This window comes from Pedobacter sp. (assembly GCF_031119335.1).
Classification (GTDB): Bacteria; Bacteroidota; Bacteroidia; order Sphingobacteriales; family Sphingobacteriaceae; genus Pedobacter.
Map to the genome: position 1 here is coordinate 57,672 of NZ_JAVHXT010000002.1, position 115,343 is coordinate 173,014.

Genomic DNA, 115,343 nt, shown 5'->3' on the forward strand with positions numbered 1-115,343 from the left:
TAGAACGAAGTATGACCTGCCGCCAACATCTCGGTTACCCAGCCAGCAGGTTCGTTGCCATATTTTTTCATTCCCTCAATGGCATCGGCAACGCCAACAGCATCCCAAACCTCAAACGGACCAAGCTCCCAAGCAAAACCAGCACGCATAGCATCGTCAATTTTATAAAGTTCATCTGCAATTTCTGGAATACGGTCAGAAACATATTCGAACAAGCCGAAGAAAGAAGTACGGAACAATTCGCCCGCTTTATCTTTTCCCGCAGCAAAAACTTTCATTCTGTCGGCTACTTTGTCAATGCTCTTCGTCATTTCCAACGTAGCTGATTTAATTTTTTGCTGAGGTTTATATTCTAACGTTTTTAAGTCGAGTGCTAAAATTTCACTCTTACCCTCTGAGTTTTTAATCTTTTTATAGAAACCTTGTTTGGTTTTATCGCCCAACCAATTGTTCTCCGCCATTTTTTCAACGTAGGCTGGCAATTTGAACAAATCGTGTGCTTTATCATTCGGCACATTATCGTACAAACCCTTTGCCACCTTCATCATAGTGTCTAAACCTACCACATCCGAAGTACGGAATGTAGCCGATTTCGGTCTACCCAAAGCCGGGCCAGTGAATTTATCCACTTCCTCAACCGTTAAATCCAGTTTCTCTACCGAGTGTAACAGCGCCATTATCGAATAAACCCCAACTCTATTGGCAATAAATGCAGGTGTATCTTTACATAGTACTGTCGTTTTCCCCAAAAATTTATCGCCGTAGTGCATCAAGAAATCTACTACTTCTGGCTTGGTATGCGGCGTTGGAATAATCTCCAACAACCTCAAATAACGTGGCGGATTAAAAAAGTGTGTACCACAGAAATTCGCTTTAAAATCTTCGCTCCTACCTTCGGCCATTAAATGTATTGGAATACCCGAAGTGTTAGAAGTAATTAATGACCCAGGTTTACGATATTGCTCAACCTGCTCAAACACCTTTTTCTTGATGTCCAAATTCTCTACCACTACCTCTATTACCCAGTCGTACGCAGCAATTTTCGACATATCATCATCGAAATTTCCTGTGCTAATTTTCTGTACTACTTTTTGCGAATAAATAGGCGATGGATTGCTTTTTACCGCAGCCTGCAAAGCCTCATTTACAATTTTATTTTTCTGCTGAGGACTTTGTTGTTCGCCCTCGTTAGCCTTAGCTGCAATATCTAACAATAAGACTTCTACTCCAATATTAGCAAAGTGGCAGGCAATTCGAGAACCCATAATCCCCGAGCCCAAAACCGCTACTTTTGTGATACGTTTGTTCATTATTATTTTTTTGCTGGCGGATAAGCCAATGTTAACTGGTTAATTTTCTCTAAAGTGGAAATCAGTTGTTCCCTTTCTTTCACACTTAATTTTTCGTTCAAATACTCGTTAAAAGAAATGACTACATCACGGGCAAGCTTTCGTTTTTCAATGCCAAAAGGTGTTAAATAAACCTTTACCGAACGCTTATCTCCTTCGGAAGTCTCCCTATAAATCAACCCCGATTCTTCCATATTGTTTAGCATTCTTGATAAACTTGTAGCTTTCACACCTAGCAATCCCGCTAAAGCAGAAACAGCAGTACCCTCGGCTTCAATGTTGATTAACATGTAGCCAATGGCCTGTGTAATGCCAAATCCGGCCGCTACTTGGTTATAAGTGTTCGACACGTTTTGCCAAACTATCTTTAAGAAATAATCTACGGTTTCCTTCTGCTTCATTAAATTACTATGCTTGCATAACAAATTTATAGAATTGATTTTTATTATGCAAGCAGAATATTAATTTTTATTCCGGATTGTTCTAGAGGCTAAGTTTTCCGCTGATGAACGCAGATAAGAACCGCAGATTTAGCAGATGCGGATTTGTGACATCTGTTTGAACATCAGCGAAAATCTTCGGGATAGTATTTTTTGAAAAGCAATTACTGTAGTACTATGTTCCGAAAGTCCGGCTGTACGTTACAAGTCCGCACTCGTTACACTCGCTTGCGGGCTTTCCGCTTCCATCCGGTTTAGTTGGCAGTTGAGGTAGTTCTTTTGGGATTGATTGGGTGCATATATTATTGGCAATAACCCTCTCTGCCCGTTGGGCAGAGAGGGTTTAAAAAACAATAATCCATCCTTTTATCGCATTACGATTGCCAGTCGAGCTGGCAATGACGGCAATAATTAATGTTAAGAGTTTATTTTACCTCCCCGGCAAACTTCCACTTTGTGCTAAAATTCTCCGTTAAAGCTTGATTAGTTAATAAAGCCCTTACCATTTCTACCGGCATGCAGTTTTCTTTCAAAATTTTATCATGGAAAGCGATGTTGTTCATTTTACCACTTTGTACCAGTTCTTTGTGCAATGCTCTAAACTGTAAACCACCTAACATATACCCAATTTGATACAGCGGACCATAATTCCCAGTGAAAGACCTTCGGACCTCTGCTTCGGCGTTAGCTCTCTCAAAACCTACACGCTCTACCAAGAAATCGATGCACTGTTTTGGCGTCCATTCGCCTAAATGATACTTTGTAGAAAAGATGATGCGAGCACAACGGTGCATTCGCCAAAATAGCATTCCAATTTTATCTTCTGGAGTTTTTGCAAAATTGTTATCCCAAAGCAACATTTCCCAATATAGCGACCATCCTTCTGTCCAAAATGGCGTACTAAAAGCCCTGCGATAAGGTTTGTATCGGCTTTGCATAAAATACTGCAAATTATGTCCTGGTATCAATTCATGGAAAACTACTGCTCTAGAAAAATGGCGATTGTTCCCTCTCAAAGTCATCATTTTGGCCTCTTCGCTCATATCCTCATGAGGATAGGCAATTAGCACAGACTCGCCACCTAAAAAAAATGGTGCAAAAAGTTGCTCCTTGGGAGTTAACATCCGCATTCGCCAACCTTCTTTAGCTAAAATGGGCACGGTAATCAGTTTATTTTGCTCTACAAAGTTAATGGCTTCATTTGCCAACTCATACACCAATTCTGGTTGTTTGCCCAACGGTGGATAAGCAGTTTTCACTTTTTCCAAAGCCGCTCGCCAATCTTTACCAAAACCCATTTCACGGGTTGCCTTTGCCATTTCTGCATCGCACCAGGCAAACTCTCTTTGTGCAATTGCGGTCAATTGTTCTGGGGTGTAGGCAATCATCTCGTCTTTCAGTCCATCAATTAAACCTGCCCTACCAATCGGATTTCCTACAATATCAGTTCCGTCGTCGGTAAAGCCAGCTTGTTTTTCAATTTTCGCCAATGCTTCGCTATACTCCTTAAATGCAGCTAAAACTTCCGGATAAGCATTTTTAGTAGCCTTGGTAAATTGAGGGTCGTAACCATCGTAGAATTTATAAGCTTCGGTAAATGTTGCTGCATACTGAGCCACCGCTTGCTGTGCCCATTTGGCTTGGACAGCGGTCACATTCATATTCTTTTTTTCTACTGATGATTTTAAGGCTGTTAGCTGTGATTTCAATTGCTCGAAAATAGCCGTTGTTGCTGTTCCGTCCTGTTGTTTGCCAACCCTTCGTTTCTGTTCAAAATCTGTTACAAGCACCGCAAATGGGAGAAGGAATTTATCATCCTTAAATTCTTTAAAGGCAGTTTGTAAATTACGGGCATCAGCCCCGATATCTCGTTTCAACAGAATATAATCAATCTTTTCATTCTGTGAAAGCTTAACAAAAGGCAAACTTTTTAATTGCTGCTGCCAATCTGAATAAAATCTTTCCATCCTCAAATAATACTCATCAGATTGCTTTAAGGCATATTTTCTATTGAGCATATTTTTATCAGACTGGTACTGATTGATATAAGGCTGCAAAACACTAGCTTCGTTGTTTGGAAGCGGTGCAGTAATTTGAGCATTTGCAATTGAAAATAAAACCAGCAGGGCGAAAAGGAGAATTTTCTTCATCATCATTGTTAAAAAAATCCAATATAAGTAATGATTATCCTAATCCACAGAAATTCATTTACTTTGTAACCGATGAAAAAATTAGCACTTACGGTTTTAATCTTTTGTTCTGCCAACCTTGCTTGGGCGCAACTTGGATTTATAAAACGTATTTTCTCGAACGAAAAGGACACCACTCGTAAGGCCAGCTTTATGCCTATTCCGGTGTTTGGATATGCACAAGAAACAGGCTTCGAATTTGGTTTAGGCAGTATTTATTCATTTTATGTAGATAAGGCGGATACGCTTAACCGCAGTTCTAATTTTTTTGGTGCAGCTTCTTACTCTACAACCAACACTTATAATGTAACGCTTAGAGGCGATGCTTGGACAAAAAGAAATGAATGGCATTTTATTGGCGAAATTCGTTTTAGAAATATGCCTTTTAACTTCTATGGCATTGGCAACAATACTTCGCACATTGATGAAGATAGATTGGTGCAGCGGATGGCTAAAGTGCAATTTGATGCTGAAAAAGCCTTCGTTAAAAATGTTTATACCGGCGTTTCTCTAGGTTTTGAAAACTACAAATTTACCGACAAAGAAGTTGGCGGCATTTTTTCTGTAGGAAATGGCCTGCGTGACAAAGACGGCGGTTCTGTACTTTTTGTAGGGGTATCGCAAAGTTATGATACCCGTAACTCGAACAATTACCCAACTAAAGGTTTCTTTGGGCGTATCAGTTATCAATACGCACCTCCAATTTTTGGTGGCGAGAACTTCTCTGGAAGCCAGATTAAAGTTAACGTACGTAATTTTTGGTCGTTGGCGCCAAAGGTTGTTTTAGGTGTGCAGGGAATGTATAATACTATCCAAAGTGCAAATACTTCCTTCTATTTATTACCACAAATGGGTAACGATGAAATGATGCGTGGTTACTATGGCGGTCGTTATCGCGATGAGAATTTCTTGGCAGCACAGGCGGAAATTAGATATCGTTTTATGGAGCGGTTAGGGATGGTGGTTTTTGGTGGTGCCGGAAAGGTTTTTGCCAACGAAGAAACCCAATTACTTAAAAATTTTAAGCCTAATTATGGCATTGGTGGTCGTTATTTCTTCGACCCAGCCAAAGGCTTAAGTGTACGTTTAGATTATGGCGTTGGAGAGAAACGTCCAAACGAAAAGCGTCAAAGTGGGTTTTATATCAGCTTTGCGGAAGCTTTTTAATTCTTTGCCACAGATGCACAAATTTTTATTTAATAATTTTTGTCATAAGCACAGATAAAAATCTGTGCATCTGTGGCTATCTTAGAGAACATTATTTTAAGGACATGAAAAATTATTTTCTGTTACTATTCGTCTTCCTTCCTCTTTTCGTATTTGCACAAGAGCCCAGCAATAAAGAAATTGGCGATTGGGTTAAGCAAGCGCAACGCGTAGAAATTATTAGGGATAAATGGGGCATTGCGCATGTTTATGGTCAGACAGATGCTGATGCTGTTTTTGGGATGCTTTACGCCCAATGTGAAGATGATTTTAAACGTATCGAACTTAATTACATCGAAAAGCTAGGACGATTATCAGAAATTGAGGGAGAAAGAACGCTATACAACGATTTACAAATTCGTTTGCTAATAGATAGTACACAAGCCATTAACGATTATAAAAAAGCCGAGCCTTGGATGAAGAAACTGCTAGAAGCTTATGCAGACGGCATCAACTTTTATCTCTACAAAAACCCGAGTGTTAAACCCGCTTTGCTAACCAAATTTAAACCTTGGTACCCTTTCCTTTGGACGGACGGCAGTATTGGAGCCATTAGTACAGGCAATTTAACCATTACAGAGCTGAAAAAATTCTACACCAACGACCATTCTCCTACCGGATATATTCCTCAAATTCGTGATCAGTTTAGCGGTTCTAACGGATTTGCTTTTGCGCCAAAAATGAGCAAAACAGGCAATGCGATGTTGTACATTAATCCGCATACCACCTTTTATTTTAGGCCAGAGATACACATGCAAAGTCAAGAAGGATTGAACACTTACGGTGCTGTAACTTGGGGACAATTCTTCATCTATCAAGGATTTAATGAGTTTTGCGGCTGGATGCACACTTCGAACAATGTTGATGTGGCTGATATGTACGCCGAAAAAATCACTAAACTGAAGGATACCTATTACTATACTTTCGATAAAAAACTATATCCGATAGGAAAGAAAAACATCGAGATTAAATATTTGGAAAACGGCCTTTTAAAGACGAAGAAATTTGAAACCTATTTTACTCACAACGGGCCAATAATGGCTAATAGGGATGGCAAGTGGATTAGTTTGAAGCATCAAAATCAAAACCCAGCTAGTTTGGTGCAAAGTTGGGTAAGAACAAAATCTAAAAGCTTCGAAGATTATCAAAAAGCAATGGATTTGACAGCCAACGCTTCTAACAATACGGTTTATGCAGATGCAAAGGGCAACATCGCCTATTGGCATGGCAATTTTATACCTAAACGAGATACGGCCTACAATTGGAGTGAGCCAGTAGATGCAACCACTTCTGCTACGGCTTGGCAGGGCTTACATCCGGTAAGTGAGAGTGTGCATATTTACAATCCAACGAATGGCTGGCTGCAGAACTGTAATTCTACACCATTTACGACCGCTGGGGCAAATAGTCCGAAGAAAGCAGATTACCCTCCCTACATGGCACCAGATGGCGAAAACTTTAGAGGTGTGGCCGCATTAAGGCTACTGAACAAACCCAATAAGTACGATTTGGATGGTGTAATATCCTTAGGTTACGACACTTATTTGCCCGCTTTTGAAGTATTATTGCCAGCATTGGTTAAAGCTTACGAGCAATTGCCTGCTGAAAACCCACTAAAAGCTAGCTTAAAAGAGCCTATTGCAGAACTGAAAAAGTGGGACTATTATTCTTCTACCACATCTGTAGCGGCAACTTTGGCAATGGAATGGGCACAGCGTGTAAACAGGGACATTCAGAATGTGTACATCAACCAAGGCGAGAAAGACCAAGTAACCAAAACCATCGAATTTGCCAAAACCGCAAAAACAGAAACTTTGTTGCAACCATTAAAATCAACCATCGATGATTTGAACAAACGCTTCGGCAAATGGCAAATGCCTTGGGGCGAAGTAAACCGTTTCCAAAGACTAACTGGCGCCATGAACGAAAAATATGACGATGCAGTACCTAGTTTTCCGGTAGCATTTGGCTCTGCTTTGTGGGGACAACTTCCATCGTACCGCAGTAACCAATTTGGCACCAACAAACGATACGGCTACAGCGGCAATAGCTTTGTTTGTGCGGTAGAGTTCGGCACAAAAGTAAAAGCCAAATCTATTTTAGCAGGTGGTAATAGCGGTAATCCTAGCTCGAAGCATTTTAACGACCAAGCTGAAATGTACGCCAAAGGCGAGTTTAAAGATGTATTGTTTTACAAGGAAGATGTGATGAATAATATGGAGAAAAGTTATAGACCCGGGGAGTTGTAAAAAGTCCCTCCATTCGCAAGTCGTCATTTCGACGATAGGAGAAATCTAACTACTTACTTGAGCAATTTGGTAGACTTAACTTCACTGATTTTCAATTTACTTCGTAGAGCTTCGGTTCTCTGCTCGCTTCGGTGCGGTCGAAATGATGACATGTTGCTAATAGCATTTTGCGCCATTCTGCCAATTAAATATTTTCAATTCAAATCTTTTATCACACCAAAAACTATGCCTTTAGATTGATTTAAGTCTACAAAAATGGAGTCTGCTTTACGAACCTTATTGGTGCTTTTTTCTATCAAGTTAGCATCGTAAACTTTGATTTTTTTAAGTTTTTCGTTGTACGTTATTTTAGATCCTTCATATATAAATTCTTTGGTAGAAAATTTTGCGGCTCCATATAAATTAATTGTTTTATTTTTCTTATCGACTATCGTAGAATCTTTGGCGTAATAACTAAAGTTATTTAAGCCATTATCCATATCTAAATACTCGTTATTTTTTTTGACTGGCAGCTCATTATGCTTAGCAATTTTAGGCCATCTATCAAACAACAACTTTCCATTCTTCATTAACTTATAGCTTATCAATATCGGCATATCCATTTGTCTCCAATAGTCAGCATTGTAAACCTTAATACTTACGTCATCTCCTATCTTAATCATATTATGAATTTGCGTTGCGAACTTTGCTTCTACGTTTGCTTTCACTGTCTCCTTAGAAGTTTTAACAATAAAACCATTCATCAACTTGCTTTCATTGTAAGTAACGTCGACAACTTTACCTCCAATAACCTGTCCGTTATAGGTTTTTGCAGCTTGCCTACTTCTGGTCTTAGCAAAAGACAATTTTGGTTCTTGCCCAAACCAAAACACTACAGCCTCATTTTTATCTTTAATCTCAGGAAAATCGAAATCGTTAGCAAAAGAAAAACCTCTATCTGTTGATAATTTAGAAATGAAATTTTTATCGAATTTTAAACTTTCTTGTTCATTGAACAGCTTGCCATTTACGTAAGTATAAATTTTTGCAGGCTTATGATTTTGTCCAACAAAAACCATTTTGGCAGAAAGTATTTTACCACTGTAGGTGTTTAATGTAATTCGTTCCTCTCTATAATCATTTCCTTTTAGTAAGGAAGTTTTCGATATAAATGGTTTTTGTTGATTTTTAAGCTTATATAAGAGTGCCCCATTTGCAGATTTAATTAAAGAAACAGTGATACAAGGGGCGTCAAGTTCTTTAAGTATATCCCCTTTTGCATCAGAAACCATAATTTGTTGAACTGTTCCTGCAACTTTCATGGCAAGTTCATCCCCTATTTTAATTTTCCCAACCGCCGGATTGAAAACTCTTATTAAACCTTTATCATATTGAAAATTTAATACCTCACCAACCCCTGTTAACAAGATGGTTTTTACTTTTCCTTTGATAGTTGTGCCCCATAATTCTTTGCCAGTTTTTTCTGTCAGACGGATTAGTTCATTAGTCTTTTTATCTTTTGCTTCAACCTCTATCACCTCTACAGTAAATCCCCAAATTAAGCCTAATGCTATAGGCGCAACCAGTAAGTACATTAATTTTTTCATATTTGTTGATTTTGAGTTGAATAACATTTTAATACGCTCTTTTATCGGACTTTTCACGAAATTGTGTACCAGTAAAGACCTACTCTGATCTACCGCAAGTTTGAGCAACAGCGAAGCATATTCCTTTGAGCCGAAATTATTTGAGGTGGCTTCGTCTGCTTCGTATTCGTGCACTTGCTCTAAAGCTTTATCCCACAAATAAACTACGGGATTAAACCACACAGTGGCCTTAGCGAGCATCATCACTATTTTATCGATAGAATGAAATTGTTGTGCGTGAACGCTTTCGTGCTGCAATAAAACTTCAAGTTCATTTTCGCTTAGACTTTTTTCATCAATAAATACGTAGTTGAAAAAAGAGCAATTGGTAAACCCATCAGCTTTGCTTATTAGTTTTAGTCCGTTTATTGTTATTGTTTTTTGCTTGGTATGTTGAAGCAGCTTTAATATTTTGCGTATACCAAGCGATAAAATAACCAAGGTTACAAGGATGTAAGCATAAGGAATTAAGGCTAGCCAATCTACTGAAGTTCCTTCTACGGTTGTACTTTCAACAAAATTCGGTATGGTCTCCATAGGTTGGATTTCATTCGCTGGAATTTCGACAACCTCCTCAGCTACTATTTGTACCTGCTCTACCTCCCTTTCTATAGTAAATTGTAAGGTTGGTATTACAAAGCTCAACAACAAGGTTGCCAGTAAATAAAGCCTGTTGAACTTGAAGAAAGTAAGCTTGTTGAGCACCAACAGATAGAAGGCAAAAAATAGCACCAAACAGGCACTTACTTTAAGCAGGTAGTAGAACAATTCCATGCTAAGCGTTTTTGTTAATTAGTGATTTAAGTTCTTCGATATCGGCTTCGCTTAATTTTTCTTGCTTTACCATAAACGAAAGCAAACTTTTTGCAGAGTTATCGAAATAACCAGAGAACAATTTAGAGAAACTGGTTTTAGCATATTCCTCTTTGCTGATGGCAGGGAAATATTCGTAGGTTTTACCGTAGGCTTTGTAACTCACATAACCTTTTTTCTCCAATAACCTCACAATTGATGAAATGGTATTGTAAGGAGGTTTGGGTTCATCTTCTATTTGTTCGATGATATCTTTTACGAATGCGTGTTCTAATTTCCATAGAATTTGCATGATGCGTTCTTCGGCTTTGGTTAATTCTTCCATAACCTAAAGTTATAACTGATTTTTCAGTTATACAACTTAAAAATCAGTTATTTAATTCAACCAACTGTATATCAGACAAATAATTTAAAAATAGTTTAACAAACGGTTGAAACCATTGGCAGGCATAGTCACTCTTCCTCCCCCTACCCCCTCCAAAGGGGGACACATATTGCATAACCTATGCGCTTTAGAAATTCGATTGCAATATTTAATATTTTAGCTTAAAATGTTCCTTCGCTTGTCCTTTTTTGAAATATACCAAACCTATCCAGAACAAATCTACAGTTACGGTAACTTGTGGGTGGTTTTTGATTTCTTCCCAAGCTTGCTTCATACCTTCGCTCCAATAGATGTCGTCGAAAATGAGTAGCGAGTTTTCTGTGATTTTTGGTAAGCACCAATGAAAATAGTTGAGCGTTGCTTCTTTGGTGTGGTTACCGTCGATGTAAACAAAATCTAACTGCGTTCTTTCTTCAATAGCTTTTGGCAGTAAATCGTTGAAGTTTCCAACCTGTAGTTCTACGTTCTGTAGGTTTAGGTCTTGGAAGTTTTGATAAGCAACTTCTGCCGTTTGCGGACAACCTTCGATAGTTAAAACATTAGCACTTGGCTGTGCTTTTGATAAATATGCAGAAGTAACACCTAAACAAGTGCCTAATTCTATTATGTTAGCTGGTTGATGATTGGCTGATAAACGGTAAATAAGCTGTGCCAATCGTGGTGATTTAAGCGCATTTTTGGCAATTTGCGAAACTTTTTTCGTACGGTTTTTGTTGAGATGAGAGCCTGCGCCTAAGTCGGTTACGGTAATTAAACGTTGGTCATTTAAAAGTTTTTTTCGCTGCGCTTCAATTTCTTTGTATTCATTTTTTATGGAAAAATCGTAAATTACCTCATCTGCTAGCTTGTAGACAAATGGCGAATGTGTGCCATGACGGGTTTTAGCTGTAAACTGATGTTTAAGGTAATCGGCGAAGAATTGTAAGACCATGGGGCAAATTAAGGGAAAAAAGGTGAAAGATTAAAGTGGAGGTGGAAGGCTTGAAGACGAAAGCTGAAAGACGAAAGACCAAGGATTTGAAAGCGGAAGGCTGGAAGGTGGAAGGTTTACAGGCGGATGTAAAATAAACCCGATTGAAACGGCGTATCCCGATGTAAAATCGGGAACAAAGTTGAAAGCGGGACTAGCGGGACCGATAAAAAACTAAATTTGCTTTTCGGAAAATTAGCGAACAATAAAGAGAGAAAGGTAACAGATGAAAGAGCGTAGCAATGTGGCAGAAATAGATGCTTTGGTAAAGCTGCTGGACGATCCAGATGAGGAGGTTTTTTCTAGTGTGCAAGAAAAATTGTTGGAATATGGAAACGATGCCATTTCGCACTTGGAGACGGCTTGGGAGAAATCTTTGGATACGATGATGCAGGAGCGCATTGAGAATATTGTGCACACTATTCAGTTTACGAACGTAAAACAAGATTTGAATTTATGGTATCAAAGTGGTGCTTTTGATCTGTTGCAGGGCGCTTTAATTATTAACCGTTACCAGTTTCCAGATTTAGACGAACAAGCAATTATTAACCAAATTGAGGATATTAAGCGTGAGATTTGGGTGGGTTTGCAGTACGAAATGAGCTCTATCGAGAAGATTAAGCTGATTAATCATATTTTTTATAACCAGTTTGGTTTTGGCGGCAATACTAAAAATCATCACGATCCACAAAACTCTTACTTAAACCAAGTACTGGAGAGCAAAAAAGGCAACCAAATTTCGTTGGCCATTATTTACTCTACCATTGCCCAGAAATTGGATATTCCAGTTTATGGCGTTAATTTACCGCAGCATTTTATTTTAGGTTATATTGACGAAAGCAACCCCGATAGAGAGCAGGCCGTGTTGTTTTACATTAATGCTTTTAACAAGGGAGCAATTTTTGGCAAACACGATGTAGATCAGTTTTTACGTCAGCTGAATTTAGAGCCGCAGCCTGGATTTTATGCGCCGTGTAGCAATGCCGAAATTGTTCGCCGTATCATTAGAAATTTGATTTCGGCTTACGAAAATTTGGGCGCCGCAGAAAAGGTGACAGAGTTAAAGCAAATGCAAGATATTTTATCGGAAACGAATAATTAACGATCGTTTAAAGTGCCAAAAGAAATCTATTACTTCGACGCTATAAAATCACCTAGATAGCTACACTCATTTACTGCTTTTTTGAAATAGGCAGTTTGCCCATAACGTTGTTTCAACTCTGCAAAATACTGGTTTTGTCTATTGATACTGGTGAACATATCATGCGTTTCTTTATAGCCAAGGTCGTACCAATTATGCTGATTAAATAATTTATTCGACTCGCTTTTTTGCTCACATTTAGCCAACATAAATGTACATTTTGCTTTAAACTCGGCATCGTTACTTAAACTACGTGCTTTTAAATACCACTGCTTCGCTTTCGCTGCCAGCTTAAAGTCTTGATCAAACACATATCTGGCAGGTTCGTAAATAGAATAAGAACTCCAATTATAGCTAATTAACGACCAAGCATTGCCATAATAACCCGTTTGATAAACACCATTAGCCATTTTAAAGTAATGCTGAGCTGCATTTTTCTTATCGCTAACCGTTAGCTTTTGTAGTCGCAACATTTCTTTGGCAAAAGATTTCTTATTGTACTTTTTAGTGGAGTCGGTATATTTTTTCGGGTAGTCATTTATGGTAGTTTCAAATGGATTAGCGTAAAGTGTTCTGTCTTCGTACCAATCACTTGGGGTTAAAAACTCATAATTGGGAGGTAACTTTTCGAAACATTTCAAAGCGTTCTCATATTGATGTTCACGCAGGTATGCTGTTCCGAAAAGTTCATAAAACCCGGTCTTATCTACTTTGGAAAGGGCTTCGTTCAAAAAAGCGTCGAAATTGCTTTTTGCTTTTCCTTCAAACCTTCTTTCTAGTTTTCCCAAGGTAGCTGAACTCAAATAATTTCTCCAAAATTCTAGTGTAGTCCAACTCATAGCGTTGGCCAAGCTACCTTGATTTGCAGTTTCTGTGTTGTAATCGCCTTTTAACATTAACAATGCCGCGGTTGCCGTATCTCCTAATTTGATATAAGTTGGCGCCAGTAGCTCTTGATAAAAATTGCGTGTAGTGGCTAAAAATCTGTTTTCTCTACTCTGAGCAAAATAATCATCTTCTATAGTTGGAACATTTTTCTTACGCTTTTCATCAAGCCATTTTAGCGTTGGCACCAATTCATCTGGATTGATGTTTCCCTGTTTAATTTTTCTGGCATTTAGCAATAAATTAATGATCTGATATTGATTTTTGTATCGATCTTTTAATTTAGAAGGATCTAACTTTTGCAATAGAGCCGTTGCTGCCACATCGTCTTTTTTCAACCAATTGAGGTAAGCGGCGCTTATAATCCCCAATTCTGGCTCTGGATATTTCTTTTCATCCGCCAGTTTTAAAGCAAAGTTATTGGTGAGTTCCAATTGTATTAAGCTAGCGTTGTTTACGGTATCACCTTTAGCATTTGTATCAAAATAGTTTCTAGAAAAACCTCCAGGCTTGTTAAAATCTTTCTCTAGCTTATTGATTTGCCTTATCAACAATGTTCCGTTCATTAAGCTGTTTGGCATATAACCATAAACTTTGTTTAGTGCCTCCAGGTCGTAATCTGGGTTACCAAAACTCTTAATGGCGATGATATTTGCTTTTTCCTCATCGCTTTTAGCAAATGGCAACACATCTTCAACAGCCGTAGAAGTATAATGGAAATTCTTATAGGCCTGCACTTTTCGTTCTGGATTACTACTAAAAACTTTCGAGAATAGATACGCAGCTTCCGTTGGATTGCCCGCATAACGAACGGAGCCAGCATACACCGACATTGCCCAACCTTTGGCTAAATCTGTAGAAGAAATTGGCTCAATGTACTTCTTGTAAACAGTTTTACAGGCTTCGTAACTTTCTGCATAATGGTACATTCTAACAGCCTGATATGCATAGCGCAGCTTTAAAAAATTATCTTTCTTTACTTCGGCCAGTAGCTTTATGGCTTCCTCTGCCTTTTCAATCATTTGCGAACTATCCCTAGTAGCGGGGTTCCAGGGATCATAATCAAAAGTGGCTAGCGGTTCACAACTTTTAGCAAAAGCAAAATATTTTAAGGCATGCTTGTTTTTACCTAAAGCTTCTATGAATGTATTTTGTTGCAAGTGTTGTGGCAACTGTTTTAAACTCTTCTTGGTCAAACTTGCCAAAAGCACATTGGTTGTGCTATCACTTTCGTACATTATGCTGCGTACGTCTTCTTTTTTTACGTTTAAGTACTTAGCCCATTCAGCGCTATTCAAATCATATTCATCTACCTTTTCTTCATCATGATAGAGATATTCCCATTCGCTGAAATTGAACTGATCGTAATCTTTTCCCTGCACATCGTTATGAAAGTACGAGATGTAATAATCGTACGGATCTATTTCTCCGCCACAGGCGATATTGACTACAATTTCACCAAAAAATACAGTTAAAAAACTAACGCAAAATATGAGCGATTTCTTCCAGTTCATGGGTATTAAAATTTTTCAGTGTAGGTTCGTCTAAATGATAAAACAGCAGATTAAGTGACTTGCTATTGAAGTATTTAGATAGATAAACCGCACTTTGCTTGATGTCTTCAAATTTACTTTCTTCTAACCGAATTTCATCATTTTTATAAAGACCAAATTGAGGTAAATCTTCGTTGACTAAATATAAACCATTGGCTTGCATTAAAAACATCGAGCTGTTAGCCAAATCTATATTTTTTAACCGCTTGGAGATACCTGCATAACTCCCTTTCCTAAATACAACCGTCCAAGAAAACAATGGCAAAGCAACATCTATTTCCATTGGATAATACCTTAAGTTATCATCCGCATATTTTTCAAGTTCTTTAATGTCTAAGATGGAGTTTTGCGTACCAAACTTGCGAAGATTTCCCATATTGTAGCACATTAGCACAACCTTATCTACTGGTGGAATGCCACTTTTTTCTTGATTTTTTAACTGATGTAGGCGTAGCGTAGATGAAATTACTTTGCCATCGATAAACTTTTTGATTTCTTCTAATAACGAAAAATAATTCGCTCTGGTGGTAGCCGTCCAATCGCAATCTATTTGCAGCTCAGCATAGCTGGATTTCCCTGCTTGTTTTACTTTTCCATCTATAAATTTCACTATGTTTACCGCCAGTTTTTTGACCTCGCTTGGACTGATTTCCTTTAAAACATCATTAACCACAAAAACTACGGGAACCAATTCTAAATCGGTTGGTATTTTATCCTTAAACTTGATGGGTGCCACAGGTGCAATTTCTCCGTTAAGGTTCCTATCTACATCTAAAATCCTTACAAATAACTTATTGCTTTTAAAGTGCTGTAAATAGCTTTGCTCAACCCCATTAGTTTGGTAGACCGTTTTCCAAAAGTAAAAACTGGTTTCTACCGTTCGTTTTTGTTGGCAGCTAATCAATAGAATTACAAAAAACAATATATACTTGCAGTTCATAAGGCAAAATTAACATTAACTACGGCATATTATGAGAGCAGTTATACAAAGAGTAACCGAAGCTAGTTGTAAAGTAGATGCAGAAATTACAGGAGCAATTACAAACGGCTTTTTAGTTTTATTAGGGATTGAGGATGCAGATACGCAGGAAGATTTAGAATGGTTGGCACAGAAAATTGCCAATATGCGGGTGTTTGGCGATGAAAATGGTTTGATGAATAAATCGCTAGCAGATATTGATGGAAATGTTTTGCTGATCAGTCAGTTCACTTTATTTGCATCTACCAAAAAAGGCAATAGACCTGGCTTTACCAGAGCTGCCAGACCAGACAAGGCCATCCCTCTTTATGAGGAAATGAAAAAACAACTGAGCCAATTGATAGGCAAAGAAGTGCAATGTGGCATTTTTGGTGCCGACATGAAAATTAGCTTACTGAACGATGGCCCAGTGACGATTGTGATGGACACGAAGAATAAGGAATAAAAACCCCCAAACCCCTAAAGGGGCTTTTGCTAGCAAAAAAAACGTCCCGCATTAACATCGGGACGTTTTTTATAAAGCGTTAATTTAGTCTCTTAAGCTTATGCGGATTAGTAAGCACCTAAATAGAAACTACCTGATTGATTTTTCAGCTTAGCTCCTTTAGTAACCGCTTTAGTTTTAGAATTGATGATATAAAGGTTACCATCAACGCCGTTAGGTGTCATAGGAACATAGAAGTTATCGCCAGCAACTCCAATATTTTGGAATTGACTGAAAGTACCTGTTATTGCTGTAACACCTGTAGTGGTATTAGCCGAGCGACCAGAAAAACCGATATTAGTTTGATCATCAGTTGTTAATTTTGTAGCTGTTTTTGCATTTAAATCTATAAGTGCAAGATAACCACCATCTACACCTGTTTGAGTATAAAGAACAAGACCAATGCCATCTTTGATATATCTCCAAGCTCTAATTGCTACATTGTTACTAGATCCCAATGCAGTTTTCAAATCAAACAAATAAGTGTTATCGTAAGTATTGGTAGTTTTGTCTAAACGTAAAATATGAGGCTGACCAGTAGTGTTTACCCCCGTTCCTTGATAAATATGACCATCGGTGCCAAGATGCTGAATCATGGTACGGTATCCGTTATTTCCAAAGTTACTTTGAGTAGAGTAAATTAATTTTGGATTTGCTAACGATGGATAATCTACAACTAACGTAGCGGTTCCCAATGTACTTGTAGCCGAGCTCCAAGTTTGATTACCAGAGCTGTTAACTGTAGATGGCTTGGTAACATCTGTTCTTGTTAAATTACAGCCAATAAAGAGTTTAGTTTTTGCCGCATTTAATATAGGCATATCTATACGGCCAATTTGATAGCCATCTTTTGTTTGAGCATCTGTAAATGGAATAGTAAACTCTGTTTGGCGAGTAACTTGCGGATCATTTAAGTTAATTACAGCTATTTTAGCAGTACTTTTTACATCGATGAAATTTGCGCCAGCGCCGGCACCAGAAGCTGTAATTGCCGATGATGCATAAACACCAACACCGATACCGTCTCCGGCAACAACCCAACGAGGGGAAGTTCCTAGAATTGGCTCAGTATTAACTTCCTCACGAGTATCTACAAAGTTCTTTTGACCTTCAACTTTGTATTTGTTAAAAATACCGCCATCTGTTCCAGTATATTGAATGTTGTACAGGAAGTTTCCGTTGATAGAGCCTTGTACACGAGCCGTACGTTGAGACCTTAAGCTGTAACCGCCAGTAAATGCGTTAACTTCAAAGTTTGGATCTGCAGCTTGGGCAGGTGTAATCGCAAAAGCCATTGTTCCACCATTTCCAGCGGTACCTTCTGCATCTGGAAATGCAGCTGTTAATGTAATATATTTTCTGTCCCAAACATCTGGACCAGAAACTGGTGCTTCACCATCACCACCACTTTTTTTACAACTCGCTAGTGCAGTTACCGCCAATACAGAACCGAACAGTGCTGTCTTAATAAAATTAGATTTCATATTATTACTTATTAAAATTATTTATGGTATAGTTTAATTTGATATAAAAGGCCTGTCCCGGTTTCTGAACGCCAAAATTGTCGTATACTTCAGCATTTAAAATGTTCTTTGCATCGAAGCTGACTACCATTTTTCCGCTGGGGAAACGATAGCTAGCACCTAAATCGTGAGCAAGCTGGGTTGGTGTGGTAAACCACTCCGATTCCATCCAAATAGTTCTGAACGGGGCAACATAGCCAGCGTTGTAATAAATGTTCAGATCAGATTTTTTCTGGAAAGCATCTTTAAAACGATACTGTATATTTGTGTTTATAGTAAAAAAGGGCTCGTTAGGTATCTGTAAGTTGTATAGGCTATGTCGGTTTCCGTTTTCATCCAATGGCACCTTAAACAACGAATTGAACTTAGAAAAATTCAACATTGCGTTCAGTCTGTTGTTATAGATATAGTTTATTTCTGCCTCGAACCCTATAGACTGTGTTTTAGCAAGGTTTACAAACTGCGTAACCTGTATATCCTCTACTTGATTTTCACGCCCTTCAATTACAGCATCAGTACGAGTTTGTTGGATAATTTTATCATAACCATTTCTCCAAAACATATTCCCATATAGATTAAATTTATGTCTTGTAGAAGTTTGGAAACCATACCGAGCACCTAGGTTATAATTGATGGCCAACTCTGGAAGAATGTCCGGATTTGGCAACAGGTTATTCTCAGGCTCACCATAAATATGACGATCTGTAGGCATGATAAATGATTTCTCTCCTGAAACTATCAAGAACCCATTACGAATAGCCTCATAAGAAATTGTGCCCCCAAACCCTTTATTATTTCGCTTGGCAATATTATATTCGTATGCCAATACACCATTTGTTTCACTTACCGGGATAGTTTGATTGGTTTGGTAAACAGCATATTTACCGAAAAAGTTAGTTTTTATCTTTCCCTTGAAGATTTCCGCCTCATAGTTCATTGCCCAGATATTAGTGGTCAAATCATTTAAGGTAATCCATTTGCTTCGCTCCGGGATCAATAAATCCTGATCATCTCTACTAGATTTTTCGAATTTGTGATTTAGGGATAAACGATGACCAGATATGATAGTATAGGCCAAGTTTGAACGAACGTTAGAAATAGTACGATCAATATTAGTCATTACCGCCTCACCTTGTTGTCCCATACCTGGCTCATAACCGAAAGTCTCGGGCGGCCCTTCAGAATTTTTGATTTTCAAAGTTCCATCCCAGTTATATTTTAAGCTAACCGTATCTTGTAAATAAGTACTGCGCCTACTGTGTACAGCATTAACATTTAACGATAAGCCATCTATCAATAGATTATTTTTACTGTAATTTAAACTAACCACATGCGCTTGGTACTCGTTAAACCGTCCAAAGTAAGGTTTGGTCATAGTTAAACCATGAGGTATCTCCTTATAGGTATCAGAAATATTATAGCCAATAAAAAACTGGTCGGCCCACTTCACGTTAGAAAACCCTACTTCGAAACGGCCACCAATACTTTCAAATTTATCATTAGGTCTTTTCGTACGATAGTACCTTATTGTTTTAAGTCCTGGCAAATCATATTTCGAAAATTTGCCCCACATCTCATAATCGTTATCTGAGTGACTATAGAAGCCCGAAGCCCGAACGGTTAGACCATTTTTAGGATTACGATATAAACCGCCCAAATCTGCCCTGTAGGTGTTGAAAGAACCGTAAGATGCCGATGCTGTAATGTTGTTGGCAGAGGCATCCTTTTTCATGATTACATTAATGGCTCCACCTATATAATTTCCGCTTAAATGTGACGGCAATACACCTTTATATACCTCAATACGCTCAATCATTGAGGGAGGAATGTTATTTAAATTGAAAGAAGATCCGTAGGTAGAAATCTCGATACCATCTAGGAACAAACCAATGGTACTTCCGGACATCCCATTCAGATTATATTCAATTGGAGAACCTTCGCCCCCATTTTGACGCACACGTACGCCCACCGAGCGGTCAAGAAGTTCATTGGTAGTTAAGTTTCTAAGAGAAGCTTCCTTAGTTTCTATGATACCTACCGCAAAGCCACTGGTCTCCATTTTCTTCTTTTCTGTTTTTCCAGTAATGGCAACTTCATTTAAAACTTTACCATCCTTAGCTTTTGTGATAATATTAAATGTATTCTCAGGCTTATTTACTATGATTTCAAGCTTTTTAGCAAATATTTCCATTGAGCCAACCTCTAAAGTATAACTCCCGTAAGGAATATTTTTGAAAGAATAGCCCCCCTTTTCATCCGTAAGGGCTTGCTTATTTATGGATTTGATATTAACTACGGCACCAATCACTGGCTCTTTGTTATCCATCACAATTTTTCCAGAAATACTGCCTGTTTGTGCGTTAACAATAGAATTGAATGCGAATGCAAACAATAATGATAGTAAAAAATGCTTCATCTTCCTTAAAATTTCACTTTTTTATTTAGAAGAAGTCTAAATAAACGTAAATTGCGGCAAATATAGCCGACAGCATTTTTTAAGATATGACCGCATCCGAAAAATTAGTAACGCAAAAAGAAAAAGCAGCCCAAGCAAAAGCGACGTTAAGAATAATTGAACATAACCCTCAATCGCAGCAATTGGCTAAGGAACTAACGCTTGATAATTTTTTGGTGAAAGAATTTTCTGCAACTGAAAACGGCAAAAGCCCTATTACAATTTCTGTAAAACAAGATATCTTATTGCTTCAATATTGTATCCAAGGCAATATAAGTGTCAAAAATATCAAGAAATCAAAATCAACATTATTTAAACAATCGGAGTATAATATACTGTCGTTAAAGGCTGGCGACTGGTTTGTCACCCTAAACGATGAAGAATCAAAGCTAATTCATATCTACCTAAGTGAAGATTTCTTCCATCGGTACACACCAAACGATTACAGTGCGCCTCTTTACAATCTAGTTGCTATAGGTAAACTATTTCCAAGAAACCTGTATTTGGCACCTAGATTAAAAAGCATTTTATACGAAATAGACCAATGTGAGTTTAGCAATCATTTAAAGCTACTTTACGTTAAGGCTAAAATTATAGAACTACTTACGTTACAGTTGGCACAATACGAAGAGGAAAAACTGATCCCATCGGCATTAAAGCCGCAAGAGGTAGAGAAAATGATTGTCGTTAAAGAGCTAATCGAGAACGACCTCGGCAATTCGCCAACTATTTCGTCTTTAGCGAGGGCCGCGGGAACTAATGAACAATATCTCAAAAAGCACTTCAAGCTTTTATTTGGAAGTACTGTTTTTGGATATATCACTTCGTGCAAAATGGAGAAAGCAAAAGAACTCTTGCTAAGCGAAAAGTACCGCATCACCGAAATTTCCGAAATGGTGGGCTACAAACATGCTACTCATTTTACCACTGCGTTTAAGAAATTTTTTGGCTACCTACCACAGTCTCTAAAAGCAAAAATGGTATTTGGCAGCTGTTTCTCTTTCGGTGTAGAATTACAAGCCATAGAGATGTTGATGATGGTATAAAACTGGCTAATTGGTTAAATTGTTTCAATTGTTCTATTGCTAAATTGTTGTATTGCTGGTTAAACTGTTTAACTGAAAACTGCCTACTGAGAACTGTAAACTGAGAACTGCAAACTATTTACCCGTTCAATCATTATCTTTACCTCATGACCATTACCGAAGCACAAGAAACTATAGATCGTTGGATCAATACTACAGGCATCCGTTATTTTAACGAACTAACCAATACTGCCATTCTAATGGAGGAAGTGGGCGAAGTTGCCCGCATTATGGCCCGTAAATACGGAGAGCAATCTTTTAAAAAAAGTGATGAAGAAGTAAATTTAGCCGACGAAATGGCCGATGTGCTTTTTGTATTGATGTGCCTCGCCAACCAAACAGGCATCAATTTAGACGAGGCATTGGTAAAAAACTTGGAGAAAAAATCCATCCGCGATGCGGAAAGGCATAAGAATAACAGTAAGCTTAACCCATAGAGGTAGAGCTGACTTTTTCCTGTGTTTACAGCTATCCAAATTTTCAAAATATTTTAAAAAACAGAATAACATTCCAAATAACAGAACAAACAGCTATATTTGCATATCTGCCACAATTATGAGAATAGTAACGTTTGCCAGGATAAGTGATTTTACAAAATCGCATCAAGATGCTGATATCGCATTAAGAGATTGGTATAAAAAAACTGAGCGTAGCAATTGGTCGTGCTTTGCAGATATAAAAAATACGTTTGGCAGCGTAGATAGCGTAGGGAACAATAGGTATGTATTTAATATAAGAGGTAACGAGTATCGTTTAATTGCGATAATTATTTTCGCATCTAAAAAAGTTTATATCAGATTTATCGGAACGCACACGCAGTACGACAAAATAAAAGACTGTTCAAAAATTTGAGATATGAGAAAAGGAATTCAGACAGAAAAGCAATATAGGGCTACTTGTGAGAGAATTGAAGAGCTTTTACAAACAGTAGGAAACGATACGCCAGAAGATGATAAAAACTTCATTGAGCTAGACTTACTATCAGATTTGGTTTACGAGTACGAACAGGTTCACTATGAGGTAAAACAACCAACGCTTGCAGAAGTAATTAACCTGAGAATGTTCGAAATGGGGCTTACACAAGATAAGTTGTCCAAATTATTGAATATTAGCCCATCTAGGGTAAGCGAATATTTATCTGGAAAAAGTGAGCCTACGTTAAAGAAAGCTAGAGAAATAAGCAAAAAGCTAAATATCGATGCAAATATCGTGTTGGGAGTTTAACCCCTAAATCCCCTACAGGGGACCCACCAGCCTAGCCTCCATACATATTCCCACTTTAGGGGGTTAGCTCTACTTTAATTTTCGCAGCAACTTCTACTAGTTCTTCTTGGCTCAGCTTCAGTTTCGGGTTAGAAAAGTTCATATCGTTCATAGTATTAATCGGGATCAAATGCACATGCGCATGCGGCACTTCCAAACCAATCACGGCAATACCTACCCTATCACACGGGTAAGCCTTCTTAATACCTGCAGCTACTTTTTTAGCAAATAACATCAAGCCTTGGTACAACTCATCTTCGATGTCAAAAATATAGTCGATCTCCTTTTTCGGGATCACCAAAACGTGTCCGTAAACCAACGGACTGATATCCAGAAACGCTAGAAAGTCATCCGTTTCGGCTACTTTATGAGCTGGTATATCACCTGCTACTATTTTAGAGAAAATGCTTGCCATATAAGGTGGAAGGTAAAAGGGTAAAAGGTGGAAGGCTCAAGGCCTAGAACCTCCAGCCTTCTACCTTCCACCTCAAAAAAACTATCTAGAAATTTCCAGAATTTCGAATTCGATTTTGCCTGCAGGCACCTGTATTTCAGTTTTATCACCTACCGATTTACCTAACAAACCTTGTGCAATTGGTGATTTTACAGAGATTTTGCCCGATTTTAAATCAGCCTCACTTTCTGCCACCAACTGATAGGTCATGGTAGCACCGTTCTTCACATTTTTAATTTTCACGATAGACAGTGCCAAAACTTTCGATAAATCCAATTTCGACTCATCTAACAACCTAGAATTAGCCAAAACCGTCTCCAACTTTGCAATTTTTGCCTCATGTAAACCTTGTGCCTCTTTTGCTGCATCATATTCTGCATTCTCCGATAAATCGCCTTTATCACGAGCTTCTGCAATTGCTTTTGCTATCGAAGACCTACCTTCAGTCTTCAACTGATGTAATTCTTCTTTTAATTTATCTAATCCTTCTTTAGTGTAATAGGTAATTTCTGCCATAGCGCTATTTCTTTTCTTTAATCCTATAAAAAACAAACAAGACTACATAGGTAATTACCCTACATAGTCTTGCTTTGTGTAAAAACGAAGATATAAGCCTTAAACCAAAAAAGCAAATAATTGCATCAAAATTTAGTTCAAATTGGCAAGGCTGTGACCAAAATCATTAGCCCATTTTTTTTGAAAAGCAAAGCCTGCGTTTCATCGGTTCCGATAGTCCTGCTTTCCGCTTTACTCCGTTTGGCAAACACATAGGTTTGCCACTACGTGTTCGCTCCAATCAGGTTTAGGAAACCAAGTTCAACTGACGCATATAAAAAATCAACCAGCAGATTACACAGATTTAACCGCAGATCAAAAAAGATACAAATCAGCGAAGATCAGCGGGAATTATCTGCACAAGTCAGCGGGAAAAGTCAAAGTAAATACTAGCCACCAATTGCTGTACAAACCGCCTTATGTTTCACCGGAAAATTCAACGAACTTGCTATGAAACACATCCTATTAGCTTCTGCATGTAAAGAGTTTGCCCAAGAAATATCTTCAGGTTTAGAAATTACCACTTCCGGACGTAAAAGTATCTCCGTAAACTTACCGCTTCCATCAGGATTTTCGGTCATAGTACCTTTAGCTCTGTCTTTATATTCAATCACTACAATTCCATTTTTAGAGCACAAATGCAAATACCATAACATGTGGCAAGACGATACAGAACTCAACATCATATCTTCTGGATTGTACTTCGATTTATCTCCCAAAAAAATAGAATCCGATGAACCTGAAAGGGCTTCCTTTCCATCAATCTCTACCGTAAAATCTCTATCGTAAGAACGGTAATCCATCGTACCCGAACCTTTGTTACCGGTCCAAACCAAATTAGTTTCGTAAATATGTTGCTTAGCCATAATAATAGATATGCGTATTGAGATATGAGATTTGAGACAGGCTCATATTCACATCTCTTGCCTTAATTGTTTTGTTTATAGCAGCAATTTAGAAAATTATCTGCTGATTTCAGCCAGCTTCTCCGCTAAAACCTCAGAAATTTTACGGTACGAATCGAAAGTCCATCCCGCCACGTGCGGAGTTAAAATTACTTTCTCATTGATTTTCAACGCATCATACCAATCTTGTTCCGCCACAGTTGGAAATTTTTCCTTCTCCAAAACATCTAGTCCAGCACCCAATATTTTACCGTTAGCAATATTATTCAGCACTGCTTTCACATTTACAATCTCACCACGTGCAGTATTGATGAAGAAAATAGGTTTCTTAAAATGAAAGAAGTACTCATCATCAACCATTTGCTTGGTTTCTTTAGTTAGCGGAATATGCAAGCTCAACACATCACTATGTTTTACAATTTCTTCCATACTTACTTCCTTAGCAAATTCATCGCTAAAACCAGTTTTATATTTATCGTAGGCAATAACGTTAACGCCAAAACCAGAAAGTTTACGAGCAAAACTTTGACCCATAAAACCATAACCAATAATACCTACCGTTTTGCCTTTCAACTCGTAACCGCGGTTACCTTCTCTATCCCAAATGCCATTTCTAATTTCTACATCCGCTTTGCGAAAATTGTTCATTAATGATAGTAACATGCCAACCGCATGTTCGCCAACTGCATCCATATTGCCTTCGTTAGCAGCTAAAAGTGTAATGCCTTTTTCTTTCGCAATCTCAATATCAATATTATCTAAACCTGCCCCAGCCCTGGCTACAAACTTTAATTCAGGCGCTACATCAAAAACTTCTTTGTCTATCCTAAACTTGGTGCGCACCGCAATACCCTCGTAATCCTTGACTGAGGCTAAAGTTTCTGCTCTAGTTATTTCAGGTCTATCGTCTACGTGATAACCTAAAGCTTCGGCTCTTTCCTTAAAAATTGGGTGTAAATCGTCTACTATCAGTATCTTTTTGCTCATACGTTAAGGTCTCTTTTTGATATACTCTAAGGTCTGCATAATCCAATCGCTTTTAAAAAAATCTAGTGCTACATCTGGATTAACCCCCTTACTTTCGTATGCCAATTCCCTATCTATGCCATTCATGTCTGTAGGAGAAAAAGTAAAGCGACCACTTGGCAACACCACTTTTTTGCCATAATTACTACCAAAAGTAATCATGCCTTTGGTTTGCTCTCCCAAAGTGGTTACATTTTTTAAAGGTTTTAAGGCCAAAATGAACTGCTCCGCGTTGCTAACTGTGGCAGCGTTTTGCAGTATGAAAATTTCACCATTATATTTTTTAAGCATATTGATGAATTTCTGGGACACTTTGTAAGCACCACCGCCATTGTTTCTCAAATCAACAATTAAATGCCTTACCGTCAACTTTCCTTGAATGGTTTTATAAAACTCTTCCGATTTTTTGATATTGTCATTATCTGCATTAAAGCTGCTTAACCTTAGATATCCAACTTGGTCTTCAAGGTTTCTAAACTCATAGTTTTCATTGCCTTTGTCGAGTATCGAAAATTTCTTCTCTTTATATTTTGTAAACGGCACTCCTAACAGGGTTCCATTAACCAGTCTGGTATTTTTTATTAGGTTATAGGGAGTGGGCTTACCAGAATATAACAGTAAATCATAACCACCATAAGGAGTATGAAAAATTTCTGCCATTAAAACCCCATTAGCTAAACTCACAATTTGATGAGCATCGCCATTGGCATACAATCCAAATTCATGATTGCCAACATAGTAAATACCCTCTAAGCTATTTTTAGCTTTTTGTTGCAGTTGCTTTTTTAATGAATCGGTATTTATTGGTAAAGAAATGTATACGGTTTTTATTGTACTATCCGGAGTACGATAAAAGCCCAAATGATTATCGTTGATGGCAGAAACCAATCTACTTAATTGTCTAAAAGTCTGCTTTTCGTCTGTATCTACTATTTTTTGTTTTACATCCTCATACAATTGCTGATAAGTTTTATCGCCCTTTAGTATTTTTTTATAGGAAGGTGTTTTTTGGATGGCAGCATAAAGCGCCTCTAAATCTATTTGGTTTAAATTTTCTTGGGCAAAAAGTATATAAACACTAAAAATATTTAATCCGAATAGTAAAATTAAAAATTGAGCTAGTCTTTTCATACCAATTAAGAGATTTGTTTAGTATTATTTTGCATTACCTTGTTGCTAAAAAATTGGTCAACTCCACAAAATCTTGCACACTTAAAGTCTCTGCTCTTTTCTCATAAAATAGATGTTCGCCCAATCTATCTTTTGGTACTACTGCAGAAAGTGCATTTCGCAAGGTTTTTCTACGTTGATTGAAACCCGCTTTAACCACCCTCCAAAATAGCTTTTCATCGCAATCTAATTCTTCAACTTCGTTTCTGGTTAGGCGAATTACACCGGAATTAACTTTTGGTGGCGGATTAAAAGTTCCAGGCTTTACAGTAAACAAATACTCGATGTGATAGTAGGCCTGAATAAAGACACTCAAAATTCCGTATTCCTTGGTACCGGGTTTAGAGGCGCAACGCTCTGCAACTTCCTTCTGAAACATACCAACCATTTCTACCACATTTTGGCGGTTTTCCAAAATCTTGAATAAAATCTGTGATGAAATATTGTAAGGGAAATTACCAATTACAGCGAACTTTCCAGGAAAGATATCCGCAAAGTTTAGCTTTAAAAAGTCGCCATTAATTAACCTATCGCCCAGTTGGGGATACTTTTCTTTCAAAAAGTTGAATGATTCTACATCAATATCAATAAGAAAAGTCTGCAAATCTTCTCGCTGCAGCAAAATATCAGACAAAATCCCCATACCAGGGCCAACCTCTAAAACTTGGTTGTACTTATCGGTGTGGATTAAACCATCCACAATTCTTTGCGCAATGTTTTTATCCGTTAGAAAATGTTGCCCTAAATGTTTTTTTGCCTTAACTAAACTCATATAACTCTCCAATCCCGATACATCGGGACTTTAAAAATTTGAAATTCAAAGGTAAGTATTTTAGACTGATACTTCTTGATAGTCGATACTCACATCTTTATACTGGTCAACATCTCACATCTCTACACAAATTACGATTGCAGATAAAAGGCAAGCCTCACTATCAAAATAAATACTTTGTGCTCTTCGTGCCTTTGCGGTTAAACTTAATAATCGCTATTTTGCGCTAAATTTTAAACATCGACATGAGCAACAAAGTTAAGATAGGCATTAGTATAGGTGACGTTAACGGTATTGGTTTAGAGGTAATTTTAAAAACACTTGCCGAAAGCAAGATTTTAGATTACTGTACGCCAATTGTTTACGGACACACTAAAGTTGCTTCTTTTCATCGCAAGGCTTTACACCTTAGCGATTTCATGTTCAATGTAATTCCGAATGCAGAAGCTGCGGCGGCACATAAGCCAAATATGATTAACTGCTGGGAAGAAGATGTTAAAATTGAATTAGGCGAGGCGAACGAAACGGGAGGAAAATATGCGTTCCTATCACTGCAAAAAGCTACCGACGATTTAGTTCGTGGAGCTATTGATGCTTTGGTGACGGCTCCAATCAACAAAAACAATATCCAGTCAGAAGATTTTAAGTTCCCTGGACATACAGAATATCTACAAGAAAGAAGCGGCAGCAATGATGTGTTAATGTTCTTGGTAAGCGATACTTTACGTGTTGGCGTAGTAACTGGACATATTCCGGTAACCGAAGTGGCAAAGAGTATTACCAAGGAAAAAATCGTTAAAAAACTACAGCTGATTAACGAGAGCTTGAAAAAAGATTTCTGGATTGAGAAACCAAAAATTGCTGTATTGGGCTTAAATCCACATGCTAGCGATAATGGTTTGTTAGGAAGTGAAGAAGCTGAGATTATCTCTCCAGCAATACAAGAAGCTTTTGACAAGGGTATCATTAGCTTTGGTCCATATTCTGCTGATGGCTTTTTTGGCAACGGCACCTACAAACAGTTTGATGCTGTTTTGGCCATGTACCACGATCAAGGCTTAATCCCGTTTAAAACCATTGCCTTTGAAACTGGCGTTAACTATACTGCAGGCTTGAAATTTGTGCGTACTTCTCCAGATCATGGTACAGGTTATGGCATTGCGGGCAAAGGTGAAGCAGATCCAACTTCTTTTATGGAAGCACTTTTCTCGGCCATCCACATTGTGAAAAACCGCAGGGAACAAGAAAGTTTGTTACGCAATCAGCTAAGAAGTGGTGGCAAAATCGTCGAAACTGCTGGTGACATTAAGGATGACGCGAATTAAAGCAACAAAGAATGGCAAGCAGATTAACAAACATCTTCTTCATTGCTTTCTTTCTCACAAGCTTTTCAACTTTTGCTCAACAGAAGAGTTTTACGCCAACGAGAGGCGAAATAGTATTTTCATCTTCAGCTATAATTCTAGACACCGCATACTTCACCAATTCTCTAAAAGAGAACAACAAACGATTAATCAAACATTTAATTAAGGAGTTAGCCATAGACACATCGGAAAAGATAGACACAATCAATCTTCTATCATTGGTAAACGGAAACATTACCCCAAAATCATTTTCCGAAAATTCTGATTTTCGTTTTCTATACAAAGATGCGATCATTGAAAGCCATAAAATTCTAAATAACAAACGTTCTAACTCGTTTTCCATTATAGACACCAAACATACTAACTATTCTGATGTAACGGTTCTTGGCGACGACACCAATGCTGTAGACCCAATAGACTTTCGGTACCTAAAAATGAAAGACAAAAACATTAGAGAGTTTAGAAATGAAAAAAGACTTATAAATGGCTACGAGTGCTTTAAAGTTACCTTTAACTATAAAGTAGCCTTTAGTGAAGACGAGGGCTTTCTTGCGATGATATCAAACAACGAGCAATGCTCAGCTACTTATTGGGTAACAGAAAAAATAAAATCACTATTTCATCCAATTAGTAAGGAAAAAGAAATTCTAGAAAAATATTATCCTTTAGAAATCACCTATGAAAACCCTCTACATAAAGGACTGATATTACAATATAAGTTAAAATCAATCAACCTTTCAGACTAATTTACTTAATTATCCTTTCCTATGGTTGGTGTTATCACCAACCAATTATTCATAAACACTTTAAGAGTTGATGATAACCAATTATAAAAGAAACCTCAACAAAAATGAGTAAAATTTCACCAATCATACAACCCGAAGAGCTACTCAAACTAAAAGTTCAAAATAAAGATTTCATACTTATTGATGCAGATGGAGGGGGAAAAGAGCGCTACCTAGCTAATCATTTGGATGGGGCATACTTTGTAGATTTAGAAACTGATTTATCGGCTGCTGTGAAAGATGCGGCAAATGGAGGCCGACATCCTTTACCTTCTACTACCGCTTTTGCTGAAACTATCAGTAAGTTAGGCATAGGTCCAAAAAGTCATGTTGTTATTTACGATGATAAAAACGGATCAAATGCAGCAGCTAGATTTTGGTGGATGCTTACTGCTATTGGTTATGAAAATGTTCAGGTTTTAAGCGGTGGCTTTAAAGCAGCTATGAATGTTGGCTTTCCCAGTAATGCTGATTTAGCAATACCGAAACCAACTCAAATAGATGTTTTGGTTTCTGATTGGAAATTACCTTTGGCAACTATTAATGATGTAGCAATTGCTAGTAAAACCAACAAGAAAATTATTGTAGATGTGAGGGCCAAAAACAGATATGATGGGCTAGTTGAGCCATTAGATTTAGTTGCGGGTCATATACCAAATGCCATCAATATCCCCCTTACCGATAACCTTGACGAATTGGGTTCATTTAAGACGCCTAACATCTTAAATAAAAAATATAGTGAAGCTTTTAAGAACATCTCACCAGAAAATTTAATTGTTCATTGTGGCTCTGGTGTTACCGCTTGCCACACTTTATTAGCCTTTGCTTATGCTGGTTTACCCATTCCTAGTTTGTATGTCGGTTCTTGGAGCGAATGGTCTAGGAGTGGAAACGAAATGGTTTTAAAAAACGGGTAAACCTATTATTTACACTTCTCTTTCTGATAAGCTACATATTCAGCGTACAAAGGTTCATTCACCATTCGTTTTAACGCTCTTACATGCGGATCGCTAGTCTCATTGCTTTGGCTGCGTAGCAACATAAAATGCAAACCAGTTTTTAATGGCGCACAATCTTTATTTACAGCCATTTCTTTAGTCTTAAGCAGAGAATATTCAAATGCGGCTTTCTCACTTTCTTCTGGCGTCCATTTAGCTCTCGGCGTATTATTGTAATAATGCAAATGACCAACTTCGTGGTACAGTATCACAATAAGTCTATCGTCGTTAAAGCGAGGTTTTTTATTGATGAAATAATCTAAATCTAGGGTAACTGTTCCACTTGGATTGGCAAAGCCTGGTCCCTTACCTTTTTTGTTGATGAAATTAACCTGTTTAAGCAAGGGCTCATTCTCTAATAACTGATGAAATAGTTTATAAAACTTTGGGAACGCCTGCTTATTTTCTTCAATAATACGATAACCTGCAGTATCTGGTACTTTGACATGTTGGGCTTTGGCAGTAAAACTTATCAATAAAATAGCAACGAAGAATAGTTTTTGCATTTTTTGGCTGGTTGTTTTATGCCTGTTCTGACAGCTTAAATGTCACTTGGTTTAATGGCGATATAAAATAAGCTTTAGGTCAATATCATTAAGCAAAAAAAATTAACTAGTTAGCAGGGACGCCAACGTCCGCAAAATCAAGTATTGGAGTCTTCGCCAACGCTTAACTTAATGACATTTAGCTTTAGGCAGGGCTAATTTTGCAAAGCAAAGATGGCTTTGTTAATTAAACCTTATTGTAGCGAGCACGTAGCGAAGTGCAACAAGCGAAGTAAAGCGAAAAGAAGGACTGGTTTTGCCAAGATTCACCGACATTGTTTTTCAAACGATGTGATGTAAAAAATCCATTCCTCATTTTTCTAAAAACATTTTCAATTCAAAAAATAATTCATACCTTTGCAGGCTAAAATTTAGTTACAATTGACACCATGAAAGCGTTGAAACAATTTTCTATCCCCTTTACAGGTTTAAAATTGGGAAAACACAATTTCGATTTTGAAATCGATAAAAGCTTTTTTGATGCATTTGAGCATTCGTTGGTAAAAGACGGTGCGCTTAAAGCTACGGTTGAGCTAGATAAACAAGAAACCATGTTGATTTTAGGTTTCCACGTTGAGGGAACCATAAAGTTAAACTGCGACACATGTTTATCTGATTTTGAGCAACCAATTGAACTGAACGAGAGGCAGATTGTGAAATTTGCTGAAGAGGTAGATGAAGATGAACCTGAAGATCTGGAAATCATCGTTTTGCCTAGAAAGGAAACCGCAATTGACGTTTCTGAATTGATTTACGAATTCATTACCGTTGCAGTACCTTTTATTAACAAATGTGAGCAAGCCGGACAAGCTTGCGACGAGCAAATGCTTAACACGTTAGAAAAGTTGTCGACAGGCAGCGAAGAACAAGAAGAACAAAATAGCGACCCACGCTGGGAAGCGCTAAAAAAATTAAAATAGTAATTAAAAAAATCAAGCAATGGCACATCCAAAACGCAAGGTTTCTAAACAAAGAAGAGATAAAAGAAGAACGCACTACAAAGCTGTAGCTCCTTCATTAACTACTTGCCAAACTACTGGTGCGGTACACCAACCCCACACAGCTTACAACGTTGATGGTAATCTTTACTACAACGGTAAATTAGTAATAGAAAACACTTCGATAGGTTAATTTTCTGAAAAATTTTTGTGTTTTCCATTAGTTTAAGATTAACTTAGCCTAATAGAAATAAAGGCCTTTGGCTTTAACACAAAAGATTTTTTACTATGAAAATAGGTCTCGATATTATGGGTGGAGACTATGCTCCCAAAGCTATTGTTTTGGGAGCAATAGCTGCCCATCAATCACTGTCTGCTAATGAGCAATTGGTGCTAATTGGCGATACACAGCAGATTAAACCTCTTCTTTCTGAGCAAGGATTCAACCCGGATCACTTCGAATATGTACATACCGAAGAAGTTATTGGTATGGGCGAACATGCTACGAAAGCAATTCTTCAAAAACCCAATTCTAGCATTTCTGTAGGCTTCCAATTATTAAAGGAAGGCAAGATAGATTCATTTGCAAGCGCAGGTAATTCTGGTGCTATGTTGGTTGGTGCTGTTTTCAGCGTAAAACCAATTGCAGGTATCTCTAGGCCTTGTTTATGTACTATTGTACCTAAATTAAAGGGCGGCGTTGGCTTGCTTTTAGATGTAGGTGCCAATGCAGATTGTAAACCAGATAACCTTTTGGAATTTGGCGTTTTGGGCAGTTTGTATGCAGAACATATCATGCAAATTGAAAACCCTAAGGTGGCTTTGATGAACATTGGCGAAGAAGACGAAAAAGGTAATATGCTTACCTTAGCCAGTCATCGTTTAATGAAAGAAAAGGCAACTTTCAACTTTGTGGGCAACGTAGAAGGTAGAGATTTGTTTAACGACAAAGCTGATGTGATTGTTTGCGATGGTTTTACCGGAAATATCATGCTGAAATTGGCAGAATCGTTCTACGTACTTACCATTAAAAAAGGATTGAAAGACGAGTTTTTTGACCGTTTCAATTACGAAAACTATGGTGGCAGCCCTGTTTTAGGAGTAAATGCACCAGTTTTAATTGGACATGGCATATCGAGCCCAGAAGCTGTGAAGAACATGATCTTCCAATCTAGGGATATGATTAATACTGGATTGGTTGGCAAAATACAAGCCGCATTCCAACAATAAACTAACAAAGAAAATGAGTAAAATTCACGCTGCTATTACCGCAGTTAATGGTTACGTTCCTGATTATGTTTTAACTAACAAGGAGCTAGAAACAATCGTTGATACTAATGACGAATGGATAACTACCAGAACGGGTATTAAAGAGCGCAGAATATTAAAAGGCGAAGGTTTGGGTACTTCGGATATGGCTGTGCCTGCCGTAAACGGTCTTTTGAAAAAAAGAGGTATCGATGCTACAGAAATTGACCTTATCATTTTTTGCACCACTACTCCAGATTTTACTTTCCCGGCAACAGCAAATGTACTTGCCGACAAAATTGGTGCGGTAAATGCTTGGGGCTACGACCTACAGGCTGCCTGCTCTGGTTTTGTGTTCGGTTTAACTACAGGTGCTCAATTCATCGAATCGGGCAAGCACAAAAAAGTATTGGTAGTTGGTGGCGATAAAATGTCTTCAATTATCAATTACGAAGACCGTGCCACTTGTATCATTTTTGGTGATGGCTGCGGTTGCGCATTATTAGAACCAAACGAAGAAGGTTTAGGTGTACAGGATTCGATTTTAAGAAGTGATGGTTCTGGCGGTAAATACTTAGGCATGAAAGCGGGTGGTTCTGTTAAACCTGCTACTCACGAAAGCATTGATGCCAAAGAACACTTTGCTTATCAAGAAGGGCAAACCGTATTTAAATTTGCTGTAACAAATATGGCAGATGTGGCTGCAGAAATCATGGAAAGAAATAGTCTTTCTGCTGATGATGTAGCTTGGCTAGTTCCTCATCAAGCTAATAAACGTATTATAGATGCTACTGCTTCTAGAATGGGCGTTAGCAGCGAAAAAGTAATGGTAAACATTGAGCGTTACGGAAATACCACTAATGGCACCATTCCACTTTGTTTATGGGAATGGGAAAAAGATCTCAAAAAAGGCGACAACATTATTATTGCTGCTTTTGGCGGAGGCTTTACTTGGGGTTCGGTTTATCTTAAATGGGCTTATAACAGTTAATTTTTTTTAGCTGATGGTTAGATAGTTGATAGACTATAGACTATTAGCCATTAACTATGAACAGAAAATAAAAAATCCTTACCTTCGCTAATTCAAACAAGACACAACAATTATTTAACATAACCAAAAGAGAATGGATATTAAACAAATTCAGGAACTTATAAAATTTGTTTCTCGGTCGGGAGTAAATGAAGTTTCTTTAGAGCAAGAAAACTTCAAAATTACCATTAAAACTAACCAAAATCCAGTTTATGTAAATGCGGCAGTACCGTCAGCTTCAACACAAGTTGTAATGGCGCCACCTGCTCCAGTTGCAGCGCCTGCTCAAGCGGCACCTGCAGCAGCGGCAACAGCTCCAGCTACAGAAGACACATCTAAATACATTACGATAAAATCTCCAATGATTGGTACTTTTTACCGCTCTGCCAGCCCTGAAAAACCTTCGTTTGTAAACGTTGGTGACGAAATTGGCACAGGCAAAGTAGTATGTATCATCGAAGCAATGAAATTATTCAACGAAATTGAAAGCGAAGTTTCTGGGCGTATCGTTAAAATATTGGTAGACAATGCGTCGCCAGTTGAGTACGACCAACCGTTATTCTTAGTTGAACCCATGTAAGAAGTGATTTCACAGATTAAAGGATTACACAGATTTAGGCTATGTTTAAGCATCAGTGTAATCACTAAATCGGTGTTATCATTTTAAAATCGAAGCTATGTTTAAAAAAATATTAATTGCCAACAGGGGCGAAATCGCTTTGCGTATTATCCGTACCTGTAAGGAAATGGGCATTAAAACCGTAGCAGTTTACTCTACAGCTGATAGAGAAAGCTTACACGTTCGTTTTGCCGATGAGGCTGTTTGTATTGGTCCACCACCAAGCAAAGACTCTTATTTAAGTATCCCAAACATCATATCTGCAGCAGAATTAACTAATGCAGATGCCATACACCCAGGTTACGGTTTCTTGTCTGAGAATGCGAAGTTCTCATCAGTTTGCCGCGATTACGGAATTAAATTTATCGGAGCTACGCCGGAGCAAATCAACGATATGGGTGATAAATCATCGGCCAAAGAAACGATGAAAAAAGCTGGTGTTCCAACCATCCCTGGATCTGAGGGCTTATTGGAAAGCGTAAAAGAAGGCATTAAGTTAGCCAACGAAATGGGCTATCCGGTAATCTTGAAAGCTACTGCTGGTGGTGGTGGCCGTGGTATGCGTGTAGTTTGGAAAGATGAAGAATTCGAAAACGCTTGGGACAGTGCACGTCAAGAATCTGGTGCAGCTTTTGGTAATGATGGTCTTTATCTAGAAAAATACATCGAAGATCCTCGCCACATCGAAATCCAAGTAATTGGAGATCAATTCGGTAAAGCTTGCCACTTGTCAGAAAGAGATTGTTCTATCCAACGTCGCCACCAAAAATTGGTAGAAGAAGCTCCTTCTCCTTTTATGACCGACGAATTGCGTGAAAAAATGGGTGAAGCGGCCATTAAAGGTGCTTTAGCTGTACAATATGAAGGTGCTGGAACTATCGAGTTCTTGGTAGACAAACACCGTAATTTCTACTTTATGGAGATGAATACGCGTATCCAAGTAGAGCATCCGGTTACGGAAGAGGTAATTAACTTCGATTTGATTAAAGAGCAGATTAAAGTAGCGGCAGGTATTCCAATTTCTGGCAAAAATTATATGCCAGATATGCACGCTATCGAATGTCGTATCAATGCGGAAGATCCTTTTAACAACTTCCGCCCGTCACCAGGAAAAATTACTAATTTCCACTCGCCAGGTGGTCATGGTGTGCGTGTAGATACACACGTTTATGCAGGTTATCAAATTCCGCCTAACTACGATTCGATGATTGCTAAGCTAATTTGTGTTGCTCAAACTAGAGAAGAAGCAATATGTACCATGGAGCGTGCTTTAAGTGAGTTCGTAATTGAAGGCATTAAAACTACCATTCCATTCCATTTGAAATTGATGAAAGACCCTAACTTTAGAGCCGGTAACTTTACCACTAAGTTTATGGAAACTTTCGATCTATCGGAATAAGAAATACTAAAACTTTAGAAGATGCCTCGACAAATTGTTGGGGCATTTTCGTTTTTAAAATAAATCACCTTAGACACCTAAGAAAATCTAAGTTTTTAAAATGCTTTAGACTTAAGTGTGCTAAGGTGCCTTAGGTGGTAAAATAAATACTGAGCATAGTTAAGCAAATTGTCGGGGCATTTCTTTTTTTGCCCTCCGAATTATCGGAGCAAGCTCTCTCTGCCTTCGGCATCTATTAATAGTTGTTAATTTCTATTTTGATATTAATGAGCTCGCTACGCATCGGTTCTCCCCGAAAGAGAGAGAAAATAAAATAGCTTATGACAGTGCAAATTGCATAAGCACCTAGTATCTCCCTTTGGAGGGATAATTAAAGAGGGAGGAAAATTTTATTCTTAAGTGCGCTAAGGTGTCTTAGGTGGTAAAATAAATTATTGAGTAGGTTGAGCGTTAACTTTCGTAACTTTACGCAAAATATGCAGGGATTAGTCATTAAATCTACAGGAAGTTGGTATCAAGTATTTGCCGAAGATGGCAACACCTATTCATGCCGAATTAAAGGAAAGTTTAGGATCAAAGGTATCCAAACCACCAACCCTATTGCCGTTGGCGACCAAGTAGATTTTGAACTTGAACCTAATGCAGACACCGGCGTAATTGATAAATTGCACGATCGTAAAAACTACATCATCCGTAAGTCTATTAACTTAAGCAAGCAATCACAAATTATTGCTGCAAACTTAGACCAAGCTTTTTTGATTGTTACATTAGCTTCTCCCCGCACCTCTTTAGGTTTTATCGACAGATTTTTGGTTGTTGCCGAGGCTTATGATATCCCAACCTCCCTAGTATTTAACAAGCTCGATTTATATAGCGAAGACGGTTTGGAAATATTAGCTGATTACAAATCGATTTATGAAAACATTGGCTATCCATGCTACGAAGTTTCGGCTTTGGAAGGCACCAATATCCCTCAAATTGAAGCATTGCTGAAAGATAAAACTACTTTGTTCTCTGGCCACTCGGGTGTTGGAAAATCGAGTTTAATCAATGCGATCCTACCTGATTTTGAATTAAAAACTGGAGAAGTTAGTGAATGGAGTGATAAAGGTCAGCATACGACAACTTTTGCCGAAATGCACAACCTGCCTTTTGGCGGCTATTTGGTAGATACGCCAGGAATTAGAGAATTGGGCATTGTAGACATCGAAAAAGAAGAACTGAGCCACTTTTTCGTGGAGATGAGAGAAAGACTTAACCAATGCCGATTTAATAACTGCAGGCATATTAACGAGCCTGGTTGCGCCGTTGTCAAAGCTGTAGAAGAAGGAGAAATTGAACCTTCTCGCTACGATAGCTACCAAAGCATCTATTTCGGCAACGATACGAGAGCTTAGGCAGTGGCTAGGATTTAGTATTAGCAGTTCGTATAAACATCAAGTACTTTATACAAACCGATTAACTATTTTATCAGTTGAGCTTTTGCATCAAATCTTGGCATTACCATAGCATACTCTTTAATTACTTTCACGACACCTTCTGTGCCGTCTGCAAAGTTTGTATCATTATCATCAGCTAAAAATATTTTGCCTTTTTCAAAAAACAACGAGTAATAAGGGTAACTTCGTTCTTCCGGGTCATTGAAAGGCACAAGAACTCTAACATTATTTAAGTCTGAAAATATTTTACCTATATATATTTGTCTTTGTTCATAATCTTCATTTGGTGTCCTATAAATACAAATTTGAAACCTTAGCTCAAATTTTTCTTCAGAATATAAAGAATTAAAAAATATATGTTTCGGATTATTAAAGTCTAAATCAACAGGAGGGTCCTCATTAAAGTCATAGTAAAAAACTGTCAAGTCGGGAAAAATTTGCTTCAAGCTATTTAGTATGTCTTTAACATCCATTATTTCATCTAAATATATATCTTCCATAAGTCTTTGATTAATGCTTTATAAATGTGAACACCAAGTCTTTGCTCTTTATTCCTTGTTCCTTAATCTAATTTCAAACAAATTCAAAGTAATACCTTCATAATGCTTAGGCAAACCGCTGTTTGGAGCTATTTTAATTTCGCCAACATGGTTAAAACCGCAGCTAGTGTAATATTTCAACAAACGCTCATTATCTGCCCAAGTATCCATACGTATGTAATCTAATGGCTTGGTTTTACTGTATCCCTTTACCCAATCGATAATGACCTTCACAAAACCATAACCACGATATTCGGGATGCGTTACAATACGATGAATGTATACCGCACCCTCATCGTCTTTACCTAACCAAATCTGCGGATCGCTGTAAGTTACGGCAAAAATGCCAGCCACCTTTCCATCTACCAAAATTTTATACTGCCTACCATCAGCAATTTCCTCCTTCACCAATTCCCTATCGAAACCTTGCCATTGCTTAGATGAAACCTTTTTTTGATGCTCAATGGCCAAATCGTAAAACTCGAAAATGGTATCGATATCATTTGGCGTACTGTTAAGTACCTGATTGGAATTTTGCATGGTCAAAAATAGTAAAGATTTTTTTGAAGCGCAGTTACAGTACAAATATTTACATCTGTCCTTCTTTTCGCTATATTTCAAACTCGCTATTGCTCGTTCAATGTCATTAAGTTAAGGAATTAAAAGACCTCGAAGAGGTCAAATATTTATAGAAATAATAAGTAAAATGCCATTCGACCCCGATGGGGTCGAACAAAAACGCTAGCAATTCATGCGCTATAAACATTAGAATCCTACGGATTCTCTTAACTTAATGACATTGATCGCTCGTTTGAAGATGCCGCTACAATAAGGGCTATGAACCTGGGTCTGTACAAAGCAAACCCCCTCATCATGCCTCGCAATGAATGAGAACTTAACCCTCTATACGACAATAAAAAAGCCTTGCAAGTATCAACTCACAAGGCTCTCGAATATCTATTTAAGCAGAAACTAGCTCAATTCACCCAACACTGTAATTCCACCTTTAACAACTTGGTTAAGTTCTAAATTAATTTTAGTACCTAATGGCAAGAAAAGATCTACCCTAGAGCCAAATTTAATAAAACCGAATTGCTCGTTTTGTGTAACCTGATCGCCTTCTTTCACATACCAAACAATACGACGGGCCAATGCACCAGCAATTTGACGGTACAACACCGGCGCACCGTTTTGATGTTCTACAACAACTGTTGTACGTTCGTTCTCAGTACTCGATTTAGGGTTCCAAGCAGCTAAATATTTACCTGGATGGTATTTGAAGAACTTAACCACTCCAGAAATTGGGTTACGGTTAATATGCACATTTACTGGCGACATAAAGATAGAAACCTGTAAACGTCTGTCTTTAAAATACTCGCCTTCTTCAGTCTCTTCAATTACTACCACTTTACCGTCTGCAGGGCAAATAATCAAATTATCGCCATTGGTAAAAGTACGCTTCGGATTTCTAAAGAACTGCAGTACCGTAACAAACAATGCGAAAGAAAGGATGTAAACAAACCATCTTAGCACAAACATATCAGCAAATCTATATTCTACTACGGCATTGATGATAAATATAAAAAGTACGGTCAGGGCAATTGAGGTATATCCTTCTTTATGTATGGTCATTTGATTTACGAATTACGATTTTAACTATCCCGAGTGCTACACACAGGAATGATTTCATCTGGTTTTTAGTTACCTGCAAAACTCGTAAAAATTTATCACTTTTTGTAGGGCTTTTTGAGCTACAGGCATAGGTTTTTATTTATCAAACCGCCCGATAGCTATCCCATCGTGTGGACACAAGTCCGGCCATCTAGCGTCATTCCCGTGAAAACGGGAATCTTAAAGCGGCTAATGGGCTTGCTAATTGCATTACGATTCCCGCCTACGCGGGAATGACGACCTTTTCAATGGAAGTACAAAAGATGTGTCGACACGATAGGATAGCTATGGGGAGAAGTGGAAATACTTTTTGGCACGTCACAAACGCATGTGAGAAATCTCCAGACCAAACACTTCTATGCAACAGATTTCTCATATGCGTTCGAAATGACGAAAGCCTTAAATAGCCCTATAGATATGGTTCAAGTTTCTACCCAAACCATCGTAATCTAAACCATAACCAACAACAAACTCATTCGGGATTTCGAAACCGATGTAACTCAAATTCTCTACCTCTTCTTTCAAAGCATCTGGCTTAAAAAGCAAGGTACAAATTGCAACAGATGCAGGTTCTTGTTCGTGGATTTTAGAAAGAATGTACTTCATCGTTAAACCGCTATCTATAATGTCTTCTACAATGATAATATCGCGGTCTTTGAGATTCTGCGGCATTCCAAACGCATCTTTTACCGCACCGGTGCTTGTGGCGCCATGGTAAGAAGCAACTTTGACAAACTCAGTTTCGCAAGCTAAATCAATTTCTTTCATCAGCTCTGCGATAAAAAGAAAACTGCCATTTAGCACGCCAATAAAAACTGGATTTCTATTTTCGTAATCAACATTGAGCTGGATTGCCATTAAACGAATGCGCTTAGCAATTGCCTCTTCTTCTAGCAACAACTCAAATTCCTTATCATGAACAGTTACGTTAGTTTCCATTTTTCTCCTCTTCTTTTTGTCGCCTGCGCTCCTCTCTTCGGTCTTGCCTTAACTGCTTTTTGGTTTTTGCAGTATCGGTACCGGGCTGTACTTTAACGGTATCTTTCTTTGCAGCACCTCCAAACAAACGGTCAAAAAGGTTCTTCGATTTATCTTGCATACCTTCTGGAGTCATCATGTCATCTTCACCAATATCAACTGCATTAGTGTCTATGGTGGTAGAGTCTGGCAGTAAATATTGACGTAAACCTTCACGTAAACGCACATCGTAAAAACCATAACCAGTACTGTCTGCAGGCGCCAAACCACGGCGGGCCATGATATTTCCGATATATCTAAAGTATGGCAGCAAATAACCTTTTAAACTACCATTACTCATAAACTTGTATAGTGCAACCTTAGGCTTGGGAACTATATTCGCCAAGAAAATGCCTTCACCTAAACTTAATTGCGACGGCGTTTTACCAAAATAATGCCTAGAAGCTTCTCCAATTCCGTACACATTATTACCCATTTCAATAATATTGAAATAAACTTCGAGCATACGAGATTTACTCACCAAACGATTATTCTCGATGAGCCAAACAATCAGAATTTCCTCCGCTTTGCGAACCAAGGTTTTCTTCCTGCTAAGGAAAACATTTTTAACCAACTGCATGGAAATGGTACTTCCGCCTCGTTTAAATTTCTTCTCTTTAAAGTTTACGGCGATAGATTTTCGGATAGATTCTTCTACAAAGCCCTTGTGCCTAAAAAACGATGGATCTTCTGCAGTTAACAACGCATTTTTAAAATTTGGAGAAATATCATCCAACCTAGTAAAGTTAGGATTTGATGGGCCAATGGTGATATTTCGCATTGGCTTGCCGTACTCGTAGGGCGTATAAACAAAATCTGAGTTGATTTTGGTAAGGTCTGTTTTACCAAATTGCAGCACCTTAAAGTCGGTTGGAGTTAATGTAGAACTAAATCTTACACTATCTGGCGTTTTGGTGTCCAAATGGAAATCTAAGCTGTATTTCAGTTTACCCTGCACTTTAATACCATCTAACGATTCGAACAAACCTACCGGAAAAGAATTGAAAATAGCTTGCGCATCTTGCTCTGGTGCATTCAATTTCATCTCATAGATTTTGTTCGGCGAAAGTGTGTATTTCAAGTAAGGATGGATAGAAGCATCACGCAGATGAACTGTTGAGGTGCTATCTAAACACACAAAATTTTCCCCAATTAACATATCTGCTTCTACTCTAGCATCGGGAACAATGATGTCTTCTGCCGAGATACGAGGTTGGTTAATCAATAAATTTTTGATAGCCCAAGACCCGGAAATTTTATAATCTCCACCGCTAAAGCGAGCATCTTTCATTTGGGTTCTTACCGTATCAAACTTGATTTTGGTGTGCAGCTTATTTTCTAGATAAGGGAGTTCTACCTTCTTGCCATCGGCAAATAATATCACATCTAATTGCTTATCTCCAGGATCTAATTCGCCATTAACATGCCAAACCGCAGCGGTATCATTTACCTTAATAGTCGATTTTAATTCGCCACCATCAATGGTTGCTGTGGTAGTTAGAAATTTCACGAAGGCAGTATCGTTATCGTTTAACTGCATCATAAAATTATTGATTTCCATATCATCAGGTATCTTATAAAAAACCTGATTTAGCAAATTGCTAGCTATCTCACTTAAATCTACCTTGCTTTTAGTAGTGGTGCTGTCTTTTTTCTTTCTTTTAAGGATAAAATCGATGTTGGTTAGCGTATCACGCATTACTACATTTAATTTACCATCCTTCAAAGTCACTTCAGAAAGCTTTACATCGCCAAATAGTAATGGAAAAATCTTTACACCAACGGTGATATCGTTAATAGTGGTTAAGGTATCTCTATCCTTGGGCACCACAGACACTTGGTTCATGTGTACGCTACTTAGCCCTTTAAAGCCGTATTCGCCAATTTTAACCGTTAAACCGTAGTCTTTTTCAGCTTTGCTGATGGCCTTAGCCACCATTTTATTGAGCAACGCTTCTCTTTTAGAGTAGGCTATTGCCCCACCAGCAACTAATATTAATGCAAATACGCCCAACACCCAAGCGCCAATTTTCAAATATTTTTTAGGGATCTTAATTTTCGGTATTTGCATATATCTATATAGAAATCATTATTTTAACAAACGCATAAAGCAAATGTTTAGTTCACGTTTTTTCAATGGAATTTACCAATTATAACCACTTTCACAAAATGGGTGTCAACGGCGGCTCATTTTGTGCTAAAAATACAACAAAAAGCTAGATACAAAATTATTTGTAGCTTATGTTTAGTAATTTTGCGGCATGATAATTACCGAAGAAAAAGTTTTAGCTGCACTTAGTCATGTAGAAGACCCAGACTTGAAAAAAGACCTGGTTACTTTGAAGATGATTAAGGATGTTAAAATTGAAGATAAAAAAGTTTCTTTTACGCTTGAATTGACAACTCCTGCCTGCCCTATGAAAGAGATGTTGAAGAATGCCTGTACCAATGCCGTAAAGCATTTTGTAGACGCAGCAGCAGAAATCGACATCAATATTACCTCTAGGGTAACTAAGCCAGTTGATACTAGTCAGCTGAAAGCAATTAAAAACATTATCTTAATTTCTTCGGGCAAAGGTGGTGTTGGAAAATCTACAGTATCGAGCAACTTAGCCGTTACATTAGCAGCAGACGGTGCTAAAGTTGGTTTAATAGATGCAGACATTTATGGGCCATCGGTACCAATTATGTTCGATTTAGTTGGTGCTAAACCTAGTGCCAAAGAAACTTCAGATGGCAAAACCTTAATTCTTCCGATAGAGAAATATGGCATTAAGCTACTTTCTCTTGGTTTCTTCTCAGATCCAGATCAGCCTGTGCCATGGCGTGGACCAATGGCTTCTAATGCTATCAAACAACTATTTAATGATGCCGATTGGGGAGAATTAGATTATTTACTAATTGATTTGCCTCCTGGCACGGGAGATATCCATATCACAATTTGTCAGAGTTTCCCTATTGCCGGAGCGGTAATAGTAACTACGCCACAACAAGTTGCCCTTGCCGATACAACAAAAGGGTTAAAGATGTTCAGTATGCCAGGAATTAACATTCCAGTTTTAGGTGTAGTAGAGAACATGGCTTATTTTACCCCAGAAGAGTTGCCAGAAAACAAATACTATATTTTTGGCAAAGATGGTGGTAAAGAGCTAGCACAACGTTTTGAAGTGCCATTTTTAGGCGAAATCCCATTAGTGCAGGGCATTACCGAAGCAGGAGATAAAGGCGCTCCGATTTCTTTGCAAAAAGATCATCCGCAAGCAGCTTCATTTAAAGAAATTGCTGGAAAAATTGCACAACAGATTTCCATACACAATGCACAGCAAATGGCTAATTGCTAAATTTTTATTACTTTTATCTTTTTAAAATTAACAACATGGATTTAACAGCACGAGTAGAGCAAGCTTTAGAAAGTATCAGACCATATCTGATAGCCGATGGGGGAAATGTAGCTATTGAAGAAATTACATCAGATAACATTGTAAAAGTTAAATTGTTGGGCAACTGTGGTTCTTGTAAAATGAGCTTTATGACTATGAAAGCAGGAATTGAGCAAGCTATCATGAAGGATGTGCCCGAAATTAAAGGTGTACAAGCAGTTGATTTAGCCGAACAAGCGTAAGAGAGCGTAAAGAGCGTAACACTTTTAACACAATTTAACCAAATAGAAACTCCATAGCATATACATTTGTTATATTATTGTATTACAGATGAGATATTCCTTAGCCATCATATTATTATTTTTTGTAAGCTCGGTTTTTGCACAAGATAAAACCCAGCCAAACAAACTGATTCAGTTCTCTGGTATTGTTACCGATGCTGATAGCAATATGGTTGTACCCTATGTTACCATCACCAACTTGAGCAATAAGGGACAAAAGTACGCTGCAAATTATCAAGGTTTTTTTTCGTTTGTAGTAAATCCGGGAGATACGGTGATGTTCTCGGCAGTAGGTTTCACTAGCAAAACATTGGTTTTACCTAGAATTGTAGCCGATAACAAGTACACGGCAATGGTTCAAATCAAATCAGAAATCGTTTATCTTAAAACAGTAAGGGTTAATCCTTGGGCTACGGTAGAAGAATTTAACAAAGATTTTTTGGCACTAAAAGTAGCTGATGACGATATGGCTATTGCGAAAAAGAATCTCTCTCGTCAGAGCATTAACGGCATGAAATTAACGCTGCCGAGAGATGGTGGCGAGATTGCAAACTCCAACTATCGTTACAATTTTGATAGGATGATGAACGTGAATATGCGTCAAACCAATCCATTGTTGAACCCATTTGCTTGGGGCAAATTAATGCAGGAGATTTTTAATGGCGATAAAGCCAGAAGTTCGGAACAATAAACATGAATAAAAAACGCTTACTCTACATTTTACCTTTCTTTATTGTTATTTTAAGTTTTTACGGTTGTAAAAAAGAGAATTCAAAACCTACCACATTAATTGGAAGCTGGGAATTAAAAGAAATCTATCTTTCTGAAACGAACAAAACATATCCGTTAGATTCATTTAGAAACATCAATTCCGCTAGCATAACATTCAATTCGGATTCATCTTTTGCTAAAACAGATAATTTTGGCCGGGTTCAAATAGCACCACTTTCAAATAGTACAACTTCCCTAATTGAGTTGTATGATAAGCCTCGACACGCCAAAGCTAGATTTGTAATCTACAATGGATACGAAGAACTGCCAATTACTTCTTCAAAATTTAGCGTTAAAGGAAATATCATCAACTTCGAAACAGCATATAAAGACGCTAATACCACAAGATCTAATAAATTTTTCAATCAATTTGAGCTCAAAAATAATTCGGAGCTGGAAATCTACAACGAAAACTCAATGATCTACAACCAGCAGAGCAATTCGTTTTTCAGCAGTAAAATGAAGTTTATATATAAAAGAAAGAACTTTTAAAAGCTACTCTGCTTACCTTCCAAAAATTAATTTAGATTTTTTTACTTTTCTCGTGCAACAAAACTTCTGCTTTGCCGACTAGATTATAACGTTTTAACCTAACAGACATAATCCACCAAGCATGAAAAATTTAATTCTAATAGTTCTTCTATTCATTTTAGGAAGTTCCAGTTACGCTCAAACAACTGCAACAATAACAAGTAAACGAGGTCTAAATTTCAAAGATTTACAACACATCCTGTATTTTGAAGGAATTAGTCTAGAAAAATTCAATATCAAATCCGCAGACTTAAAAGGGAAAAATTTCCAAATCATTATTAAAGAATACATAAAAGGTACGCTAACAAAAATAGATACAGTATTCAACTCCAGAGAAGACGAATACTTTAGAATTAAATCAGACAGTTTAAATTTTGCCGTGTTAACAAAGATGACCGATAAAAATTACTTTAAAATACATTTTCAATTCGACGGCTTTTCTTCTGCAAGAAAATATCATGTTACCCCTGAAACAGCCGAAAAATTCACTTTAAAAAACTTTTTTGGAGCGAAGCCTCAACTACCAATTGTATTTAGTAAGCTGAATTACGTATTGGCCTATATGACGCCCTACGTTAGACCCGACAAGAGTGAAGCCTATTGCGAGGTAGCCCAATCCGAAATAAATCCCGAAAAATTACATGAAAAATATAAGCTTCCACACTATTTTTTAATCGGAATAAATATAGAGTAGGATTGCTTTAAAAAAAATCAAAAATTTATGCAACAAATCGTGAGCCCGTGCGACTATCATATAGTTAGCAACAAAAAGCTCCGTGAATTAAGTTTATTAATTCGCAGAATTTAAGAAATTAGTAGAAATAAGTTTAACACCTTGCATCTGAGTATCTCTATAAACGAACAAGAATTGGTACAGCAATGTGTAGCCGGCGAAGAAAAAGGCTATGCCATGCTATACAATAAGTACGCAAAACGTATTTACCATGCAGTTTTTAGGGTAATGGGCAATAGTGCCGAAAGCGAAGATATTGTTCAGGAAGCTTTTTGTACGGCTTTTGAGCAGATTGATAGGTTAAAAAACCAAAGCAATTTCGAAGGTTGGGTGAAACGGATTGCTATTAATCAGGCAATATCTGCTTTGAGAAAAAAGAAAATGGTTTTTGCTGACGATAGTCAATTGGAAGCAGTTGCGGATGAAGATGTGGATTTAGACGAAGAGTTTTTGTTTCAATGTCAGGTAGACGATGTGAAGCGAGCGATACAAGAACTGCCTGATGGCTACAGAACTATTGTTTCATTACATCTATTTGAGGATATGGGACAGGAAGAGATTGGTCGAATGCTCGGTATTAACCATACAACAGTACGAAGTCAGTACCACAGAGCGAAGAAAAAGATTTTTACAGCATTAAAAGATAAAGCATACTATGGAACGTGATTTTTTTAAGCGATATGTAGAAGAGCATAGAGATGCCTTCGAAAATGAAGCTTTGCCTCCAAACATGCTGGGCAATATTTTAAACAAGTTAGAAGAACGCAAATCTGTTGAAGCTAACCTAAAACTTGAGGCTGCGCCAAAGAGCCGTAAACTCACCTATACATGGTTGGCCGTAGCGTGCTCGTTATTTATAGTAGCTGGTGCTTATTTGTTTCTTTCGCAAGAAAAGAACGAGTTAACTGCAACGCCGACACAAATTGTTTCAACCAATAATAACAATGTTGAACCAGCTCCATTCTCAATTTTAGAAGAAGTAGAACCTGCTGTTAAGTCTACTAATGCAGTGAAAAAACAGCGAATTTTAGTCGCTCATCAACCCAAAGTAGATGCCCACAAAGAAATTTATACCGGCTTGTCAGACAGTTCATCGGTTGCCAATAGAATGGATGCCATTATTAAAGCCAGCGCTTTGGTTGTGCTGAATGAAAAGATGAAAACGGAACTTTGCAAAACTTTTAGCGACGACAACAATGATAATGTGAGATTAGCAGCCTTAGAGGTTTTATCGAAATTCTCGAACGACAAATATATCCATGAACAGTTAATGGCTGGATTAAGTAAACAAAAAGACCCAATTGTACAATTAGAATTGGTAAAGATAATGGGAAGTAACAGCAACCCAGAAACTACAGATAAATTGATTGCGATGGCCAACAATCCATTTACTGTAGACGCTGTGAAAGAGCAAGTGCACTATGCTCTATTAACAAACAATAATTAAACACACACAGATGAAACCATGATGGTTAAAACACAAGGACCTTCATCAAATTAAAACAAATTATACAGATGAAAAAAATAACGTTAATAGCTTCGGCACTACTTTTAACGGTGGTACAAGCATTTGCCCAAAAAGAATTTAAGCTAGCAAAAAGTAGTGGAAAATTAGTGATTAACAATATCCCTAACTTAAAAGTAGAAGGCTACGACGGAAAGGAAATCATTTTTTCGGCAGCAACCAAAAAAAATGGAAAAACCGAAGACCCGAGAGCGGCTGGCCTAAGCGCTTTGAGCAGCTCTGGTTTTGATAACACGGGTATTGGTATCAGCGTAACAGAAAAAGAAAGTGTTGCTATCGTTTCGCCAGTTGAAAGAGATGTAAAGTTAACGGTGAAACTTCCTCAAGGCGTAGCATTATCTATCAAAACCTCGGGATTTGCACACGGAGATTCAACGGTAATTGTATTGAATAACCTAAAAAGTGAAATTGATGCTTCTACACAGTACGAAAATTTCAATTTAACTAATGTTACCGGTCCTATTAGTTTAAAAAGCCTTTATGGCAATATAGAGGGTAAATTAACACCATCGTTTAAAGGTCCAATTTCTTTGGTTTCGGTATATGGTTTTATAGATGTTACAGTACCAGATCAAGCAAAAGCCAATTTGACGATTAGTTCGCAGTACGAAAACCTTTATGCTGCTAAAGATCTTAAATTGGTGATGGATGAAAACCCTGTACGTGTAAGTGCAGAAGGGCAAAATGTGCAAGTTTACACGGTAGATGGATTTAGCACTAGCACGTCTACGAGTACCACTACCTCAGCTAAATCTAAAAGCAAAACTACTACAACAACGAGCGAAAGTTCTGCAGCACCTTTAGCTGCTACAGTGCCTACACCACCAAACCCAGAAAAACCTGCTGCCCCTAGAAAAACAACCACCATTGTTGGCGATGGAGTATTCAATTTTGCTGCCAGTCCATCTGTTTTTTCTTACGCATTTGGTGGAAGCACCGTAAATGGAAAGTTAAATGGTGGTGGAGAAAAGATTGTTCTTAAATCTACGTATGGTAAAATCTATTTGCGAAAATAAAATCACACAACTATAACAAAAAGCTAGCATCGAGAGATCGCTAGCTTTTTTATTAGAACCGATCTGCAGCAGATTTGAGAGATTTATAAGTATACTAATAGGCAGCAATGCTATCTGAAAGCGGAACTTTAGGGTTCCGCCTATGCGTGAATGATGACAAGGATAGCAGATTCCCCTTATCATAGGAATGACAAAGTAATTACTCCCAAGTTATCGTAGTTTCATTTTCGGTTGGCCGACCAGTGCAAACCAACACTCTTCCTCTAGCAATTTCATCGTCGGTAAGCACTTCATTATAATCCATACGCACACCGCCCGAAATGCAAGTAGCTGTACAAGTGCTACAAACTCCACCACTACAGCTATAAGGTATCTTGATTTTGTTTTCGAGCGCTATATCTAATATCCTTTTAGGCCAAGGAACTTGTAAGTGATGAGTTTCTCCTTGAAATATTAGGTTAACCGAGTAAGTGGTTTTATCCACTATTTTTTCTGTAGCATCGTCTTCATCTATTTCGTCTTCTGGCAATACAAAGGTTTCGCGTTTTATTTGATGCGGCTTGTAACCAGCACCTAAAATTGAAATACGACAAACATCCATATAATCAACAGGGCCACAAGTATAAAAAAGGGCATCCTCTTTAACAAAAGGCAACTGTTCTCTGATCAGTTCACTAATAAGAAAACCATTTAACCTTGCCCGCATTAAGTTTTTTGAGTTACTAAACAGATTAATCAGTTTAAACCTATCGGGATAAATGTGCTGCCATTGCTTTAGCTCCTCTAAAAATAAAGTTTCTTCTTCCGAGCGACTACTATAAATCAGCACCATTTTCGATTTACTTTCACCTACCAAAGCAGTTTTCAAAATCGAATATAGAGGTGTAATCCCTACTCCTGCTCCAAATAAGAAAACTGTCCGTTCTTTATCGTCAGGTTCATAAAAGAACATCCCGTTAGGCTCGGTTACTTCTACTACATCACCCTCCCGCAACGAATGATGTAAAAACCGCGAAATCTCGCCATTCTCTACCAACTTAACCGCAATTGCTAAAGGCTCATCTACTAAGGGCGAACTGTAAGCGGAATATGATCTTCGCAATTCTTTCTCACCCACTTTGAAGGATAAAGTTAAAAACTGCCCGGCTTTGTAAATCGGCTTTTCACCGCCATTAGGCTGCAAAGTAATTGTGATTACTTCATTAACTTCCTGCTGAACTTGGGTAACTTTTAACTGCTGCAATGCCATATCTTCTTCAAAAGTAGAAAGTAAAAAATTTAATTAGGGTTAATTTAACTATATATTTCCTTATACACTATTGGTATTTGCTATCAACATTTCATTTGTCAATAAAATTGACAAGTTGAAACCGTTAAGACTTTATCTATAAACCTGATTCGATTATTAAATATGTCAAAACAAGCCGTTAAAACTGATGCTGAAATAAATTCAGCATGACGGAGTGCCAATATACCGTCACCCTGAATTTATTTCAGGGTCGGTTAGAATAAAACACACAATATAAAGTGTAAATCAGTCAAATAATTATCGAACTGAGGTTACAAGCTTTCATTGAATTTTCTAATACAAGCAACTTCGTCATTTCGAATGCTAGAACGAAATTTAGCAATTAGTACAACATCGTATTAGATTTCTCTTCGTTGCACTCATCGAAATGACGTGCACTAGACAGTTGGCCAAGTAAGATTTAATATTGGAACATCAAATAATGTATACCACCAAATATCCGTGTATCTGTGGCTAATATAAAAAGAAAAGGCTGCCTCCACTATTCGGGAAACAGCCTTTTAAAATGCTTATAAAAAAGCTATACCAATATTTTTTATTCTACAGTAGTGGCACTTACCTCCTCTACCGGCTTGTAGGCAATTAACGCCTCTTGATTTTTGTAGCCATTACGCTTCGGATTTTCCAAAATTTCCTTTACCGAAATCAGTTTGTACACGTATGCACCTGTTTCTCGGTTCAGCTTCATTTTGAAATAATTATCCTGCTTTTGACGGTTAATCTGTCTTTTCATATGACCGTCGCCTACGTTGTACGCAGCGGCAACCAATGTCCAGCTATCAAAAACGCCATACAGTTCCTTTAGATACTTTGCAGCTGCAATGCTAGATTTTTTCAGATTGTAGCGTTCATCTACCTTCTTATTTACCTTTAAGCCATACATACGAGCAGTTCCTGGCATAAATTGCCAATAACCAGCCGCACCTTTAGGAGATACCCCACCTCTTAAGCCCGACTCAACAAGTGCGATGTACTTAAAATCATTAGGAATACCATATGCCTCCAAAATTGGCTCTATCACAGGAAACCATTCAGCTGCTTTTTTATGCAAACGAGTAGTCTGCAAATTTCCATAAGAAAATGAAGCCAAAGTCCTCTTCATTTTGCTGTTCACCTTAGTATCGCCAATTGGCAATGTTTCTTCGGCAAACTCTAGTTGAGCTATTGAAAATACCGGCTCTTCGGTTTTTATTGTACTCTTGGTATAGTTATCTTTCTTAAGATTTTCTACTTTGGTTGGTAGCTTATAAGCAAACACATTTGCCATCACCAATAGTCCTAAAACTACTGTTAATGGGATGAGGTGTTTCTTTAACATCTTCCTCCTTTTTTAGTTAACACTTAATACTTGGTGCGCAAAGGTACAATTTATTAGTTTAATTATCAAGCACTTACAAATATAAGCTCTAAAATAAGGGTTTAAAATACCGTGAGGCTATATTTTACCGCATACATTTTTACTTAAAACGAGTATATTTCCAAATTGTTTATCCATACAAATTTGTTAACTTTGCAGCCGCATTATTTTATGCGATTAAAAGCGTATCAATGACAAATAGTAACAAAGGGAAAAGTCGGGATGACAAGTCCAAACCAGGCAGAAGCACTACCGGAAGAAGAACCGAGAAGACAGACAGTGACAAGCCAAAAAGATTTAGTGCAAAAGACGACGGCAACCGCAGAAGTTTTGGCACCGAAGACAAAAGAGATTTTAAAGGCGGTAAAACCAGAGGCGCAGATTCTCCATCTCGCTCTAGCAGACCTAGAACAGATTCTAGTGAAACATCGGGTTTCAAAAAATCATTCGATAAAAAAGACAGTAAACCTTGGGAAAAATCTGACAGACCTTTTTCTGCTAGAGGCAAACGTGACGAAGGTTCATCAGACAGAAGAGACAATAAACCGTGGGAAAAAAGAGACAAACCTTTTGCCACTAGGGGAAACAGTAGCCGCGAAGAAAGCAATAACGGCAAAAGAAGCTACGCGAAAAAAGACAGCTACGCAAAAGATGGCGCCGCTTCTAAATTTTCGGATAGAAAAGGCGACAAATATGGCGACAACCGACCGTTCAGAAAGCGTGAAGAAGGTGGCTATAAAGGTAAAAAAGAAGATAAAGGAGAAAGAGTTGCCCCTACTTTAAGAAGTAGAAAAACCAAAGAAGAAGAAGACTTAATACGCTTGAACCGCTATATTGCTAATGCAGGTATTTGTTCTCGCCGTAAAGCTGATGAATTGATTGAAGCGGGAGTAGTGAGTGTAAACGGCAAAGTTGTTACCGAGTTAGGCCACAAAGTAGATCCTTATAAAGACGAGGTAAGATACAATGGTGAGCTTTTAAAACGCGAAAAGAAAGTTTACGTGCTTTTAAACAAACCAAAAGATTATATCACCACTACTGATGATCCACAAGAGCGAAAAACGGTGATGCACTTGGTTGACAAAGCCAGCAAAGAGCGTATTTATCCAGTTGGTCGTTTAGATAGAAATACCACAGGATTGATATTAATGACTAATGATGGTGATTTGGCCGATAGATTGTCTCATCCACGTAATGGCATTACTAAAATCTATCAGGTAGAGCTTAATAAAAACCTTGTGCAAGGCGATTTTAATAAAATTCAATTTGGTTTAGAATTAGAAGATGGTTTCATTAAGCCAGACAGTATCTCTTATGTAGCTGGTGGAAGCAAAAAAGAAATTGGTATCCAAATTCATAGTGGCAAAAATAGAATTGTACGTCGTATTTTCGAACATTTAGGCTATGACGTAGTTAAACTTGACCGTGTAGTTTACGGCAATTTGACCAAAAAAGATTTGCCACGAGGCAGATGGAGATACCTAGACGAGCACGAGCTTATCCAGATTAAACACTTAATTAAGTAAACCTAAATAGCATGCGCAGAATTAACACTTTGCGCATTTTTTATTTATCTTTCACTCTTAATTTGAATAAAATGCGTAAATCTTTCTTGCTTGTTCTATCGTTCTGTGTTTCTACGTTAATAGCCAATGCACAAAATTTTAAGTTAATTATTGGCACTTACACCAACAAGGGCAATAGTGAAGGTATTTATATCTACAATTTTGACAGTAAAACAGCTAATACTAAACAGCTAAATGTTATCAGAAATGTTTCGAATCCGAGTTATCTTACGCTAAGCAAAAACAAAGATTTTTTATACAGCGTTTACGAAGACGGCACCAATAGTGCAGCCAGCGCTTTCAAGTTTAATCAGCAAACAAGCGAAGCTTCATTCCTAAACAAGGAAGCAACCAAAGGGACTAACCCTTGTTTTATCTTAACCGATGGCAAAAACGTGTTGACGGCGAATTACAGCGGCGGAAGTATCAGTGTTTTTGGTGTAAAAGCTGATGGCTCACTTTCTGCACTCAAGCAGAACATACAGCACACAGGCAGTGGTCCAGACAAACGTCAGGCTAGCGCACACGTGCACCAGGTATTGTTTTCTCCTGATGGAAAATATGTAGTGGCTACAGATTTGGGAGAAGACAGAGTTTACATCTATCATTACGATGCTGCGGCAGCCCAACCATTGAAGTTAAAAACGAGTATTAAAACCAATTCAGGCTCTGGACCACGTCATTTAGCATTTAGCCCTAACGGGAAATATGCCTACCTAGCGCACGAGTTTAATGGGAAAATTAGCGCTTTTAGTTATAGTGATGGCAACTTGATATTGCTACAAGAAGTAGAAACCGTAGCCAAAGATTTTAATGGCAAGATAGATGCTGCCGATATACACCTTTCTAGCGATGGAAAGTTTTTATACGAAAGTAACCGAGGTGATGCCAACACCATCAACGTTTTTGCCGTACAAAAAAACGGAAAGCTAAATTTTGTAGAAACAGTGAACACGCTGGGAAAAGGACCTCGTAACTTTAACATTGATCCTACGGGAAAGTACCTATTGGTAGCCCACCAATATACCAATGATGTGGTAATTTTTAATCGCAATGCTAAAACCGGGAAATTAACAGATAGCGGCAAACGCATTAATGTAGGTACACCAGTTTGTTTAATTTTTGACAAGTAGTTTATTTTTAATATTTTGCGTCAAATTTAAATTAACCTCAGATGAAAAAGCTACGTTTATTACCTGCTGATATATTTTTTAGAAACAAAAATCAAATAATCTCAAATTACGTACTCCCATCTCTTTTAGAAGGAGGAAATAGACTACCTTTATACTCAAAAATAATGAAAAAGCTCATCTACTTACTCATTTCGGCAAGCATTTTATTAAACTCTTGTGCAAAAGACACTTATTATATACCCGCACCAGATATAAACGAAACGGGTGGCGGTGCAAGCTCCAAAGCATTGGAAAACACCAAGTGGAAATTAACTGCAGAAACCTCACTTATTGAGGGAGATGGCCCAAATTATACTAGAAATGATTTTTTGGAATATGATGAATGTGAATTAGACGATATCGTTATCTATAAACCGAACAGCATAGTGGCGATGGATCAAGGTGCGGAAAAGTGCTTTTCTTCAGACCCGCAGCTGGCTGATGTTGGCACTTGGACTTTATCTGCAGATCAAAAAACATTAACAATAAAAGGAACGGACGGTAATGTTTTTGATTTAACCTTCAAGGCTACTGTATTACAATTAGATGCCACAACATTAAAATATCAGTATTTCTATATCATCAACAATGTTAAAACTACCACTACTTCTACATATACAAAAGTTAATTAGCGCATAAGCTAAATATTCGAGCCAAAACATTAAGCGTTATTTATTTCCGGCTATTACTTCTTCATAGTATGAAATGTACTGTGGCAATATTTTTTTAAGGTCGAAATCTTTTGCCCTTGTTAGCGCATTTTCCTTAAAGTAGTCTAAGGTTTTTTGGTCGCTTAAAATAGTGATGGCTTTATTTGCCATATCATCAACATCGCCTACGTTGCACATATAGCCGCAGAAATCGTCGATATTTAACTCTGGCAAACCGCCGGCATTAGATGAAATTACAGGAACTTTGCAAGCCATTGCCTCTAGTGCCGCCAAACCAAAGCTTTCGTTTTCTGAAGGAATTATAAACAAATCGGAGACCGACAATATTTCCTCTACAGCATCTTGTTTACCCAAAAACCTTACATTATCGCCAATACCTAATTCTCTACACAGTTGCTCATTAGCAGAACGTTCTGGACCATCTCCTACCATCAATAATTTTGAAGGAATTTTTTGCTGTACCTTTTCGAACATCCTTATCACATCTTCGGTTCGTTTTACTTTTCTAAAATTAGAAGTATGAATAAGAATACGCTCATTATTGGGTGCAATAGCTTTTTTGAAATGATCTTTTGGTTGTAAGCTAAAACGGTTAAAATCAATAAAATTAGGGATTACCTTAATTTCTTTCTTAATATCGAAATGACCATAGGTATCTTCCTTTAAATCTTCCGAAACTGTAGTTACGCCATCACTTTGATTAATGGAAAACGTTACCACAGGCTTATAGGTTGCATCTTTTCCTACTAGAGTGATATCGGTGCCGTGCAATGTAGTTACAAATGGGATATTAATACCGTAAGTAGCTAATATCTGTTTGGCCATAAAAGCTGCCGAAGCATGCGGAATAGCGTAATGAACATGTAGAATATCAAGCTGTTCAAAACGAACCACATCAACCAATTTGCTAGCTAATGCCGATTCGTAAGGAGCATAGTCAAAAAGAGGATAATCTCTTACCGAAACTTCATGATAGAACAAGTTAGCAGAGAAGAAATCTAACCTAGCCGGCTGGCTATAAGTAATAAAATGAACCTGATGTCCTTGATTAGCCAATGCCTTGCCTAACTCGGTAGCTACTACGCCGCTACCTCCAAAGGTAGGGTAACAAACTATTCCTATTTTCATGTGGTTGTTATGTAATTCTATTAAAGATTACGAAGGCAAATGTAAATCATATCTTATTTAAACATTGTTATCTGTGGGTAATAAAATTGATAAAAGACAGATACAAAAAAAGGTGCCAATGGCACCTTTATGATTAGTTACTGATAACTGAATACGATTGTAGGCTTTTTGTAACCTGCCTTTCTTTCTTCGGCTTGTATTTGCGACCTCACCTTTTCTACAGCACTTATCTGCTTATTAAATCGCTCTAAAGCTTTTTGAGAGTCGAGCATGTCGCTTTTAGCTTTCTTTGCTAGCTTTTCGGTTTCTTTAATGTTAACATTGCTAGTTCCAGTACCTGCAATATTGCTGCTGCTTTTAGCTGCCGATTCCTTTGCCCTATCATTGGCATCTAAAAGTTTTACCCTTAACTTTTCAACTTCAGCCTCCTCTTTAGCCTCTTCAATTTTTAGCTCTTGTATTTTTTGGCTAATCTTTAGAGCCTCGAGCCTGTTGGTTAAAACCCCTACTGAGTCTTTAGATACTTTAGCTGTATAGGTTTGTGCTTTAGCAACAGAAATCCCAAGCGCAAATGGCGCAAGAAATAGATAGATGTACTTTTTCATGGTTATGTGTTTTTCTACAGCTATTGCAATTTTAATGCCTTTAGCTCCATAAATGCTGAAAATACCAAAAACAAAGCTTACGAAGGCAAACCGGCAAAAAATAGAGGGAAATTTGGGGAATGTGCTTCACAACTTAGAAGTGTTAAGAGCAGTATAACACATTAATAAGCTTAAGCCTTCATTTCATTTTGCAACACCAAGTACATTTCGTTAGGTCTTTGGGTACCTATGTAATACTTTAAGCCATCTCTATCCGTTAGCACCACAGCATCTCTTCCCGACGAGAAAAAGCGTACTGTACCATTTTTATGGAGATTATAAACTGGGTTATTAAAGAAATACCTGCTATAGGTTTCTTTACGGATATCAACAACGTTATTTAAGTCTATCACTACTTTTTTGGTTGTCCATAAGCCATCTATCACTACCCTTTTGTTTTCTATTACAGTTTTATACTGCACCAGAAACAATAAGGCAATAGAAACGCCAATGATACCAAAACCCACTACCAGAAATAGATCTACAGTATTGTCGCGGTCTCTCTCGTACACATAAACTGCGAAACAGAATGCCGCCATAATTAAGCGTATACAAATACGGATATAATCGCGACCGATGTATTGTTTTTCGATATAGGTGTATCTGCCGTCCATTTATGATTTTGATAATTCGAATATAGCAACTTTTTTTGTTGTTGTAGCTACTTTGTACCTTTCGTCTTGTCGCATACCTACAACCCAAATGACTTCACCATTACCGTTGATTAACAGGGGCACCTTATTTTTCTGAGGCAAAGGCACTTTCTCATCGATAAAAAAATCGCTGAGCTTTTTAAAAGACTTCATGCCAAGCGGTTTAAATCTATCTCCGTCTTCCTTAAATCTCAATATCAACGGAAAAATGAGTGAATTAGCATCTACATAAGCATAATTCTTATCTGAAATAAAATTAATGCTTTCCGAAAACCTCAAAGACAAAGTTTGGATATCATCTATCGCCAAACTTCCCTCTCCATGTAAATACTTCAGCTCATTTTTTGAAGGTTTGTTTACATCAGAAATCAACAACCGATCCCTATTTATAGTAGCTCGATGGGTAGTGCTGTAAAAAGAAATGCCACTTTGTTTATCTAGCGAAAGCAAAATTTCATCAACTAATTTATCAGTGAAACTGAAAGGTTTTAACAATTCGTAAAGCAATAATTTTTGCGGATTTAAGGCATTAATATCCGCTAGCTCTAAAGCCACAAATCCATTTTCTTGCTTAACCATTCTTTCTCTGGTTTGCGCTACCACTTGTTGCACCAAAGTTTCGGTTTCCGCAAAGCGAAGCATGTTCTGCGAAAAAGTATCTTCCAAATTCGGGTTAATTTCCCGCAGGTGCGGCACCACGTTTAAACGGATGTTGTTACGGGCATATTTACTGCTCAAATTTGAGCTATCCTCTACAAATGGCAGGTTATTTTCTGCTATCAGATCATCTATTTGCTGACGCGATAAAAAAAGCAACGGTCTAATGATACTGCCTCTTTTGGGTAAAATACCATGCAAACCGCTAATTCCTGTACCACGAACCAAATTGAGCAATACAGTTTCTATCGCATCGTTTTGATGTTGTGCTACGGCAATAGCCTGATAGTTGTGTTGCGAACGAATTTCCTCGAACCACTCATAACGTAACTGCCGAGCCGCCATTTGTGTAGAAACTCCGTGTTCTTTAGCAAAGGCTTTGGTGTCAAAGTGAACTACATGAAAAGGCACTTCCATTTCTTCGGCCAATAACTTCACGAAAGCTTGGTCACGCATTGCTTCATCAGCTCTTAAATTAAAGTTGCAATGTGCTATACTAAAATGAAAACCAGCGAGTTTAAATAGCTGTGCCATCAACACCGAGTCCTTACCGCCACTTACTGCTAGCAAAATATGGTCAGTCTCTGTAAAAAGCTGATACTTGGAAATGTAGTCGGTAAATTGCTGTAGTGGTAACATTATTCAAAAATAGGAAGTAATTGTTGAATTGCTAAATTGTTTGATTGTTCTGCGACTAACAACTACTAACTGTAAACTGCTAATTGAATACTATAAACTGCCAACTGTAAACTGAATCAAAAATTGTAAATTTGTACTGTGCAAAAGTTACGCCTTTTATTTCTTCTTTTAATCTGTCCATTCGCATTGCTTGCGCAGAACCGTACCCAAATAAAATTGGAGAGTGCAGACAAAGCGGATATCGACGCTAAAAAATCTATTTCTTACCTAAGAAGACCTGTATTTAGCCATGAGGGCGCTATACTTAGATGCGATAGTGCGGTGCTATATGTTGATAGAAATTATTTTGAAGCTTTTAGAAACGTACACATTAACCAAGGTGATACACTGAACATTTATTCAGATTTCTTGAACTACGATGGTAATGCCAAAAAAGCGCATTTAGATAAAAATGTGCGCTTGCTAGATAGAGAAAATACACTCACTACTAACGTTCTAGACTACGACATGGTAGCCAAAATTGGCACTTATACTACTGGCGGGAAGCTTGTGAATAAAGATGCAACTATCACAAGTAAAGAAGGTTTTTACTTTTCGAATACCCGAGATGCTTACTTCAAAGTTAATGTTAATGTGGTAACTGCTGAAAAGACCACTATAACTTCGGAAGAAACTCTACGCTATAATACGGGCACCAATTGGACTTATTTTTACGGACCAACTCACATCAAAAACAAAGAAGATAAACTTTACACAGAGAATGGCACGTACAACACGAAAAGTGAAAATGCCATGTTCGGAAAAAAAAACCTATATACCAACGGCAGTAGGTCGTTAAAGGGAGATAGTTTGTATTACTATGGCAAAAGAGGTTATGGCAAAGCAGTTAAAAACATCCTTTTTAAGGACACCAAAGACCAAACCAACATTTGGGGGCAACTTGGCGAGTACTACCGAGACGAAGAACGTATTGTAGTAACTCAAAAAGCCTACGTAGCCATTGGTACCAAAGACACCATTACCGTTAACGAAAAAAGAATACCCGATACACTTTGGCTCGGTGCAGATACTTTGGAAAGCCAACGTTCTTTAGTAAAAGACCTGAGTTTGCTGAGCAGACCAGAAGTTAAAAAAGACAATGAAATTGGTGTAGAAGACGAGAAAGAGAAGGCAGAGAAGGAGAAGGAAAAAGCAGAAGCGAGAAAATTATTTCAGCAACAAAGTGAGGAACTGAAAAACAAAAAGGTGCCAACCACAGCCCCAGATAGAAAACTAAGCAGAAAAGAGCGTAGAGAGCGTGAAGAATTGGAAAAAAATGGAGGAAAGCCAAAGGTAGAACCTCCGCCTACACTACCAGATAGCTTAACTCTCACTAAAAATAAACTACAGCAAGATAGCTTGTTAGCCGATAGCTTGTTAAAAACTGCCACTGTTGTTGCCGATTCTACAAAGAAAACTGTAGACAAATCTACTAAAGCTATAGTAGCAAAAGCTAAGCAAAACACAAAATCAACTGCTGCAACTACAACTGCTGCTAAAAATGCGGCAAGCACAGCGATAAAAACTTTAGCTAAAGATACAGTAGTTACCAACCCCGCTGATACGGTAAGAGCTCGTGTAATTAAAGCTTTTCATAATGTGAGGGTGTACAAAGCCAATATGCAGGCAAAAGCAGATTCGCTGTTTTATACCTCTGCAGACTCAACCTTGCGCTGGTACAATAACCCCATTCTTTGGTCTAACGGCACACAACAAACTGGTGATACCATTAACGTTTTCTTCAAAAACAGTAAAATCCACAATTTCCAAGTGTTACAGAACGGATTTTTGGTGAACGTAGAAGGCGATTCTACCAAGTTTAACCAAGTGAAGGGAAAAGTCATCACTGGCTTTTTTGTAGAAGGAGAACTCCGTAATATGTATGTTGATGGTAATGCAGAAAGTATTTACTACAGTAAAAACAACAAAGGCGAGTACGATAACGTAAACCAAACGGTAAGCAGTAGGCTACGTTTTAAGTTTGCCGACAAGGAACTTACCCACATTGTAACTGTACGTGAAGTAGAAGGCGCTGTAGATCCTTTGGATAAACTTACCAAAGAAGCATTGTTAACGGGCTTTATTTGGAAGCCAGAACTACGCCCAACCAGCAAAGCTGATATCATTAAAGGTGTACCTATAAAACCGAAGCCTAAAGCCACTGCAGCTAAGCCAACGGCAAAAAATAATATCAAAGCAAAAACAACCAACACTGCTAAAACGCCAATTAAGCCTGCCGTAAAAGAAGTTGTAATACCTTTGCCTAAACCCGAAGAACTTCCAAAGTTAATACCAAAAGTTGCAATTGATAGCCTAATTAAAAAGCAATAAAACACAAAAGCTCCGATCTACAATCGAAGCTTTTGTGTTAAAATCATTCGAATAAACTCAGTTTAATGTACGTTTAAACACCCCGCCCGTTGGGCACCCCTCTGAAAGAGGGGAAAACAAGTCGCCATTCCGCTCTTTTAGAGGGGTGGTCGAAGACCGGGGTGTTAATTGCTGTAAAAACAACTAATAATCGACCTCAAGCTAAAACTACATCTTCAACCCAATCTCTCTCAAACGCTCATCTAAATATTCTCCCGCAGTCATATCAGTATAAGCTTTTGGATGCGCTGCATCGATACAAGAATCCAGACTAGCTAAACTCATATTGCTACGCGGATGCAAGAAAAAAGGCACCGAAAAACGCGAAGTCTTCATCAATTCTCGAGGCGGATTTACTACTCTGTGCGTAGTAGAACGCAGTTTATTGTTAGTTAAACGTTGCAACATATCACCCACGTTTACCACAATATCAGTATGATGTGCTTTAATTGGCAACCACTCATTGCTGCGGGTTAAAACTTCTAAACCATCGGCACTAGCACCAATCAACAAGGTAATTAAGTTAATATCTTCATGCGCACCCGCACGTACCGCATCAGGCGCAATAGAGTCTGGATCCTCAATTGGGAAGTAGTGGATACCTCTCAAGATTGAGTTTCCGTTATGTACATGTTCGTCAAAATAATCAATTGGAAGTTCTAAATACGTGGCAATAGCCCTCAATAAATGCTTACCATTCTCTTCTAATTTCTGGTAAATCTCTCTAGTTACCGTATTAAACTCTGGCAACTCTTCTACCACCTCATTTTCCGGATATTCATTTTTAATCGAATCTCCATCAGTAACCGTCTGCCCAATTTGCCAAAACTCCTTCAAATCGGCAGTTTTTGCACCCTTAGCAGTTTCCTTACCAGCACTCGTATAGCCACGCTGTCCAGCCAATTCAACTTTTTCGTACTTACGTTTAGTTTCAACTGGCAACGCAAATAAGTCTTTAATGTTTTTATAGAGTTTATCTATCAGCTCCTGACTAACGCCATGATTAGTAATCGTTACAAAACCCGAATCGTTAAAAGCTTTACCCAACTCATCAGAAAATTTCTTACGTTGCTCTTCAGTTCCGTTCACGTAGGTGTTTAAGTCTAAACACGGAATATAAGGTGTTGACATATCGTTTATTTTAATGTTCAAGTTAAATTTAGAAAAGATATGTTAACAAACCTCATTTACCTTAAAAATATCATCATAAAAAATTAAAAATCAATTATTTAAGTTATTAACACATCGAAACAAACATTAAATTATGTGGATAACGGATGGTGTTTAAAATTTGAAGCGCAATTGCAGTGACGATATTTTCCGCTAGTCCCGCTTTCAGTTCAATCTTTTTTGTAGCGCTGTCATGCTGAGCCTGTCGAAGGATAATTATGGCAAAAATGCTTCGACAGGCTCAGCATGACAGCGAACGGATGGAGGCGCTCCAAAAAAGTATTTCCCTTCAATCGGGGGCTATAGCACAAAAAACAGTGCATGGCACAACCATTATTAAGCCGCATGTCATTTTATCACTAGCTAAAACTATTGCAATGGCTTTTACGTATCTTTATTAGCGAGTAAAACCAGCTCGTTATTGCGAGGCACGAAGCAATCTTAAAGCAAATTTCATTTATAACCATACTGGAGATTGTTTCATGCCTTCAATGAGGGTAAACTGTATAAAATAACACTATAAAATGAAAAGGTTAATTATGACATCCTTAATTCTCTTCTCTATACTTGGCGCCGATGCGCAAAAACCTAAACTCGAAAAAGCAACTTTTGGTATGGGCTGCTTTTGGTGCACCGAAGCTGTTTTTCAACGTTTAAATGGCGTGAGCAATGTACGCTCAGGCTACGAAGGTGGGCATTTGCCCAACCCAACCTACGAAGATATTTGCACCGGAACGACCAACCACGCAGAGGTAATTGAAATGCAGTACGATCCAACAAAAATTAGCTACGAAGAATTGCTAGAAATTTTCTGGAAACTGCATGACCCAACTACGCTGAACAGACAAGGTGCCGATGTTGGTACACAATATCGTTCGGTAATTTTTTACCACAACGAGCAACAAAAAGCTACTGCAGAGAAATATAAAGCCTTGCTTAACAAAGAAAATGCTTTTGGCAAACCTGTAGTAACGGCTATCGATAAGGCTCAAACTTTCTACGTAGCAGAAAGTTACCATCAAGATTACTACATCAAAAACGGACAAGCACCTTACTGCAGAGCGGTTATACTCCCTAAAATGGACAAGCTAGAGAAACTGTTCAAATCGAAGATAAAGAACTAGTTTAAGCAAATGCGCTTTGAAAAGATTGCCCCTACCGAACGGTTAAAACCGTATGTTAAGTATTTTGCCATCTCAGAAAATGTAGAAGCTAATACTTACAAGGTGTTGCCATCAACAGGTTTAGTGATAGGTTTTCAGTATCAGGGGCAACTTTCTACCATTACTAATTCGGGAGAAACAATATTAGCAAACGCTGGTATTAGCGGTGTTGCCGATACGTTCAAGATTTTCAAAAACTCTGCTAACATCGGCACCATTCTCGTTTATTTTACCGAGGTTGGCTTGGCTTCATTTAGTACCTGCCCAGCAAATGAGCTATTTAACGAGAGTATCTCTCTTCATGAAATTTTCGACAAACACAAGATCAGTGAAACTGAAGAGAAACTCTATTTAGCCACTACAGATTACGGTCGCATTAAGGTGGTAGAGCAATTTATACTTTCGCAGTTAAAGGAAATAGTGCAAGACCAACTCATCGTTAATGCTGTAAAACTAATTTACCAGCACAAAGGCAATATCAAAATCAAAGAAATTAACGAACAGCTCTCCATTAGCCAAAGCCCGTTCGAAAAAAGGTTTAGGAAATTAGTGGGCGTTTCAGCAAAGAAGTTTTCATCCATTGTTAGGTTTAACAACGTACTTAGCGAATTAAATACCCAGAAATCTCTGGCACAAATTTGCTATGACAACAACTTTTTTGATCAATCTCATTTCATCAAAGATTTTAAACAACACACCGGAGATACTCCAGAAAGTTTTAAGCTTTTTTAGAGAAAAACGATTTTTTACAATTACAAGTTCGCAATTCGTTCCATCTTTGCATTAACAATTTAAAGCAAAGAAAAATGTTTACAGTAGCACAAATAGAGCAAGCGCACGAGAAAGTAAAGTCTGGCGCAGATTTCCCAAAATACATTCAAGAAATTAAAGCGATGGGCGTTTTAGGTTTCGAAACTTGGGTAAAAGACAGCCACACCGAATATTTTGGCGCAGATGGTTACAAAACTTCGTCAGAACCGCAATACGAAAACCTTCCAATTGCAGATGAAGTAAACAAAGATGAGTTTGTAAAACAACTTAAAGCACACCAACAAGGGCAAACGGACTACTACACATTTTGTAAAGATTGTGCGGTAAACGGCATAGAGAAATGGATAGTTGATTTAGACAAGATGACCTGCATTTATTATGATAAGGCAGACAACGAGTTAGTGGTGGAGCAAATTCCTGCTTAACAGCAAACTTTGTCAGTGAGCTTGTCGAAGTCCAACTATCAAATATTTCGACAAGCTCAATATGACACTACAATGTTACTAAAATGCCAATTTCAATCCTACGTTCATACCTAAACCACCAATGTTGATGTAAGATCTTAAATCATCACCCCTTCGGTTTTCATCGTAGTTCGCATTACCCGGCACATTCGAATTTCTGTCGATTTTTCTATGATAATCGGTATAACGTTGCGCTGTTGGCACATCATTTATCGTAATTGGCACTTGCGTTCCTAAAATTGTAGTTCCAGTACCTTCAAATCTCCTAATTTCCTTTTCCTTACTACTTACCGATACGTTACGATACTCGATCTCACTGAAGAAACTTACTTTTGAGCCAATTGGAACACTGAAACCTGCAGCACCTAAAAAGCCAATGGTTGGCCTAGGCTCCACACGTTCTTCTCTAGTTAATTGTACCGCCCTTAACCCTGGGTCAATTTCGCTGGCTATGGCTCCTGTTTGGTCATTAACAGTTGTTGTAATATCTAAATATCCGTAAACTGGCAATACCGCACCCACTTTTAAGTATGGTCTAAAGTTTTTAGAAGTAGGCACATGAAAAACCAAAGTTGGCGTTAAATCAATTGCCTTTACCTGCCCCTGCGAATGGATGGACAGTAGTGTAGCACCATTATTTTGGTTATATCCAGTTTGTCGAGCCATGGTTTGCTTATCGCTCTGGAAATAATTCACTCCCATCTCAAGTGCCACCACCGGACTAAATCTAAATCCGCCAGTTACACCAGCTCTCCAACCTTGCCCAAAAGATCCCGTAATCGCTTCCTCAGATACAAAAGTTTGATTACCATTCAGCGGATTGATATTAAATACCCTGTCTCTCGGTTGTAATTCGCCCACATTTGGGAACTCAACCGGCATAACTTTTAAGAAATAACTTCCTGTAGGTTTCAAATAAAAACCCCTCACCTCTTGCGCCATCGCTCCTGCAACCGCAGCAACCACCAAAACGGCAGATAATATTAATTTTTTCATCGTCTCTAATTTTAATCTCATACTCATTGCTATTTCGCAAACACAACAAAAAGCTATGCTCGCATAAAAACAACCTCATTTTATGCCAAATTGTTTGTCAGCTCATTTTATTTAGCTTTTTTAGCCACAGATACACAGATTTTTTTCAGCTTCATATAACCGTTAAAAGAAAAATATACTATTCAATTATTCTACATCTGTGCATCTGTGGCAAAACCACTCTATCATTTTTCAGTCAAAAACAACTAAAATATTTTTAGCTAACACTGTTAACTTATACTTTTGCTAACAGTGTTAACTTATTTAGATGTTAGTTAAAAACGATAGACAAAAACAAAAGGAGCTAACCAAAAATGCAATCCTTAAAGTGGCAGAAGAAATTGTGTTACAAGAGGGTTGGCAGGCGGTTTCTATCAGAAAAATTGCGGAAGCCATTGGTTACAGCTTACCTGTAGTGTACAACCATTTTGAAAGCAAAGACGCCATACAAGAAGAGTTTGTGAAGAACGGCTTTAATATGCTTGCTACTGCTATGCAAAGCACTAAAGAGAAATATGCAGCACCAGAGCAACAGCTTACACAAATGGCAGTAACCTATTTTGATTTTGCTTTCCAAAACTCTGCTTATTATAAAATGATGTTTGGCTTAGGCATTCCTAGCTGCCAAAAAGCGAGAGAAATTGAAGAAATAGGCAATTTCAGCAGCATCGTTATCGCAACCATTAGCAACTTGATGGTTCAAGACGACGAACAGCGAAAACTACTGAAATTTCATACACTTTGGTCTATCCTACACGGACTAACATCTATCAGTATGGTTAACCTAACCGCAGCTCCCGACGAAATGCAACAGCACATTCTTCTGGATGCCGTACAAGGATTTATAAAAAATATCAATCGTTAAAAAGATCATGAGCTTAATTGAAGCATTAAACTGGCGTTATGCCACTAAAAAAATGAACGGAGAACCCGTTCCACAAGAAAAAGTAGATCAAATTTTAGAAGCTGCCCGTTTGGCCCCTTCTTCGTCTGGCCTGCAACCTTTCAAGGTCATCGTAGTTACCGATCCTGCCTTAAAACAGGAATTGTTACCACATTCATTCAGCCAATCGCAAATTGTAGACGCTTCACACGTGTTGGTTTTTGCCGCTTGGGACAACTATACCGAAGAACGTATCGACGAGGTTTTCAACCGCACCAACGCAGAACGTGGCGTGCCTAACGAAGCTACGGCAGATTATGTAACTCGCTTAAAAAGTTTGTACTTACCTCGCGAAGCTCAGGTTAATTTTGAGCACGCTGCCCGTCAGGCTTATATTGCCTTCGGTATGGCCATTGCCGAAGCTGCTTTGTTAAAAGTAGATGCCACGCCAATGGAAGGTTTCGATAATGCGAAGTACGATGAAATTTTGAAACTGAACGAACAAGGCTTAAAAAGCGTAACTGTTTTGCCTTTGGGCTACCGTGACGAAGCCAACGATTGGTTGGCTGGTTTGAAAAAAGTGCGTCAATCAAAGGAAAGTTTCCTTATTGAGAAATAACTTTTTTATCGCAGATTTCTCTGATAAAACTCGCAGATTTTCATAGATTAATTTTGTGTAAATCTGCGAGTTTATTTTTTTAAAACATCAGGTACAATACTACTATCATAGGCTAGTCCCGCTGTTCATTCCAACTCCTCCCCTCGTTACACTCGGGCTGCGGGGTTTCCATTTCCATCGGGTGTATCATACAAACCTCGCTACTATTGGCAAAAATCTACTTGCCAAGCCTCTTCCGCCAGCTAAAACTTAATGGTATCTAAATGCTACCATAAAACACTAATGCTCCTAAAATAGCACTCCACAACACATTTAGGCTTACTTTGTCAATCTTAGGGTCGTTACATTTTGTAGGTTTACAATTCTCAAACTGTAAACATCAAAAGTTTATCTACTATAAATCAAGCAAGTAGCATATTTCAGATACAAAATATCAAATCTAAATAACTACTTTTAACCCATGACCACAACTAACAGCTCTAGAATACAAACCATTGATCAAATTAGGGGAATTGCTTTACTCGGCATCCTTATCTTCAATGTCCAAACCTACACTTTCTACGCCTTTCTTCGTCCAGAACAGGTTTACAGTTTAGGTTTAGACCAACCAGAAACCTACGGACCAGCACAGTTTTTAATTAGCTTATTGGTTAAAGGTCAGTTCTATACTATCTACAGCTTTTTGTTCGGTTTGGGTTTTTACCTTATGTGGCAAAAAAATAACCAAACAGGCCTAAATGCTGATAAGCTTTTCAAACGCAGGTTATGGTCACTTTTACTGATAGGATTGATACACGCCTTTGTGTTCTGGTTCGGCGACATACTGCATAAGTATGCAATATTGGGCTTTTCGTTAATCTATTTCAACAGAAAGTCTGTAAGATATTTATTCAAATGGATTGCAGGCTTATTAGTTTTTATGCTACTTATCCAATTCGTTTTGGCCATTTTTTTACCCGTTACCCCACAGTCAATTGCAGCAAACAACAAAGAGTTCGACAAGGTAATTATGGAAGTGTTAGACACTTGGAAAAACGGAACTATGCTACAAGTAATCAGCCTACAAAAACTCGGCGTCGCTATGGGCTGGTTCAGGGCCATCAGCAACGGCATGATTAGCCTTATCCACTTTGAAATCCTTTTCCTGCTTGGACTGATAGCTGGAAAAACAAACGTTTTTGGTCGTATTAAAGAACTAGGCGGAAAATTATTGAAATGGGCTTTTATCATTCTTCCTTTTGGCTTAGCAATAAAAGCTATTGCTAATCTAGATCCCCTTCAAATAAAGTTATTGCCAAATCAACCTACCTGGGAAATCTTCATTCAGAATATCAGCGAAAGCATTGGGAGCCTATTACTCACTTTTGTTTATCTTGTTTTATTAACATCGCTACTGAGCAAGTCTTCATCTAAAGTGCAAGTTTGGATAGGCAGCACAGGTCGTTTAGGATTGACGAACTATTTAGCACAAACCTTAATTTGTATGTTACTTTTTTATGGTTACGCATTAGGTTTGGGCGGAAAAATCACCTTATTACAATCTGTTGTTACAGCAATTTTAATTTACGTTTTCCAGATTATCTACAGCAATATTTGGTTTAAATATTATAAAATTGGTCCGATGGAAAAGCTATGGCGCAGAATGACTTATGGAGAGAATAGATAAAATTTGTTTGTAGCTTATCGTAACCGTGCAGCTTGTGCTAAATTTTCACACGGATTACAAATCCGCAGATAAGGGTTCGACATTACAAATGTCGAACAGCATGTTTTCTTTACGTTTTAATTTAACCGAACACATTTACTGACTAGCGTTAGATTTCTCAGTCGTGCCTCCTTCGAAATGACGGCATAAAGTTACTTCTTCTTCATCCCCATATAATCCAATGTTAAATTACACAGCGCTTTTACACCCAAATTAAAACCGCTTTCATCTAAAAAGAAATCTGGTGTATGGTGCGATGGTGCTTTCAACGGGTCTTGACCTTTTGGCATTCCTCCTAAAAAGAAAAACAAGCCTGGTACTTTCTCCTGATAGAAAGAAAAATCTTCAGCGCCTGTAACTGGCGGTTTCAATTTTACATTATCAGCCCCTGCGGTATATTGTAAGGTAGGTAACATTTTTTCGGTTAAAGCCAAATCATTAAACGTTACTGGGTAATGCGCACTGTATGGAATTTGCACTTCTGCTTTTGCACCCGCAGCTTCGGCAGTTTTAGTGGCAATGGTTTTAATGCGCTCAATAAACAATGCTTCATCCTCTTTGGTAAAATTTCTTACCGTCCCCAACATCTCTACTTTTTCGGGAATGATATTAGAACGCACCCCACCTTGAATACTTCCAATAGTCACCACACCAGGGTTTTCGGTAATGTTCAAGTTTCTGCTCACAATGGTTTGCAGGTTATTTACAATCTGTGCAGAAACTACAATCGGGTCTATGCTACTCCATGGGTAAGCCCCATGCGCCTGCTGGCCAGTTACCGTAATCTTCATATCGTTTACCGCAGCCATGGTCCCGCCCGGTTTGTAGGTGATTTGGCCAACGGGCGTTTGCGAATTAATGTGCAAGCCAAAAATCACCTCCACTTTCGGATTTTCTAACACGCCCTCTTTCACCATCAGCTCTGCTCCACCCTCTTCGCCAACTGGCGCACCTTCTTCTGCAGGTTGGAAAATAAACTTCACTGTTCCTGCCAGATCCTTTTTCATCCCAGTAAGCACTTCGGCTACGCCCATTAAAATGGCTACGTGAGAATCGTGACCACAAGCATGCATGGTTCCAACTTCCTGACCGTTGTAAGTAGTACGCACTTTTGAGGCAAAGGGCAGTTTCACTCGCTCGGTTACTGGCAAGCCATCCATATCTGCACGTAAAGCAACCACTGGTCCTGGCTTTCCGCCTTTCAATACGGCTACAACTCCAGTTTTAGCAACGCCAGTTTTCACTTCCAAACCTAGAGACTGCAAATGCTTGGCGATAATCCCAGCAGTTCGCACTTCACTATTTCCCAATTCTGGATGTTGGTGGAAATCCCTACGCCAATCGATTACTTTTTGCGTAATGGCCTCGGTACGTTTGGATGCTTCTACCTTTAAATTACTTTGTGCTATGCCATAAAAAGGGGTAATCAGTAATGCTGAAAAAAGGAACGCTTTCATGATGATTAATTTTACAACAAGGTAAATAAAAAGCAACAAAAAAGCCGAATTCTAGAAAAGAATTCGGCTTAAAAATGATTGAAATTCGATTAGTTAAATAATCCTTTTAATTTATCTAACACTCCACCGCCAGCTTGCTCGCCATTGGCTTGGTTTTGTCCACCATTAAACATTCCAATAACGTCGGATAAATCGAATTTACCATCGGCACCGCCAGCAATTTTGCCCAACACATCTTGAATGTTAAATGAGCTATCATTAGGGTCGTTAGTTTTATTAGCCAATTTGCCTAAAATTACAGGAATTAAAGAAGCACCAATAGACTTCGCAGTTTCTGCATTAATGCCAAAAGCCGCCAACTTATCTGTTAAACTAGAAGTTGCTTGTTGCACTACTGGATTAGCTTCATTTGCTTGACCTTGGTTAAAGATTTCCGCAATTTGCGATACGTTTCCAGAAGCCAATTGTTCTTTTAAGGTATCAAAAATTGAGCTCGAAGCAGCCTGAATAGCATTATCATTTTGCTCATTTGGCACAGCCGAATTGTTTACAATGGCCTCTTGTGCATTTTCTCTTACTAATTGTACTAAATTTTCTAACATAGGTATAATTAATTTTAACACAAGATAGTTTTTTTTGGCCACAGATACACAGATTTTAAAACCAACTATAATTCAACAAAAAATATCTGTGCATCTGTGGCCTTATTAATCATCATTTAAATACAGATTTGTATTTTTACGGAAATACTAAAACATCACATTATGTTGCCAAAAATTAATTTTACGACTACAAAGGCCTATCAATACTTAGCCGACCATTATATCAATATCAACCAAACAGATATTAAATCGCTTTTTGCAGCAGATCCAGAGCGTTTTAGTAAGTTTTCAATTTTGTTTGAGGATATCCTTTTTGACTATTCGAAGAACAGAATTAACGACGAAACAATGGCTTTACTAACGCAGTTGGCCAAAGAATGTAAGCTGGACGAAGCTATCAAAGCGATGTACAGCGGCGAAAAAATCAACGAAACGGAAGGTAGGGAAGTATTGCACATCGCTTTGCGTAACCAAAGCAACACGCCAATTTTAGTGGATGGAAAAGATGTAATGCCTGATGTAAATGCTGTTTTGGCAAAGATGGAGAAATTCAGCAATGCAATTATTTCTGGCGAGTGGAAAGGCTACACTGGCAAAGAAATTACTGATGTGGTAAACATAGGCATTGGCGGTTCTGATTTAGGGCCAGTGATGGTTACCGAAGCGTTAAAGCATTACAAAACAAGGCTGAATTTACACTTTGTTTCTAACGTAGACGGCACGCACATTGCCGAAACTTTAAAAGCAGTAAACCCAGAAACTACTTTGTTTTTGGTAGCCTCTAAAACATTTACTACGCAAGAAACCATGAGCAATGCCAACACAGCCAGAAGTTGGTTTTTAGAACAAGGTGCTACAGAAGCTGATATTGCAAAACACTTCGCTGCACTTTCTACCAATGCGAAAGATGTTGCCGCTTTTGGTATCGACACAGAAAATATGTTCGAATTTTGGGATTGGGTTGGTGGTCGCTACTCGTTGTGGAGCGCTATTGGTTTATCGATTTCATTAGGCATTGGCTTCGATAATTTCAAGCAATTATTGGCCGGCGCCCACGCTACCGACAAGCATTTTGCTGAAACACCTTTTGAGCAAAACGTTCCAGTAATTTTAGCAATGTTGGGTGTTTGGTATATCAACTTCTTTGGTGCCGAAACACAGGCTATTTTACCTTACGACCAATATTTACATCGTTTCGCGGCGTATTTTCAACAAGGCGATATGGAGAGCAACGGAAAGTATGTAGATCGCAATGGCGAGATAGTAATGTACGAAACTGGTCCAGTAATTTGGGGCGAGCCTGGAACTAATGGTCAGCATGCTTTTTACCAATTGATACACCAAGGCACCAAATTAATTCCATCAGATTTTATTGCTCCAGCACAAAGTTTAAATCCAATTGGCGAACATCATCCAATTCTGCTATCTAACTTTTTTGCGCAAACCGAAGCTTTAATGAACGGTAAAGACGAAGAAGAAGTGGTAGCCGAATTAACAAAAGCTGGAAAAAATCACGATCAAATTGCCAAACTAGCTCCGTTTAAAGTTTTTGAAGGCAATCGCCCAACTAACTCAATTTTGTTAAAGAAAGTTACGCCTTTTAGCTTGGGAAGCCTAATTGCAGTTTACGAACACAAGATTTTTGTTCAGGGCATTATTTGGAATATCTTCAGTTTCGACCAATGGGGTGTAGAATTAGGGAAGCAGCTGGCGCAAAAAATACAACCAGAATTAAAGGACAATTCGCCAATAGCGTCGCATGATTCATCTACCAACGGCTTGATTAATCAGTATAAGAGTTGGAGGTAATATTGGCCTTGTGTGTCACATTGAGCTTGTCGAAATGTCGGTCTACAAATCGGCAAAAGGCTTCGACAAGCTCAGCCTGACACAGATCCTTTAAGCAATCCAAGAAACATTTATGGATTTCAAATGTTTTTATCATCATAGCTGTGAATTGATTAATAAAAGACACATGAACAAGTTAAAAACATTATGGGCAGCACTAGTTTTCGTTTCGGCGGGTGCATTTGCCCAAACAGATAAAGTCACAACAGCTAAAATTGTAGAGGCCAAGACCTATACCTTCGTGGCTAGAAGTGCAATACCTTTAAATGTGCAAGACATTAACGCAGTAATGAGCCGAATGCCAGGAAACATACAAGGCGGCGCCATTCAACTTAACGAAACGTATTACGAAGTGAAAGTTACTCCAGATAGCGTAATCGCCTTTTTACCTTATTTTGGAAGGTCATTTACTGCACCAATTAATCAAAATGAAGGCGGTGTAAAATTCACTTCCACAAAGTTCGATTACAAAGGAAAGAAAGGCAAAAAACGTGGTTGGAACATCACCATACAGCCCAATGACACAAAAGAAAGCTATCGTTTAGCCTTCGATATTGGCGAAGGTGGCTATGCTAGTTTATCTTTAAATAGCAATGCAAAGCAGTCTATTACTTATCAAGGATATTTAAAAGAAAACGAGAGCAAGAAATAAATAAAAAATTAGAGAAGCCACTTCAACCGAGTGGTTTTTCTTTTTAGAAGAGCAAAGTCTTTTCTTCGTGGCAAATCTAGTCCCGCTTTTTGCTCTAATTTTTTGCCTTCTGTTGCCGTCATTTCGACCGCAGGGAGAAATCTCAAGAACAATACTCATCACAAACAGATTTCTCCCTGCGGTCGAAATGACACTTCAAAAAATAACCGCTTCAATCGGGTCTATTTAACCAAAGTCTGTTCTGAGCACTTAATAAAACTTACGAAGTTTAACTTATTTTTATTCAATTGTTAAGCTGACTGCTTCGCAGTTTTAAAACTTCTTAAATCCAAAAATATCATTCCACTTTAAGATTGCTTCGCAAAGCTTGTACTGATGAGACTTACGAAGTTTTAAAAACTTCGTAAGTCTAAAAATAGCAAAAAGTAAGCAATGACGGCAGGAATAGTTAGTCCTTCGTCCAAATCCTTGTATTCAAATCCAGTTCTTCTACCACATGGCGCATTAAACGCAGCATATTCAAATCTTTTTCCAGAACATCTGCATTAAGCAACGATTTAAAAATTGGCGCCTCGAAATAATTGTGATTTAAAGGAAAGGCGATGTACACATTAGACCAGATAAAAGAAATCGAAATAGTAGAATTGGCATATTGGTTCAGCTCTAACAACTTTTCCATGAGCGATGGCGTTAAAATGTAGCGAGCTTCTACTTGGTCGCTAGCCTGCGTAAAAAAAATTCGATTGAAATCAGCATTTTCTAGATCTACTACTTTATTATTAGTTAACAGATTTTGATTTATCCATCTGCTTAAGCTATTTGTATACGGTCTCGGTCTCACTAAAGTAAGTCCGCCAAAATGTTTGTTAAAACTTGCACAGAAAAGTATGCCATTAAAAATTTGATTAGCATTTCCCTCATATACGAACTGAGCACCTACCTCAGCAAAATGAACAGTTGTTTTTCCAATCTGCCCATAAACCAAATCTTCAGTTTTATAAAGGTCAGGCTTTTTCGAAAACAAAAAACTTTCTACAAAATCTCTAGGCCCGATTCCCGAATTTGGATCTATTTGCAAATTACTGTCATCACCTTCAACAATATTTGCGATAACATTCTGTTTAAAATCTAACTTATATTGTTTTTCCTTATCATCAACCAACAACAAAATAACAAACCCAACGAATGGACACAAGAAAAATAGCGTGAGACCTATTCCGAAAAGATGCAGACTAAAAAATATCACGGTTAGAATCATACCCAGACACATTAAGCTATATCCTAAAATATATTGTCTTGCTACTCTTTTTCTAGCAATTTCCAACTGCTCGAGCATCGCAGTAGATTAGGATTGTTGGTATTGTAATCCATCACTCCTTCGTCCAAATCCTTGTATTCAAATCCAGTTCTTCTACCACATGGCGCATTAAACGCAGCATATTCAAATCTTTTTCCAGAACATCTGCATTAAGCAACGATTTAAAAATTGGCGCCTCGAAATAATTGTGATTTAAAGGAAAGGCGATGTACACATTAGACCAGATAAAAGAAATCGAAATAGTAGAATTGGCATATTGGTTCAGCTCCAATAACTTTTCCATTAGCGATGGCGTTAAAATATAACGAGCTTCTACTTGGTCGCCACTTTCGGTGATGAACGTCTTATCGAAATCTACATTCTCTAGTTCAACGATATTTTTATTTCCGAATACATTTTGCGAAAACCACTTACCAAAAGCACCACCAAAACCTTTAGGTTTTACTACAGTGATACTACTAAAATGCTTGTTAAAATCAGCACAGAAAATGATGCCTTTAAAGATATCATGCCAATGCGTTTGCTTTCCGTTTTTGGTACGGGTTTCAGTTTTGTATTCGGCGTGTACTTCTGCAAAATGGATTTGCGTTTTATCTATCTTGCCATGCACCAAATCTTCCGTTTTATAGCGATCGGGGGTTTGAGAAAACAAACGACTGTCCATAAAATCTCGTTGACTTATGCCAGATTGTGGAGCGATTTGCAGGCTATCATCTAATTGCTTCAATGCTGCACCTATAACCTTATGTTTAAAATCGAGCTTGTAAGCACTCGTTTTACTTCCTACCAATGCCAGCATGATAAAACCAGTAATTAAGCCGACAATTACCAAAACCACGCCAACTTCTATTAGACCGAATAGAAAAGCACCAAGCAAACATGCCGCACCAATGCCCATGCTCCAATATGCTCTGGAATGTTGCTTGGCAATGTGCAGTCGTGACGTTTCCAGTTCGTTAAAAACTGAAACCATTTCTGGCTGACCATGTAATTGCATTAGCTATTGAATAGTTCTTTTGCGCTAATATTCTTGCGTTCTTCTGCTGGAGTTTCTAAAACCGGCATGGTTTGATAACCCAACATACCAGCAAAAATACTGCTAGGAAACATCATTACCGCATTATTATAGGTAGTTACCGCCGAGTTATACGTTCTGCGGGCAGCAGCAATTTGTTCTTCGCTTTCTGTCCAAGTACTTTGCAGGTTAAGAAAGTTAGTGTTTGCCTTTAAATCTGGATAATTTTCTACGTTAACCATTACACCTCTTACGGCCGTACTTAATTGTTGGTCTAGCTGTACTTTTTCAGCATCGCTGATATTTCCAGTAGCGGCTTGCGTACGCATCTGTGTAATTTTGGTGAGCGTTTCGCTTTCGTATTGCATGTACTGCTTAATGGTTTCTACCAAATTTGGGATCAAATCGTAACGCTTTTTTAACATTACGTCTATAGCAGAAAATGCGTTGGTTACTTGGTTCTTTTTACCAATAAGAGAGTTGTAAATGCCAATACCGATTAGCAATAATACAACAGCGATAATTCCAATAATAATCATAGTGAGTTGGTTTTAAACTCTAATATACGAGATTGATTGAGATTTTTGTTAAACCACATAGTCACAATTTATCCCGATACTTCGGGAAAGAACACAAAGTTGAATTGTAAACACATCTACCGCTCTTGTTGGCGTCCCCGCCAACGAGTGTAGCAAAGACTTTTACCTTCAAATTGTCAGTCTTAAATTATGCGACTTGGAGGAAGGTCACAAAAGTTTACCTGTACAACAGGTTTTTAATTAAACCCGATTGAAGGGAAATACTTTTTGTTAGTGTCACCCTGAGCTTGTCGAAGGGTTGTTTGTGATTTTTAGATGCTTCGACAAGCTCAGCATGACAGTTATGAACGGCAGTACCAACAAAAAGATTGAACTGAAAGCGGGTCTTTCGGAGCCGAAGAATCCCAAACATTTCGTTTCAAAAACAAAGATTTACACTCGTTTTTTACCCTCACGCTTTTTGTGTACCTTTGCCGCTCGATGAAGCATTGCGTAGTTATATTATTCGATTTCAACGCTCTTAGGTTTTTATAACCTGGATTACGCTATTGCCATAACCCAAAATTTTATGCTGCACCCAGAAATAGAGAAAAGAAAAACATTTGCTATTATTAGTCACCCCGATGCGGGAAAAACCACCCTTACTGAGAAGTTTTTGCTTTTTGGTGGCGCAATTAATACCGCAGGTGCCGTAAAACGTAATAAGGCGAACCAAAGCAATACTTCTGATTTTATGGAAATTGAGCGCCAACGTGGTATCTCGGTAGCAACATCGGTAATGGGTTTCGAGTACAGCGGCAAACGTATCAACATTTTGGATACGCCAGGTCACAAAGATTTTGCGGAAGATACTTACCGTACACTTTCGGCAGTGGATAGCGTAGTTTTAGTGGTAGATTGTGTGAAAGGTGTGGAGGAACAGACTGAAAAACTGATGTCGGTTTGTAGGATGCGTAATACTCCGGTGATTATTTTCATCAACAAGATGGACCGTGAGGGTAAGGAAGCATTTGATTTGTTAGACGAAATTGAAGAGAAACTGAACATCAGCTTGTGCCCACAATCTTGGCCTATTGGGCAGGGACATACTTTTAAAGGTGTTTACAGTATTTATCACAACCAATTAAACCTCTTCCACTCAGATAAAACTAAAGTGACCGACTCGGTAGTAAAGGTTAATGATTTGAACGATGCTGCCCTACTTGATTATTTGCAAGAAAAAGAAGTTGGCACGCTAAAAGACGAAACCGAATTGGTAAACGGCGTTTATGGCGATTTAGATATTTCTCTATATAAAGAAGGCTTGTTGGCACCTGTATTTTTCGGTTCTGCCATTAATAACTTTGGTATTAAGGAGCTTTTAGATACTTTTATTGAGATTGCGCCAAGCCCTAAACACCGCGAAGCAGAGGAGCGTGATGTATTGGTAGAAGAGAAAAACTTCAGCGGCTTTGTATTTAAAATTCATGCCAACTTAGACCCTAAACACCGCGACAGAATTGCCTTTTTGCGTATCTGTTCGGGCAAGTTTGAGCGTAATAAATTCTACTATCACACCCGTCAGGATAAGAAAATGAAGTTTGCCAACCCGATGGATTTTATGGCCAACGAGAAAAGTTTAGTAGAGGAAGCTTGGCCTGGCGATGTGGTTGGTTTGTACGACAGCGGCAACTTCAAAATTGGCGATACTTTGACAGAAGGCGAAAAATTGCAGTTCAAGGGCATCCCGAGTTTCTCGCCTGCTATTTTTAAAGAGGTGGAGAACATGGACCCAATGCGTACCAAACAGCTAGAAAAAGGAATTGAGCAATTAACGGACGAAGGTGTGGCGCAACTTTTTGTAATGCAACCCGGTAATCGTAAGGTAATTGGTGCAGTGGGCGAGTTACAATTCGAGGTAATTAACTTCCGTTTAGAGCATGAATATGGCGCAAAATGTCGTTTCCGTACGTTAACCTACAGCCGTTCGCGTTGGGTAACTTCAGATGACAAGAAGAAATTGGATGAGTTTGTGAAACGTAAACAGGCTCATATTGGAACCGACAAGGAGGGCAATCCAGTTTATTTATCTGACAATGATTTTATGATTGAAATGACCAAACGTGATTATCCTGATATTAGTTTCCATACGACAAGTGAGTTTAAGTAACCGTTTAAAAGTTAAAACTCCCGTTGTTGGTGTTATCACCAACAACAAAAATAGATAAGTTTTGGTCGGTGATAACACCATAAGTGTTCGGAAGATTAAAAATTAACCACAAAGGAACACAAAGATTTTTTGTATCATTTGAACCTTAAAGCCCTTATTTCTATTTGTGGTATGTAAGAATTAAATGCTTTAAAATTCTTCCGAACACTTATGGTGATAACACCGACCAAAGGAAGCACCGTCTTAATAATAAGATTTTTTGTAGCAGCGCAAGGTTTTGTGCTGCTATTTTTTTGCCGTCCCGCTTTCCGCTTTACTTATTGGCAAACACATAGGTTTGCCAAACGTGCTCGCTTCAATCGGGGCTAATTAACCAAGTCAGAAGCATCCTACATCTTTAACCCCGTCATAGTTTAATGGAAATTTAAATCTTTACTAACACTTTTACTGTTTTTATTTTCATAAGTTTAAGGTAACCAAAATTAAATCTTATGACAACAACCAACACCTATCTAAATTTCAACGGAAATTGTGAAGAGGCCTTCAATTTTTACAAATCAGTATTTGGTGGAGAATTTACCTACCTAGGCCGCTTCGGCGAAATGCCATCTAGCGAAGATTACCAAGTACCAGAAACCGACAAAAACAAAGTGATGCACGTATCGTTTCCCATTGGCAGTTCTGTGTTAATGGGCAGTGATGTAGGTGCCGACTGGGCTCCAACTTTTAAGCAAGGCAATAATTTTGCAGTTTCTATTTCTGCACACAGCAAAGAAGAAGCAGACCGTATTTTTAATTTCTTAGGTTCAGGTGGGCAAATTACTATGCCACTAATGAACACCTTTTGGGGAGATTATTTCGGAATGTTGACCGATAAATTTGGTGTAAACTGGATGATGAGTTACAATAAGCAAGGGAAGTAATATATAGTCTACTCCTTTTATAATAGTAAAAATTGCGAGATTATCGGATAATCTCGCAATTTTAAAAATAAGCCCTAACTTGCATATTGCCCGTATGCACTACATTTACTGCTGGCGATTTACGACCTTCGTAGCTAACATTAAGCTGTATCCCATTGCCAATGGTTCGCTGCAAACCCAAACCCCAAGTGTAATTGTTACCAATCTGTAAACCCGATAACATTTCATAACCGATGGTACTGTTGCTTTCTCCGGTAAACTTATTATTGATATAACTCACCTTGCCCGTCAACACGCCTTTCTTTAAAACATTGTAACGAGTTTCGGTACTAAAAGTGATGTTTTGATTTTTCTCTCCACCAAATTCATTCGTATTGCTTTGATTACCATAAACACCTGCAAAAGTCAATCTTAAATCGGTACTAAATTGATAATTAAGCTCTGGCAGTAATTCAAAATAAGTAATCTGATAGTTTCTTTGTGCAAAAAGCTCTGAAGTGTAATTCTTATTTCCTTGATTAAGCGTTAGATTAATGTTGGTGCTTTTCACTGGCGATGTTCTTATACGCAAACCTGTTTCATTACGTTTCCGGCTATCGAAACCATTGCTTAAAAAGCTCTTTCCGCCATCGGCCAAGTAATTAAAATCTACACCAAATTTTGGGTTATTACGGTTGAAGAAAAGCGTATTCCTTAAAAAAGAATTTAACGAAATTAGGTTTGCTGCATCTATACCCGTATGGAATGGGTTGTAAACCTCTAAACCGTCGCTTGCTAAAATCTTTCTATCTATCTTATAAGACAACTGATTGGTAAATCGGCCAACAAATTTTTGAAAACCTTTGCTACCTTTTAAGATAGCGCTAGGCGTAATTCTAATACTTTGGTTTACACCTGTAAAATTGGTGCGTACATACTCTGTTCCAGCCGTAAAAATGCGAATGTACCTTGCTTGGTCTGGAAATCGAGAAATTTCGAACTCATTTAGCTCTTTAATTCCGTTGCCATTGTAGTCGTTCCAAGCATAAATTCCCTGCCCTGGTAAAACTTCTAAATAGGTAATTTCCCTTCTAGGTTCCTGTCCGTTACCCACTTCATAGTAAACTGAAGTATTGATAAAACCCTTCATCGCATTTAGATTGTAATCTAATCTCCCTACCAAACTTTCATCGTTAACTAAATTATTGGCAAATCCATTTTCGTAGTCTGTTTTACGGTAGCCAGCAGTTAGGCTTAATCTAGAATTTACATTCTTGGTTAAATCCATTCCTACATTTACGCTATGCGAATTCGAACTATTTAGTAGTTCAGTTGCCCGTGGCAGTTGGTCTTGCCTAAAACTATAATCTATTTTATATCGGTTACTTTGCGATGCTTGGCTTTGCAGGTAAACTTTATAAATGTGATACGATAAACTATTGCCTGTAAGTAGATCAGTCTGCTTATCTGTAGTAAGATTATGCTGCTGCTCGAAAACAAAACCAGCTACGAGATTAAAAACCTCCCTGTTTACATCGAGATAGTGTTTATAAAAAACACCTTGATTGGCCGTAGCATCAGAATTTAGCAAACTACCATCGTAACGCATACCATATTTACCTGCTTTGTACAACGCATTCACTTTGTGCAAATAACCTTGATATTGCCCTTCTCTGGTAAAGGTGTTTAAAGTGTAACCGATATTTTGATTTTCTTTCTTAAACAATTGCATTCCTGCCGAAAACAGATGTTCTGTGGCTTCTGCAGCAACCACGTCTAGGTTAAAATCGCGGTTAAATTCTACCGTTCTATATCGTTCTATTGGCTTAAATGTGCGGCTTACGTATTCGTAATTGGCTGTAGTGTTCAACTTCAAGCCTTTATCGCTTAACAGGAACGAATGCAGCGCATCCAACTTTAAACCATGCCCTGTTAAATTTGTAGTACTTTTATCCGCAAATAGGTTAACGTTATTATTACTAATAGCAAATTCCGAACTGAAAAGTGTTTGTTTCCTAGGTTTAAAATCTGCGCCGATGGTTATCAACTGTTGCTGCTTTGGGGTAATTAGCAAAGTAATCGGCTCGTAGTTCCCTTGCATTTGCCCGCCAACAGGTTCAACAAATTCATAAACTTTACCATTAGCTGCCGATTGATTGTTTATTCGGTAATTTCCCTGCCCTTCGCCAATATATGAAAAGCCAACTCGATATTTCGCCAATTGCGGATCCGTTGAATATCGATAATACTCGATACCCCCTACAGACATTAAACGCTCGTATAAAATTTCATTCTCGTTAAACTCAACCTCGGTTACGTTCGGATAGTAAGCCTGCGTAATATTTCGGTCTAAAGTAGACATGAACTGCTTTTGTTCATCATTAAGGGTCTGCAAAAAAGGCTGATTGCGATTGTCTTTTTCGTTGTAATAATTTAATCGGAACGCTAGTTTCTCTGTCGCTATCCTTTGATTTAAGTAAGTAAGCGAACGAGAATAGTTCTTATCAGAATACTCAAACTCTACAGAAATACGACTATTTAGGTTGATGATTTGCTTCGCAGTAAAAGTGATTTCCGCAGTATTGTAATCAATGATGTAGTCATTATCCTGGCCGCGAACCAAAGGCACACCATCAATAAAAACCCGTTCTGTACCGGCAATCACTACAATATAAGTTTCTCCGTTATTCCCGGTTAAACGATAAGGCCCTTGGTTACCTTCTTGCCCGATGATTAAGTTTCTAGCAGAACGCCCTTTGGCTACCGCAGCTGCAACCGTAGTGCTATAACTGATGCCGTTTGCCATTTTAAAATCATGGCTAATCATGGCACCCTGCGTACGTTTGTAGAAATTCATAAAATAGCTATCCGGGCGTTTCAATTCGTAATCTCCAGCGGTGAGCACCGTGCTATCTCGTTTAATTTGCACAAAAACACGGTCAAATTCGTTGAGCTGCTGCGTGTTCCCCTCTGGTTGTATAGGCAAATTATCATCGGAAATGGCTGCTAAAATTTCAATGTCGTTGGCAATTTTCCCCGACATCTGTAATACCATATTCGAGTTTACAGAAAGATTCTGGTTGTTGCCAAACATAATCCCTCTGGAGATACTTCCACTTTTGTTCAAGCCTTTCATCGAAAAAAGGGTGTTCTCGGCAGCAGGCGGCTTATACACATAAAAACTACTGTTATCAATAGCTAAATTCTCCAGCTGTTTCACATCCTTATGAAAATAGCTTTTCGAAAACAAGATTGGAAAAACCTTATAGCTTATGGTAAGCGAAATGCCTTCTTGGCCCTTCCATAAAAAAGTTGCCTTGGCGTGATCTATCCTATAAAGCGAGGTATCTACCTTAACATTTTCAGCATATTTGACAGCAAAGGTTTCTGGCACGATACTCAAACTATCTAGTGAGATTTCACCTTTGATAGTCGTAATTTTTTTGATGCGCTGATTGGTCGTCAGCTGTGCTTTTAATCCAGTGTTTACCAAAATCACTAAAAGCGATATGAGGCCAACCCTAAACATCATTACACCAAAGGAAAAGTAAGATAGAAGATGGTCCCATTGTTGAGCACGGAAGTAAATTCAACCTTTCCGCCAGCATTTTCTATAGCTTGTTTTACGAAAGCCAAGCCCAAACCAGTACCCGATGATTTGGTTGTAAAGTTTGCCCTAAAAATACTACTATGCAAGTTTGGATCTATCCCCTTGCCATTGTCTTCTACCTCAACAAAAGCCTGCTTTTTATCGTTAGCGATATGGATCTTAATTACACATTTCTCTTTTCCATCGGCAGCTTCTATAGCATTTTTAAGTAAGTTATTAAACGAACGGAGCAACTGATCTTTATCTCCCAAAATCACTATTTCCGTATTGGTTCTATTTAAGATATGGATTTCTACATGATCCATTGAATTAAACACCTCTTTCGCCTGCTCAATAATTGGCAAAAGCTGGATATGCTCCAATTTAGTATCGGGCATTTTAGCGAAGTTAGAAAACTCCGAAGCAATGGTAGCCAAACTATCTATCTGCTCTACAAATGACTTACTGAAGCTGGCAAACTTTTTCTCAAAATTAGCATCTTGTTCTTTCCAAGATTTCTCCAATAACTGCACTCCCAATTTCAATGGCGTTAATGGGTTTTTAATTTCATGAGCTACCTGTTTTGCCATTTCACGCCAAGCACTTTCACGCTCGCTACGGGCCAGTTTGTTCGCACTAATTTCCAGCTCGGCAATCATTTTGTTGTACTCCTTAATTAACACCCCAATTTCATCTTGACGGTGCCAAACCAAAGGCTGGTTAATTTGGCCAAGCTTGGTTCTACGGATATTCTCTTGTATAAACGTTAAAGGGCTGGTAATCTGATTAGCTAAAAAAACCGCTAACACACCAATGAGCACAAATACCAAGGCATAAATATTAATTAAGGTATTGATGAAAAGCCCAATTTTGGCTTGATAATCGGCTTCGTTAGAATAATAAGGTACACTAAGGTAAGCCACGGTCTGGTTGTCTGCGTTTCTGATAGGTGCATAAGCTGCTGCATAACTAAAATCGCCAATTCTTTCTACCGGATTAATATACTCCGATTTTTGCTGTACGGCAATCTGCGAATAAGCTAACGGCCCCATCTTACGTCCAATAATTCCCAAATCGTAAAGTTTGGGCAAGGAAGTAAGATATAAATTACCGTCAATATCATAAAGGTTAAGATACACCCCATTTACTTCTGCAAATTGATTGAACTCAAATTGTGCTTCGCTGTTATTGCTAATCGTTCCTGCCAAAGCAATATGCTTTTCGTAAGCTAACTGAACCTTTCTAATTTTATCCCGTACTTGTTCGGTTTGTTGCTCCAGATATTGATGCCTGATATTGAAAAAGGTAGTCCAACCAACAATAATTAAGGTGGCAACTACCGAAAGCACAATAGAAAACTGGATACGCGTTTTGTAGAGAATCTTGTTGGCGTTAATCATCAAATATCTATTGATGTTAAATATACCACCACGGTTATCGCTAATATTTACCGCCAACCAAGTTACAATGTAGGTAAAAACACCAAAAATGATGAAAATTAGGAAGAAGAATGACAAGGTAGCCAAACGGACAGTGAAATCAACTTTTTCAATACTCAACACAATTAAACGACTGTTAGCAGGTTTATAAACTGCGTGACTGTAATTTGCATCGTCACTGTACTCATTTATAAAAGTTATATTATCTCTCTCACCTTTAAAGTTGGTGTTTACCATTGGATAAACATATTTACCTGATTGACCAAAAAGCTGGCTTTCTTTGTAAAATGCCAAAGAATATTTACTTAAATCTTCATCGCTTTTGAGCTTTCCATCTATCAATAGATCGGGGAAAAAGCTATTATAATCGTAAGGTCTAGAGGTAAGCTCTACAACCATGGTTCCTAACAGATTGGCACCATCAAAAATTGGAATGATACCAAAGTAGTTTTGAAAGCCAAAAGTATCGTTAACTCGATAAAAATAATTAGCTTGTTGTGTCTTAACAGCACCATATCTTACCAAATTCCTATACTTGGCGATAGGCAAACTTTCACCACTTTTCAACGATTGATTTTGATCGTTGTATTCAAAAACTTTGTATTCGAATCTCGATAAGTAGCCATCTAAATAATTCTTCGAAATGTAATTATGGAAGTTTGAGGTCTGCGTAAGTAATGGCTGCTTAAAATAACTTACAATTTGCGAATCTACCGTTAAACCATGCTCCAACAGCTCTATGGCGTTCATTACCTTCGGGTCGTCGTCATACATCAGCTTCTTTGCAATTCCCGTTCTGGTATTTCGCTCTTTTACATCTTCAAACCTGATATATTTGATAGAAGTAATGGTAGCCATACAAAGAAAAATAACTGCCATTATAGAAATGGATAGCCTATTTTTTTCTTGGTAATGATGATAAGCTACCATAAAAATCAGCAATGCATAAATAAGATAGAAAACTGTATAATTAGCGGTAAGCTTGTAAATAGTGTAAGCTAGCACCAGAGCTAAAAACAGATATAACTTTTGTGTCGTGCTAATAATCATCTGATTACTTAGCGCCATCATAGCGCTAATTAGCAAGTAAATATTTAGCCAAACTAAGCAAAGGATAAAGATACTTAACCAACTTACCCATCCTAAGTTGATGATGTTACTAATGTTAAAATCAATTTTTGAATAGTACACTACGCCAAAAAACAGGTCTTCGGTTAAAAAGCCAATTCCTGATAGCAGCAGAATAAAAAGGATTAACAAAACGTAGTTTGAAACCTTATTTTTTGCAATCCAATTAGGCAGAACATAAAGCTTACGATGAGCGTAAATAAATATAAAGATGCAGGTAAAGGCCAGCACATTAAGCAATAAATCGCCTAGCGACGGCAAGAAATCGCTTTCTGCATAAATACTTGGATCAAATATTTTAAGATCGAATTGATGATTGAACCAAAAGAATTTTAAATCGGTGAGGCGTAGCGCAATAAAGTAAAACGCAACCAGTAAAGTACCGCCCAATACCTTTCCGTTTTTAGCCAAAGATAAAGCACAAGAGTTAACGAACAGACTCACGAAAACTACGCCAACTACCCAGAGCCATAACTGCAAATTGGTGTAAATATTATGCACGTAGCTATTGCTCAGCTTTACGTTGAAAAGATATTCTTTGTTCAAACTGAATATCTCAGTAGTTTCTTTATCGGTAAAAGAAGCTATTTCGAGCGTCTTCTTGTCAAATAACCCCGGCCAGATTTCATTTTTAAGGTATTGATTTTCTATCGCGTATTGAGACTTAACCGTTACCAAAAATACAAATATGTACTCGCCAACAGTTTTCTTTATTAGCTCATAATAACCATTAGACAGCAATACAAAGGAAGTTCCATCTTTTAAACGGTCTATATTAGCAGGGAATGCCCTATAGGTACTCCAATATTCTAATTGCTTATTCCTGTAGACTAAAACATTTATTCCATTAGCTCGGTAGGTATTGATAAAGCCATTCGAAAGACCTTCGTCTACACTAAATTTCTTTAAATCCTCTAATTTTTGAGGGATAGTTAAGTAATCGTAGATTATCCTTTCTCTAATTAATAAGTTTTCTTGTAAACGGTTGGCCTCGTGTTGTAATAGGTCTTTTTTAGTTATTGACTTACGCAAAGATATTGCCGTTACAAAACAGCATATACCTAACAGTAACATCAACAATCTAATTTTTAACCCTGTACTCAACGTTTAGCGATTTTAAAAATATAAATATACAGAAATGGGGCTGTCTAAAAAGCAAAATCTTAATTTCCAACGTATAAACACAGAAAAAGTTATGATGTTATGCATCTTTAAAACTTTTTCTAACGCTCTCTAACGTTGGGTTAATTGCTTTTAAACAGCCCCAATAATTATTTCAAAAAACTAAGCGATGCTTGCGCTGCTAGTTTGTACTTCTCTGCTTACTTTTTTAACCAAACCTTGTAAAACATTGCCTGGACCAACTTCTACAAAGTCATTACCACCATCGGCAATCATATTGGTAGCAGTCTGTGTCCATTTTACGGCGCCAGTTAATTGCGCAATTAAGTTTGTTTTAATTACCGCTGGGTCGCTAGTTGGCTGTGCATTTACGTTTTGGTAAATCGGACAAACTGGTGAGCTAATTTCTGTAGCTTCAATTGCAGCTTGCAACTCAACCTTTGCTGGCTCCATTAAAGGCGAGTGGAAAGCACCGCCTACGTTTAACTTCAAAGCTCTTTTTGCACCTGCAGCAGTTAATTGTTCACAGGCCTTGTCAATACCTTCAATGCTACCAGAAATTACCAACTGACCTGGGCAATTATAATTTGCGGGAACTACCACCTCTTCAATACCAGCACAAATTTGCTCTACCACTTCGTCAGCTAAACCTAAAATAGCCGCCATTGTGCTTGGTTGCAACTCGCAAGCTTTTTGCATTGCATTAGCACGAGCAATTACCAATTTCAAGCCATCTTCAAAAGACAATGCGTTTGCAGCAACTAAAGCAGAAAACTCACCTAACGAGTGACCAGCTACCATTTCTGGTTTAAAATCATCACCCAAAACCTTCGCTAAAATTACCGAGTGCAAGAAAATTGCTGGTTGCGTTACGTTAGTTTGTTTCAATTCTTCGTCGGTTCCGCTAAACATAATGTCGCTAATACGGAAACCGATAATTTCATTCGCTTTTTCAAAAAGTTCTTTAGCCAGCGGACTGTTTTCGTACAAGTCCTTACCCATGCCTACAAACTGGGCGCCTTGCCCTGGAAAAATATATGCTTTCATTTTTTTAGATTTGAGATATGAGTATTAAAATGTGAGACATCTGTCCTATTTTCATATCAAATATAAATTGTTCTATTGTTAAATTGATTTATTGTTATGCAAGTAGCAGCTACCGTACAAAAATTGACCTCACATCTAATTTCAGTACCTCCTAAATCGTAACTCGTCAATCGTACTTCCGTAAATCCTTCTAGTGTAAATTCGCCGTAATCAACCTTAAAAACTCTGCACGGGTTTTATCGTTGTTCAAAAATCCGCCAGTAAATGCCGATGTAGTAGTTACCGAATTTTGTTTCTGCACACCACGCATTGCCATACACAAGTGCTTGCATTCCATTACTACCGCAACGCCAGCTGGGTTTAAAGTATCCTGAATGCAATCTCTAATTTCGTTGGTTAAACGTTCTTGCACCTGTAATCTGCGGGCAAAGGCATCAACCACACGAGGAATTTTGCTTAAACCAACAATATGTCCATTAGGAATGTAGGCAATGTGCGCTTTGCCGAAAAACGGCAACATGTGGTGTTCGCACATCGAGAAGACCTCAATATCCTTTACCACCACCATTTGGCTATAATCTTCCTTAAACATGGCCGAACGCAAAATTTCCTCAGGTTTAATATCGTAGCCATGCGTTAAATATTGCAAAGCTTTAGCCACACGCTCAGGTGTTTTTATCAAACCCTCACGCTCTGGGTTTTCGCCCAATTGCGTTAAAATATCCTTGTAATGTAGTGCAACACCATTAATTTTATCATCGTCATATCGTTCTATCTTCTGATAGCCCAATAATTCTTCATCATCGTGGTCGTGATTGTGTGCCATAAATAGATGTAATTAGCCGAAATATTCGACGTAGTTATTATCAGTTTCGTAAATTTTAATGCAGTGCAATTCAGCACCGCTTTCGTTCACATGTGGTTTCAAAATATCCCAAATAGCAATAGCCAAATTCTCTGTAGACGCCAATTTACCTTTCATAAAATCAACATCAAGGTTCAAATTTCTGTGGTCTACTTTGTCAATTACATGCGTATTAATTACTTGTTTCAACCACTTTAAATCTACCAAAAAGCCAGTTTCAGGGTTAACCTCACCTTTAACCGTTACATATAATTGGTAGTTGTGTCCGTGCCAATTTGGGTTAGCGCACTTACCAAAAACCGCTGCATTTTCATCTTCTGTCCAATCTGGTCTAGCCAATTTGTGTGCAGCGTTGAAACCTTCTCTACGTGTGATATAAATCATTTTTTCAAAATAAAGTGCAAATATACAGTATAAAGTCGAGAGGCGAAGGTTCGATATTCGAAGAAACAAAAATTTGAGTGTTACATTGTTTTTTGAAAAGTAATTGCAGTATTTCATGGCTGCGTTAGTCCCGCTTTTCGTTGCTGCCGATAAAATCGGCATACACTTCAATACGGGTTTAGTACACAAACAACAGTGCTAAACACTAAAAAATCACCCCTCCAAACAAAAAACAACCAGAAAATTATCGTTAATTAGCATCATGAAACTTCTCATTGTTGCAGCCACAGAAGCCGAAATTGCGCCAACTTTAGCATATTTCAACTTACAACCTAGCAATTTCATCGAAACTGTAAAATTCGATATTTTAATTACTGGCGTAGGAATGGTTGCAACTGCATTTGCTTTGGGCCAACAACTTAGCAACAAGTATAATTTAGTTCTCAACGTTGGCATAGCTGGGAGTTTCGACAGAGAAATTTCATTAGGCGAAGTGGTAGAAATTGTAGAAGACACTCTTGCTGAACTTGGTGCTGAAGACCATAAAGACTTCATTTCCTTGCCTCAACTTGGTTTTGGCGAAAACAAATTTTCTTCATCAGCAAATGCGGAATTGGACCTTAAAAAAGTAAAAGGCATTACCGTTAACAAAGTGCACGGAAATGCCCAAAGCATTGAGAAAACCACAGCGCTTTACCATCCGCAAACGGAAAGTATGGAAGGAGCGGCTGTTTTTTACGCAGTTAGCAAGGTTAACATTCCGGCTTTGCAAGTTCGCAGTATTTCTAACTATGTTGAGCCAAGAAATAGGGAAAGTTGGCAAATTGGATTGGCTGTAAAGAATTTAAACGAGTGGTTGACTGAATTTTTAAGAATGCTAAAATGCTGATAAGCTTTGTAAAACCATTTTTATACCCTACATATTTGGCGACTAGTATTTTTTGATTAAAATTGGTAAATTTGAATATGAGCATACTAGTAAATACACAAAATGAACAGGAAGAGAAGGTACTAAGGGCTTTTTTAGATAGCTTAAAATACAACTATCAATCTGGCATTGGGGCTAATGAAGAGCAAATTAATGCAACATTTTTAGACGAATACAACAAAGAGGTAAATTTGGCTGACGCCGAAATTTCTTCAGGAGACTTTATTAAGCACACAGATGTAGTAACATTGCTTAAAAATAGAAGAAAAACACTTTGATAGTAATTAAGTGGAATAAATTAGCTTAAAGCAGCTCCTAGATGCAATAGTGTACCTTGAAGAAAATGAAGGACTTTCATACGCACAAAAGATTGAAGATAAAATTTTATCAAAAATAGAATTACTGGCTCAACGACCAAAAATTTACCAGTTAGATAGGTTAAAGAAAAATAATAACGGCAGTTTTTATGCATTTGAAATTGAACGCTATAGAATTTCATATCGTGAAATCGCCTCAGAGATACGGATATTAAGAATTAGGCATACGAATAGACGACCATTCACTCGTTAAACAGCATATCACACCTTATCCCTCTCAAAACTTTGAACTCCTAATGACCATAGTTTAAATTGCTAGCCATAAATTTACAGCATGGAATTAACACTTGGTTTTTCGCCCTGCCCTAATGACACCTTCATTTTTGATGCCCTTATTCATGGTAAAATAGATACAGAAGGTTTAAGCTTTAAGGTGTTTTTTGATGATGTAGAAACCTTAAACCAAAAGGCATTACGTGGCGAGCTAGACATCACCAAGTTGAGTTTCCATGCTTTTGCTTATGTAGCAGAAAAGTATGCTTTGCTAGATGCAGGCAGTGCTTTAGGCTTTGGCGTTGGTCCATTATTGATTTGCAAAAAGGAAAATATTGAGCGAATTAAAAGCGAACTGCAAACTCCAAACTGCAAACTGGTGACTGCCATTCCCGGCAAATACACTACCGCTAATTTCTTGCTAGGTGTTGCCTACCCGCAGCTTACAGAAAAACAAGAGATGGTATTTTCTGATATTGAAGATGCTTTGTTAAACAATGAAATTGACTTAGGGCTAATCATTCACGAAAACCGTTTTACTTACGAAGCTAAAGGTTTATACAAAGTGATGGACTTAGGCGCTTATTGGGAAGAATTTTCTGGCTGCGCTATTCCGCTAGGTGGTATTGTAGTGAATAGAAATTTGCCTTTGGATGTCCAGCAGAAAGTAAATCGTTTAGTACGAAAATCGGTAGAGTTTGCTTTTGCAAACCCAAAATCGGGGATTGAGTTTATTCGTGAACATGCCCAAGCTATGGACGAAGCCGTAATGTACAAACATATTGAACTATACGTAAACCAATACTCAGTAAATTTAGGCATAGAAGGCCGCAAAGCGATTGATACTTTATTTGATATTGCGACTAAAAATGAAGTAATCCCCAAAATAAGTAAAAGCTTGTACGTTGTTCCTAAATAACTCTTGCCAATCAAGATATTTAAATTGCTTTTTCCATTGCCAATTGAATTTTACCCTTATTTTTACTCAAAAAAGATGTAATCAATGAAGTTAGATGGCCTATTGTTCCGAAAATTAATCTCCTCCCTTCAGGAGTTTGGCCATCTTTCGCAACGTGCATTAGGCAAATCCGACACTTTAGAAAAAAAGAAAGAATTTAACCTAAACGAATACCTACGTGTTTTTCACTCTTTTGATCGCTATTTTTACAGCGTAGCAGATATCTCGTCATTGAAAGTTATAGATGCGGGCGGCCCTATAGAGCAATGTATCGGATATAGCCGTGAAGATGTAATTAATAAGGGCTACCGCCTGATGCTAAAAGTGCATCATTTGCAGGATACTATACGCTCGGCACGTGGCGGTTCTCGATATTTTAAATACCTATACCAGCAGCAGCCACACCACAGACCATATATCAAAGTAAACCGTACCTTAGATTTATTTTGTAAAGACGGCAGAAAAATCCATGTGCTTGCCCAAAGTATACCTGTACTATTTAATGACCTGATGGAGCCAATCTATATGCTCAATATCTTTTCAGATATTACAGATATTAAACCAGACAGACGATATACGCACTATATTATAGATAACAGCAACCCCGAAGAAAGCAAGAGAATAGATTTGTTTAACAACGATGAGCTACCATCATACCAGTTAGACAATGCGATACCTATATCTCCCGCAGAGCGGAGAGTAATTGCCCTTATTGCCGAAGGAAAAACAAGCAATGAAATAGCCGACGAGCTGTTCTTAAGTCCACATACCGTAAAAACACATCGCAAAAACATGCTCGAAAAACTTGGTTGTGACAACACCGCACAACTTATCAAAAAAGCTGTTATATCAGGCTGGATTTAGCACATTTTACCTCTTTTTTGGTATTGATACCTTTTATTGCGCTGTCTACTTTTGTTTTAAAGCAATCACTGGTATATATGAAAATCTTACAAACAGTTTCACTATTATTACTATTAACAGTAGGTAAAACTTATTCGCAGACAACATTAAAAGAGGAGAGTCACATCATAAGTTCTGGCCATGCCTCCATCACCATTAATGCTAAACGGAATGGCTCTGCCCTAGAAGTTTGGGTGCAGAACATTAATAATACCAAAACCTACAAAATTTCTTTTACCGCAAACATTAAACTAAGGGGAGACAAAGGAGAGTTTGTGAAATCAATAAAATACTCTGGCAAAATAGCTCCTAATAAAAAGGATTTTACCATGCCCACATATATCGGCTATGCCAATGCAATTACTTCAACCAGCTACAATACCTTAGTAGGCGGTGTTCTAGAAGATTTTAATTGGTCTGAGGTTCCTCAAGCTACCTCAAGCACAAATGTTGGCCAACCAAGCACGGCTATCGCTTCACCAGCTATAAAAAACACCAACGCTGAACAAACTGTAAGCAAGCCCAACCAGACATCAACGACGACTACGGAGACAACTGCAAATGCACCAGTAGATACTCGATCGGCACAAGAAATGGAACGTCAAAAGAAACAGGCCGAATTGGATAAGACATTACAAGCTATAGAACAAAATCAGAAGAAAATAGCAGAAGACCAAAGGAAGACGGGACAGGTTGTGGATGCTATTGGCGGTTCTGTAACTGATTTTCTTGCCGCCGAACGCCAGCGCAAGGCCGAAGCTGAAGAAAAAAGATGGGTGAGCCAACAGCAGAGATCTGCGAAAGCCAAATCATTATGGGACACCTATCATGAAGATGCGCTAAAAGGGGATGAATTTGCTATAGAACAAGTTTATAAAGCTTACCGTTTATGGGACAATTACAAAGAGGCTGATAAATTTATAAACGATATGTTTAACAGATATAGAAGCAAATTTGCCACAAAAATTAAAATGGAAAGAGAAATAAGCATTATGAACAGCGAAATATATGAACAAAAGAAAAACATCCGCCGTTCTTGGTTTCATCCGCTTTTGGGTGCTGGACTTGCCTATGGGGGGTATAAGCTTGGTGAAAGCATAGATGCCGATGCCAGTTTAGGAGATTCTACACCAGGCGTATGGGTGCAAACAGCCGGAATTTTAGCTGGGGTATACTTCGTGGGCAGTGGTTTGGTAAACTTCGCTCGATCTTTTGGTACTGGAAAAAACTCTGATAATTACAAAGATTCCCAAAAACGTTATGAATCCCTAAAACAACTAAACGTTAGTGTAACCCCATCTTATAACCCTTTTACCAAAGCACCAATGATGGGTATGAGAATAAATTTTTAGCCTATTGATTACAAGGCCCCTCTGGAATGTCTTTCAGAATTTTAAGCACTTTCGTAACTACCATGGTAGAGTCGTAACCACCTGTTACCGTAGAGGTATCTGATTTTACCAAATGCGCTTCTACCTCAATGTATACTGGTGTATATGGTTTCTCGAAACCTAGGTTGGTGTATTCTAACTCTAGATTTTTGGCACTGTCTGCAACCCAATATTCGCGGCCTTCATCGCAGTCTGTAAATGATTTTACCTCTGGACCAAAGCTATAAAGCCCCTTTAAGGTTACAGATTTACCTTTCGCTTCTTCCGAATCTTTATTGTTGCGGCATGCCCATAGCAAACTTGCAGCAAACAACAACACACAAACTAAATTTCTATTGGTATACATAGGCTTAAAGATCATTATTGATACGATCTATCTTTTTAACACTTAAATTTGATGCCAAACCCGCAGCTATAAAAGAAAAAAAGCTAACAGTAACAAAAACCAGCACAAAATCTTTCCATTTTAGCGCAATTGGATAAGCATTGGAGAACATAAAATTGGCATCACCCATTTTTACCCAGCCAAAATGCTGCTGTAACAAGCAAAAAATTAACGCTATTAACACCCCAAAGATACAACCTGTTAACGTTATCATCATACCTTCGGCTAAAAAAATTCTTCTAATTAATTGTTTTCCAGCACCAAGACTACTCAGCACTGATATATCTTTTTGTTTATCGATAACCAACATGGTTAACGAGCCAATGATGTTAAAAATTGCGATGATTAAAATAAAGGTGAGAATGATGTAAACCATCCATTTTTCGGAACCCAAAAGGTTATACAAAGCTTGGTTTTGCTCGATCCTATTTTTTACTACATAGTTAGTGCCCAAATTTTCGGACATCTCTTGTTTCAGTTTTTCTACATCTACCCCAGGCTGTACATTAATTTCTATACCCGATACGTTGGTTGGCTCGCCAAGTAGTTCGCGGGCAAAATCTAAAGGAACAATCAAAAGGTTATCGAAATCTTGTTGTATCTCAAAAATACCTGCCGGTGATATACTCAACATGGTAAAATCATCCATTGGATTAACAGAACTACCTGTGACACCCTTTTTTGGAGAGTAAATCTGCAGTTGCTCAAACGGATCGGCAGGGTTAGTATCTAGAAAGGATTGCAAGGCCGAACCTAAAACCGCTTGCGGCTGAGCGATCTTGTTCTCCAAAGCAAAAACCCCATCTACCACAATGGTATCTAAGTTTTTATTCTTAAGGAAATCGCTACTTACACCTTTTACAATTGCCGGCGTTTGCTTTTCACCATACCTTACCAAAGCATTTTCTGCCAGCACCTCGGTAAAGGAATAGATTTTTTCATCTTTCTTTAACTGGTTAAAATAGGCTGTATTTGGATCAAAGGTTTTACCCTGAGCTGGCGCAACCAGAATTTGCGGGGTAATACTGTTGAACATCTTGAGCACCATTTCCTCAAATCCGTTAAACACCGAGAGAATAATGACCAAAGCCGCACTGCCCACCATTACGCCCAACATAGAAATTGCCGAAATGATATTAATGGCATTGGTTGATTTCTTTGCAAAAAGATACCTGCGAGCTATGTAAAAGGCGGTGTTCACTGCGGGTAAAGATAGGGAAAAAGGCGGAGGGTTTAAAGGTGGAAGATTGTTTGAGAAATTCTAAAACTTTTAAATATGCAACCTTACGACAAGGCTTTCTTATCCCACCAAAAACGGATTATTCACTTTTTCGTAACCAATAGTTGTACTTGGTCCGTGTCCAGGAAAAACCTCACAATCATCTGGCAGAGCAAAAACATTGGTTTTAATGCTTTCTATCAATTGTTGGTGGTTACCTCCAGGTAAGTCTGTGCGACCGATACTACGGAAAAACAGCACATCGCCGCCAATTAGGAAGTTCTCTTGTTTAGCGTAAAAACACAAATGTGCTGGGGAATGACCTGGCGCAAAAATCAGTTCTAGCTGACTGCTACCAAATGATACTGTGCCTGTTTCTTCCAAAAATATTTCTGGCTCGGGCGAAACTTCGTACTGGAAGCCCATTTGCGGTGCATAACTTACCACTCGATGCAACAATGGTAATTCTCCTTTATGAAACTGCGGCTTTAAACCCCATTGATCGAAAACAAATTTATTACCCAATACATGGTCGATATGACAGTGTGTGTTCAGCAACAAAACAGGTTTCAAGCCCTTTTCTGTAATGAAATTCACTAACTTATTTTGCTCGTTTCCTTCGTAAATTCCTGGATCTATAATTACGCATTCGCCAGTTTCGTCAAATAAAACATAAGTATTTTCTTGGTAAGGATTGAATGTAAAAAACTTTAAACTGATCATTTGAAGTACGATTTTAGATTTACGAATTACGATTTCTTGCTACATACTTTCTCTCCCTTTTGGGGAGAGATGCCGAAGGCAGAGAGGGGCTATTTCTTCCACTGAAAGGTTTCTATCAGCTTGTCTATATCTTGTTTAATAAATTTAACTACGGGTTGGATGGAATCGTATTGTGGACGTTCATTGAAATACAACGCACCACGCAAATAATGGTTTACGCTATCCGTTAGAAAAAACTGAACTGAAGAAGCAGTATTTCCAGCGATGCTGTAATAAATGCCATAAACTTTCTTATCAGGATAATTGATGATACGCTGATCGATAGCATCTGCCTTAATAGTATGCTTCATAGCTAAACTACGGGCATTCTCGGTCATTTCGTTATAGGTTCTAGGCGAGAAAACATCGTAATAAGTAATATGCAATACACCGTTAAACTGCGTAAAATTCAAATTCTTCCAGCAAGGTGCAGCATTTTTATCCAAATCATCCGTTAGTTGCGCATAAGTTGGATAGCTAAAGCTATAGGCACATCCATCATTAAAAGATTGATATTTTTTTTCTGGGAAGTTGATACGAAAATACCCTTTAGGCTTAGGCGTAGCTACTTTCTCGTTGCTGCAGGCCGATAATAGCGCTATGGATAAAATTAAGCAAAAAATAGTTTTCAGTTTCCAGTTCACAGTGCAACAATAAAACAATTTAACCATATAGCCATTACTCCCCTCTAGAGCCTGTCCCGATAATTCGGGAGGTTGGAGGTATTCCAAATATCCCAAGAACGCTCTGCTTGTAAATGTAGCATTTCCAAACCATTTTTTATGGCTCCGCCTTGCGCTTTTACTTTGGTTAAAAAAGCAGTTTCTTCTGGATTGTACACCAAATCGTAAGCTAAATGCTTTTCATTTAAATGCTGATATGGGATTGGAGGAAAAGAATCTACATTAGGAAACATACCTAAAGGGGTAGTATTCACTAAAACGGTGTATTCTTCCAAAACTTCTTTGGTTACGCTAGAGTACAATACTGCATTTGGCTGTGCATTTCTAACTACCGAAATAAAAGGAATGTTCAGTTGATTGAAAACATACTTCACCGCCATTGCAGCGCCACCATCACCAAATATCAAAGCTTTGGTATGATGTGGTTTTAACAAAGGTTTTAAGGACACTTCAAAACCATAAACATCGGTATTGTAACCTTTCAATACTGGCTTTTCTCCCGACTGATCGATTGATATGCAGTTTACAGCACCAATTTTTTCGGCAGCATCATCTAATTCGCTAATGTAAGGCATTACACTTACTTTATGCGGAATAGTCACATTCAAACCGCAAAGCAAGGGGTCTGCCTCAATTAAATCGAGTACCTCTTTTGCTTGTGGTATGGGATGAAGTTCGTATTTACAATCTGTAATTTGCTCTTCCTTAAATTTGTCTGCAAAATATTGCTTAGAAAAAGATGCGGAAAGCGGAAAGCCTATTAAACCAAAAGTTCTCATATAGTAAATTAAACATTTAGTCATTTCGAAGAAGGAATGACTGAGAAATCTTTATGTTACAAATCCTCGTAACCTCCGAATGACATTAAGAAAGATTTCTCCATTTCGCTGCGCTCCAGTCGAAATGACGGACGGGCAACTATAGTTGTCTGTTATTTATTTAAAAAATAATCGAAAGTATCGCCGCGTAAGCCCAAACGAATGGTTTCTAAAGGTATCACTTCTGCAGGGGCAATATTACCCAAGTTTACATTCGTACCAATTAATTTGATAAACCATACTTGTTGCTCTTTTTGTGGAGCCTCCCAAATGATACGCTCATCTGGTATCTGCGTTAAAATTTCGTCTACCAATCCTTCCCTAACCTCGCCAGTGCCGCGGTAAATACCAACATTTCCGCCTTCTCTTGCTTCAGCTATTACCTTCCAAGATCCAGCTTCAATTTCAGCTTTCATCAATTGGATCCATTTGTATGGTGCAAAAATCTTTGCAGCGTCCTTAGAGCCAACTTCAGAAATTACAGTAACCTGTTTAGCTAATTTAGCGATATATTCACATTTTTCTTCATGAACAATGTCCATAGAACCATCTGAAACTTCGGCAAATTCCATCCCAAATTCATCTAAAACTCTTTGGTAATCTTCAAACTGATTTCGGATAGCAAATGCCTCGAACAAAGTACCTCCGAAATAAACCGGAATACCGGCACTACGGTACAAAGCCAATTTTTCCTTCAAATTTGGGGTAACGTAAGAAGTTGCCCAGCCCAATTTTACAATATCAGTATGTACGCCAGCTACTTCTATAAAATCTTCAACCTGCCTTAAACTTAAGCCTTTGTCCATCACCATAGTTAATCCCTTTTGGCGTGGCTTGCTTGTACGTTCAGGAATGTCGTTTAAAGTATAATTCATCTAATTTGTTATTGTATCCCATCTAATAGATGGCTCGTTCCCATGCAATTGCGAAGTTTTCAATCAAACTAAGCTTTTCGATAGAAAGCATATCGGCGCAAAGTTAAAAAACTCCGCCTTCTTTTATGCACCAACAAATGTTAAGTTTTGCTTTTTATTTAATGTATTTACTGATTATTGTCACAATTGTGCTGTTATTTGCTAGTTGCGGCAAATATTCGAACAAAATGTAGTGCTTATCTGGATCAATGGCCAAGGCAGTTTCCAAATAATCTATGCCTTCCTGACCTTTACCTAGCGCAAACATATAGGCAACCATTCTGTAATACAATTCTGCTGCATCTGGATTGTTTTTGATGGCATCCAGCATCGTTTCTGACGCTTCTACCAACCTGCCCTGCTCATACAGCACGGTAGAAAAATCTAACCAAGCTTCAACATCAACCGGATTAAACTCTAGTACCTTGTAATAAGCCTCAATAGATTCGTCTATTTGACCTAATTTGTAATACGAATCTGCTACCGCAAACCAAAAATCAGCATTTTCATCATCAAGATCTAAGGCTTTTTTGTAAAAGTGCAACGACTCAAAGTATCTTTCTTCAAAGTTCAAGGTTACGCCAATTCCAAACCAGGCATCAGCCATTTTAGGATCCATTTTTACAGATTTCTTGTAATAAGATCTTGCTTCGTCCATCTGCTCTAGCTTTTCGTAGCATTCGCCAATGGCACAATAAGTATCGGCATTAGGCGGTTCGTATTCAAACGTCTGTTTATAAACCTCAATGGCTTCTTCGTATTTGTCTAACTGTACTAAAGCATTTCCTTTGTTGAAATATGCTGAAGAAAAGTTTTCCTTAATCAAGATGGCGTAATCATAAGCGTCGATAGCCTTTTCATAAAGTTCTAATTTATGATATGAATTTGCCAAATTGTACCAAGCGGCGTAAGAATAAGGGTCGTTATCAATATATTCTTGATAGAAATGGATACTTTCTTCCTGCTTATCCAAAATATCATAACAAAAGGCCAGCTCGTAAAGTCCGTCTTTGTTCTCCATGTTTTGTTCTAAGCTGCGCTTGATGTAAACTATTGCATTTTCATAATCGTGCATGTTTTGATACACATAGGCAATCTGCAATAAAATTTCGTCGGTGGTTTCTGCTAGTGTAAGCGCCTTTTCATAGTTTTCCAAAGCCTCGGCATGACGATCCATGTTTTGATAGATATTACCTCTTAGCACATAGATATCTGCTTCCGAAGCCTCTAACATTTCGGCCTTTTCCAAAGCGGCAAATGCTCTATCTACCTCATTGGTAAACAATAATAGTTGCGCTTGTTTAATCAAGAAAACCGCAGCATAAGGGTGCTGACTTAATGCAAAATCAATTACTTCCAATGCCTTTACAGGATCGTTCTTTTCTATATAGTTATCTATGATATATTCAAAAGCTTGCGCATCAAAAAAATACTGATCCTCGTTACGGATCATCTCTTCATAACGTTCTACAGAATTTTGCGCATCTTCATTAAAATCAAATTCAAATTCTTCTTCCATGTTTCTGAATATTTAAAAGAACAGCCCTTGTTGCTTAGTTTTACATCATAAGTTTACGTTAATTCTTAAACAAGGCGATAAAATAATTATCAACATACACACACTGCACTGTTCAAATGTTTCAAAATAAAAGATTTAGGCAGGTTTGAATGTGGATGCGTTTGCGGCCGCTTGGCAGGGGCTCTTCTTTACTTATTACAAATTTCGATATATTTAGTTTTAAAAAGGTAACATCAAAGTCATGAATAAACTAAGAATAGGGCTTGCGCTGCTATTTTGCTCAGTAACTACATTTGCATTTGCGCAAAACAATGAGGAAGAAGCAATCAAAAAGACCATTAACCAATTGTTCGATGGCATGCGAAAATCGGACAGCACACTAGTAAGAAGTGCTTTTAACCAAGGGGCGATTTTGCAAACCATTGGCAAAACCAAAGAAGGAACTGCCGTTGTTAGAAGTACAGATTTGAATGGTTTCGTTGCAAGTATTGCAAAACCACATCCAGAAATTCACGACGAAAGAATTGTATTCACGAAGATACTAATCGATGCAAATTTAGCTAGCGTTTGGACAGACTATAAATTTTACATTGGAGAAAAGTTTAGCCATTGCGGCGTTAATTCATTTCAGTTGGTTAAAGTTGGTGATGCTTGGAAAATCGTTTATTTGATAGACACCAGAAGGAAAGAAAATTGCAATTAAGATTAGCCACATATGCAAAGATGTTTTTGATTTAAAGTTTAAATTGATATCTGTGCATCTGTGGCAAAAAACATTATAAACACTCTTTTTCAATTTTATTTTTTGTTGATTTGTATATATCCGATTAAAATATAGAAACATGAAACCAGATATCAGTTCAATTTTAGCACAACTAGGCATTGCCGGTTTTAACCCTTCGTATAGCACAGGTAGCAAATGGAGCCATGCGGCAGATGGTGAGCATATCCACAGCATGTCGCCGGTTGATGGCGAGAAAATTTCATCTGTTTTTGCAGCTTCTTTAGAAGAATACGAGCATGTCATCAGCACTGCGCAAGAAGCATATAAACACTGGAACAAAATTCCTGCTCCTAAACGTGGCGAAATTGTACGTCAGTTTGGCGATGCTTTGAGAAAGCAAAAGCATGCTTTGGGCACTTTGGTTTCTTATGAAATGGGTAAAAGCCTACAAGAAGGCTTGGGCGAAGTGCAAGAAATGATTGATATCTGTGATTTTGCAGTAGGTTTGTCGCGTCAGTTGTACGGGTTAACCATGCATAGCGAAAGACCAAACCACCGTATGTACGAGCAATGGCACCCGCTAGGTATTGTAGGCATTATCTCTGCTTTTAACTTTCCTGTAGCCGTTTGGGCTTGGAATGCAGCCTTAGCTTGGGTTTGTGGCAATGTTTGCGTTTGGAAACCATCAGAAAAAACACCAATTACAGCCATTGCTTGTCAGCGCATAGCGGAAGAAGTTTTTGCTGCCAATGATATCCCAGAAGGAGTTTCTTGTTTAATTATCGGTGATGCTGAAATAGGAAAATTAATGAGTGCCGATACTCGTGTACCTTTAGTTTCGGCCACAGGTTCTACACGTATGGGCAAGGCAGTAGCGATGCAGGTAGCCAATCGTTTAGGCAAAACCATTTTAGAATTGGGCGGCAACAATGCCATCATTATTTCAAAAGATGCCGATTTAGAGATGTCGCTAATTGGTGCTGTTTTTGGCGCTGTGGGTACTGCCGGACAACGTTGTACCACAACTCGTAGGTTAATTATCCACGAAAGTGTGTACGAAACTTTCAAGGCGAAACTGGTAAAAGCTTACGGACAACTGCGTATTGGCAATCCATTAGACCAAAACAACCACGTTGGCCCGCTGATTGATAAAGATGCAGTAAGAGCTTACTTGGCTTCGATAGAGAAATGTAAGGCAGAAGGCGGCAGATTTGTAGTGGAAGGTGGTGTTTTAGAAGGCGATGAATACAGCTCTGGCTGTTACGTAAAACCTTGCATTGCCGAAGTGGAAAACCATTACGAAATTGTACAGCACGAAACTTTTGCACCAATCCTATACTTAATTAAGTACAACGATTTGGAAGAAGCCATTGCCTTGCAGAATGGTGTACCACAGGGTTTATCTTCAGCTATTATGACATTGAACTTGCGTGAAGCAGAGCAATTCTTATCAGCTCAAGGTTCTGATTGCGGTATTGCCAACGTAAACATTGGTACTTCTGGTGCAGAAATTGGCGGCGCTTTTGGCGGCGAAAAAGAAACCGGTGGCGGTAGAGAAAGTGGTTCTGATGCTTGGAAAGGCTATATGCGAAGACAAACGAATACAATTAATTATTCGAATACTTTGCCGTTGGCGCAGGGTATTAAGTTTGATTTGTAACCCCCAAATCCCCTAAAGGGGACTTAAATATAAGACTTACGAAGTTTCGAAAACTTCGTAAGTCTATATACAAACAAAAAGGCAGCTCAAACCTTCGAACTGCCTTTTACATTTATGTAGAGCCCTATTACGGGAGCGGATTTTATTTTGATAAAAGCACCTCGTCATTTGCAGCAATTGCCTCTAACGTATTTGCAATTACTTTGGCTTGTGCTCTGTAAGCCGGAGCAATAGATTTTACATCTGAACAACCCGCAATGAAGTTACCTGTAGACATTTTTGCCGAAGTACCCATTAAAGCATAGTGCTCTTCTGTAGAACCACTTAATTTTAAGCTTGCCTGGTCTTTAACCGAAGTGTAAAGGTTTACCGTGCTAGCGTTGATATCAGCTGTAGCTTTATCTTTCAAAATCACATCTAAACTTAAAAAGTTCACTTTTCCGAAAGTTTTTACTGTAGCATTCTCGCTTACCTCGATAGCTGAAATGTTGCGTACATAAACTGTTACCGATAATGGCTCCTTTTCGAAAGAACTAATGCGCAACACGCCGTCTTTTTGCTGTACCAAAGCATTTTTAGAATAGTAGCTATCGTACACTTTTACGCTTTCTGTTGGTGCTTGTACTACAAACACTTCAACGTTACCGGTCGCCACAATTTTGTTGATGTTTTTTACCTCGTTTAAGATGGTTACTTTGTTAGCGCTTGCACTGTTTTTTGCATTCTCTTTAATGCTGTCAGTTGCGAATGCAGAAGTAGTCATTGTTACCAAACCTAATGCTACCACGAATAAATTTTTAATAGAAGTTTTCATAATCTTAATATTTTTATCTTTTTGATTTTCTGTTAATTGTCAACCTTTTCAGGATGTTTTCGAATATAAGACGACACCAAATCGAAAACGTTTCAGCACTTATCGGCGTTTTATACCACAAGCAGTTAACCCTAGACCAACGCCTGTAATTTTTCGACCAACGGGCAGCAATTTTTTAAAGATTTTCGTGTAGATGTTGAATTTTTAGGAAAAGAATGTCGGTGGTTCTTGGCAAATGCAGCCCCGCTTTTCGTTACAATCTTTTTGTATACTGTTTCCGTCATTTCGAACGCAGAGAGAAATCTCACGGTTAATCGCTTCTATGAAACTGATTTCTCACTGCGTTCGAAATGACGCTCCAAAAAGTATTTCCACTTCAATCGGGTTTAACTAACAAAGGTTTCTGAAACTAGGTAACAACCTGCAATGACGCCAAATCATCTTTGCGTCCTCTGCGTAACTCTCATTTTCTTTGCGTTTAAAAAAATAACCGCAAAGATTTTGGAAGTTTTCGCAAAGAACGCAAAGCCTTTGACAAGCATTGCCACCTAAACCCGACAGCAGCGAGCACGTAGGGGCAAACCTGTATGTTTGCCCCAAGTAAAGCGAATCCCGAAGTATCGGGACAGGTCGGCGGGACGAACGAAAAATAGCAGCACAAACCCTGCTTTTCAAATAATTTAAGCGCTATAAAAATCGAACATCGTTTTTAGCTTTTGCTTTGAAAAAACAAGTATTTGCCGTAAGTTTAGAAATTTTTATCAGCGTACCTTTTAATAAATTTTTCCTTTAAGCAATGTTACGAGTAAATAGTTCAGCACCTTGTCAAATCGTGTATTCGTTATGCAAACACGATTATTTGGGCTATTTAATTGAACCGCACATTGTTCAGCTAAATCCACAGGGCGATTTCTCGCTTACCTACCAGCGTTTATTTACGCATACGGCGCAAGAATTTGCAAAACATTTAACTGATTTAGATTTTAAACTGATTAAAATTTTAGATGAAACTGAACAAGATTTCATCATCAAGAAATACCATAAAAAAGCGGTTAGACCTTTCGAGTTTTTCAGCAAGTTTTACGACCAGAAATTTTACGACAGCGTACGCCCCAAAATAGAGAAGAAATTGGTGGAGGTTTTAGAAGTACTAAAAACCAAAGGTGATTTATACCTCATGGACAAAGACGGTTGGCCTGCAGAACGCAAGATAGAATTGGCTACCGAAGCCGCAACTATTCTGTTTCACTTCCGCAGAAATGAAGTAGAAACACGTTATTTCCCGACCATCAAATACCAAGGTTTACGCATCGATTTTATGTTCAAGGATGCACAGGTAATTTGCAATCAGCCTGCCTGGTTGTTATTAAACGATGTAATGTATTTCTTTGAGCAAGATTTTGAAGGCAAGAAACTTACACCTTTCCTCAACAAAAGATACATTACCATACCAAAAGCTACGGAAGAAACTTATTTCGAAAAGTTTGTGGCACCGCTAATTGAAAAATACCATGTTTACGCCGAAGGTTTCGAAATTAAGACAGAAAAATACGAACCGAAGGCAACCATTAAGGTAATTTATGTGGAGAATGGCGTGTCGCAAATACAGCTTTATTTTAAATACGGCGAATATTCTTTTGCCATGGGCAACGAGCATAAGGTTACAGTTCGTTTAACTAAGGAAGGCAACACAGACAATCCAGACTACACTTTCCACCGTGTAAAACGCAATATAGATTGGGAGAAACAGCAGTTCAGTTTTTTAACAGGCTTGGGTTTGAAGAAAGTAAGTGCGCTTTTTCATCATTTAGAGTTGCCAACTTTAAGTGAAAACCACGATGCTTCTTATGCCATAATCAGTTGGGTAAACGAACACATCGATGTATTAAAGGAACAAGGCTTTAACGTAGAACAAGCCAACAGTGCCAAGCGTTTTGTGTTGGGCAGCAACAAAATCGACTTCGAAATCAAAGAAGATAATGATTGGTTCGACATTAATGCGATTGTATATTTCGGTATCCATCCTATTCCTTTTATTTCGTTAAAACAGCATATCCTTCATAAAAAAAGAGAATTTGTTTTGCCTGATGGCGATATTGCAGTTATCCCTGAAAAGTGGTTTACGCAGTATAGCAGTTTGTTTAGCCTGGCTGATACAAGTAAAAACCTGAAGCTTAAGAAATTCCATGTGGGTTTAATTAATGATTTGGCAGAAGACAGCATTGCCAATGTAACGTTAGACCGCAAACTGCAAAAGCTGAACGATTTTGAAGACATTGCTGATTTTGCCATGCCACAAAATTTTAAAGGCGATTTGCGTCATTACCAAAAGGCAGGCTACAATTGGTTTAGCTTTTTACGTGAATATAACTTTGGCGGTTGTTTGGCTGATGATATGGGTTTGGGTAAAACCATCCAAACATTGGCCATGTTGCAAAAAATGAAAGAGGAAGATGTGCAGCAAAGCACACACAGCACGTCGCTAATTGTGATGCCTACTTCTTTAATTTACAACTGGCTTAACGAGGCGAAGAAGTTTACTCCGTCTCTAAAAATATTATCGCATACTGGCACTAACAGAAATAAAGATGTAGCACTTTTTGATAAGTATGATATTGTAGTAACCACTTACGGCGTTACCCGTGTAGATGCAGATTTATTGCAGGGATTTTATTTCAACTACATTATTCTCGATGAAAGTCAGAACATTAAAAACCCTTCTTCTAAATCTTTTAAAGCAGTGCGAATGTTGAAATCGAGGCATAAATTGGTACTGAGCGGTACGCCAATAGAAAACTCGGTTAGCGATTTATGGACACAGCTAACTTTCTTAAACCCTGGTCTGTTGGGCACACAAACTTTTTTTAATGAAGAGTATGTACAAGCCATAGAAAAACGTAAGGACGAAGATAAAGCGAAGAAATTGCAAGCCATCATCAAACCTTTTGTGCTGCGTAGAACGAAGGAGCAGGTAGCATCGGAGCTTCCGCCAAAAACGGAACATATTTTCTATTGTGACATGAGCGAAGACCAAGCCGCTTACTACGAAAAAACGAAATCTGCCTATCGTAACGATTTGTTGAGCAGCATGGACAACGGCACCTACGCAAAAAAACAAATCCAGATTTTGCAGGGATTAACTGCTTTGCGCCAATTGGCCAATCATCCGGTAATGATTGACGAGGAATACACTTCTGACTCTGGAAAGTTCGAAAATGTGATGCACACTTTAGATAACGTTTTAAAAGGTGGCCATAAGGTTTTGATTTTCTCTCAGTTTGTGAAGCACTTGGATATTTTTAGAAAGCATTTGGAGAAAGAGGAAATCAGCTATGCTTACTTAGATGGCGGCACCAGAAACAGAGGCGAAATTGTAGCAGATTTTCAGCAAAACGAAGATTTAAGGGTGTTCTTAATTTCGATAAAAGCAGGTGGTGTTGGTTTGAACCTAACCCAAGCCGATTACGTTTTCATCTTAGACCCATGGTGGAACCCTGCTATTGAGCAGCAAGCCATTGACCGTACCCACCGTATTGGTCAGGAGAAGAAAGTTTTCATCTATAAATTTATCTCAAAAGACACGGTGGAAGAGAAGATTTTAGCTTTGCAAAACCGCAAAAAACGTTTGGCTAGTTCGTTAATCACCACAGAAGAGAGTTTCTTTAAATCGTTGAGTAAGGATGATATTAGAGACCTTTTGGCGTAACTCACTTAAAACTTATTACTTATAACTCACAACTTATATGCAACCCTTCGATTTAGAACTTAACCATATCAACTACGCTGTTTTCCCAGAGGGAAATGAAACTTACACCATTTACAAGAATGGAAAAGAATACGTTCAAATTCAGAAAGATGAAGGCGAGCAGTGGATTAAATTTGACGGAGAAACAGGTACGCCAGTTTTTGAACCTGATGAAGAAGTAAATGCTTTAGGCAAATTGATTGTGGCCTATATAGAAAATCCAGAGGAAGATGAGGATGAAGAAGACGAATTTTAACAATGGAAGATAGTTTTCACTTCAAACTTCGCGGGGCTATTTACGAAGTAATTGCGGAAGAAGATAACACTTTTACCATTTTCAAAATGGCCGAAGAATATCTGCTCATTACTAAATTAAAAGGCAAAAAATGGGTTCGTATTGACTATAAAACTGATGAACCTGTAATAGAAGATAACGATGAAGTAGAAGATATCGGGAGTATTATAGATAGATACTTCTTAAAGTAAAGCAATCGCTCTAAGAGCTAGTGTCATGTAAGTTTTAAACCTATATACTGTGACTGACACTAAAATAAAATTAGCTTCAACTTAACTGTATGGCGGGGCAATTTTCTTTATAACCTGAGTTCGATTATTATTTCATTGAAAATATTGCTATGCCTTCGCTATGCCTAGGCGCAACGTCATGCTGACCACCATAAGCTAAAACGCCTATTTAATAGTGGAAAACACACAAATAATAATCGAACTCAGGTTTATAGGAAGCATGAAGACCTCCACGAGGTCAAATGTCTATAGAAAAATATGTGAGCCAACATTCGACCTCGAAGGGGTCGTACAAAAAATCTACGATGCTGAAACTATAAATATTAAAATCCTTTGGATTTCTCTTAACTTAATGACATTGAGGTTAGGATAATGCGGTCAAATGCTTCATCACGGCTGCCTTAACAACTTCCACAAAATACACTGAAGAAATATTCTAGGCAGATGATCAACATCCGCCTAGAACTATTATCTTTTCCTAGAACTTGTAAACTATCGCATTAATGTGCATTCCTGCACCTACAGAAGCAAAAACAGCATGGTCTCCTTTTTGTATCTGATAACCATCAACTTTGTTCTTTAATACCAGATCTATCAGTGTAGGTACTGTAGCAACCGAGCTGTTACCCAACCAAGAAATAGTCATAGGTACTAGCTTTTCTGGTACGGTATCTTCTCCGTAAAGCTTAAACAAACGCTTCATAATGGCATGATCCATTTTGCCGTTGGCTTGGTGAATAAAAACCATTTTAATTTGTTTAATATCAACCCCAGATTTATCTATAGCTTGCTTTACCAATTGCGGAACCGTGATTACCGCAAACTCGTAAAGCTTACGCCCTTTCATTTTAATATAAGCATTGCCATTTGTCTCATCAGGATTGCTGCTGCTGCCCATAATCAACATATCTGCATGACTAGCGTGAGTTTGTGCTTTGTGAGCTAAAATTCCCGTATTATCGTCAGTTGACTTGGCCTCTAAAATAGTCGCACCTGCTCCATCAGCGAAAATCATACTATCGCGATCGTGCGAATCAACAATCCGCGAAAGGGTTTCAGCACCGATAATCAATACTTTCTTCGCATCGCCAGATCTAATCAAATAATCTGCCTGGATCATTCCCTGCACCCAGCCTGGGCAACCGAAAATGATATCGAAGGCTACGCAATCTGGGTTAGCAATACCCAATTGAACCTTAACTTTAGCAGCTAATGCAGGCAGCATATCAACTCTGTTACTACCAGCTTTTACATCGCCAAAATTATGGCAGAACAAGATGTAGTCCAATGTTTCTTTATCAATGCCTGCATCTTCAATTGCCAATTGCGCTGCTAAAGTGCCGATATCGTGGTTAAGCTGATTTTCGCTGATGTATCGTCTTTCATTGATTTCTGTGATATCGGCAAACTTTTGAATGATCTCCTCGTTCTCCTTATCAATTTTAACCCCGCCATCAAAAAAAGTGTTGGTAAGAAAATGTTTTCCGGAGATGACATTTTCGGGAATATAACTCCCTGTACCGGTAATTACCGATTGAATTTTGTTCATATAAACAGTAGTATTTACTTTAAACCAGTTTGGTATTTAGTATAAAAGTAATACTGTTAGACGATAGAACAAAATACTTTAAGAAAAATCATCAATTAAAAACACAAAAAGTTCTTTAGGACCGTGTGCGCCCAACACTAAGGTTTTTTCAATATCTGCAGTACGGCTTGGCCCTGTGATGTTACTAATCATAGATGGGATTTGGTTGCCATATTTATTTTTCAGCAATTGGAAAGCATCTTTCAAATCAAGCACCAATTGTCCGGTTCTGGCAATTACAATATGATGATGTGGAAAAATACTTAATCTTCTACCCGCTGCATTTTGGTTACTCACCATTACCGAACCGTTTCTTGCAACTAGCGCCTCGCAGGTAGTGATGCCAACTTCGGCTTGTTCAAAGTCTTTATCAGTCTGGTAAAATGGAAATTCGTATGCGCTAAGCAAGGCCTGTAATTCTGGCTCCCAGCAATAAATTTTACGCCACTTATACTTATCTGCTAAATCGAGGATATTCTCTACAAAATCGACACCGTTTTCACAAAAGATAAAGTTACCAGCTACCGCAGTTAGCTGCTCTGCAAACAAAATCTCTAGCTCTTCTTCGTTCTGTTGGTATAAAGGACTTTCCTCTAAATTAGGGTAAGGATTGTCACGCTTTTCTAGAAGCGCTTTCCTTATTTTTTTTAGCATGAGTTCTTTAGGCGTGATATTGTCTTTCATTTCTGCAAAGTTATTATAGTATTCGAGCAAAAAAAATCCCGAGTTACCTCGGGATAAAATTTAATGACTAACGCCTTTATTTTCATTATCAGGAATATCATTATTTTCTGCTATCGGAGTAGGCTCAATCACCAGTTCTTCTGCAGGAACATTTTCTGCCAGCAACTCTGTTGTTTCACTATCAGACGGACGCTTTCCGAAAATCTCTTCTAAGTCTTCTTTGAAGATTACTTCAGATGTTAACAGCTTTTCTGCCAACTTACCTAGGTTCTCCTGGTTGTCAGTCAAAATTTGCAAAGCTCTTTGGTATTGTTCTTCAATAATTTTACTAGCCTCTTCGTCAATAATTCTAGCTGTCGCTTCAGAATAAGGTTTGGTAAAAGTCTCTTGACCTCTAGAATCGTAGTAAGAAATATTACCTAATTTATCGTTTAAGCCATACATAGAAACCATTGCATAGGCTTGTTTCGTTACTTTTTCTAAATCGCTTAACGCACCGGTACTAATTTTATTGAAGGTGATTTTTTCTGCAGCTCTACCACCCATTGTAGCACACATTTCATCTAAAATCTGCTCTGTAGTGGTAATACTTCTTTCTTCTGGCAAGTACCAAGCCGCACCTAACGACTGACCACGAGGAACAATAGTTACTTTAATTAAAGGATGCGCATGTGGCAACAACCAAGATACCGTTGCGTGACCAGCTTCGTGGAAAGCAATTGCCCTCTTCTCTTCTTTAGTAATGATTTTATTTTTCTTTTCTAAACCGCCGATAATTCTATCCACAGCATCCAAGAAATCTTGTTTAGTTACCGATTCGTGACCTTTTCTCGCTGCAATTAATGCCGCTTCGTTACAAAGGTTGGCAATATCTGCACCTGAGAAACCTGGAGTTTGTTTTGCCAAGAAATTGATATCGATATTATCTTCTAACTTAATTGGTTTTAAGTGTACACCAAATATTTCTTTACGTTCGTTAATATCTGGCATGTCAACGTAGATCTGTCTATCAAAACGGCCTGGTCTCAATAAAGCGTTGTCTAACACATCTGCTCTGTTAGTTGCTGCCATAATAATAATACCACTATCGGTACCAAAACCATCCATTTCAACTAGTAACTGGTTCAAAGTATTCTCACGCTCGTCGTTACCGCCCATCATGTTGCCCTTGCCCCTAGCCCTACCAATAGCATCAATTTCATCAATAAAGATGATACACGGTGCTTTATCCTTTGCTTGTCTGAACAAATCACGCACACGAGAAGCACCTACACCTACAAACATTTCCACAAAATCAGACCCTGAAAGTGAGAAAAATGGCACTTGTGCTTCACCAGCTACAGCTTTTGCCAGTAAGGTTTTACCGGTACCAGGAGATCCAACCAATAGCGCACCTTTAGGGATTTTACCCCCCAAATTGGTATATTTTTTAGGGTTTTTAAGGAAATCTACAATTTCCATTACCTCTTGTTTGGCCTCAGTTAAACCGGCAACGTCGTTAAACGTGATGTTTACTTGACTTTCTTTATCGAACAAAGTAGCCTTAGATTTTCCAATATTGAAGATCTGGCCACCGCCACCACCACCGCCGCCGCTCATACGACGCATCATGAAAATCCATAAACCCGCGAACAACAGCAAAGGAAGAATGATGTTCAAGAAAACTCCAGCCCAAGCATTAGATCTAGATTCTGTTTCTACAGGAACTTGATTTTCTAGCGGAATGTTAGCTTGAGATTTCTCTAACTTTTTAGCTAACATATCGGCAGAAGCCTCGTTAAATACGGCAATAGGACCTGTTTCTTTTCCAAATCCTGTTCTACCTTTATACTTTTTATACTTAGGGTCCTCTTTCTTATTCTCTTTTAAATAAACTTCAACCTTCAAAACATCGTCTGCCTTGTAGGTAACCAATTTCTGTACATCGCCAGGAATAAGCATTTCTTCTTCGAAAGTTTTATAACTAATTGGCTTTGCCGTATCAGAATTAAATAAAAAATTAACTGCAATAAGCGCTACAATAATGGCTGCGTAAACCCAAAATATGTTAAACTTAGGTGTTTTTTGAGGTCTTTTAGGAATATTCGGCAGTCGTTTAGAAGGCTTTTGCTTATCGTTAGGATTGTTCTCTTGTGTCATGTTAATTAAATGTTTTTGAGGGGTTATGCACTCTTGAATGTGGTAGCTTCGGCATCGCCCCATAAATCTTCTATGCCGTAAAAATCACGTTTTTCGGTTCTAAAAATATGTACTACAACGTCCAAATAATCTAAAATGATCCATTCAGCGTGGTCTTGTCCTTCTTTTTTCCAAGGATGGGTTTGGGTTAGTTTGTAGACTTCTTCCTCTACGCTATCGGCTATTGCCTTCACTTGTGTAGAAGAATCTGCATTACAGATTACAAAAAAATCGGAAACCGAACTGCTCAGCTCCCTTAAATCCAATCGCACAATATCGTTCCCTTTTTTTTCCTGAATACCGTGTACGGCTATTTCAGATAGGTATGTAGAAAGGTTGGCATTTTTCTTTTTTACCATTAAAAAAATTAATTTTGGTCTTCAACAAATTATAAAAATCAACTCTTGCAAAATAACACTTTTTCAACATTATTTGTTGGTCAAAATCTTATCAAATTATCAGCGGTTGATTCTACCAATAATTATCTAAAGAACCTAGCTTCAAATTCCGAGCCACTAGCTGAAGGTACTGTAATTATGGCAGACCACCAATTTGCGGGTAGAGGCCAAATGAATAATGAGTGGATTGCAGAGGCTGGAAAAAATTTGACCTTCAGTTTGTTGTTAAGGCCAAATTTTCTCAAAGCCATAGAACAGTTTTTTCTTAACATGGCGGTTTCTATTGCTTTAAACAATGTTTTGTTAAAGTATTTGCCTGTTGGATTAACAATTAAATGGCCAAACGACATTTATGTTGAAAACAAGAAAATTGGCGGCATTTTAATAGAGAACGTTATTGTTGGCAGTAATATTAAACACAGCATTATTGGCATAGGTTTAAACATCAACCAGTCAGATTTTAAGGGCGATCTGAAATATAAAACAACATCTATATCGCAAATTTTACAACAAGATGTAAATTTAATGGCGCTTTTAAATGAGATTTGCACCCAAATTGAGCAGCTTTATCTTAAATTGCGGGCAGGCAAGTACACGGCTTTAAAGGAACTGTACGTTAGTAAGCTTTATAGGCTAAACCAAGTTGCCACCTATGCCGCAGCCGCAGATGGCAAGATGTTTGAAGGAACCATAGAGGGGATTAGCAATGAGGGCTTGCTAAAGATTAAACCATTAGATGGAAAGACTGTCGAATTTGGTTTTAAAGAAGTAGCTTTTATTTAATTGAAATTTTGACTAACTAACTTATATAACACATGAAAAAAATCACTTTAATTGTTGCAATGGTGGTAATGACAACCATCAGTGCGTTTGCCCAATTAGAAAACCCGGTAACTTGGCAGTACGCAGCTAAAAAAACTCCCGGAAAAAACGAAGCTACCCTTTACATTAAGGCTAACATCGAACCTAATTGGCACCTTTATTCTCAAAACCTAAAGCCAGGAGGTCCAAACAAGACTGAAATTTCTTTTACACCATCAAAAGATTTCAGCTTAATAGGCAAAACGGCAGAACCAAAACCCATCACTAAATATGAGAAGGTTTTTAAAATGGATGTAAGCTATTTTGAAGATGAGGTAGTTTTCACCCAAAAAATAAAATTGAACAAAGGCGCTACTACTGTGAAAGGTAAAGTAGAGTTTATGGTTTGTGATGATAAGCAGTGCTTGCCACCTAGCGAGGTAAGTTTCAGCATCCCTGTAAAATAAAATTGATAGAAGAGGAAGAAATGGCTGACATTGCTTCCTCTTTTTGTTTGATTTGCGCATGAAGAAAATCTTACTTTTTGTTTTAATCTTATTTAGCAGCACCACTTTCGCACAGCTACATAAACCTGTGAAATGGTCGTATTTTGCGAAGAAGATTAATCAACAAGAAGCAGAAGTTTATATCAAGGCCACGGTCGCACGTGGTTGGCATATATACGCTATGCAGGATTCTGAAGGCCCAACAAAAACAAGTTTCAGTTTTACGCCATCATCTTCTTACCGTCTAATCGGAAAAACCCTAGCGCCTACGCCTATCAATAAATTCGATAAAGTACTTCAAAAAAAATTGAGTTATTTCGAGAATGAAGTGGTATTTAAGCAAAAAATAAAACTGCTTAAACCCAAAGCTGTAGTAAGTGGCGTTTTAGAGTTTATGGCTTGTAGCGATAAAAGCTGTTTGCCTGCCGAGGAAGTTCCTTTTAAAATTCCGATAGTTTAACGTAAGCGCTTTATGATGTGCAACTGACCTGATAAATAGAAAATTATCGCTAATTTCACGGCTTCACACAACACACAAATGAAGAAACTAAACTTATTATGGGTGCTTTTATTAGCACTTTTAACCGTATTTAATATCGACCAAGCAAGTGCTCGGCAAACGACGCAGGAAGACACTACCGCAGTCGATATGGGTGACATTGAATTTACCACCATTGGCTCAAAAGAAGACAGCATAGCCAACAACATTAAAGCAGATACCGCTGTAGCAAAAGCAGATTCGGTAAAAACTGATGGCAAAGCTACCACGGCTGCCGATGCCGACAACAAAACAAAAACTTTATGGCAAACCTTTATTGAAGGACTTTTAGGAGGCTTTTTAGCATTCCTGATGCCCTGCATATTTCCAATGGTGCCATTAACTGTAAGTTATTTTACCAAACGAGCCGAAAGTAGGCAAAAAGGCATTATGAAAGCCGTTATTTACGGGCTTTCAATTATCGTAATTTACGTAGCGGTAGGTTTAATCATCACTTTAGCATTCGGATCTTCGATGCTAAACGAGCTAAGCAGCAGTGGAATTTTCAACATCCTATTTTTCTTATTGCTCGTATTTTTTGCATTCTCGTTCTTTGGTGCATTTGAAATTACCTTACCAAGTTCTTTCGTTAATAAAATCGATAAAAAAGCGGATAACAGTAGTGGTTTAGGTGGCATATTCTTCATGGCAGCCTCTTTAGCATTGGTATCTTTTTCGTGTACAGGACCAATTATCGGCACATTATTAGTACAAGCGAGTGCCAAAGACGAAATTTT

Annotated in this window: 107 protein-coding genes (2 of these 107 cut by a window edge); 55 read left to right on the forward strand and 52 right to left on the reverse strand. The window is 38.1% G+C overall.

The window, feature by feature from the left end; translation table 11 throughout:
* The 3 genes from REI64_RS02430 to REI64_RS02440 form a co-directional block, all read right to left on the reverse strand.
* Window positions 1–1,310, reverse strand: partial view of a 3-hydroxyacyl-CoA dehydrogenase NAD-binding domain-containing protein gene (locus REI64_RS02430; RefSeq protein ID WP_308848498.1) — the 5' portion only. It extends 1,078 nt beyond the left edge of the window; 1,310 of the gene's 2,388 nt are visible here — the first part of the coding sequence; the start codon lies at window positions 1,308–1,310; its stop codon lies off the left edge, out of view.
* A gap of 2 nt (window positions 1,311–1,312) precedes the next feature.
* Window positions 1,313–1,750, reverse strand: a complete 438-nt coding sequence (locus REI64_RS02435) for a MarR family transcriptional regulator (protein WP_308848499.1) — start codon at window positions 1,748–1,750, stop codon at window positions 1,313–1,315.
* 464 nt (window positions 1,751–2,214) lie between these two features.
* On the reverse strand, window positions 2,215–3,939 hold the full coding sequence (locus REI64_RS02440) for a DUF885 family protein (protein WP_308848500.1): 1,725 nt from the start codon (window positions 3,937–3,939) through the stop codon (window positions 2,215–2,217).
* 72 nt (window positions 3,940–4,011) lie between these two features.
* Here REI64_RS02440 and REI64_RS02445 point away from each other — a divergent pair, with 72 nt between their 5' ends.
* Together REI64_RS02445 and REI64_RS02450 are read left to right on the forward strand one after the other, a co-directional pair.
* The gene (locus REI64_RS02445) at window positions 4,012–5,145 is read left to right on the forward strand and encodes a BamA/TamA family outer membrane protein (RefSeq protein WP_308848501.1); all 1,134 of its coding nucleotides are present in this window, start codon (window positions 4,012–4,014) and stop codon (window positions 5,143–5,145) included.
* Between the two features lie 104 nt (window positions 5,146–5,249).
* Complete coding sequence (locus tag REI64_RS02450) at window positions 5,250–7,433, forward strand: penicillin acylase family protein (protein ID WP_308848502.1); 2,184 nt, start codon at window positions 5,250–5,252, stop codon at window positions 7,431–7,433.
* A gap of 194 nt (window positions 7,434–7,627) precedes the next feature.
* On the opposite strand, the gene REI64_RS02455 is transcribed toward REI64_RS02450, so the two are convergent.
* From REI64_RS02455 to REI64_RS02465, 3 genes are all read right to left on the reverse strand, one after another.
* Window positions 7,628–9,832 (reverse strand): M56 family metallopeptidase, encoded by a 2,205-nt coding sequence (locus REI64_RS02455; protein WP_308848503.1) that lies wholly within the window; start codon window positions 9,830–9,832, stop codon window positions 7,628–7,630.
* Window position 9,833: 1 nt separating this feature from the next.
* Window positions 9,834–10,196, reverse strand: a complete 363-nt coding sequence (locus tag REI64_RS02460; RefSeq protein WP_308848504.1) for a BlaI/MecI/CopY family transcriptional regulator — start codon at window positions 10,194–10,196, stop codon at window positions 9,834–9,836.
* 208 nt (window positions 10,197–10,404) lie between these two features.
* Entirely contained in the window at window positions 10,405–11,187 is a 783-nt protein-coding gene (locus REI64_RS02465; protein ID WP_308848505.1) for a class I SAM-dependent methyltransferase, read from the reverse strand.
* Window positions 11,188–11,452: 265 nt separating this feature from the next.
* On the opposite strand from REI64_RS02465, the gene REI64_RS02470 reads away from it, so the two are divergent.
* Window positions 11,453–12,328: a transglutaminase-like domain-containing protein gene (locus REI64_RS02470; RefSeq protein ID WP_308848506.1), complete on the forward strand. Its 876-nt coding sequence runs from the start codon at window positions 11,453–11,455 to the stop codon at window positions 12,326–12,328.
* Between the two features lie 29 nt (window positions 12,329–12,357).
* Here REI64_RS02470 and REI64_RS02475 read toward each other — a convergent pair whose 3' ends face one another.
* Both REI64_RS02475 and REI64_RS02480 read right to left on the reverse strand, forming a co-directional pair.
* On the reverse strand, window positions 12,358–14,766 hold the full coding sequence (locus REI64_RS02475; RefSeq protein ID WP_308848507.1) for a hypothetical protein: 2,409 nt from the start codon (window positions 14,764–14,766) through the stop codon (window positions 12,358–12,360).
* Window positions 14,732–15,745, reverse strand: a complete 1,014-nt coding sequence (locus REI64_RS02480) for a hypothetical protein (RefSeq protein ID WP_308848508.1) — start codon at window positions 15,743–15,745, stop codon at window positions 14,732–14,734. Before REI64_RS02480 ends, REI64_RS02475 begins: the two co-directional genes overlap by 35 nt.
* A 31-nt stretch (window positions 15,746–15,776) precedes the next feature.
* On the opposite strand from REI64_RS02480, the gene dtd reads away from it, so the two are divergent.
* Entirely contained in the window at window positions 15,777–16,229 is a 453-nt protein-coding gene (gene dtd, locus REI64_RS02485) for a D-aminoacyl-tRNA deacylase (RefSeq protein ID WP_308848509.1), read from the forward strand.
* Window positions 16,230–16,336: 107 nt separating this feature from the next.
* Here dtd and REI64_RS02490 read toward each other — a convergent pair whose 3' ends face one another.
* Window positions 16,337–17,752 (reverse strand): hypothetical protein, encoded by a 1,416-nt coding sequence (locus tag REI64_RS02490; protein WP_308848510.1) that lies wholly within the window; start codon window positions 17,750–17,752, stop codon window positions 16,337–16,339.
* A 4-nt stretch (window positions 17,753–17,756) separates the two neighbouring features.
* Window positions 17,757–20,207: a TonB-dependent receptor plug domain-containing protein gene (locus REI64_RS02495; protein ID WP_308848511.1), complete on the reverse strand. Its 2,451-nt coding sequence runs from the start codon at window positions 20,205–20,207 to the stop codon at window positions 17,757–17,759.
* 86 nt (window positions 20,208–20,293) lie between these two features.
* Between REI64_RS02495 and REI64_RS02500 the strand changes: the two genes are divergently transcribed.
* From REI64_RS02500 to REI64_RS02515, 4 genes are all read left to right on the forward strand, one after another.
* Window positions 20,294–21,292 carry an AraC family transcriptional regulator gene (locus REI64_RS02500; protein WP_308848512.1) on the forward strand — a complete coding sequence of 333 codons (999 nt, stop codon included), beginning with the start codon at window positions 20,294–20,296 and terminating at the stop codon, window positions 21,290–21,292.
* A 146-nt stretch (window positions 21,293–21,438) separates the two neighbouring features.
* A complete protein-coding gene (locus tag REI64_RS02505) occupies window positions 21,439–21,768 on the forward strand; it encodes a nucleotide pyrophosphohydrolase (RefSeq protein WP_308848513.1) in 330 nt (109 codons plus the stop codon).
* A 118-nt stretch (window positions 21,769–21,886) separates the two neighbouring features.
* The gene (locus tag REI64_RS02510) at window positions 21,887–22,183 is read left to right on the forward strand and encodes a type II toxin-antitoxin system HigB family toxin (RefSeq protein WP_308848514.1); all 297 of its coding nucleotides are present in this window, start codon (window positions 21,887–21,889) and stop codon (window positions 22,181–22,183) included.
* A gap of 3 nt (window positions 22,184–22,186) precedes the next feature.
* Window positions 22,187–22,555: a helix-turn-helix domain-containing protein gene (locus REI64_RS02515; protein WP_308848515.1), complete on the forward strand. Its 369-nt coding sequence runs from the start codon at window positions 22,187–22,189 to the stop codon at window positions 22,553–22,555.
* A gap of 55 nt (window positions 22,556–22,610) precedes the next feature.
* On the opposite strand, the gene REI64_RS02520 is transcribed toward REI64_RS02515, so the two are convergent.
* From REI64_RS02520 to rsmA, 6 genes are all read right to left on the reverse strand, one after another.
* Window positions 22,611–23,009 (reverse strand): HIT family protein, encoded by a 399-nt coding sequence (locus REI64_RS02520; protein WP_308848516.1) that lies wholly within the window; start codon window positions 23,007–23,009, stop codon window positions 22,611–22,613.
* An 81-nt stretch (window positions 23,010–23,090) separates the two neighbouring features.
* Window positions 23,091–23,564, reverse strand: a complete 474-nt coding sequence (gene greA / locus REI64_RS02525) for a transcription elongation factor GreA (RefSeq protein ID WP_308848517.1) — start codon at window positions 23,562–23,564, stop codon at window positions 23,091–23,093.
* 428 nt (window positions 23,565–23,992) lie between these two features.
* On the reverse strand, window positions 23,993–24,469 hold the full coding sequence (locus REI64_RS02530; RefSeq protein WP_308848518.1) for an OsmC family protein: 477 nt from the start codon (window positions 24,467–24,469) through the stop codon (window positions 23,993–23,995).
* A 96-nt stretch (window positions 24,470–24,565) separates the two neighbouring features.
* Window positions 24,566–25,495: a 2-hydroxyacid dehydrogenase gene (locus REI64_RS02535; RefSeq protein WP_308848519.1), complete on the reverse strand. Its 930-nt coding sequence runs from the start codon at window positions 25,493–25,495 to the stop codon at window positions 24,566–24,568.
* Between the two features lie 3 nt (window positions 25,496–25,498).
* Window positions 25,499–26,665: a S41 family peptidase gene (locus tag REI64_RS02540; RefSeq protein ID WP_308848520.1), complete on the reverse strand. Its 1,167-nt coding sequence runs from the start codon at window positions 26,663–26,665 to the stop codon at window positions 25,499–25,501.
* A 34-nt stretch (window positions 26,666–26,699) separates the two neighbouring features.
* Entirely contained in the window at window positions 26,700–27,476 is a 777-nt protein-coding gene (gene rsmA / locus REI64_RS02545) for a 16S rRNA (adenine(1518)-N(6)/adenine(1519)-N(6))-dimethyltransferase RsmA (protein ID WP_308848521.1), read from the reverse strand.
* Between the two features lie 245 nt (window positions 27,477–27,721).
* On the opposite strand from rsmA, the gene pdxA reads away from it, so the two are divergent.
* The 3 genes from pdxA to REI64_RS02560 all read left to right on the forward strand — a co-directional run bounded on the left by pdxA (window position 27,722) and on the right by REI64_RS02560 (window position 30,542).
* Window positions 27,722–28,801, forward strand: coding sequence for a 4-hydroxythreonine-4-phosphate dehydrogenase PdxA (gene pdxA, locus REI64_RS02550; protein WP_308848522.1), 1,080 nt, complete (start codon window positions 27,722–27,724; stop codon window positions 28,799–28,801).
* 11 nt (window positions 28,802–28,812) lie between these two features.
* The gene (locus REI64_RS02555; protein ID WP_308848523.1) at window positions 28,813–29,586 is read left to right on the forward strand and encodes a hypothetical protein; all 774 of its coding nucleotides are present in this window, start codon (window positions 28,813–28,815) and stop codon (window positions 29,584–29,586) included.
* 104 nt (window positions 29,587–29,690) lie between these two features.
* Complete coding sequence (locus REI64_RS02560) at window positions 29,691–30,542, forward strand: sulfurtransferase (protein WP_308848524.1); 852 nt, start codon at window positions 29,691–29,693, stop codon at window positions 30,540–30,542.
* A 5-nt stretch (window positions 30,543–30,547) separates the two neighbouring features.
* Here REI64_RS02560 and REI64_RS02565 read toward each other — a convergent pair whose 3' ends face one another.
* Complete coding sequence (locus tag REI64_RS02565; protein ID WP_308848525.1) at window positions 30,548–31,129, reverse strand: hypothetical protein; 582 nt, start codon at window positions 31,127–31,129, stop codon at window positions 30,548–30,550.
* Window positions 31,130–31,557: 428 nt separating this feature from the next.
* Here REI64_RS02565 and REI64_RS02570 point away from each other — a divergent pair, with 428 nt between their 5' ends.
* The 7 genes from REI64_RS02570 to rsgA all read left to right on the forward strand — a co-directional run bounded on the left by REI64_RS02570 (window position 31,558) and on the right by rsgA (window position 37,799).
* A complete protein-coding gene (locus REI64_RS02570) occupies window positions 31,558–32,088 on the forward strand; it encodes a DUF177 domain-containing protein (RefSeq protein ID WP_308848526.1) in 531 nt (176 codons plus the stop codon).
* Window positions 32,089–32,107: 19 nt separating this feature from the next.
* Complete coding sequence (rpmF, locus tag REI64_RS02575) at window positions 32,108–32,299, forward strand: 50S ribosomal protein L32 (protein ID WP_293298423.1); 192 nt, start codon at window positions 32,108–32,110, stop codon at window positions 32,297–32,299.
* Window positions 32,300–32,394: 95 nt separating this feature from the next.
* Complete coding sequence (gene plsX / locus REI64_RS02580) at window positions 32,395–33,336, forward strand: phosphate acyltransferase PlsX (protein WP_308848527.1); 942 nt, start codon at window positions 32,395–32,397, stop codon at window positions 33,334–33,336.
* Between the two features lie 13 nt (window positions 33,337–33,349).
* Window positions 33,350–34,345, forward strand: a complete 996-nt coding sequence (locus REI64_RS02585) for a beta-ketoacyl-ACP synthase III (RefSeq protein ID WP_308848528.1) — start codon at window positions 33,350–33,352, stop codon at window positions 34,343–34,345.
* Window positions 34,346–34,478: 133 nt separating this feature from the next.
* The gene (gene accB, locus REI64_RS02590; RefSeq protein ID WP_308848529.1) at window positions 34,479–34,964 is read left to right on the forward strand and encodes an acetyl-CoA carboxylase biotin carboxyl carrier protein; all 486 of its coding nucleotides are present in this window, start codon (window positions 34,479–34,481) and stop codon (window positions 34,962–34,964) included.
* A 97-nt stretch (window positions 34,965–35,061) separates the two neighbouring features.
* A complete protein-coding gene (gene accC / locus REI64_RS02595; RefSeq protein WP_308848530.1) occupies window positions 35,062–36,402 on the forward strand; it encodes an acetyl-CoA carboxylase biotin carboxylase subunit in 1,341 nt (446 codons plus the stop codon).
* Between the two features lie 476 nt (window positions 36,403–36,878).
* A complete protein-coding gene (gene rsgA / locus REI64_RS02600) occupies window positions 36,879–37,799 on the forward strand; it encodes a ribosome small subunit-dependent GTPase A (protein WP_308848785.1) in 921 nt (306 codons plus the stop codon).
* Window positions 37,800–37,864: 65 nt separating this feature from the next.
* Here rsgA and REI64_RS02605 read toward each other — a convergent pair whose 3' ends face one another.
* The 5 genes from REI64_RS02605 to REI64_RS02625 form a co-directional block, all read right to left on the reverse strand.
* Window positions 37,865–38,341: a hypothetical protein gene (locus REI64_RS02605; protein WP_308848531.1), complete on the reverse strand. Its 477-nt coding sequence runs from the start codon at window positions 38,339–38,341 to the stop codon at window positions 37,865–37,867.
* Between the two features lie 48 nt (window positions 38,342–38,389).
* Window positions 38,390–38,920 carry a GNAT family N-acetyltransferase gene (locus REI64_RS02610; RefSeq protein ID WP_308848532.1) on the reverse strand — a complete coding sequence of 177 codons (531 nt, stop codon included), beginning with the start codon at window positions 38,918–38,920 and terminating at the stop codon, window positions 38,390–38,392.
* 432 nt (window positions 38,921–39,352) lie between these two features.
* Window positions 39,353–40,012, reverse strand: coding sequence for a phosphatidylserine decarboxylase family protein (locus REI64_RS02615; RefSeq protein ID WP_308848533.1), 660 nt, complete (start codon window positions 40,010–40,012; stop codon window positions 39,353–39,355).
* 438 nt (window positions 40,013–40,450) lie between these two features.
* On the reverse strand, window positions 40,451–40,990 hold the full coding sequence (hpt, locus tag REI64_RS02620) for a hypoxanthine phosphoribosyltransferase (protein ID WP_308848534.1): 540 nt from the start codon (window positions 40,988–40,990) through the stop codon (window positions 40,451–40,453).
* Window positions 40,980–43,139, reverse strand: a complete 2,160-nt coding sequence (locus tag REI64_RS02625) for a transglycosylase domain-containing protein (protein ID WP_308848535.1) — start codon at window positions 43,137–43,139, stop codon at window positions 40,980–40,982. The genes hpt and REI64_RS02625 overlap by 11 nt, the downstream gene beginning before the upstream one ends.
* A 190-nt stretch (window positions 43,140–43,329) precedes the next feature.
* Between REI64_RS02625 and REI64_RS02630 the strand changes: the two genes are divergently transcribed.
* The 8 genes from REI64_RS02630 (at window position 43,330) to REI64_RS02665 (ending at window position 49,305) form a co-directional block, all read left to right on the forward strand.
* Window positions 43,330–44,409 (forward strand): Mrp/NBP35 family ATP-binding protein, encoded by a 1,080-nt coding sequence (locus REI64_RS02630; RefSeq protein WP_308848536.1) that lies wholly within the window; start codon window positions 43,330–43,332, stop codon window positions 44,407–44,409.
* A gap of 35 nt (window positions 44,410–44,444) precedes the next feature.
* On the forward strand, window positions 44,445–44,690 hold the full coding sequence (locus REI64_RS02635) for a NifU family protein (RefSeq protein WP_308848537.1): 246 nt from the start codon (window positions 44,445–44,447) through the stop codon (window positions 44,688–44,690).
* Between the two features lie 88 nt (window positions 44,691–44,778).
* On the forward strand, window positions 44,779–45,420 hold the full coding sequence (locus REI64_RS02640; RefSeq protein WP_308848538.1) for a hypothetical protein: 642 nt from the start codon (window positions 44,779–44,781) through the stop codon (window positions 45,418–45,420).
* A 2-nt stretch (window positions 45,421–45,422) separates the two neighbouring features.
* Entirely contained in the window at window positions 45,423–45,992 is a 570-nt protein-coding gene (locus REI64_RS02645) for a hypothetical protein (RefSeq protein WP_308848539.1), read from the forward strand.
* 121 nt (window positions 45,993–46,113) lie between these two features.
* Window positions 46,114–46,725, forward strand: coding sequence for a hypothetical protein (locus REI64_RS02650; RefSeq protein ID WP_308848540.1), 612 nt, complete (start codon window positions 46,114–46,116; stop codon window positions 46,723–46,725).
* Window positions 46,726–46,866: 141 nt separating this feature from the next.
* Window positions 46,867–47,430 carry an RNA polymerase sigma factor gene (locus REI64_RS02655; protein WP_308848541.1) on the forward strand — a complete coding sequence of 188 codons (564 nt, stop codon included), beginning with the start codon at window positions 46,867–46,869 and terminating at the stop codon, window positions 47,428–47,430.
* Window positions 47,420–48,211, forward strand: a complete 792-nt coding sequence (locus REI64_RS02660) for a HEAT repeat domain-containing protein (RefSeq protein WP_308848542.1) — start codon at window positions 47,420–47,422, stop codon at window positions 48,209–48,211. The genes REI64_RS02655 and REI64_RS02660 overlap by 11 nt, the downstream gene beginning before the upstream one ends.
* 68 nt (window positions 48,212–48,279) lie before the next feature.
* On the forward strand, window positions 48,280–49,305 hold the full coding sequence (locus REI64_RS02665) for a hypothetical protein (RefSeq protein WP_308848543.1): 1,026 nt from the start codon (window positions 48,280–48,282) through the stop codon (window positions 49,303–49,305).
* 199 nt (window positions 49,306–49,504) lie between these two features.
* On the opposite strand, the gene REI64_RS02670 is transcribed toward REI64_RS02665, so the two are convergent.
* The gene (locus tag REI64_RS02670; protein ID WP_308848544.1) at window positions 49,505–50,554 is read right to left on the reverse strand and encodes an iron-sulfur cluster-binding domain-containing protein; all 1,050 of its coding nucleotides are present in this window, start codon (window positions 50,552–50,554) and stop codon (window positions 49,505–49,507) included.
* A 595-nt stretch (window positions 50,555–51,149) separates the two neighbouring features.
* Window positions 51,150–51,932 (reverse strand): lytic transglycosylase domain-containing protein, encoded by a 783-nt coding sequence (locus tag REI64_RS02675; protein WP_308848545.1) that lies wholly within the window; start codon window positions 51,930–51,932, stop codon window positions 51,150–51,152.
* A 230-nt stretch (window positions 51,933–52,162) separates the two neighbouring features.
* Between REI64_RS02675 and REI64_RS02680 the strand changes: the two genes are divergently transcribed.
* The 3 genes from REI64_RS02680 (at window position 52,163) to REI64_RS02690 (ending at window position 55,340) form a co-directional block, all read left to right on the forward strand.
* Window positions 52,163–53,497: a pseudouridine synthase gene (locus REI64_RS02680; RefSeq protein WP_308848546.1), complete on the forward strand. Its 1,335-nt coding sequence runs from the start codon at window positions 52,163–52,165 to the stop codon at window positions 53,495–53,497.
* A 71-nt stretch (window positions 53,498–53,568) separates the two neighbouring features.
* Window positions 53,569–54,669 carry a lactonase family protein gene (locus tag REI64_RS02685; RefSeq protein ID WP_308848547.1) on the forward strand — a complete coding sequence of 367 codons (1,101 nt, stop codon included), beginning with the start codon at window positions 53,569–53,571 and terminating at the stop codon, window positions 54,667–54,669.
* Window positions 54,670–54,833: 164 nt separating this feature from the next.
* A complete protein-coding gene (locus REI64_RS02690; RefSeq protein ID WP_308848548.1) occupies window positions 54,834–55,340 on the forward strand; it encodes a lipocalin family protein in 507 nt (168 codons plus the stop codon).
* 36 nt (window positions 55,341–55,376) lie between these two features.
* On the opposite strand, the gene bshA is transcribed toward REI64_RS02690, so the two are convergent.
* From bshA to tilS, 4 genes are all read right to left on the reverse strand, one after another.
* Window positions 55,377–56,507, reverse strand: coding sequence for an N-acetyl-alpha-D-glucosaminyl L-malate synthase BshA (gene bshA / locus REI64_RS02695; protein WP_308848549.1), 1,131 nt, complete (start codon window positions 56,505–56,507; stop codon window positions 55,377–55,379).
* A gap of 137 nt (window positions 56,508–56,644) precedes the next feature.
* Window positions 56,645–57,112, reverse strand: coding sequence for a hypothetical protein (locus tag REI64_RS02700; protein ID WP_308848550.1), 468 nt, complete (start codon window positions 57,110–57,112; stop codon window positions 56,645–56,647).
* 170 nt (window positions 57,113–57,282) lie between these two features.
* Entirely contained in the window at window positions 57,283–57,765 is a 483-nt protein-coding gene (locus REI64_RS02705; RefSeq protein ID WP_308848551.1) for a hypothetical protein, read from the reverse strand.
* Window positions 57,766–59,100, reverse strand: coding sequence for a tRNA lysidine(34) synthetase TilS (tilS, locus tag REI64_RS02710; RefSeq protein ID WP_308848552.1), 1,335 nt, complete (start codon window positions 59,098–59,100; stop codon window positions 57,766–57,768).
* Between the two features lie 186 nt (window positions 59,101–59,286).
* Between tilS and REI64_RS02715 the strand changes: the two genes are divergently transcribed.
* Window positions 59,287–61,470 (forward strand): OstA-like protein, encoded by a 2,184-nt coding sequence (locus tag REI64_RS02715; protein ID WP_308848553.1) that lies wholly within the window; start codon window positions 59,287–59,289, stop codon window positions 61,468–61,470.
* Between the two features lie 207 nt (window positions 61,471–61,677).
* Here REI64_RS02715 and REI64_RS02720 read toward each other — a convergent pair whose 3' ends face one another.
* A complete protein-coding gene (locus REI64_RS02720) occupies window positions 61,678–62,640 on the reverse strand; it encodes a 2-oxoglutarate and iron-dependent oxygenase domain-containing protein (RefSeq protein ID WP_308848554.1) in 963 nt (320 codons plus the stop codon).
* Between the two features lie 563 nt (window positions 62,641–63,203).
* Here REI64_RS02720 and msrA point away from each other — a divergent pair.
* The 3 genes from msrA (at window position 63,204) to REI64_RS02735 (ending at window position 65,038) form a co-directional block, all read left to right on the forward strand.
* Window positions 63,204–63,803: a peptide-methionine (S)-S-oxide reductase MsrA gene (gene msrA, locus REI64_RS02725; RefSeq protein WP_308848555.1), complete on the forward strand. Its 600-nt coding sequence runs from the start codon at window positions 63,204–63,206 to the stop codon at window positions 63,801–63,803.
* A gap of 9 nt (window positions 63,804–63,812) precedes the next feature.
* Window positions 63,813–64,574, forward strand: coding sequence for a helix-turn-helix transcriptional regulator (locus tag REI64_RS02730; protein ID WP_308848556.1), 762 nt, complete (start codon window positions 63,813–63,815; stop codon window positions 64,572–64,574).
* 74 nt (window positions 64,575–64,648) lie between these two features.
* On the forward strand, window positions 64,649–65,038 hold the full coding sequence (locus tag REI64_RS02735) for a DUF1398 family protein (protein ID WP_308848557.1): 390 nt from the start codon (window positions 64,649–64,651) through the stop codon (window positions 65,036–65,038).
* A 78-nt stretch (window positions 65,039–65,116) separates the two neighbouring features.
* On the opposite strand, the gene REI64_RS02740 is transcribed toward REI64_RS02735, so the two are convergent.
* Window positions 65,117–66,073, reverse strand: coding sequence for an outer membrane beta-barrel protein (locus REI64_RS02740; protein WP_308848558.1), 957 nt, complete (start codon window positions 66,071–66,073; stop codon window positions 65,117–65,119).
* Window positions 66,074–66,380: 307 nt separating this feature from the next.
* Here REI64_RS02740 and REI64_RS02745 point away from each other — a divergent pair, with 307 nt between their 5' ends.
* From REI64_RS02745 to REI64_RS02755, 3 genes are all read left to right on the forward strand, one after another.
* Entirely contained in the window at window positions 66,381–66,977 is a 597-nt protein-coding gene (locus tag REI64_RS02745) for a TetR/AcrR family transcriptional regulator (protein ID WP_308848559.1), read from the forward strand.
* A 7-nt stretch (window positions 66,978–66,984) separates the two neighbouring features.
* Window positions 66,985–67,614, forward strand: coding sequence for an NAD(P)H-dependent oxidoreductase (locus REI64_RS02750; protein WP_308848560.1), 630 nt, complete (start codon window positions 66,985–66,987; stop codon window positions 67,612–67,614).
* A 460-nt stretch (window positions 67,615–68,074) separates the two neighbouring features.
* Window positions 68,075–69,280, forward strand: a complete 1,206-nt coding sequence (locus REI64_RS02755) for a DUF418 domain-containing protein (RefSeq protein ID WP_308848561.1) — start codon at window positions 68,075–68,077, stop codon at window positions 69,278–69,280.
* A gap of 191 nt (window positions 69,281–69,471) precedes the next feature.
* Here the strand turns inward: REI64_RS02755 and REI64_RS02760 are convergent, their stop codons facing one another.
* Window positions 69,472–70,776 (reverse strand): amidohydrolase, encoded by a 1,305-nt coding sequence (locus tag REI64_RS02760; RefSeq protein ID WP_308848562.1) that lies wholly within the window; start codon window positions 70,774–70,776, stop codon window positions 69,472–69,474.
* A gap of 89 nt (window positions 70,777–70,865) precedes the next feature.
* On the reverse strand, window positions 70,866–71,378 hold the full coding sequence (locus REI64_RS02765) for a hypothetical protein (protein WP_308848563.1): 513 nt from the start codon (window positions 71,376–71,378) through the stop codon (window positions 70,866–70,868).
* Window positions 71,379–71,540: 162 nt separating this feature from the next.
* Between REI64_RS02765 and pgi the strand changes: the two genes are divergently transcribed.
* Together pgi and REI64_RS02775 are read left to right on the forward strand one after the other, a co-directional pair.
* Entirely contained in the window at window positions 71,541–73,187 is a 1,647-nt protein-coding gene (pgi, locus tag REI64_RS02770; protein ID WP_308848564.1) for a glucose-6-phosphate isomerase, read from the forward strand.
* Between the two features lie 166 nt (window positions 73,188–73,353).
* Window positions 73,354–73,878: a DUF4251 domain-containing protein gene (locus REI64_RS02775; RefSeq protein WP_308848565.1), complete on the forward strand. Its 525-nt coding sequence runs from the start codon at window positions 73,354–73,356 to the stop codon at window positions 73,876–73,878.
* A 448-nt stretch (window positions 73,879–74,326) separates the two neighbouring features.
* Here the strand turns inward: REI64_RS02775 and REI64_RS02780 are convergent, their stop codons facing one another.
* Genes REI64_RS02780 through REI64_RS02790 form a run of 3 tightly spaced genes read right to left on the reverse strand, consistent with a single transcriptional unit; the run spans window position 74,327 to window position 76,750 of the window.
* Window positions 74,327–75,214, reverse strand: coding sequence for a DUF3137 domain-containing protein (locus tag REI64_RS02780; RefSeq protein ID WP_308848566.1), 888 nt, complete (start codon window positions 75,212–75,214; stop codon window positions 74,327–74,329).
* A 34-nt stretch (window positions 75,215–75,248) separates the two neighbouring features.
* Window positions 75,249–76,193 (reverse strand): DUF3137 domain-containing protein, encoded by a 945-nt coding sequence (locus tag REI64_RS02785; protein WP_308848567.1) that lies wholly within the window; start codon window positions 76,191–76,193, stop codon window positions 75,249–75,251.
* Window positions 76,193–76,750: a LemA family protein gene (locus REI64_RS02790; protein ID WP_308848568.1), complete on the reverse strand. Its 558-nt coding sequence runs from the start codon at window positions 76,748–76,750 to the stop codon at window positions 76,193–76,195. Before REI64_RS02790 ends, REI64_RS02785 begins: the two co-directional genes overlap by 1 nt.
* Window positions 76,751–77,318: 568 nt before the next feature.
* On the opposite strand from REI64_RS02790, the gene REI64_RS02795 reads away from it, so the two are divergent.
* On the forward strand, window positions 77,319–78,899 hold the full coding sequence (locus REI64_RS02795) for a peptide chain release factor 3 (RefSeq protein ID WP_308848569.1): 1,581 nt from the start codon (window positions 77,319–77,321) through the stop codon (window positions 78,897–78,899).
* Window positions 78,900–79,390: 491 nt separating this feature from the next.
* On the forward strand, window positions 79,391–79,822 hold the full coding sequence (locus tag REI64_RS02800) for a VOC family protein (RefSeq protein ID WP_308848570.1): 432 nt from the start codon (window positions 79,391–79,393) through the stop codon (window positions 79,820–79,822).
* 61 nt (window positions 79,823–79,883) lie between these two features.
* Here the strand turns inward: REI64_RS02800 and REI64_RS02805 are convergent, their stop codons facing one another.
* The 5 genes from REI64_RS02805 to REI64_RS02825 all read right to left on the reverse strand — a co-directional run bounded on the left by REI64_RS02805 (window position 79,884) and on the right by REI64_RS02825 (window position 89,375).
* Window positions 79,884–83,333, reverse strand: coding sequence for a hypothetical protein (locus tag REI64_RS02805; protein WP_308848571.1), 3,450 nt, complete (start codon window positions 83,331–83,333; stop codon window positions 79,884–79,886).
* The gene (locus REI64_RS02810) at window positions 83,333–86,989 is read right to left on the reverse strand and encodes an ATP-binding protein (RefSeq protein ID WP_308848572.1); all 3,657 of its coding nucleotides are present in this window, start codon (window positions 86,987–86,989) and stop codon (window positions 83,333–83,335) included. The genes REI64_RS02805 and REI64_RS02810 overlap by 1 nt, the downstream gene beginning before the upstream one ends.
* Before the next feature lie 252 nt (window positions 86,990–87,241).
* Window positions 87,242–88,126: an ACP S-malonyltransferase gene (gene fabD, locus REI64_RS02815; RefSeq protein WP_308848573.1), complete on the reverse strand. Its 885-nt coding sequence runs from the start codon at window positions 88,124–88,126 to the stop codon at window positions 87,242–87,244.
* A gap of 190 nt (window positions 88,127–88,316) precedes the next feature.
* A complete protein-coding gene (folE, locus tag REI64_RS02820) occupies window positions 88,317–88,952 on the reverse strand; it encodes a GTP cyclohydrolase I FolE (protein ID WP_308848574.1) in 636 nt (211 codons plus the stop codon).
* Window positions 88,953–88,964: 12 nt separating this feature from the next.
* Entirely contained in the window at window positions 88,965–89,375 is a 411-nt protein-coding gene (locus REI64_RS02825) for a 6-carboxytetrahydropterin synthase (RefSeq protein ID WP_308848575.1), read from the reverse strand.
* A 262-nt stretch (window positions 89,376–89,637) separates the two neighbouring features.
* On the opposite strand from REI64_RS02825, the gene mqnB reads away from it, so the two are divergent.
* The 6 genes from mqnB to REI64_RS02850 all read left to right on the forward strand — a co-directional run bounded on the left by mqnB (window position 89,638) and on the right by REI64_RS02850 (window position 94,106).
* Entirely contained in the window at window positions 89,638–90,264 is a 627-nt protein-coding gene (gene mqnB, locus REI64_RS02830) for a futalosine hydrolase (RefSeq protein WP_308848576.1), read from the forward strand.
* Between the two features lie 77 nt (window positions 90,265–90,341).
* Window positions 90,342–90,581, forward strand: coding sequence for a hypothetical protein (locus REI64_RS02835; RefSeq protein ID WP_308848577.1), 240 nt, complete (start codon window positions 90,342–90,344; stop codon window positions 90,579–90,581).
* A 19-nt stretch (window positions 90,582–90,600) separates the two neighbouring features.
* Window positions 90,601–90,873: a type II toxin-antitoxin system RelE/ParE family toxin gene (locus tag REI64_RS18290; RefSeq protein WP_375141989.1), complete on the forward strand. Its 273-nt coding sequence runs from the start codon at window positions 90,601–90,603 to the stop codon at window positions 90,871–90,873.
* 81 nt (window positions 90,874–90,954) lie between these two features.
* The gene (locus tag REI64_RS02840) at window positions 90,955–91,812 is read left to right on the forward strand and encodes a 1,4-dihydroxy-6-naphthoate synthase (RefSeq protein ID WP_308848578.1); all 858 of its coding nucleotides are present in this window, start codon (window positions 90,955–90,957) and stop codon (window positions 91,810–91,812) included.
* A gap of 84 nt (window positions 91,813–91,896) precedes the next feature.
* The gene (locus REI64_RS02845; RefSeq protein ID WP_308848579.1) at window positions 91,897–92,715 is read left to right on the forward strand and encodes a PAS and helix-turn-helix domain-containing protein; all 819 of its coding nucleotides are present in this window, start codon (window positions 91,897–91,899) and stop codon (window positions 92,713–92,715) included.
* A 77-nt stretch (window positions 92,716–92,792) separates the two neighbouring features.
* The gene (locus REI64_RS02850; RefSeq protein ID WP_308848580.1) at window positions 92,793–94,106 is read left to right on the forward strand and encodes a hypothetical protein; all 1,314 of its coding nucleotides are present in this window, start codon (window positions 92,793–92,795) and stop codon (window positions 94,104–94,106) included.
* A 1-nt stretch (window position 94,107) separates the two neighbouring features.
* Here the strand turns inward: REI64_RS02850 and REI64_RS02855 are convergent, their stop codons facing one another.
* The 7 genes from REI64_RS02855 to REI64_RS02885 form a co-directional block, all read right to left on the reverse strand.
* A complete protein-coding gene (locus REI64_RS02855) occupies window positions 94,108–94,491 on the reverse strand; it encodes a hypothetical protein (protein WP_308848581.1) in 384 nt (127 codons plus the stop codon).
* A gap of 4 nt (window positions 94,492–94,495) precedes the next feature.
* A complete protein-coding gene (locus tag REI64_RS02860) occupies window positions 94,496–95,731 on the reverse strand; it encodes an ABC transporter permease (protein WP_308848582.1) in 1,236 nt (411 codons plus the stop codon).
* A 99-nt stretch (window positions 95,732–95,830) separates the two neighbouring features.
* The gene (locus tag REI64_RS02865; protein WP_308848583.1) at window positions 95,831–96,472 is read right to left on the reverse strand and encodes an MBL fold metallo-hydrolase; all 642 of its coding nucleotides are present in this window, start codon (window positions 96,470–96,472) and stop codon (window positions 95,831–95,833) included.
* Window positions 96,473–96,561: 89 nt separating this feature from the next.
* A complete protein-coding gene (locus REI64_RS02870; RefSeq protein WP_308848584.1) occupies window positions 96,562–97,155 on the reverse strand; it encodes a gliding motility lipoprotein GldD in 594 nt (197 codons plus the stop codon).
* A 44-nt stretch (window positions 97,156–97,199) separates the two neighbouring features.
* On the reverse strand, window positions 97,200–97,973 hold the full coding sequence (gene aroE / locus REI64_RS02875) for a shikimate dehydrogenase (RefSeq protein WP_308848585.1): 774 nt from the start codon (window positions 97,971–97,973) through the stop codon (window positions 97,200–97,202).
* Window positions 97,974–98,125: 152 nt separating this feature from the next.
* Window positions 98,126–98,887, reverse strand: coding sequence for a phosphosulfolactate synthase (locus REI64_RS02880; protein WP_308848586.1), 762 nt, complete (start codon window positions 98,885–98,887; stop codon window positions 98,126–98,128).
* Window positions 98,888–99,041: 154 nt separating this feature from the next.
* Window positions 99,042–100,445: a tetratricopeptide repeat protein gene (locus REI64_RS02885; protein ID WP_308848587.1), complete on the reverse strand. Its 1,404-nt coding sequence runs from the start codon at window positions 100,443–100,445 to the stop codon at window positions 99,042–99,044.
* Window positions 100,446–100,686: 241 nt separating this feature from the next.
* Here REI64_RS02885 and REI64_RS02890 point away from each other — a divergent pair, with 241 nt between their 5' ends.
* Both REI64_RS02890 and REI64_RS02895 read left to right on the forward strand, forming a co-directional pair.
* Window positions 100,687–101,148 (forward strand): nuclear transport factor 2 family protein, encoded by a 462-nt coding sequence (locus tag REI64_RS02890; RefSeq protein WP_308848588.1) that lies wholly within the window; start codon window positions 100,687–100,689, stop codon window positions 101,146–101,148.
* A gap of 139 nt (window positions 101,149–101,287) precedes the next feature.
* Window positions 101,288–102,829: an aldehyde dehydrogenase family protein gene (locus tag REI64_RS02895; protein ID WP_308848589.1), complete on the forward strand. Its 1,542-nt coding sequence runs from the start codon at window positions 101,288–101,290 to the stop codon at window positions 102,827–102,829.
* A gap of 142 nt (window positions 102,830–102,971) precedes the next feature.
* Here REI64_RS02895 and REI64_RS02900 read toward each other — a convergent pair whose 3' ends face one another.
* Window positions 102,972–103,643, reverse strand: a complete 672-nt coding sequence (locus REI64_RS02900; RefSeq protein ID WP_308848590.1) for a GIN domain-containing protein — start codon at window positions 103,641–103,643, stop codon at window positions 102,972–102,974.
* Window positions 103,644–104,439: 796 nt separating this feature from the next.
* On the opposite strand from REI64_RS02900, the gene REI64_RS02905 reads away from it, so the two are divergent.
* Genes REI64_RS02905 through REI64_RS02915 form a run of 3 tightly spaced genes read left to right on the forward strand, consistent with a single transcriptional unit; the run spans window position 104,440 to window position 107,874 of the window.
* Window positions 104,440–107,349, forward strand: coding sequence for an SNF2-related protein (locus REI64_RS02905; protein WP_308848591.1), 2,910 nt, complete (start codon window positions 104,440–104,442; stop codon window positions 107,347–107,349).
* A gap of 37 nt (window positions 107,350–107,386) precedes the next feature.
* Window positions 107,387–107,644 (forward strand): hypothetical protein, encoded by a 258-nt coding sequence (locus REI64_RS02910; RefSeq protein ID WP_308848592.1) that lies wholly within the window; start codon window positions 107,387–107,389, stop codon window positions 107,642–107,644.
* 2 nt (window positions 107,645–107,646) lie between these two features.
* Complete coding sequence (locus REI64_RS02915; protein WP_308848593.1) at window positions 107,647–107,874, forward strand: hypothetical protein; 228 nt, start codon at window positions 107,647–107,649, stop codon at window positions 107,872–107,874.
* 517 nt (window positions 107,875–108,391) lie between these two features.
* On the opposite strand, the gene REI64_RS02920 is transcribed toward REI64_RS02915, so the two are convergent.
* The 4 genes from REI64_RS02920 to rsfS form a co-directional block, all read right to left on the reverse strand.
* Entirely contained in the window at window positions 108,392–109,462 is a 1,071-nt protein-coding gene (locus REI64_RS02920) for a ketoacyl-ACP synthase III (protein WP_308848594.1), read from the reverse strand.
* A gap of 78 nt (window positions 109,463–109,540) precedes the next feature.
* The gene (locus REI64_RS02925) at window positions 109,541–110,185 is read right to left on the reverse strand and encodes a lactate utilization protein (protein ID WP_308848595.1); all 645 of its coding nucleotides are present in this window, start codon (window positions 110,183–110,185) and stop codon (window positions 109,541–109,543) included.
* Window positions 110,186–110,245: 60 nt separating this feature from the next.
* Window positions 110,246–112,324 carry an ATP-dependent zinc metalloprotease FtsH gene (ftsH, locus tag REI64_RS02930; RefSeq protein ID WP_308848596.1) on the reverse strand — a complete coding sequence of 693 codons (2,079 nt, stop codon included), beginning with the start codon at window positions 112,322–112,324 and terminating at the stop codon, window positions 110,246–110,248.
* 23 nt (window positions 112,325–112,347) lie between these two features.
* Window positions 112,348–112,722, reverse strand: a complete 375-nt coding sequence (rsfS, locus tag REI64_RS02935) for a ribosome silencing factor (protein ID WP_308848597.1) — start codon at window positions 112,720–112,722, stop codon at window positions 112,348–112,350.
* 45 nt (window positions 112,723–112,767) lie between these two features.
* On the opposite strand from rsfS, the gene REI64_RS02940 reads away from it, so the two are divergent.
* The 4 genes from REI64_RS02940 to REI64_RS02955 all read left to right on the forward strand — a co-directional run.
* Window positions 112,768–113,544 carry a biotin--[acetyl-CoA-carboxylase] ligase gene (locus REI64_RS02940; RefSeq protein ID WP_308848598.1) on the forward strand — a complete coding sequence of 259 codons (777 nt, stop codon included), beginning with the start codon at window positions 112,768–112,770 and terminating at the stop codon, window positions 113,542–113,544.
* A 32-nt stretch (window positions 113,545–113,576) separates the two neighbouring features.
* A complete protein-coding gene (locus REI64_RS02945; protein WP_308848599.1) occupies window positions 113,577–114,029 on the forward strand; it encodes a protein-disulfide reductase DsbD N-terminal domain-containing protein in 453 nt (150 codons plus the stop codon).
* Window positions 114,030–114,087: 58 nt separating this feature from the next.
* Window positions 114,088–114,528, forward strand: a complete 441-nt coding sequence (locus REI64_RS02950) for a protein-disulfide reductase DsbD domain-containing protein (protein ID WP_308848600.1) — start codon at window positions 114,088–114,090, stop codon at window positions 114,526–114,528.
* A gap of 78 nt (window positions 114,529–114,606) precedes the next feature.
* A protein-coding gene (locus REI64_RS02955; RefSeq protein WP_308848601.1) for a cytochrome c biogenesis protein CcdA crosses the window boundary here: on the forward strand, window positions 114,607–115,343 show its 5' portion. It continues 970 nt past the right edge of the window; 737 of the gene's 1,707 nt are visible here — the first part of the coding sequence; the start codon lies at window positions 114,607–114,609; its stop codon lies off the right edge, out of view.

Bases quoted from the DNA above. Each gene is read 5' to 3' on its own strand.
- REI64_RS02435 (WP_308848499.1), bottom strand. From the start codon at position 1,750: ATGAAGCAGAAGGAAACCGTAGATTATTTCTTAAAGATAGTTTGGCAA.
- REI64_RS02440 (WP_308848500.1), bottom strand. From the start codon at position 3,939: ATGAAGAAAATTCTCCTTTTCGCCCTGCTGGTTTTATTTTCAATTGCA.
- REI64_RS02445 (WP_308848501.1), top strand. From the start codon at position 4,012: ATGAAAAAATTAGCACTTACGGTTTTAATCTTTTGTTCTGCCAACCTT.
- REI64_RS02450 (WP_308848502.1), top strand. From the start codon at position 5,250: ATGAAAAATTATTTTCTGTTACTATTCGTCTTCCTTCCTCTTTTCGTA.
- REI64_RS02455 (WP_308848503.1), bottom strand. From the start codon at position 9,832: ATGGAATTGTTCTACTACCTGCTTAAAGTAAGTGCCTGTTTGGTGCTA.
- REI64_RS02460 (WP_308848504.1), bottom strand. From the start codon at position 10,196: ATGGAAGAATTAACCAAAGCCGAAGAACGCATCATGCAAATTCTATGG.
- REI64_RS02465 (WP_308848505.1), bottom strand. From the start codon at position 11,187: ATGGTCTTACAATTCTTCGCCGATTACCTTAAACATCAGTTTACAGCT.
- REI64_RS02470 (WP_308848506.1), top strand. From the start codon at position 11,453: ATGAAAGAGCGTAGCAATGTGGCAGAAATAGATGCTTTGGTAAAGCTG.
- REI64_RS02475 (WP_308848507.1), bottom strand. From the start codon at position 14,766: ATGAACTGGAAGAAATCGCTCATATTTTGCGTTAGTTTTTTAACTGTA.
- REI64_RS02480 (WP_308848508.1), bottom strand. From the start codon at position 15,745: ATGAACTGCAAGTATATATTGTTTTTTGTAATTCTATTGATTAGCTGC.
- dtd (WP_308848509.1), top strand. From the start codon at position 15,777: ATGAGAGCAGTTATACAAAGAGTAACCGAAGCTAGTTGTAAAGTAGAT.
- REI64_RS02490 (WP_308848510.1), bottom strand. From the start codon at position 17,752: ATGAAATCTAATTTTATTAAGACAGCACTGTTCGGTTCTGTATTGGCG.
- REI64_RS02495 (WP_308848511.1), bottom strand. From the start codon at position 20,207: ATGAAGCATTTTTTACTATCATTATTGTTTGCATTCGCATTCAATTCT.
- REI64_RS02500 (WP_308848512.1), top strand. From the start codon at position 20,294: ATGACCGCATCCGAAAAATTAGTAACGCAAAAAGAAAAAGCAGCCCAA.
- REI64_RS02505 (WP_308848513.1), top strand. From the start codon at position 21,439: ATGACCATTACCGAAGCACAAGAAACTATAGATCGTTGGATCAATACT.
- REI64_RS02510 (WP_308848514.1), top strand. From the start codon at position 21,887: ATGAGAATAGTAACGTTTGCCAGGATAAGTGATTTTACAAAATCGCAT.
- REI64_RS02515 (WP_308848515.1), top strand. From the start codon at position 22,187: ATGAGAAAAGGAATTCAGACAGAAAAGCAATATAGGGCTACTTGTGAG.
- REI64_RS02520 (WP_308848516.1), bottom strand. From the start codon at position 23,009: ATGGCAAGCATTTTCTCTAAAATAGTAGCAGGTGATATACCAGCTCAT.
- greA (WP_308848517.1), bottom strand. From the start codon at position 23,564: ATGGCAGAAATTACCTATTACACTAAAGAAGGATTAGATAAATTAAAA.
- REI64_RS02530 (WP_308848518.1), bottom strand. From the start codon at position 24,469: ATGGCTAAGCAACATATTTACGAAACTAATTTGGTTTGGACCGGTAAC.
- REI64_RS02535 (WP_308848519.1), bottom strand. From the start codon at position 25,495: ATGAGCAAAAAGATACTGATAGTAGACGATTTACACCCAATTTTTAAG.
- REI64_RS02540 (WP_308848520.1), bottom strand. From the start codon at position 26,665: ATGAAAAGACTAGCTCAATTTTTAATTTTACTATTCGGATTAAATATT.
- rsmA (WP_308848521.1), bottom strand. From the start codon at position 27,476: ATGAGTTTAGTTAAGGCAAAAAAACATTTAGGGCAACATTTTCTAACG.
- pdxA (WP_308848522.1), top strand. From the start codon at position 27,722: ATGAGCAACAAAGTTAAGATAGGCATTAGTATAGGTGACGTTAACGGT.
- REI64_RS02555 (WP_308848523.1), top strand. From the start codon at position 28,813: ATGGCAAGCAGATTAACAAACATCTTCTTCATTGCTTTCTTTCTCACA.
- REI64_RS02560 (WP_308848524.1), top strand. From the start codon at position 29,691: ATGAGTAAAATTTCACCAATCATACAACCCGAAGAGCTACTCAAACTA.
- REI64_RS02565 (WP_308848525.1), bottom strand. From the start codon at position 31,129: ATGCAAAAACTATTCTTCGTTGCTATTTTATTGATAAGTTTTACTGCC.
- REI64_RS02570 (WP_308848526.1), top strand. From the start codon at position 31,558: ATGAAAGCGTTGAAACAATTTTCTATCCCCTTTACAGGTTTAAAATTG.
- rpmF (WP_293298423.1), top strand. From the start codon at position 32,108: ATGGCACATCCAAAACGCAAGGTTTCTAAACAAAGAAGAGATAAAAGA.
- plsX (WP_308848527.1), top strand. From the start codon at position 32,395: ATGAAAATAGGTCTCGATATTATGGGTGGAGACTATGCTCCCAAAGCT.
- REI64_RS02585 (WP_308848528.1), top strand. From the start codon at position 33,350: ATGAGTAAAATTCACGCTGCTATTACCGCAGTTAATGGTTACGTTCCT.
- accB (WP_308848529.1), top strand. From the start codon at position 34,479: ATGGATATTAAACAAATTCAGGAACTTATAAAATTTGTTTCTCGGTCG.
- accC (WP_308848530.1), top strand. From the start codon at position 35,062: ATGTTTAAAAAAATATTAATTGCCAACAGGGGCGAAATCGCTTTGCGT.
- rsgA (WP_308848785.1), top strand. From the start codon at position 36,879: ATGCAGGGATTAGTCATTAAATCTACAGGAAGTTGGTATCAAGTATTT.
- REI64_RS02605 (WP_308848531.1), bottom strand. From the start codon at position 38,341: ATGGAAGATATATATTTAGATGAAATAATGGATGTTAAAGACATACTA.
- REI64_RS02610 (WP_308848532.1), bottom strand. From the start codon at position 38,920: ATGCAAAATTCCAATCAGGTACTTAACAGTACGCCAAATGATATCGAT.
- REI64_RS02615 (WP_308848533.1), bottom strand. From the start codon at position 40,012: ATGACCATACATAAAGAAGGATATACCTCAATTGCCCTGACCGTACTT.
- hpt (WP_308848534.1), bottom strand. From the start codon at position 40,990: ATGGAAACTAACGTAACTGTTCATGATAAGGAATTTGAGTTGTTGCTA.
- REI64_RS02625 (WP_308848535.1), bottom strand. From the start codon at position 43,139: ATGCAAATACCGAAAATTAAGATCCCTAAAAAATATTTGAAAATTGGC.
- REI64_RS02630 (WP_308848536.1), top strand. From the start codon at position 43,330: ATGATAATTACCGAAGAAAAAGTTTTAGCTGCACTTAGTCATGTAGAA.
- REI64_RS02635 (WP_308848537.1), top strand. From the start codon at position 44,445: ATGGATTTAACAGCACGAGTAGAGCAAGCTTTAGAAAGTATCAGACCA.
- REI64_RS02640 (WP_308848538.1), top strand. From the start codon at position 44,779: ATGAGATATTCCTTAGCCATCATATTATTATTTTTTGTAAGCTCGGTT.
- REI64_RS02645 (WP_308848539.1), top strand. From the start codon at position 45,423: ATGAATAAAAAACGCTTACTCTACATTTTACCTTTCTTTATTGTTATT.
- REI64_RS02650 (WP_308848540.1), top strand. From the start codon at position 46,114: ATGAAAAATTTAATTCTAATAGTTCTTCTATTCATTTTAGGAAGTTCC.
- REI64_RS02660 (WP_308848542.1), top strand. From the start codon at position 47,420: ATGGAACGTGATTTTTTTAAGCGATATGTAGAAGAGCATAGAGATGCC.
- REI64_RS02665 (WP_308848543.1), top strand. From the start codon at position 48,280: ATGAAAAAAATAACGTTAATAGCTTCGGCACTACTTTTAACGGTGGTA.
- REI64_RS02670 (WP_308848544.1), bottom strand. From the start codon at position 50,554: ATGGCATTGCAGCAGTTAAAAGTTACCCAAGTTCAGCAGGAAGTTAAT.
- REI64_RS02675 (WP_308848545.1), bottom strand. From the start codon at position 51,932: ATGTTAAAGAAACACCTCATCCCATTAACAGTAGTTTTAGGACTATTG.
- REI64_RS02680 (WP_308848546.1), top strand. From the start codon at position 52,163: ATGACAAATAGTAACAAAGGGAAAAGTCGGGATGACAAGTCCAAACCA.
- REI64_RS02685 (WP_308848547.1), top strand. From the start codon at position 53,569: ATGCGTAAATCTTTCTTGCTTGTTCTATCGTTCTGTGTTTCTACGTTA.
- REI64_RS02690 (WP_308848548.1), top strand. From the start codon at position 54,834: ATGAAAAAGCTCATCTACTTACTCATTTCGGCAAGCATTTTATTAAAC.
- bshA (WP_308848549.1), bottom strand. From the start codon at position 56,507: ATGAAAATAGGAATAGTTTGTTACCCTACCTTTGGAGGTAGCGGCGTA.
- REI64_RS02700 (WP_308848550.1), bottom strand. From the start codon at position 57,112: ATGAAAAAGTACATCTATCTATTTCTTGCGCCATTTGCGCTTGGGATT.
- REI64_RS02705 (WP_308848551.1), bottom strand. From the start codon at position 57,765: ATGGACGGCAGATACACCTATATCGAAAAACAATACATCGGTCGCGAT.
- tilS (WP_308848552.1), bottom strand. From the start codon at position 59,100: ATGTTACCACTACAGCAATTTACCGACTACATTTCCAAGTATCAGCTT.
- REI64_RS02720 (WP_308848554.1), bottom strand. From the start codon at position 62,640: ATGTCAACACCTTATATTCCGTGTTTAGACTTAAACACCTACGTGAAC.
- msrA (WP_308848555.1), top strand. From the start codon at position 63,204: ATGAAAAGGTTAATTATGACATCCTTAATTCTCTTCTCTATACTTGGC.
- REI64_RS02730 (WP_308848556.1), top strand. From the start codon at position 63,813: ATGCGCTTTGAAAAGATTGCCCCTACCGAACGGTTAAAACCGTATGTT.
- REI64_RS02735 (WP_308848557.1), top strand. From the start codon at position 64,649: ATGTTTACAGTAGCACAAATAGAGCAAGCGCACGAGAAAGTAAAGTCT.
- REI64_RS02740 (WP_308848558.1), bottom strand. From the start codon at position 66,073: ATGAAAAAATTAATATTATCTGCCGTTTTGGTGGTTGCTGCGGTTGCA.
- REI64_RS02745 (WP_308848559.1), top strand. From the start codon at position 66,381: ATGTTAGTTAAAAACGATAGACAAAAACAAAAGGAGCTAACCAAAAAT.
- REI64_RS02750 (WP_308848560.1), top strand. From the start codon at position 66,985: ATGAGCTTAATTGAAGCATTAAACTGGCGTTATGCCACTAAAAAAATG.
- REI64_RS02755 (WP_308848561.1), top strand. From the start codon at position 68,075: ATGACCACAACTAACAGCTCTAGAATACAAACCATTGATCAAATTAGG.
- REI64_RS02760 (WP_308848562.1), bottom strand. From the start codon at position 70,776: ATGAAAGCGTTCCTTTTTTCAGCATTACTGATTACCCCTTTTTATGGC.
- REI64_RS02765 (WP_308848563.1), bottom strand. From the start codon at position 71,378: ATGTTAGAAAATTTAGTACAATTAGTAAGAGAAAATGCACAAGAGGCC.
- pgi (WP_308848564.1), top strand. From the start codon at position 71,541: ATGTTGCCAAAAATTAATTTTACGACTACAAAGGCCTATCAATACTTA.
- REI64_RS02775 (WP_308848565.1), top strand. From the start codon at position 73,354: ATGAACAAGTTAAAAACATTATGGGCAGCACTAGTTTTCGTTTCGGCG.
- REI64_RS02780 (WP_308848566.1), bottom strand. From the start codon at position 75,214: ATGCTCGAGCAGTTGGAAATTGCTAGAAAAAGAGTAGCAAGACAATAT.
- REI64_RS02785 (WP_308848567.1), bottom strand. From the start codon at position 76,193: ATGCAATTACATGGTCAGCCAGAAATGGTTTCAGTTTTTAACGAACTG.
- REI64_RS02790 (WP_308848568.1), bottom strand. From the start codon at position 76,750: ATGATTATTATTGGAATTATCGCTGTTGTATTATTGCTAATCGGTATT.
- REI64_RS02795 (WP_308848569.1), top strand. From the start codon at position 77,319: ATGCTGCACCCAGAAATAGAGAAAAGAAAAACATTTGCTATTATTAGT.
- REI64_RS02800 (WP_308848570.1), top strand. From the start codon at position 79,391: ATGACAACAACCAACACCTATCTAAATTTCAACGGAAATTGTGAAGAG.
- REI64_RS02805 (WP_308848571.1), bottom strand. From the start codon at position 83,333: ATGATGTTTAGGGTTGGCCTCATATCGCTTTTAGTGATTTTGGTAAAC.
- fabD (WP_308848573.1), bottom strand. From the start codon at position 88,126: ATGAAAGCATATATTTTTCCAGGGCAAGGCGCCCAGTTTGTAGGCATG.
- folE (WP_308848574.1), bottom strand. From the start codon at position 88,952: ATGGCACACAATCACGACCACGATGATGAAGAATTATTGGGCTATCAG.
- REI64_RS02825 (WP_308848575.1), bottom strand. From the start codon at position 89,375: ATGATTTATATCACACGTAGAGAAGGTTTCAACGCTGCACACAAATTG.
- mqnB (WP_308848576.1), top strand. From the start codon at position 89,638: ATGAAACTTCTCATTGTTGCAGCCACAGAAGCCGAAATTGCGCCAACT.
- REI64_RS02835 (WP_308848577.1), top strand. From the start codon at position 90,342: ATGAGCATACTAGTAAATACACAAAATGAACAGGAAGAGAAGGTACTA.
- REI64_RS02840 (WP_308848578.1), top strand. From the start codon at position 90,955: ATGGAATTAACACTTGGTTTTTCGCCCTGCCCTAATGACACCTTCATT.
- REI64_RS02845 (WP_308848579.1), top strand. From the start codon at position 91,897: ATGAAGTTAGATGGCCTATTGTTCCGAAAATTAATCTCCTCCCTTCAG.
- REI64_RS02850 (WP_308848580.1), top strand. From the start codon at position 92,793: ATGAAAATCTTACAAACAGTTTCACTATTATTACTATTAACAGTAGGT.
- REI64_RS02855 (WP_308848581.1), bottom strand. From the start codon at position 94,491: ATGTATACCAATAGAAATTTAGTTTGTGTGTTGTTGTTTGCTGCAAGT.
- REI64_RS02865 (WP_308848583.1), bottom strand. From the start codon at position 96,472: ATGATCAGTTTAAAGTTTTTTACATTCAATCCTTACCAAGAAAATACT.
- aroE (WP_308848585.1), bottom strand. From the start codon at position 97,973: ATGAGAACTTTTGGTTTAATAGGCTTTCCGCTTTCCGCATCTTTTTCT.
- REI64_RS02880 (WP_308848586.1), bottom strand. From the start codon at position 98,887: ATGAATTATACTTTAAACGACATTCCTGAACGTACAAGCAAGCCACGC.
- REI64_RS02885 (WP_308848587.1), bottom strand. From the start codon at position 100,445: ATGGAAGAAGAATTTGAATTTGATTTTAATGAAGATGCGCAAAATTCT.
- REI64_RS02890 (WP_308848588.1), top strand. From the start codon at position 100,687: ATGAATAAACTAAGAATAGGGCTTGCGCTGCTATTTTGCTCAGTAACT.
- REI64_RS02895 (WP_308848589.1), top strand. From the start codon at position 101,288: ATGAAACCAGATATCAGTTCAATTTTAGCACAACTAGGCATTGCCGGT.
- REI64_RS02900 (WP_308848590.1), bottom strand. From the start codon at position 103,643: ATGAAAACTTCTATTAAAAATTTATTCGTGGTAGCATTAGGTTTGGTA.
- REI64_RS02905 (WP_308848591.1), top strand. From the start codon at position 104,440: ATGTTACGAGTAAATAGTTCAGCACCTTGTCAAATCGTGTATTCGTTA.
- REI64_RS02910 (WP_308848592.1), top strand. From the start codon at position 107,387: ATGCAACCCTTCGATTTAGAACTTAACCATATCAACTACGCTGTTTTC.
- REI64_RS02915 (WP_308848593.1), top strand. From the start codon at position 107,647: ATGGAAGATAGTTTTCACTTCAAACTTCGCGGGGCTATTTACGAAGTA.
- REI64_RS02920 (WP_308848594.1), bottom strand. From the start codon at position 109,462: ATGAACAAAATTCAATCGGTAATTACCGGTACAGGGAGTTATATTCCC.
- REI64_RS02925 (WP_308848595.1), bottom strand. From the start codon at position 110,185: ATGAAAGACAATATCACGCCTAAAGAACTCATGCTAAAAAAAATAAGG.
- ftsH (WP_308848596.1), bottom strand. From the start codon at position 112,324: ATGACACAAGAGAACAATCCTAACGATAAGCAAAAGCCTTCTAAACGA.
- rsfS (WP_308848597.1), bottom strand. From the start codon at position 112,722: ATGGTAAAAAAGAAAAATGCCAACCTTTCTACATACCTATCTGAAATA.
- REI64_RS02945 (WP_308848599.1), top strand. From the start codon at position 113,577: ATGAAAAAAATCACTTTAATTGTTGCAATGGTGGTAATGACAACCATC.
- REI64_RS02950 (WP_308848600.1), top strand. From the start codon at position 114,088: ATGAAGAAAATCTTACTTTTTGTTTTAATCTTATTTAGCAGCACCACT.